Genomic DNA, 113,886 nt, shown 5'->3' with positions numbered 1-113,886 from the left:
GTCCGGTAAATCCGCTCGGCACCGCTTTCGCGGTCCCGAACCGTCAGATTCACTCCCTCCAAATCCTGCTCAACGTGGATCACCTCCACGCCGAAGTTCACGGTTACGGTGTCGGTGTAGCGTTCGACTCCCCGGCGTAGCGTCTTTTCGACGGCAGGTTGAAAAATCTGCGGACTCGGCGGCTGTCCAAAGCCGGAATCGGACGGGGTGATACGCAGGAATTCCTTGCCCGCATAGGTCTTCCAGCGCAGAATGGTTTGTTCGTCCATATCCTCAAGCAACGCCCGGTCAAGGCCTGCCTGCTGCAACATCCGCAGGGTGTACTCGTCCATCGTGACGGCACGGGCGCGAGAGTAAATGTCTTTGGCCCGTTCAACCACAAGCGTGGAGACTCCGTACTGGCCGAGGAAGTTCGCGGCGGTGACGCCACTGGGTCCATATCCCACCACGGCAACGTCGGCATCGAATGGCTGGCTGGTCATGATGCTCTCCTAACCGATCAATTGGTTGGCGGTGCGCAGCCCTGCCGAGTTGGTGGTGTGCGCCATTGAGTTATCGGTACCCATCTCCAGGGGATCTCCGAACCAAGTCAGGCCGTCCTTGACGGTTGCCGGCGTCCATTCGATGGCTTCGAAATCCGGATCAAGGATCCAGTAGCCGCCAGCGTAGAGTTCCACGCGGTGGCCCGATCCGGGGTCGCGAACGTAGAGGTAGAGTGCCTGGCCGATGCCGTGTTTTCCCGGACCGATATCGAACTGGACATCGTGGTCCTTTAACACGTCAGCAGCGACCAGGAGGTCCGAGTGGTTCTCAAGGTTGAATGCCACGTGGTGCAGCTGTGCGGCTTTCTCGAACGGATTGGCAACCAAGGCGAGGTCGTGGACCTGCGGGGTCACTGACATCCAGGACGCAACGATGGTCTTCATTTCGGGGATGTTGATGAATTCCCGGCGCTTGAATCCCAGTGTTTCGCGGATCCATGCCTCGGCGGCATTCATGTCACCGGGCTTGGCCTGGACGTTGAAGTGGTCGATCCTTCGCACTCCCAGTCCACGGCGCTTTGAGCTGTTCGACGGAAGCTTGGACCGAAGTTCCTCCGGAGCCTGCGGCTTGTCGATGTCGTAGTAGAGCTCGATCGGATGTCCGGCGTGTGGCCAAATGAATCGGATCGCCGTTCCACGCCCAACCTCATGCCCGGCGGGGAGTTCAAGCGTCTCCACTTCCTTGTCCTGCAGCACCTGGTTGAAGAGTTCAACATCTTCGGGGCGCTTGACCCTGAAGCTGTAGGTGTCCACGATTGCCTCGCTGGAACGGCGCAGGATCAACGAGTGGTGAACCAACTCCATGTAGGCACGCAGGTAGGCAACGTCTTCGGTTTGGTAGGTGACCTCCATGCCGAGCAGGTCGCGGAAAAAGACAAGGGACTTTTCCAGGTTGGGGGTGCCGAGCGTGATCGCACCAACTTGCGCGATTTCGGGGCGGTATGCAGTCGTGAGCATTGTGGTTCTCCGTGATGGGTTGGTGTTATTGGGGGCGGTGGTGCGGGCGACTAGACCGCGAGGAATTCGCGGGTGAGTCGATTGAACGATTCGAGCTGTTCATACTGGGCCCAGTGGCCGCAGCGCGGGAAGATATGCAGTTCGGCGTCCTTGATCGCTTCGAGCCACAAAAGTGACCACGAAGGAAGAAGGAATTTGTCTTCGCGTCCCCAGATAATCAGGGTCCGGGCCGTGATCCTTGGCAGCATCTCGGAAAGGTCACCCATGTTGGGGATGCCCTCGATTTCCGGGTTGTTCTTCAACGCTGCGGTCAGCCGTTCGTCCACCAATGCCTCGGTGACGTTCCCTTGGTCGTAGACCATCGCGGAAACGAACTCCTGCATCAGTTCACGGTCAACTCCCTCGGTCATGGCCTTGCCGATGAGTTGGATGCCGTAGGGCATGTCGACATGCCCGTGCACGGTCTTGGGCGTCAAACCACCCGGTGCCATGAGCACCAGATCGCGCACTCGTTCTGGCACGGTGGCAGCGATCCAGGCCGCCGCTCCTCCGCCGAAGCTGTTGCCAACCAAACTGAATTCTTCGATCCCCAGCGCATCCAGCGCAGCGAGAATGCGCTGCCCGCTATGAGCAATCAACGGTCCTTCAATCGACGGCCGGCTGGAGGCCCCGAAACGCGGGTGATCGAAGACAAGATTCCGATAATCCTGGAACGCGGGAAGGTTGCCGCGAAAGTTGGACATTCCGCTTGCACCAGGTCCGCTGCCGTGCAGCCAAACCAGGGGAAACCCGTCGCCGGACTCGGTCAGAGCGAGCGTAGTGTCGCCAACCTCCACAAGGCGTGGGGTTATTTCGAGTGTGTCATTCACGAGCATCTCCATTCTGTATGGGTCGTTACAGATAGTATATGAAAGTGACACCGCGCACAAGGGTGGGAGCTGCGACGAGGTCGCGCGCCGGCGAAGAATGGCTATCCATTGGCAACTATGAAAACGGGATAACCTAGTCGGATGGCCACTGAAAAACTTCCGATGCATTCAAAACGTAAAGAATTAGGCGAAGTTTCGCGCCAAAATATCCTCGACGTCGCGTCTCGACTCATGGCCGAACGCGGCTATGACGGGACTTCAATGTCACTGCTCTGCAAGGAAGTTGGCCTACCTTCGAGCTCGATCTATTGGCATTTTGGCAGCAAGGAAGGCGTCCTGGCAGCCGTCATGGAGCGTGGGGCCTTGCACTTCTTCGAGTCTTTCCCCGAGCCGGATTGGCTAGAAGGAACACCGAGCCAACGCCTGCACCAGATTTTCCTGCGCACCGGGACCTCGTTGGTTGAAGATCCCCTGCACTCGGAGTTTCTTCAGCTACAGATACGGTTTCGACTCAATCGGGACCTGCATCAGGGCAAGGGCTTCTTTGAAATCGCCGAGTCGGTCAGACAACAGGGCGTGGCATTCATGGCGTCGTGGATATTCCGCGCCTACGAAGACCTCGGCGAAGATGCCGCTCGCAGGCTTGGCGATTATCTTGCCGAGTTTGGCGTTGCACTGATCGACGGCGTTTACCTTGCGGCCAAAGCCGGCTCAAAAACACCCACACAAACCTTGTTGAATCTCGCGGCCACTTCGCTCGCCGCCGCCGCCGATGAGTTCTTAGGCAACAAATCCGCATAGAAATGACAAGGGACACCGTTCGATAGAAGAATCTCCGAAGATCGTGAGGCCGAGCCGAATCAACATCATCGAGCAGATTTCCCGACGTCGTTCCTTTCGTCCTTCGTCTCAGCGTTGAGCCCTGAGGCAAGCGCTTCGGCTGCGCGCTGAAACATTTTGAAATTCGACGCGTTCGAGTCCTCGACGTTGACGGTTTAGCTACGTTCCCCGCATTTTGCGTTGACTACTTATCAGGCCTCGTCGAAGCGAACGGTCACCCTCCGAATCCAGCTTGCGCAATTCTCTGGTCAGCAAGTCAAGTGCCCTGGATAAGCAGATCAGGGCAACCCTGACGGCGCAGCATACCCGGTTGCCGCACCATGGTCATGGCCGCGACCGAGGACGTCGTCAAGCCGTTCATCGCCCGCATGCCGGAATGGACCGCGCGTCCATCATGCAGGGCTATGCCGGGGTCTACTCCTCCTTCCTGATCCACGCCGAACGCGCGGCCGAACGCTACGGCGTCCCGGCCTACCGCATCCTCGAGGAAATCGGCAAGGCCGGCTACGTCGGCGGCCAGGAAGACATGATCGTGGACGTTGCGGTGCAGCTGGCTGCCGCACGCTAACAATTGCGAATCTCAAGGCAGGTGGCTGAACTCTTACAGGTTCGGCCACCTGCCTTTTTGGTGTCGGCTTCCCCTCGGTGCCCGCCGATGACGATCGATCATTGAAACGGTTGCCTGTTTCGGCACACTTCGAATGACGATCAGGGCGTAGCCACGGCAGCCCAGCGCAACATATATAGCAACGGATAAGGACGAAGACGATGACCCGGCGCCGGTGCAGGACTGAACGCCGGGTCATCTTCAGGGACATTCAGTAGCTGGCCGGCGCCGACGCACTATTGGCGTTTCCGATGTACTTTGCAGTGAGGGCTTCGGTGCTGCGAGCCAGCAACGATACGTCGGCAGCCACGTTCACAAAGTCCGCACCAGCCTGAATGTAGGTTCGCGCATCTGCTTCAACGAAGGCGTTAACGCCAACAAATTTTCCCGCAGCCCTGGCAGCGGTGATGGAGGTGAGAACAGCGGCCACGACCAGGGGGTGGTTTTGCTGGCCGAGCAGACCCATTGAAGCGGCTAGGTCGGCCGGGCCGATGAAGATGCCATCAACCCCTTCGGTTGAGGCGATTTCCGAGGCGTTTTCAACGGCGGTGGCCGTTTCAATCTGCACCACCAACGTGACCAAATCACCGGCACGGTTCAAGTAGTCGTCGATGCGGTTCCAGCGGGCGGATCGGCTCAGGGACGATCCCACGCCGCGGATCCCGCGTGGCGGGTAGTGCATGGATGAGACCGCCGCCTGGGCTTCGGCAGCATCGTTGACCATCGGCACAATAATTGATTGCGCTCCAGCATCCAGATACTGCTTGACCAGGACAGCATCATTGTCTGGGACGCGGACCACGGGCAGGGTCGGGTAGGCGGCAATGGCACGCAACTGCGCCTGAACCGATTCCAACCCCATGGCACCATGCTCCGCGTCAATGAGTAGGTAATCCAGGCCCGAACCTGCGCAGATCTCGGCTATGGCAGCATCACCGGAACATACAAACATGCCAACCACGGTACGGGTTGCATCGGCGAAAAGGTCTTTGAAAGATAATGTCGGTTCTAGGCGAACTGGCATGTCACCGTTCCCATCTGTCCATAGTCGGCAAATACGGTGTCGCCCTTGGAAACGGGCATGGGGCGGGTGAAGGAGCCCGCGAGAATGATCTGGCCTGCCTTGAGTTCGTCTCCGTGCTTGGCGATCCTGTTCGCCAACCAATGGACCCCATTGGCGGGATGCCCCAGAACGCCGGCGGCGACGCCCGTCTCTTCGATCTGTTGGTTCTTATAAAGGATTCCCGAAATCCACCGAAGGTCCACTTCGGTGGGAGCCATCGGCGTACCACCGATAACGATGACGCCCATCGCCGCGTTGTCACTGATCGTATCCACGATGGTGCGGTTTGCGAGTTCAATGCGTGAATCAAGGATTTCCAGCGCCGGCACAACGTATTCGGTGGCGCGCAAGACATCAAAAATGCTCGCGTTGGGCCCGGCGATGTCGTCTTTGAGGACAAAAGCCAGTTCCATCTCCACGCGTGGGAACGCGTAGGAACGGGTCTGGAGGATTGATCCGGATTCAAAAACCATGTCGGAAAAGATAACTCCGTAATCCGGTTCGGTGATGCCGGAAGACATTTGCATGGCCCTCGACGTCAACCCGATCTTTCGTCCGATGAGGGTGCGGCCTTGCGCTTCGCAACGCTCCCGCCATAGATTTTGTACTCGGTAGGAATCTTCAACCGTCATCTCGGGAAACCGCGCCGTGAGGCGCTGTACCGGCCTACGAGTGGTTGCTGCCGAAATCAATTCATCAACAACCCGGCTGACTTGTTCGTCTGTGATCATGACTTTCCTTAAGGTGAGGTCGACGTGGCGAATTGTTGGTTCGGACCGACGAGTGAGATGTTCACCGGAAGTCCTTGACCAATATGGAATGAGTCGGTCAATTCGGCTCGCCACTCATTGATACGTTGATCCAAAATCCGAGTTACGTCGGCTTCTCATTGGATACTGATGCGCGCCCGAACACAGCAGACTTTTCCGTCATGCGGCATAACGAGTCGAATTGCCACGAGGAAGTTCATAACTCGCCCGCGGCAACTTTTCACTATCCGGGATGGTGCATTGAGCCGCTAATGTGACCCCCGCTACACTCAGTGGACCAGGCACTACAGAAACGGCTACTCGTCATCATTGCGGAGTAAGCGTCAGTATCTGGCCACATTTTTCCCAATGAGCGAAGAAAGACCGGTACCAAAATGCGATCTATCACTAACGGTTCACGCAAAACACGTCGTGTGTCCGCGGTAGTTTCCGCCACCGCCCTGATGCTGACTCTCGGAGCATGCGGCCAGACCGAGGCTCCCGCTAACGAGGTGGTTTCCTTGAAGATCGGAAGCACGACGAGCCTGGCCGGAGTGGGAGTCAGGAATGGCATCTCCAGCGGGCAGTTCACCAAGGAAGGCCTCACCGTCGAAGCCGCCCCCGTGAAGTCCGGCAACGACGCAGTCCCGCAGCTCATCAGCGGCGACTTGCAGATCGCCCAGGTTGATACGACGACCGCCATGCAGGCCATCCAAAAAGGTGTTCCGATCAAGATTGTCGCCGTTGCCGGTGTGCAGTCGACCGATGGTGGAGTGGGTGTTCCATCCACCGGAAGCGTCTTGGTCAAGCCGGGTAGCGATATCAAGACTCCCGCAGATCTTGCCGGACGCGACCTCGGAATCCATGCAATCAACAGCCAGATCTGGATGAATATTCGTGCAGTAATCGATGCTGACGGCGGCAATTCAGCCGATACAAAATTCATCGAGGTGCCCGGCCCACAAGCCATCGACATGTTGCTCAAGGGTGAAGTCGAAGCTACTACCGCCTCCGAGCCGCTTGCATCGGCGTCAGTGGCCGCCGGCACCGTTAGGCTCATCCACAGCACGGACATTCCTGGCAAGAAGGGTGAACCGAGCTCGGTGTACGTCGCCACGAACGAATTCATTGGCAAAAACCCGGAGTCTCTCAAGAAGTTCACAACCGCTGTTTACGCTGCCCAGGACGAAGTGAACAAGGACAAGGAACTGGGGAAGAAGATTGCCGTGGAGCTGCTGGGCTACAAGGGGGCACAGTTGAAGAACGCATTCATCCTGGATTACGGAACCACCGCCATCAGCTCGGCTCAGATCGAAGCTGTCTCGGCCACAGCCGTGAAATACGGAATCCTTTCTGAAGCACCCAAAGCTTCGGATGTGTTGGCAGATTTCAAATGAGCGGATCGACCGGTACCGCCACGCCAGTGAGCCCAACGAGGGCCAGGGAACGTCGGGTAAGCGACCGGCCGAGCCGAAAAACCTCGCTCGACAACCGCAAATTGATCACCAAGTTGTCATGGCAGCTGTTGGCCATCGCTGGCGTCTTACTTGTTTGGCACCTTATTGCCGCGAGTTCCTTGCTACCGGGCGATGGGCTTCCAGCACCATTTGAAGTTGCAACGGCCATGACAACCCTCTGGGGCACCTCCACCTATTGGATGGCGATCCTTACCACTGTCAGGGTATGGGCCATCGGGTTGGCCATATGCGCGGTCTTCGGCATCCCGCTGGGTCTGTTGATCGGCATGTCGCTGAACGCCACACGCAGTACGCGCTGGGTCATCGACTTTTTTAGGACGATTCCCACGATCGCACTCCTGCCATTGGTGCTCCTACTCTTTGGACCCACCATCAAGATGTCGATCACCATGATTGTCATGTCGGCACTTTGGCCGCTGTTGATCCAGTCGATGGTTGCCGTCAAGCAAGTCGAACCACTGCACAAGTGGGTCGTTCAGGTCTTCCGCATTTCGCGAATGGACCGGGTACGTTTCCTCTGGATTCCAAGCGTCACGTTGCTCGTATCCACCGGTATGCGGTTGGCCGCGACAATTGCCTTGTTGATGACAGTCGGCGCCGAATACATTGGAGGCGCTCCGGGACTGGGCAAGGAACTCATGTCAATGGAACAGGCTTTCCGTCGCCCCGAAGTCTTTGCCTACGCCATCACCGCTGGAGCGATCGGATTGGCTATCAATATGCTCATCGTCTTCGGACAACGCCGAATGCTCTGGTGGCATCCAATTACCCGGGGAGAACGAGCCTAATGAAACTCATCAAGAACGTCGCCTGGGAGCTCTGGCTGCCCGTCCTGTTGATAGTTGTTTGGCTTGTACTGTCTGCCGGAAGCACATCCTTCTACTTCCCTTCGTTGTCCGACATCATGAACAAGTTCGCTGAAATCTGGTTCTTTGACGGAATTGCCACCGACCTGCTGCCGAGTCTGGGAAGAATCTTCATGGGCTTTGGTTTTGCCCTCATCGTTGGTGTGGTCGGTGGTGTGTGCCTCGGAATGTTGCGCCGCACCGAAGAGGCGTTCCGGCCACTGCTGGAATTCTTGCGCTCAACACCAGGTGTAGCTCTCCTTCCCATCGCCACACTGTTCTTGGGCATTGGGCAGGAGATGAAGGTCTTCATGATCGCTCTGGCTTGCATGTGGCCGATCCTGTTGAACACCATTGATGGCGTTCGTTCGGTGGAGCCCGTGTTGCTGCAGGCCGCAAAAAGCTACCAGCTCACGCTGATGGAACGCATTCGATTCATCTACATTCCTAACGCGACGCCTCAAATCTTTGCCGGCGGACGAATTTCATTGGCGATTGCCACGGTCGTCCTGGTAGTGACGGAAATGATTGGATCTCCGGGTGGGATCGGGTACTTTGTCCTCAACTCCCAGAGAAACTTCGACATTCTGAGCATGTGGACCGGCATTGTCATGTTGGGCCTGATGGGCTATGTACTGAACTTCTTATTCCGATTAGCTGAGAATCGCATTCTCCGTTGGCACATCATCAAAAACGCTTAGGAACAAAGACCATGACCAATTCAATCGTCACCCCAAAGTCCGAAAACGCGCAGCATGCGGGAGAGCCGCTTCTTTCGGTGAAGAACCTCGGCCGGTCGTTCGGCTATCACACGGTCCTCGGGAACATCAATGTCGAAGTTCAGGCCGGCGAATTCATGTGCATCGTCGGACCGTCGGGCGCGGGAAAGACCACCCTGTTGCAGTGCCTTTCAGGCCTTTTGGAACCAACGAGCGGAACCGTGTCGTTGAACGGAAAGACCGTGACGGAACCACCTGCCGAGATGGCGATCGTTTTCCAGGACTATTCGCGCTCGCTGATGCCCTGGCTTTCGATCCTGGACAACGTCTCACTACCGTTGCGTTCGAAGGGGTTGGCCAAGGCCGAGATCAAGGCAAAAGCCACCGCAGCCCTTGAAGAAGTTGGGTTGGCCGGCCACCTCCACAAGTTTCCCTGGCAGCTTTCCGGTGGCATGCAGCAGCGTGTGGCCATCGCCCGCGCACTGGCCTATGAGCCGGCCATCGTCCTCATGGATGAGCCGTTCGCTTCCGTGGATGCTCAGACTCGGGCGGATCTCGAGGACCTGACGTTGAAGGTCAAGAAGCACCTGGGCATTACGGTCTTGTTGGTGACCCACGACATCGACGAGGCTGTCTACCTCGCCGACCGGGTGTTGGTGCTCGGTGGCAAGCCAACCGAAGTAGTGGACTTGATCGAAACTAATCTCGGAGACGATCGCGATCAAGTGGGCACGAAGCTTCTTCCTCGCTTCGCCGAACTCCGCGCCAAGGTCTATCAGGAAATCAGGACACAGACCACGGCCTAGGCCACCCAATTGCTTTCAAAGCAAGGTGCGCATCCCTTGGGGTGCGCACCTTCTGCTGTTTCGAGCCGCGGACGGAAGTTCTCGGGTCGGACAACCACTTCATGAGAAAGGCAGGGCACCCGCAAGCGACGGGTGCCCTGCCTTGTACAAAATATCTGATTAAGAGTGCAGCTTGCGGGTGAGCTGGGCGGTCGCCCGTACGAGGAGCGCACCGTGGGTTGTTACGTCAGAGCCCTGCGCTGGACCGGACAAACCTATTGCCGCCACCGCCTTACCGTCGATGACGATGGGCGAAGCCACACAGACCTGACCAAGTGATGCCTCTTCGCGGTCATAGGCCAAACGCGTGGAGCGCACTTCAGCCAATTGGGCGATAAGGCCCGCAGCCGTAGAGAGGGAGTGTCGTGTTCGACGCGGGATTCCAACGGCGGCCACGTTGCGGATGACCTCCGGGGATTCAAATGCCAGCATCGCCTTTCCCAGCGCGGTACATGCCGTCGGGTACCTTCCGCCAATGACCGTTCGTGACGGGTAGCTGCGAAGGCCGACCACTTTGTCTATCATGACGATTTCAGGCCCTTCAAGTACGGCCAAGTGGGTGGTGAGCCCCGTATTGCCGAAAAGTTCTCCCAAGAAGGGAGCCGCGGTTTCCTTCAATCCTTGAGCCTGGCTGTGGACGACTTGGTTTCCCAGCTCAAACAAGCGCACCGAAAGGCTGTAGTTCGACCCAACCTTGGTGACAAGATTCCCCTTGACCAAGTGGGATAGCAATCGGTGCACAGTCGAGGTCGGGATTCCGGCGCGCCTGGATATATCACTGACGCCAAGCGTCGAGTGATCCCCGGTGAAAACATCAAGCAGTTGGAGGGCACGCACCACTGAAGCAGTTCCTCCAATGGAGGCCTGAACGCTTTCCGAAGCGTCGTGCTGCACGGCGTCGCTGATGGTCGCGGTCATGGTGTGTTCCCTTCCGCTCAGACGCTTGGGTTTCCCCCGATAGCGTCTTGAAGAAATTTGATCCGGATTATTTCTGTAGTGCCTAGTTTAGAAAGTGTAGTGATTGGTCTAGAATTAGGCAAGACCTCGAAACCTCGCCATTTGTTACTCGCCACGGTCAAAAACCGTGTGCTGAGAGCCTGACGATGATGGAGCGTCGCGTACGATGCTTGCCAAACCGATGAAGATAAAGGGAGCCTGGCCGATGAATACGAGCCGACGGAATGCGCGTGGTGAGGCAACTCTCCGCTCCATCTTGGCCGAAAGCGTCGGTCTGCTAGGTCGCTACGGATATGCCGGCACAACGATCTCCCGCATCACCAAGGTCACCGGAAAGCCCGCGAGCTCCATTTACTGGTTTTTCCCTACCAAGGACGAACTGTTGGCAGCCGCCCTTGAGGGCACGTATCAGAGCGATGTTGAGAACCTGTCGGCCTGGCCACAATACACATCGGATCTTGGCCTGCGTGAACAACTCGTTCAGATCTTGACCCCGGCATTCACTTCAAGCGAGACCGAGGGACCGGTTCGGCTTGGCATCATGGTCGTCCTGGAAGGCAGTTCTGAAGGTTCAATGGCACGGGAACCTTTCAGGCGCCGTCGGCAGCGCGCTCGAAAGCAGATCCACGAATGGTGGAGTACTGCAAGCAAGGCCTTTGGCGGGAACCAGCACGACGACATTGCCGAAAGAATGGTTCGCCTGACCATCGCATTCCTCGATGGCCACTACATTTCTGATGTCCGATGCGACGATTCGCCCCAAGCACAACGCGGCGAACTAGTGGCAATAGCCCTCTGCCATGCGTTTTACGACCTGCTTGAATCCAGCGACGTGGTGAACCTGCCGCTCAAAAAAGAAACTCGCATCCAGCCGACCGAGCCCTTGGAAGCGATCGACGGCGAGGACAAACTGCTTTCAAGCGCTCGTTCCCTCGTCGCAGAGAGAAGTTACGAAGGCGCTACCTTGGCATTGATCGGTGAGCGCGCCGGCATGCAGCGCAGCTCGATCTATTGGCGTTACAAGGGCAAAGACGAACTGATCCGTGATGCCGTTGCTGAACCCTTTCTGCGGCTTGCCGGCACAACCCTTCCCAGTACACGTACGGATGAAGGCACATTGCTGGTCAACTTGGCCAAATCGATAGCCGACGGGGTCGCGGCATCCATGTCGTCGCCGGACACCGTCAAGGCGGGCTTGCTTCTCAAGCTTCAGCGCCGCGACCCATTGTCGCTTGCGAGCGAGGCGATCCAACGGGGCTTGGTGGCCCAGGAAGCTGAGATGGAGCAATGGCTCGAGGTTGCCATCGCGGATCGGCCGCGGGTCGATCCAGCAATTCTGGCGTGGATGCTCAATGTCCTCAAGGAAGGCTTGATGCTTGGTGTGGCTTTCGGGTACGTCTACGACGTGGAACTTCTGGAAGGTGCCTGTGCATCCATGATCGGCGGGGTCCTTGATGACTTGGCACGGGATCCCGCCGAACCGCACATGCAATAGATGGTGTCGTAGGACCGTTACTCGCCGATCACCGGAAACGTGTCAACAGGACCCGTTTCCAATTCGATCTCGAAGGTATTCATCACGCGACCAACCATCATGTAGAAGCCAATGAGCATCACTAGTTCAACCAGTCGAGAATGATCGTAAGTCCCGGAAATTTGCGCGAACAGCTCGTCTGAGACCGTTGTGGTCGTGACAATCGAATCCGTAAATTCGATCAGCTTATGTTCGAAAGCGGTCAGTTCCGAACGCGCCGATTCCTGCGGGTAATTGGCAACAGCTGCAATCTTTTCCTCCGTAAACCCGTGGCGCAGTGCCACGGCATGGTGCTCGTGGGCCTGATAGGCAGCCCCGGACAGGTGGGCCACCCGTAAGATGACCACTTCGCGGTCCACCGGAGGGAGCGAGCTCCCTTTGCTGAGTGTGTGGCCCAGGGCAAGCACGTTAGGAGCGGCATTCTTGGATTGACCGATGAGCCGGAAGATATTGATCTGCCGGCGACCTGAGAGCGCTCGCAGAGTCGCTTCCGGCGTTTCATCCGGATTCATGTAGGGAATACGTGCCAACGTGGGCTCCTTCAATTCGTGGCGACTCGGCCGTGCCGGTCTCTGATGTTGGAGCCTATGCCCCACGCCCGAGACTCTATGCCTCTTGGCACCGTGGAAATAGGTGCCCTTCCGCCACGCGGGAAGCTTGCCGTGTCCGAACATCAATCTTTCCAGTATCCGGAACGGGGCTGTCACTGACTTAGTGATGCGGAACATACTGATCTCAACGCAAATACAGCGGACGAACATACGCCGGATCCTTTCAGAACCACCACACATGGATTAGGCATATTCCGCAGGACACGGACCTCGGACAAAGGAACCCAGAATGACTACCACTTCATCGACCAACGCTGCGGAATCAATTCAGGAGCAAGGCGATCCCGTAGACGACACCCGCGCATTCCGCCGGGCGTTGGGCCAATTTGCCACTGGCGTCACGGTTATGACCACGACCGTGGGTGAGCGTCAAGTGGGTATGGCAGTGAATTCCTTTGCGGCGGTGTCCCTGGATCCACCACTGGTTTCCTGGTCCATCCGTAACGAGTCCAGAAGCCTCAATGCCTTCGCCCGCGGCGAGCACTTTGCGGTCAATGTACTTGCCGATGATCAGGTTGAAACTTCCGCATTGTTCAGCCGGCCGCAGGAAAACGCGTTCGAAAATGTTTCTTGGAACCCGGGCATCCACGGAGACCCGATCCTGAACGATGCAATCGCCCATTTCGAGTGCACTGTCGAAGCGACCCATGAGGGTGGCGATCACGTGATTATCATCGGCCGGGTCAACAAGTTCACCCGGCTCTCGGGCGCACCCCTTGTCTTCTTCGCCGGCCAATACCGGATCGCCAAAGAGCACCCGCGTGTCGAGCTGACTTCGGCTGCACCATATTCTTCGACATCCGGCAATGGCGATGCATCGCCGCTATTTGTTTCACTGCTCAAATCCACGGAGCAGCGCATGTCCCGACTTTTCAACGAATATCGTGACCAGCTGGGCATCAATATCGCCGGTAGCAGGGTCATCAACTTGCTCGATGACGGAATCACCTCGATCACGGAAATCGCCGACCAGGCACTGCTGGGAGAGTCCGCCGTTGAGGATACCCTGAGCGATTTCAAGACGCGAGGCTGGGTCGGGGAAAGCCCCTCGGGGGATCTTCACCTCACGATCAGCGGTAAATCCATTCGCAGCCAGCTGCTGGAGGCGGCCACGAAATTCAGTACGGAAAAGCTGAGCCAGATCAGTGATTCAGATATTCAGGCAGCTCGCCGGGTTCTGGTCCACCTGTTGACCACCTAGCCGCCCTAGGCACCCGATTCAGGTGCCCACCAGATATTCCCTTTCCATCCATGGCGCGGCAGCTGCCACACCATCCCCAACCCTTAACTTAGGACGGACAATGTCAATGGTCTCCGACTCGGTGCAAACCAAACCTTCATATGATCCCTCGGCTCGCTCCCTTGACTGGAGCACATATCGTGAGCGCGCTCTGGCGGCAGGGCGCGACTACCTTGCGGCAATCGATAATGTTTTGGAGAGTATTGCATCTCGCCGAAACGAATCAGAGACTGCGGGCCGCGTCCCGGACGCAACGGTTGAGGAACTGATCGGCACCGGCCTTTTTAGGGCCTTCACACCGCTTCGGTATGGGGGTCTGGAGATGGACCCTGCCTCCTTCTTCGAAGGCATCATGAAGGTCGCGACCGCAGATAGCTCAGCCGCTTGGATCGCCGGGCAGCTCAACGTTCATGCCTTCGAGATCGCGCTGATGTCCGAAAAGATGCAAGACGAATTCTGGGCCGATGGACCCGACACACGTGCGTCCAGCTCGTACGCGCCGATTGGATCCTACGTGGAGAAGGAAGGCGGGTATGTCCTGGACGGAACGTGGACTTTCTCCAGCGGTGTTGACCACGCACAGTGGGTCATTCTTGGCGGCGGCGACAAGGCGTTTGTCGTACCGATTACTGATGTGGAAATCGATCACTCGAGCTGGGATGTCCAAGGCCTGAAGGGAACGGGCAGCAAGTCCGTCACCCTCAAGGAGGTCTTCGTTCCAAATTACCGGATCCACTTCTTCATCGACACCTACAACGACGAGAACCCTGGGTGGGCAGTGAACAACGTCCCGCTCTACTGGATGTCGTTCACCAGCGTCTTCAATTCGACGCCAACGAATACTGTTATCGGTACTGCCCTTGGCGGCATCGACATCTTCCTTGAACAGTCCAAGGTTCGACTGACCAGACAGGGCACCGGCGCACCAATTGCCCAGAACCCGTTCCTGCATCTCAAGGTCGCCACTGCCCTCACGGCAATTGGCGCAGCGCGGGACCGCCACCTGGCGAACTGGCGCACGTTCTTCGAGATTGCCTGCCGTGGAGAGGAAGCCCCTGCCTTGGAGCGCATGAGGGTTCGCTTCGAAGCGGCTAACGCGAACGCGACATCGTTTGAGTCCTTCGCCGAGCTTTGGCCCATCGCCGGGGCGGCGGCCTCGGCGACGAGCAACCCGCTGCAGATGACGTTCCGGGATCTGATGGCAGCTCGCAACCACGGATCCGCTGGCCGTGAACTTGCTGCCGGCCAGTACATCAAGACCATGTTTGGTTTGGAACCGGCTCCGTTCAAGGACCTGGGCACACTGGCCTATTTCAAGTAAGACGACAAAACATCAGTCATGAAATTGGATCTGCTCTAATTTCAAGAACTACGAACGCAAGGGGTCTGAGTCCGGATGCACTTCGGATTCAGACCTCTTGCGTCGTTAATGCAATTCTTTATTTGTTCCCGAAGATATGGATGGCGCAGCGAAGATACAGACGGTGCAACCCATTGGTCAACCATGACTATCATCGACTGCTCTAGACCGGACCCCTTCACCCGAGTAGGGAATAGCTCTTGTCAGGGTCGAGAAATCCTGTTGCTTCGGCAGATGACGCTGACGATCAGCGCAGCCGCACCGAGTCATGACCATGGCAAAGCTCCAGTATCAAGACTTGAGGATTGAGCGACGGGCCCGAGCAGGTAATTGGCCGCCTCTGAGGCTGGACACTTCTGGAGCACTCGACTCTCAGATTTCGACGCCCCTGGTTGTCTCGCCTCAGCCCGGCCAAGTTCTGCAGGGATCACCGTATCCGTGTGGCCCCAAGAGCTTTGAGAGGTAAGACCTTGGTTGTACACGCACGCGCGAGGGTAGGAAGTTCTCCTCGGTCTTCAGCAAAACTATTGGCACAAGAAAGACTGGTCGTTGTTCTCCCCGAATTGCGGGAGTACAACGACCAGTCACGACTGATCGGAGGGTGGCGCTATCGACTCACGTCAACCGCTCCAATAGCCTGTGATTCGTTGATCTTGCCTTCCTTGTGGCCGGCACACCGACCAAGGAATTCGAGGGCCACGGAGTGGAACTGGGCAGGCTGCTCAAATTGCGGCCAATGGTCACACCCAGTCATTTCCGATAATTCGGAATGAGGCGCCATCTTGGAAATCAAGTAGGCGTTGTCCAGGAACATGTTCTTGGCATCCACCGAGGCAACGACAAGAATCGGCGCCTGCATCCCGGCCCACTGGTCCTGGGCAATGAAATCCGAACCGGAAGTGAATGCCAGCAATCGACCCATCGCTGCCTTCATGCTTTCCTGCTGGTAGATGGCCAGCCGAACGGCAACCAGATCATCAATCAGGTCTTCTTGATTGAGCATGAGTCGGCCCATGGCCGCGGTGACAGTATCCCAGTTTGGCTCCGCGGCAGCTGCACTTCGGCGCCTGCGAACGTCAGCCCCGAATTGCTTTTCTTCCTCGGCATCGACCACGATTCCTGCAGGAGCCATGGCAATCACCGATTCGACACGCGTTTCGTGGTTTACGGCGATCCAGGAAGCGATCCAGGATCCCAGCGAGACGCCGATCAGTGAGGCCTTCTCGACATTCAAGGCATCCATGAATGCAAGAACATGCTTCGCATAGTCAGGGATGTGGTAGTCAAATTCCGGCTTATCCGTGTAACCGCATCCCAGAAGATCAAGACTCAGGACGTGATAATCCTGGGACAGCTCTTCGTAGTTGGCACAGAAGTTTTCAAGGCTTCCGGCCGTTCCATGAAGAAGCACCAGCGTTGGGTTCTGGGGTTTCCCGGCTTCGATGTACCTGGTCCGCACCCCCGCCACGTCGACGTAACCAAGCGTGTGGGCGGTGCGGTTCAGATACGTCCAGACGCTCCGGAAGGCCTTCTTGCCCGCAGTCACGACGCCAGTGCGACTCGGGCAGCCTTGATCTTGGCTGCTTGTTCGGCCATCCATTCGGTGCGTGGACGTGCTTCAGGGTCAAGCGCTACCAGTGCCTCTGTCTGGCGAATGATCTCTTCCGCGCTGTCCTCGAGATTCAGTGGCTCACCCAGGGGCTGCTGTGTGTACCAATCAGAGTGGGTGTAGACCTCGATCATGTTGCCATCCGGGTCATCGATGTAGATGCTCCAGGCGTTGCCGTGGTTCTTGACGACCTGCACGGGGATGCCGGTGATGACAACATGGCGCCAGAAGGCCCGAAGCTCTTCAAGGGTCGGGACGAGGAAGGAGATCTGCGCCGTGGTCGGCGGGGTGTCTGCAGCACGACCCTCGATGAGCGCGAGTTGGTGGTGCTCGGAAGGATCACCGGTCAGGAAGGCTCCACGGCGGCGGGTGGCCGCCTTTCCGGACTTGCCCAAGCCGGAATCACTGACGATCATGCCGAATTCGCGGCAGTAGAACTCGACCATGGCATCGAGGTCCTTACAGAAGATGCCCAAGTGCGCGAGGCGGGGGTTGAACTCGGTCTTGAGCGATGAATCGTTCGTTGCGATCTGCGTCATTTCAATGGTTCCTTTCGAAAGGGACAAAAACTAGTGAGTTGAGCCGTCGGCGACGGCCAATTGCGGGGTGAGGGTCAGGCATGCGGCCAGTTCGGCCACATCCGCCACGTCTTCAAGGTTTTCGATCAAGTCCAAGGCTCGCTGCGCCTGCTCGGTTGAGAGAGTGCCCTTGAACGTGATGTTGCGCCAGAACTTTTCCACAACGTCTTCGTGGGTCACCGGGTCATCGATCCAGCCAACCGGGTTTTCGCGGAAGTATTCGAACTCGCGGCCGTCCTTAAGGAGCACCACGACACGGCAGGCGTGTGTCTTGCCCGCTGGCAGGTTAGGACGCAGCACCACGCGCGACGTAAGGTCCAGTACACGAGGATCCCGGATGCCCGGCTCGCTGAAGTGCTCTAATTCGGGACGTCCGCGGTACAGGACGTTGGCTACCGAATAGGGAATCGAGAAGAGGAACTTCGGTTGCTGATCGTTGAGGGTCGGCACCTGATTCAGGAAGTGGTCGATTCGATTGGGCAATACGTCCACGAACACCGATTCGACGTCTTCACCATCAAACTGATGTTCTTCCTTCAGCGCCAGAGCACAGTCGATGGCATTGTGGTTTCCATAGCAAGAAGGATGCATCTTGTGTTGTCCACGAACGTAGAAGGTCTCACCCAAGTCGGCCACCAGTGCCGCGGGCTGCGGGTCATCGGCGTAGAGGTGGAAGTAACCCAGCCGACTTTCCAGGGCATCAGTCACGCCGCCAAATCCACCTGCGGAAAGCTGGCAGCTCAGGATGCCGTTGAATGCAGCCATGGCACCGGGCAACTTGAATGATGGAACGCCGTCCCAGATGCCTTGGTAGGAGCCTGCCATGAGGTTCAAGAGGATACCGAAGGCGTTGCGAAGCTGATCATGGTTCAAGCCAAGCAATCGCCCCGCAACCACCGTTGCACCGAATGCATTGGACGTCCCACAGACTTCGAAATCGGCGTTGAAGTTAAAGGTATTGCCCACGGAAATACGGGCCGCGACATCTCCGCCGAGGATAACGGCGGCCAGTAGGTCCCGGCCACTTGCATGGGTGAATTCTCCGACGCTAAGTGCGGTTGGTTCAGTGGTGCTGCCGACGTGGCCGACCATCTTGCCCGCGTTGGATCCCTCCGGCTCGGGGCCACACACCTCGAAGTCGAAGGTGCGGCACTGGAGGGAATTGATCATCGCTGCGTAGGGCAGTGCAAGCTTCTCGTTACTGGCAACGACGGACGCTTGGGGCGCCGAACCAAGGTTGCGGACCACCGCCGCGAAGGCATCGTTGCCGGCCCCGTGGGAACCCGACACTGTGCACCCCAAGGCGTCGATGAGCCGCATTTTTGCGGCCGCAATTACTTCTGCGTCAAAACGCTCGAAGGGGGTATCCAGTGAGTGTTCAACGAGACGGTCAATAATACTTTGTGGCATGTTCATCCTTTTCTTGGCGCGTCCATCCGTTCCCGACATCGAGAGCTTCCGCGTATGGCTCCACAGGCATCGTCCATTTGAAGTGGCTAAGAACAATCCCGTCGGGTGAGATCGACATCACTAACCCTAGGCTTGGGGGTGAAACTGAAATAGGTGCTATCCCGGTATTCGGAAACTCCCAAACGCAAACGATTGCCGAACCGAGGCCCTGCGTGACCGGATCAATCTCCCATAAATGAGAAGCATTCGCGTCGAACTTCATGGCGAATTCAGTATTGCCAGTTGGCTTGGTGAAAGTTTGTGGACCTATGGAAATGCGCATACGAAGCCTCGAGCCGAGTGTCATGGCAAGGACTCTCGGATCGATTGGTCGTGCCGCCCCGGCCGGCCTCCCGTGACCCCTCAGCAAAGATGCTGCGCATTTGCGGTCAGATTCCCTGGGAACACCCTTGAACGGACCGCAATGGGATCTTGCCGGTGCCCCGCCCCTCGAAAAACAACGACTTCTGGGAGCGAGGTGGCCGTGCAACATGCACACGGCAAAATCGGTTCCAGGAAACACGAACAGGCTGCTGAAAAGACAACAATGTCCGCGGCAGACGCCTAAAGGCGCCTGCCGCGGACATTGCCCTCCAACGGGTCGAAACCGCCGGCGATTGGACCTTGTCAACGATCCAGAGCAGGAATCGTCCGGGTAATTCTCCTGGCTACGAGGCTCGCGTCGCCTCTGCCCCTACCGCCGATATTGCGGGTTCGGGTCGGTCACCGTCCAGATCCAGCTTATGCGATTCCTTGGTGAGGAAAATGGCGAGCGCGCTGATCACGCAGATCGAGGCGACCATAACGGAAACCCATACCGGGTTGCCGTGGCCAACCGTCAGCAGCGTCGCGGCCAGCAACGGGGCCAGCCCTGCGCCCAGCGTCGAGGCCAGCTGGTAACCCAGCGAGGCGCCGGTGTACCGCGAGGTCGTGCCAAACATTTCGGAGATGAATGCCGCCAGCGGCCCGTACATCGAGGCCTGGATCAGCGGGTTGCCGATCAGGAAGGCGGCAAGCACCCATCCCATGTCCCCGGTGGCCAGCATCTGGAAGAGCGGGTAGGCCATGAGCGCGGCGGCCAGCGCACCGCTGATCATGACGGGGCGGCGGCCCACCCGGTCCGAGAGTGCGGCGAAGAGCGGGATGGTGAAGATGTGAAGGAACGAGCCGATGCCGTGGACCATCAGGACGGAGGTGCGGTCGGCTCCGCCGCCCACCGCCAGGGTGATGGCGAAGGTGGCCAGCAGACCCTGGATGACGAATGCCCCGGCCCCGCCGAACGCGGCCAACAGGACGTTCTTGGGGTAGTGGCGCAGCACCTCGAAGAGCGGCACCGAGGGCTTCTTGGCACCCGTTGCCGACTTGCGCTCCGCTGCCGCGGCGGCCTGTGCAGCGGCAAAGACGGGAGATTCCTGGATGCGCAACCGGATGAACATTCCCAGCCCGACCAGGACGGCGCTGAGCAGGAACGGGATGCGCCAGCCCCAGGCCAGGAAGCTTTCCTCCGGCATGGTGGAGCAGGCGGTCATGATGAGCGTGGCCAGGAGTGCGCCGGAGGGGCCACCCATGTTGGTGACGCTGGCGGAGAAACCGCGGCGGCGCTTGGTGGAGTGTTCCAGGCTCATCAGCGCGGCACCGCCCCATTCGCCGCCCACGGCGATGCCCTGGATCACGCGCAGGAACACCAGGATGATCGGCGCGGCGATGCCGATCTGGTTGTACGTGGGAATCAAGCCAATGAGGGTGGAGGCCACTCCCATGAGCGTCATGGTGATCACCAGCATGGACTTGCGGCCCACACGGTCCCCGAAGTGGCCGAAGATGATGCCGCCCAAGGGGCGGGCGAGGTATCCCGCGGCCAGGGTTCCGAAGGATGCGATGGTGCCCACCATCGGGTCAAGGTTTGCAAAGAACACCTGGCCGAAGACCAGTGAGGCGGCAATGCCGTAGAGCAGGAAATCGTAGAACTCGACGACGCTGCCGAGGTAACTGGAAAACAGGACGCGGCGCATTTGCCGTGGATCATGTGACGCGGATTGGGAGACCGATGAATGCTTGGTCATGATTGCTGCTTCTCTCAGGAGGAGGGGTGAGATCGCCTAACGGCTTATGGGCTGGAGTACGTGTGATTCCGTCACTGGGGGAACGTCGGGTGACGGACGATGGAACGGGATGATATCCAAGTCGCTGGGAACGAACAGCTCCCCGGCAAAGGTTTCCTTCGCCTGGGCCCAGACTTCCGGATCCGCGGTTCCCGGCACCAAGTGGTGCAGGGCCAGGCGCGCGGCTCCGGCACGTGTGGCCAGTTCGCCGGCTTGCCGGGCCGAAGTGTGGGACTTGCGATGGTGTTCCATTCCGGCCTCGGCTGCCTGCGGCGATTCGTGTGCATAGCCCCGGCGCACCCAGTCGAAGTCGATGGCCTCGTGCATGAGCAGATCCGTGCCCCGCGCCAGGCGCATCAGGTTCTCGGTGGGCGCGGTGTCACCGGAAATCGTAACCGAGCCGTCGGCGGTGTCGAAGCGGAATGCGAAGGCCGGAGCCACCGGAGGATGTTCCACCAGGATGGCAGTCACCCTCACGTTTTCGTCTTCATGGATGAGGAACGGTTCCATGGCCGGGGTCGGGTTGGCATTCGGGTGGTAGCCGAGGTCCTTGGGCAGTTCGATGTCCTGCACTGTGAACTTCTCGTGCGGAGAAGGACGCAGGGTGTCGAATATCCGATCATTCAGGTCGGTGGCGTATGCGTTGACCAGGTGCTTGAACATGCCTTCCACCCCGGGGGTCGGATCGCCCCCGCCGACGGCTTCGGGATCTTGGCCGGAAACGTGGGTGGAGACCGGTGGCAACATGCCGCGGTTTCCTGGACCGAAGATCTTGACCGGCTCGGCGCCCTGCGCAGCCAGGGCCAGCGTCCCGAACACGGTCATGGACGCGAGGTCGACGGTGTGGTCGGAGTGCATGTGGGTGATGAAAATGCCCTTGAGGGAACCGAGCTCGATGCCGGCAAGCATGAGTTGGCGGCCCACTCCGTGGCCGCAGTCGACCAGGTAGGCGGATCCGTTGACCACGACGGCGGTGGCGATGCCCTGGCGTTCGCCGGCACCTTCACCGGTCCACCAGCGCGGACCGCCCGCCGTGCCAAGGGCCACCACATATGGACCGGAATGCTTGCTCATGTCTTGTTGTCCTTTGGAGAGAATCATGCGTGAGGCCGCTCACTTGCTTCCCTCAACTGTGCGCCAGGCCATATCCTTTGTAAAACACATGTTGCGCGCAATCTACCTAAGGAAAACTTGTGAATGAGGTGACCCTCAGGCAACTGCGATATTTGGTCGTCGTAGCCCAGACCGGATCGCTGGCGGCAGCGGCGGAGGAGCTATTTGTCTCGCAGACGGCGGTATCGCTGGCGCTGACCCAACTTGAAGCGGCACTCGGCGCCCCGCTGGCAATTCGGCGCAAGTCCAAGGGGTCGGTGCTCACGCCTGCGGGCGAGAGCGTGGCGGCCCGGGCGCGCAGGATCCTGCGACAAACGGCTGAGCTCGGCAGCGTGGTTGGCGAGCTCCAGGGGGACCTGAGCGGGGCGTTGCGCGTGGGGTGCTATCGAGCCTACTCATCACGCATCATTCCCGAAATGATCCAGTATTTCGCAGAGAACCATCCGAACGTCGATGTCGCTTTCGACGAGGGGTCTTCGACCGAACTGCAGGAAAAAATGTTGGACGGCACGCTCGACGCCTGCTTCATACTCCGCGGCCATGTCGTCTCACATAGTGCATTTGAGGCGATCGCCCCGGTCGTGCCCAAGGTCCTGCTCTCCGCGGACCATCCGCTGGCGCTCCAGGAGAAGATTTCCTTTACCGACCTCGCCGGTCTGCCGGCGGTGCTCTCGGACGTGAAACCTGCAGGAACGCTGGTTGAGGCCATGATCCGGTCCATGGGGTTTGAGCCGGATGTGCGATGGAGGTCCTCGAGTACGGAAACCATCCGGTCCTTGGTTGGCCGAGGCCTGGCCTACTCGGTGCTGCTGAGCATCTGGCCCGGGCCTCTAAGCCAGGAGGGCCTCCCCCTGGTGCTCAAGGAAATTGTCGAGCCGGTTCCGGAAAACGCCTTCGGGTTGGCCTACCCGGCGGGGCTTGAACCGACCCGAAAGATCAGTGAGCTATTGGCATTCGGGCGGGAGAAGTTCGGCATCTTTTAGCTAGGCAGGGGAAAACGCTGCCCATGGACGACCCCACGGCCATCGTTTCGCATCCGAGCAGGCTTCTTGATGATCCGGAAAGAGCGAGCTCGCGGCGCCCCTTGTCAGCTGGCCAATGCCCTCCGACATCGTGCCGCCACCCGGCACGGTGCCTGTTGCCCGCGTTGGGCACCGGCAATGATGGACGCATGCCTTCCCAGTCCTGCCCGCCCGCTGCCGATCTTGCCGGCACGGGCGTTGTGGTCACCGGCGCATGCTTGTCTCTTCACTCGGCGCCGTGCGCCTAGTCAGTAGCTAGACACCGCCTTTCGCCACCTTCCGCCACGAATTTCCGGAGATCCCACAGCCATGCTTGCAGCCGTCGCCCACGCCCAGAACCCCAACGACCCGCTTGCCTGCCTCGAACTGCGCGAGGTCCCCACACCGGTTCCGCCGGCAGGTTGGACCCGCGTCAAGGTCAAGGCCTCGTCGCTGAACATGCATGATGTGTGGACCTTGCGCGGGGTCGGGCATGATCCCAAGAACATCCCCATCATCCTGGGTTGCGACGTTGCTGGGGTCACCGACGACGGCCGGGAGGTCATCATCTACCCGGTGATCGCCGACCCGGATGCCGGCAACGGGGACGAGACCCTGGACCCCAACCGCGCCCTGCTCTCCGAGGCCCACGACGGCGGCTTCGCCGAATACATCGTGGTGCCCGACCGCTGCGTGATTCCCAAGCCCGAGCAACTCTCCTTCGCGGAGGCTGCCTGCCTGCCCGTGGCCTGGTCGACCGCCTACCGCATGCTATTCACCCAGGGTCAGCTCAAGGCCGGGGACCGGGTGCTGGTCCAGGGCGCCGGCGGCGGGGTGGCTTCCGCGGCGATAGCGTTGGCCGCCGCCGCCGGCGCCACGGTCTACGCGACCAGCCGCACCGAGGAAAAGCGCGCATTGGCCCTGGAGCTCGGCGCGCACCAGGCGTTCGAATCCGGTGCCAGGCTGCCCGAGCGCGTGGACCTGGTCATCGAGACCGTCGGCGAGGCCACCTGGGGACACTCCATGCGCTGCCTGCGTCCTGGCGGAACCATCGTGATCGCCGGAACGACCTCCGGCACCAGCCCGGAGGCCGACCTGGGCCGCATCTTCTACCAGCAGCTGCGCGTGCTCGGTTCCACCGGATCCACCCGCCACGAAATGGTCGCGATGCTGCGCATGCTGGCCACCACGGGCCTGCGTCCGCGCATCGACAGAGTGTTGCCCCTGGAGCGCATCCACGAGGGGTTCGCGGCGATGATGGCCGGGGAAACCAACGGCAAGATCGTCATCACCGTCGCCTGAGTCCCGGGCACTGTGCCATGATCAAGAACGTGAACGAGCCAACAACCGCGCCCTCTGCCTCCACGTCCCGAACTGCCGGATCCCAGACCCTGGCCCGCGGGCTCGAGGTGTTGCGCCTGGTGGCGGGCACCCCGGCGGGGCTGGGCATCAACGAGGTCGCCGAGCACGCCGGCATCCACCGCACCGGCGCCTACCGGCTGCTCAACACGCTCTGCGACGCCCAGCTGCTCCACCGCGGTGCGGATGGCCGCTACCGCGGCGCCGCGGGGCTGCTCTCCCTTTCCGCCTCGGCCTACCACTCGCTGCTGGCGGCCGCCGAGCCGGTGCTCCGCCGCTACGCCGATGAGCTGGGCGCCACCCTGGCCCTGATCGTGCGCGAGGGCGACGAGGCCATCGCCCTGCGGGTCACCGCACCGACCTCCGGCACCTATCACGTGTCATTCGCCGAAGCTTCGCGGCACCCGCTGGACCTCGGCGCTGCGGGGCACGCGATACTGGCCAGCGAAGCGGCGCGCGCCGGGGAGGATCCCCGCGTCACCGCCGCCCGCACCAAGGGATATGCGCAGACGTTCGGCGAGGTCGAGCCCGGCATGCACGGCCTGGCCGTGCCGCTTGACCGCGGCATCTGCGGCGTCCCCGCCTGCCTGAACCTGATCACCGTGCGCCGGGACCAGGCCACCTCCGCCGTCGCGGCATTGCAGCAGGCCGCCCGCGCGCTCGAGGCCTCGCTGGCATAGTCCCTCCCCCGTGCGGGGTGCCGGACGCGCCAAGGTCGTGCCAACAGATGGCACACTGACTTTGACGTGCATCACAACGACTGGTGAACTAGTTCTCACTAGTTGTGCAGATACCGAATAGGTTGTGCACTATTTACACACGGAAAGTTTGATGTGGCCATGAACAGCATCCCCGCCAGCGAAGTCCTGATCATCGGAGCCGGTCCCGCCGGCCTCATGCTCGCCAACATCCTGGGGATGTACGGCCGCAGCGTCACGGTGCTCGAAGCCCGCGACGAGCTCATCGACTACCCGCGCGGCGTGGGCCTTGACGACGAGTCGCTGCGCACCATCCAGACCGTGGGCCTGGTTGACACCGTGTTGCCGCACACCGCCCCGCAGCACATCATGCGCCTGGTCAACGGCTCCGGCAAGACCATCATGATCAACAACCCGCAGACCCAGGAATTCGGCTGGGACCGCAAGCATGCCTTCATCCAGCCCGAGGTCGACAAGGCCCTGTATGAGGGCCTGGCCCGGTACTCAAACATCAACGTGCACTTCGGCCACCAGGTGGAGGACGTCATCGAGGACGAATCCGGCGTCACCGCCATCGCCCGCGTCACCAACGCCGACGGCACCGAAACCGAGACCCGTTTTTCGGCGCAGTACCTGGTGGGCTGCGAGGGCGGCAAGTCCCCGACCCGCAAGCGCATGGGCGTGAGCTTCGAGGGAGATTCGCCATCCACCCGCTGGCTCGTTGTTGATGTCGACAACGACCCGCTGGGCACCCCGAACGTCTTTTTGGGCGCCGACCCCAAGCGCCCTTACGTCTCCATCGGCCTGCCCCACGCGGTCCGCCGCTGGGAATTCATGCTCCACGACGACGAGGACGAATCGGTGGTCACCTCGAAGGAGTGGGTCGCCGAGATGCTCAAGGACCACGTCCCTGACCCCCACAACCTTTCCTACATCCGCCGCCGCGTCTTCACCCACCACGGTCGCGTGGCGGGATCCTTCCGCAAGGGCCGCCAGCTGATCGCCGGGGACGCCGCGCACCTGATGCCGGTGTGGATGGGCCAGGGCTGGAACTCCGGAATGCGCGATGCCACCAACCTGGGCTGGAAGCTCACCAGCGTGCTGACCGGCACCGCCGGCGATGACATCCTCGACACCTACACCTCCGAGCGCAAGGACCATGCCAAGGCCATGGTCGATTTGTCCATGACGCTGGGCTCGGTCATCAAGCTCACCAACCCGCTGGCGGTGGCAGCGCGCGATGCTGCCTCCTCGGTGCTCAACCTCTTCCCCTCGGCCAAGAGCTACTTCTCCGACATGCGCTTCAAGCCCATGCCGCGCTACACCGTGGGCGTGCTGGCGGACCCCACCACCCAGGCAACCGGCAACGCCGCAGCGAAACTCACCAGCAAGTTGATCCCGGTACTCACCGCCAACAACAAGGTCTCCCCGGTCGGCGTGCAGTTCCCGCAGCCTCGGGTGAACTCGAGGCTCGGCGAAAACCAGCTGCTTGATGACGTCATCGGCAACTGGTGGACCGTCCTGGTCTGGGGAAACAGCCCCAAGGACGTGCTCCCGGTGCACTCTCTCAAGGCCCTTGAGGCGCTCGGTGCCAAGTTGGTAGCCATCGTTCCCGAAACCCAGCGCGCATGGGCCACCGAACACATGGACAAGGACGTTTTGGTGCTCGGCGATCACACCGGCACGGTGAAGAAGTGGTTCAACGAGCGCCCGACGCCGATGATCTTCCTGCGCCCGGACCGCTTCGTCGCCGGGGCCTGCCTGCACCAGCACGGTCCTGCCACGCTACAGGCCATTCTTGATTCCATGGGCAGTGCAGCCGAGCATTCCCCGGCCAAGCCGCAGGACGCGGCCCTGGCACTGTAGATTCGGCGCGCAAACGAACAACAACGACAGGCACGGTCCCTGCACCCGTTCAACCGGATGCGGGGACCGTGCCTGCTTGTATCTCGCCTTGACTGCCCTGCCCTGCGTGCGGAACCTAACCCGCTGCGCCTGGGCTGGATGCAGCATGGGCAACAGCCGGCTGGTCATCGAACACCGGGGCCAGCTTCCGGCCGGCCGCGTGCAGGATCCGCTGCGTCGTTTCCTTCTCCGCCGCCGCGACGGCTGCCGCCGGAGGACCGGGCACCCAGGTCCACCGGTTCCGCTCCGCCAGCTCGCGCAGGTTCGTCCGGTTCCGTTCATGGAGGGCGGTGGGCTCGGCCGGGAAGCTTCCGAGCACCAATACGCCGTCGGCAAAGCCGCGTGAGACCGCGGCTTCCAGGGTCAGCGCCGTGTGGTTCAACGTGCCCAGATCCGGACGCGTGACCACCACCAAACGCGCTCCAAGCGCGCGGGCCATGTCGGCGATGGTTTCCCCTGTAAGCGTCAGGGACACCAACAGTCCGCCGGCACCCTCGACGATGACGACCCCGTGCTCCAGCGCCAGTCCTTGGACGCGTCGCACGTGGTCCGCCAGGGTGGGCAGTGCCTCGGCTGCGGCAATCCCGCCGGCGTGCAGGGCAGCGTCCACCGGCGCCATGGGATCGGCCAGCCGGGCGCCTTCTTCCAAGGTCAGTGCCGGCGAATTCCCGAGCCAGTCGCCGATCGAGTGCACATCCCCGCCCTGCCCGGGTTCCACACCGGTTTGGGTCGGCTTGTAAATGGCCACTCGTGCACCCGTCCCCAGGGCGCAGGCGGCCAAGGCTGCCGTGACAACCGTCTTGCCGACGTCGGTGTCGGTCCCGGTGACCACGAGGATCATGCCGCTGCCCCCGCCATGGCCGGGGAAGTCCATACGGTCCGAGGTGCCTGGAAGGAGAGCAGGTGCATCCAGTCAGGTTCCTCGCCGGCCGGCTCGAGGCCCGGCAAGGCGCGGGCCGCGGCACTCAGCACCACCTCGGTTTCCATCCGCGCCAGCCCCGCGCCCAGACAGCGGTGAATCCCGAAGCCGAAGGCCAGCGAGTCGTCGTCCTCCTCCCCCAGGACCCCGCCGGAGAGCATGAGCACCAATTGCTCCCCTTTGGCAAAGTGTTCCCCGTCCAGTTCGGTGTCCGCGGCGACCTCTCGGCGCCAGGTCGGTACCGAGGAGGCCTGCGCCAGCACCTGGCTCACCAGATCCGCCGTGGATTCTGCTTCGGTGCACTGGGCCCAGCGGCCTTCGTGCAGGGCGGTGCGCAGCGTGGTCTGGATGAGCATCGCGGTGGTTTCCTGTCCGGCAATGGTCAGGAAGTATCCCAGCGAGCGGATCCTCGCCGGGTCGACCCCGGAGTGGTGCAACGCGGCATAGAGGTTCCCGTCGTCGCGGGCCACGGACTCGGCCACGGAGGCATCGAGCCAGGCATGGAATTGCGCGGCGCTTGCAGCAAGTTCCACCTGGCGTTGTGCGTCGGGCCAGCCCCAGAAGAGTTCCAGCGAATCCTGGCTCCAGCGCTTCAGCTCTTCGGCGGGCGGGATCGGGACCCCGGTGAGCCGCTGCATGACCTCCGGCGGGATCACTGCTGCCAGATGGTGTGCCAGATCGATGTGCTCGCCGCTGCGGTATTGCTCCGCAAGCTCCGCGCAGATCCCGTCCACCCGCTGACTGATGGGCTCGGCCTGCGCTGCCACCTTCGCGGGGCTGAAGAACCTGGCCACCACCCTGCGGACAGCGAGGTGCTCGGATCCACTGGCGCTTGCAAGCACCGGCGGAAGGGAGAACTTCGCCGAGGCCAGGATGCGCAGGGCGGCAGGTTCCAGGTCGATGGCGGTGTCCAGGGCATTGGCCGGGGTGAAGTCCTCGGGGCGCAGCAGGATCCGGCGCACCAAGTTGGGGTCCTCGATGCTGCGGTAGCGGCGGTTGACCTCTTCCGGGTAGGCATCGGGCAGCGGTCCGGCCAGCGGCGCCAGCTCGGCGAGCCTTGCGCGCGTAGCGGCAAAAGGACAACTCATGATTCTTCCTCCAGTATGGTCCGGGCAATGGTGTGCAGGGCGGCGAGCAAGTCAGTGGGGTCGTGGTCGGCGTGCGCGGTGATCCGCAACCGCGACACCCCGTCGGGAACGCTCGGTGGCCTGAAACATGCAACGGCAATGCCGCGGGCGCGCAGGGATGCGGCTGCCCGAACTGCCGAGGGTGCGTCCGGCATCATGACCGAATGCACAGCTCCCGCACCTTGCTCGATGCGTGGTCGCAGCCGCGGATCGGCGGCCAGGGTTTCGTGTATCAGGGAGGCGTTGGCCGCCAGCCGGCCCAGGCATGCGGCGTCGGCCAGTCCCAGCGCGGCAAGGGAGGCTCCCGCGGCGGCCGGGGCCAGCGCGGTGTCAAAGAGAAAGGTGCGAGAGGTATTGACCAGGTGCTCGCGCAGCGCGCCGGCCTGCCCGCCGCCCAGCAGCACCGCGCCGCCCTGGGCACCCAGGGCCTTGGAAAGCGTGGCGGTGGCCAGCACGTGGGAGCAGTCGGCCAGCCCTGCAGCGCGCACCGCCGAGCCTTGTGCCGTGGCGGCCAGCGAGTGGGCCTCGTCGATGACCAGCAATGCCTGGTGGCGGGCGCAAAGTTCGGCTGCGGCCGCCAGCGGGGCGGCATCGCCAAGCACCGAATAGACCGATTCGAGGACCACTGCCACGCGCGGGGCGCCGGTGGCGGAGTCGCGGTTCGCCTCCAGCAGCCGCTCAAGATCCGCGAGGTCGTTGTGCGCGGCCGTGGCCACCTTGGCGCCGGATAGGCGGGCGCCGTCGATCAGACTGGCGTGTGCGTGGGCGTCAAGGATGAAGAGGCTGCCCGGTCCGCCGAGGCCCTGCAGCAGACCCAGGTTCGCGGTGTACCCGCTGGAATAGACCAGGGCCGAGGCCCTGCCGGTGTAGCGGCACAGGGCGACCTCGAGCTCGCGGTGCACCGACAGGGTGCCGGTGGCAACGCGGCTGGCAGCGGCCCCTGCCCCGTAGCGGTGAACGGCGTCCGCGGCTGCGGCCCGCACCTCCGGGTGGCCACTGAGCCCGAGGTAGTCGTTGGAGGCCAGGTCCATGAGCAGCTCGCGGTTGCTTTCCACGCGGTGCAGCCCGCGGGCGGAACGCACCCGCGCCCTGTCCCCCAGCCACCGTTCCCATGCGGGCGCCGGAGCCGTGGTTGGCGTATGGGCGGCGAACTTCCGGCTAGTCTCCATGGACTTCTCCCACCGCCTCGACCAGGGCGCAGCCCAGGATCCCCAGGTCCCGGGCGGTGGCGACGTAGGGCGGCATGACGTAGACCAGGTCGCGGAAGGGCCGGACCCAGGCCCCGCGGCGCACCGCGGCTTCGGTCAGCTCGGCCACACGCACCGGTTCGGAGAGCTGGATGACGCCGACGCCTCCCAGCACGCGGACCTCCTTCACGCAGGACAAGGCACGCGCGGGAGCCAGGGCCTTGCGCAGCCCGGCTTCCAGCGCCGAGACCTGGGATCGCCAGGGGGCGGAGGATGAGCGCGGATCGCCGTCGCCGGTGAGCAGCCGAAGCGAGGCGTTGGCCACGGCGCAGGCCAGCGGGTTGCCCATGAACGTGGGTCCGTGCAGCAGGGCTTGGCCGGCATCACCCAGCGCCCGCGCCACCGCCGGAGTGCACAACATCGCCGCCAGGGACAGGTAGCCGCCGGTCAACGCCTTGCCCACGCACATCACGTCGGGATCCACCTGTGCCCACTCGCTGGCAAAGAGCTCGCCGGTGCGTCCGAACCCGGTCGCGATCTCGTCAACGATCAGCAGCAGGTCGTGTTCGTCGGCGATCTCGCGCAGGATGCGCAGCGCCCTTGGCGCGTAGACGTACATGCCCCCGGCGCCCTGCAGGATCGGTTCGCAGATGATGCCGGCAATCTCCTCGGCGTGTGCGGCGGCGATGCTTCTGGCCGCTTCCTCCCATGCGGCCAGCTCGGTCGCGTCTGACTCCCAGTGCCCGGCGGAGTCGAGTCGGGCGGCCGGAGGGCGTGGCAGGAAGACCTGTTCGCGGCCCATCGGTGCGAAGGCCGCGTGCATGCCGTCCACCGGATCGCACACGCCCATCGCCGCAAAGGTGTCCCCGTGGTAGCCGCCGCGCAGGGCCAGGAAGCGCTGGCGCGTGCCGTGCCCGCGGGCATGCTGGTATTGCAGGGCGAGCTTGAGCGCCACCTCCACGGAGATGGATCCGGAGTCGGCCAGGAACACGTGGCCCAGCTGCCCGGGGGCCATGGCCACGAGCCGTTCGGCCAGTTCCACCGCCGGGGAGTGGGTGAGCCCGCCGAACATGACGTGGCTGAAGCTGTCGATTTGGGCGTGCGCCGCGGCATCCAACGCCGGGTGGCGGTACCCGTGCACCATCGACCACCAGGACGCCATCCCGTCGATGACCTCGTGGGTGCCCGATTCGCCGCCGAGTGAAAGCCTGACGCCGTGGGCCGCTTCCACCGCATAGTGCGCTCCGGCGTCCAGGGAGGCGTAGGGGTGCCAGAGCAATCCCGCGTCCCGGGCGAGCAGGTCCTGCCCACGCGTCACGAGGCCGGCTGCGGCACTCATGCGTTGGGGGTCTCGTCGGTCCCGGCACCGCGGCGGCGCAACACCGGCTCGCCGCCGTGGGCCGGGCCGCAGCCCAGCGAGGCTCCGGCCCCGCAGCCGGATCCGCAGGAGCTGCCGCAGCCCTGGGCCTCGCTCGGTGCGGGGGCCTCGCCGGCCCGGTGGCGCAGGCGTGCAGCCAGCTCGGCCGGATCGATGTCCTCCTGTCCGAGCACCACGTATCCGGCATCGGAGATCATTTCCAGGTCCCGCCGCGCGTCCTGGCCCTCACTGGTGAGGTAGTCGCCCAGGAACAGCGAGTTTGCCACGGCCAGGGCCGTGGATTGCAGGGAACGCAGGTGCATTTCGCGGCCGCCGGCCATGCGCAGCTCGGCCGCGGGCGCGGCCAGTCGGACCAGGGCCAGGATGCGCAGGCACGCCATCGGGGTCAGGTGCCAGGTCCCGGCCAGCGGGGTCCCGTCGAAGGGCATCAGGAAGTTCACCGGGATCGAGTCAGCATCCAGCTCGCGCAGGGCGAAGACGGCCTCGACGAGCTGTTCCCGGGTCTCGCCCATGCCCACGATGAGCCCGGAACACGGGGAAAGCCCGGCGTCCTTGGCCTGGCCGACGGTGTCGACGCGCTCGGCGAAGGTGTGGGTGGAACAGATCTCCGGGTACAGGGATTCTGCGGTGTTCAGGTTGTGGTTGTAGGCGTCTGCCCCGGCCGCGGCGAGTCGTTCGGCCTGGCCTGCCTTGAGGATCCCCAGGCAGGCGCAGACCTCGATGTCCGGGTGCTCGTCCTTGAGCTGTCCGATCATGGTTGCCACGCGGTCCACGTCGCGATCGCTCGGGCCCTTCCCTGAAGCAACCATGCACACGCGCGATGCGCCGCCGGCAATGCCGAGCCCGGCCTGGTGCACCGCTTCGTTGGGCTTGAGCCACGTGTACTTCAGGATCTCCGCCTTGGACCCGAGTCGCTGGGAGCAGTAGGTGCAGTCCTCGGGACAGAGCCCTGACTTGAGGTTCACGAGGTAGTTGACCTTGACGGTGTTGCCGAAGTGCTTGCGTCGCAGCGTCCCCGCCGCGGACACCAGGGCCAAGGTGCCTTCATCGGGGGTGTTCAGGATGTCAAGCGCCTCTAGGGCGGTGAGCCGGTGCCCGGCGGAGACTCGCGCTGCGAGTTCGGCGACGTCGAGAACCCCCGCAGAATCCTTGGTGTGGTCGGCTTCCTGGGGGCGGTCGACGATGTTCGTGCTTGCGTGGATCGTGGTCATGGAGATCGATGGCCTTCCGGTGGGGCGCGGTGCCCGGCACCCCGCAAGGAGGAACTGAACACCGTTCAATGGATTCAAGGTTCACCGTACACCCGGGATTGAACACTGTTCAATAATTTCCCGCTCATGTCCTCGTACGGCCGCCCTCCACCGACACGTACCAAGGCGGCACAAATCCACCTAAACAAAAAAGGTCGCCGGCCCGCACCCCCCAGGGGCATGGACCGGCGACCTTTTCGCGCCTTGGCGCAGCGGCGTCCCTAGACGGCCGGGGTTTCGGGGTAGAGCAGCAGCTCCCCGTCCCTGACCTCGATCTTGTGGGTGCGCGCACCCACGGTGGCCGGAAGGCAGAGCGCCTCGCCGGACTTGAGGCAGAACTTGGCCGCGTGGACCGGGCACTCGACCTCGGTGCCCTCGATCCAGCCGTCAGCCAGCGAAGCCGTCTCGTGCGTGCATTCGTCGTTGATGGCGTAGAAGTTGCCATCCTCGGCGTGGAACACCGCAATGTCGTCCTTGGTTCCATTGTCCTCGGACGGAATGACGATGGCTTCGCCTTCGTCGATGCTGTCGACGGAACCGATATTAATGGCCTCGCTCATGAGGGTGCCTCCTTGAATCTCCCGCCGCCGCTGCGCGAACCGCGAGGGAGGTGGTAATAAGAAAATCGTGTGGTTCCATCATCTCTTGCTTTTACCTCGCGCCCAACCAACGGACTTTATCGGGTCCGCTTGGGCCCACGATCCGACCCCTTGTCCAATGTGATTGATTCAACAAATATCGTCGAATAGCGACCAAAAATTATTTACAAAACACCGGATTCGACGCTCGATGTTGACCAGTCGATCGGAGGCAAATCGATCGTAAATTGATTTTCATCAAATCGTCGATTTGACGATGTCGAAACGCCGATCCTGATGCGGAATTACGCGGGTTCGAACACTAAAACTACGTCCAAGTTTGGCTGGAAATCGCCGAAGAATTGTTATCTTTCCGCGCCGGGCTGTTACCGTGGATGGCCTAAGTCTCATCCGTTTGCGCGAGGCTCACCAGCCGAATGCAACGGCCAAGTGAACAAGAATGCACAAATCGTGGTGCCGGATATCCCGCGCAACACGTGGATGGAATGACGCATGAATTCAACAACAGGACCGCCTTCACCGGCCCTACGTGTCACCAATGCCTTCAAGGTATTTGGGCGCAAACCGCACGAAGCGGTGAAGGCCCTCAAGGACGGGCAATCACGCAAGGACGTCGCCCCCATGGGCACCGCAGCCGTCATTGATGCCTCGTTTGAGGTCAAGCCAGGCGAGATCTTCGTGGTCATGGGATTGTCCGGTTCCGGCAAGTCGACATTGATCCGCATGCTCAACGGACTGCTGCCCATGACCAGCGGCTCGGTCCACGTCGGGGACACCGACATCAGCAAGATCTCCGGCAAGCGCCTGCGCCAGGTACGGCAAAAGAGCGTATCCATGGTCTTCCAGCACTTTGCCCTGTTGCCGCACCGCACCGTGTTGGAAAACGCCGCCTACGCACTGGAGATCCAGGGCGTAGGCAAGATGAAGCGCACCGAGCAGGCCACAAAAATGCTTGAAACCGTCGGGCTGACCGGCTGGGGAGACAAATACCCCGGACAGCTCTCCGGCGGCATGCAGCAACGTGTCGGGTTGGCCAGGGCATTGTGCTCGGAAACCGACATCCTGCTCATGGACGAGGCATTTTCCGCACTTGACCCGTTGATCCGCCGCGACATGCAGGAGCAGCTCGCCTCCCTGCAAGCCGACCTTGGCAAGACGATCATCTTCATCACCCACGACTTGAACGAAGCCATGTTCCTCGGGGACCGCATTGCGGTGATGCGCGACGGGGAAATCGTTCAGATCGGCACCCCCGATGAAATCCTCACGAACCCGGCCAACGAGTACGTGGCGTCGTTCGTCCGCGACGTGGACCGCACTCGCGTGCTGACCGCCGGCAGCGTCATGGAGAACCCGCGCGCCGTGGTCAGCATCAGCGGAGGCGCACGCGCCGCCCTGCTGACGATGCGTGAGCAGCAGAGCTCCGGCGCCTTTGTCATCGACCGCCACCGCAACTTCCGCGGCATCGTCACCGACCGCGAGGTCATGGCCCTGATCGACCGCGGAGGCTCGGACCTGACGGAGATCCTGGCACGAGCCGACGATGCGGTTGCCGCCGAAACCGCGCTCAACGACCTGTTCGGCCGGTCCGTGGAAAGCAACACTCCCCTGCCTGTCGTCGACGAGAAGGGCCGGCTGGTTGGCGCGGTTGCACGCGCAACGCTGCTGGCGGCCCTGGGCAACGTCCCCTCAACGACCGATGCAATCCAGATCGTGGTCCCGGGACAGAGCGCGGGAAACGACGACGGCAGCCAACAACCGGAAATTTTCGCCCAGGACCCATCGGGTGAAAAGGGAGGCACTCTCTAATGGCCAACGACTTATTCAGGATTCCCGTCGGCAAATGGGCGGAGAGCGCCCTTGACTGGGTCATCGACAACCTCGGTGTCTTCTTCGACGGCGTCAAGGCCTTCTTCGGGCAGTTCTACGAAGGACTCGACTGGGTCCTCACCACCCCTCCGTTCTGGGCCATCATCATCGTGCTCGCCGGCCTGGCTTTCTGGCTCAAGGGCTGGAAACTGGCCCTGGGCAGCATCGTCGGGTTCCTGCTGATCTACGGCATGAACCAATGGGAAAACGCCATGCACTCTCTGGCCTTGGTGCTGGTGGCATCCGTGGTCGCGGTTATCATCTCGGTCCCGCTGGGCATCGCCGCTGCCAAGTCCAGCGCGGTCTCCAGTGTCGTGAAGCCCGTGATGGACTTCCTGCAGACCATGCCTGCCTTCGTGTACCTGATTCCCGTGCTGCTGTTGCTGGGCATCGGGCCGGTCCCCGGCATCGTGGCCACGATCATCTTTGCCCTGGCGCCTGGCGCCCGCTTCACCGAACTGGGCATCCGGTCCGTGGACAGCGAAGTCGTCGAGGCCGGGCAGGCCTTCGGCGCCTCGCCCCTGCGCATCCTGCGCCAAATCCAGATCCCCCTGGCCATGCCCACCATCATGGCCGGCATCAACCAGATCATCATGCTCTCGCTCTCCATGGTTGTCATCGCCGGCATGGTCGGCGCCGGCGGGCTCGGCGGGGCCGTCTACGAGGCACTTACCGGTCTGAACACCCCGCTGGGCGTGGAATCCGGTCTCGCCGTCGTCATCCTCGCGATCTTCCTTGATCGCGTCACCGCCTCGCTCAGCAGGTCCAAGAAGCACGCTGCAGCGTAACAACTCCCCCATTAGCGGCCCCGCACCCTGGGGCCGTCGAGAAAGGCACGAATCATGAGGAAAAAACTCGCATCACTGATGGCCGTGGCTGCGGCCTCGACGTTGGCGTTGACCGCTTGCGGTTCCGACAGCGGGGCCGCTGCCGGCCCGGAGAACGGCGACAAGAAGGAGCTCACCGTCGGCGTCTTCGCCGGTTGGGACGAAGGCCTTGCCGTGTCGCACTTGTGGGAGCGCATCCTGGCCAAGAAGGGCTACGACGTGACGCTCACAAGCGCCGATGTCGCACCGGTCTTCTCCGGCATTTCCACCGGCGACTTCGACATGGCCATGGACGTATGGCTGCCGGAAACCCACGCCACCCAGGCCGAAAAGTACGGTGACAAGATCGTCGAACTGGGGACCTGGACCGAGAACGCCAAGCTGACCGTTGCCGTAAACAAGGACGCAGACATCGAGTCCCTGGACGAGCTTGCGGGCAAGGCTGACATGTTCGGCAACCGCATTGTGGGCATCGACCCGGGCGCCGGGCTGACCAAGGCAATGAACGACCGCGTCATCCCGCAGTACGGCCTGGAGAAGATGGATTTCGTGACTTCTTCCACCCCGGCCATGTTGACCGAGTTGAAGAAGGCCACGGGTGCCGGCGACGACATCCTGGTGACCCTGTGGCGTCCGCACTGGGCCTACGACGCCTTCGATATCAAGGACCTCAAGGATCCCAAGGGCACGCTGGGCGACGCCGAGCACATCAGCACCTATGGCAGCCTCACCTTCAAGGAAGACTTCCCCACCCTCGCCGGCTGGATGAAGGACTTCAAGATCGATGACGAGCACCTCTTCTCCCTGGAAAACGCCATGTTCAACGGCGCCGACACCCAGGAATACGCCCCGATCGTGGACCAGTGGATCTCCGAAAACCAGGAATGGGTCGATTCGCTGACGGCCGCGAAGAAGTAGCACCCCCATCTAGCGGCCCGGATTTTCCGGGGTCACCGGCAAGTCCTGCGGTGATTCCGGAAGACCTGGGCCGTTTTTGTGGCCATGGGCAAACGCTTCCGTCCACCGATCGATGCGCTCTAGACTCGGGCCATGAAGGCTCGTGGGCCCGCGGCCGGCCCCGACGTGGATCGCCGCACCGTCCTTGCCTGGGGCGGCGCCCTGGGCCTGGCGACCCTGGCTGCGTGTTCCTCCCCGGAGGTCCCCCTCGCCACGGCGACGCCCACTCCGACGCCCACCGGCACCGACCCCCGGCTGACCCTCAAGGCATCGGGCCTCGACACGCCCTGGTCAATGGTTGCCTGCAAAGACGGTAGCCACCTCATCTCCGAACGGGACACCGCCAGGATCATGAGACTCGCCCCCGACGGCAGGCTCACTCCCCTGGCCCATCTGCCGCAGGTGGTTCCGGGCGGCGAGGCCGGCCTGCTGGGACTGGAGATCTTCACCGAACCCGGTGGGGCCGAGTGGCTCTACGCCTACATGGGCACTGAGAGTGACAACCGGGTGGTGCGCTTCGCGCTGCAAGATGCCGGGCTGGGGCCCGCCCAAGACATCCTGACCGGCATTCCCCGTGCCGGCATCCACAACGGCGGGCGCATCAAGCTAGGCCCCGACGGCCTGCTCTATATCGGCACCGGCGATGCCACAGACCGGCAGGCGGCCCAGGACACGGCTCGCCTCAACGGCAAGGTCCTGCGGATCCAGCTCGAGGGCGGCATCCCGATGGACAATCCCTTTGCCGGTTCGCCGGTGTATTCCTACGGGCACCGGAACGTGCAGGGACTCGGCTGGGATTCGACAGGTCGACTGTGGATCAGCGAGCTGGGTCCAGAGAAGAACGACGAGGTGAACCTGATCCGTGCGGGAGGCAACTACGGGTGGCCCCAGGTCACCGGGGTGGCGAACGATCCGGGATTCGTGGACCCGATCCATGTGTGGGCGAAGACCTCAGAGGCCTCGCCCAGCGCGCTGGCGATTGCCGGTGACACGGCTTATGTGGCGTGCCTGCGCGGCGAACGGCTCTGGGTGTTGCCTCTTCCGAAGGGAACGCCCCCGACCGGCGGCGCGCTCCACGGTGCCCGCGAGTTGCTGACGGGCCAGCAGGGACGGTTGCGGGATGCGCTGGTGGTGGGCAGGGAATTGTGGGTGGCCACCAACGAGGGGGCGGATTCGAGGATCTTCGCCCTGCCGCTTGCGGCCGAAGATTAGTCCCATTGGGCAATGATGCCCAGGACCTGGCTCAGGAGAAAGCCTGCCAGCAGGGACGCGGCCGTCCAATAGAGGAAGCGCACGTTTGAGCGCGGCTTTTCCAGTTGCCAGGATCCGGTCTTGTCGTCCCGGTAGTAGACCAGCGCCTCGCCCTCGGGAACGCGCGGGTGTTCGAGCACCAATAGCTCGCTGCGGACGGTGCCGTCCGCGGTGTGGAAGACCAGGCATTCCTGCCCCTCGAGCACGGCGATCTCATAACCGGCGGTCTTCCATTCCGCATCCCGGCGGCGTTCGGCCAGGGCAAAGGCATAGAATCCGGCCGCGGCAATGAGCGCCACCCACCCTATGAGGTCGAGTGCGGGGCCCAGGCTGGTCAGCAGGTCTTGCACGCTCTCATCTTATGGTCTCCGGCTGCCTCTCACCGCATCCGGGTCCGCGCGTGACCGAGGAGGATTCAGCGGGTGACCGAGGAGGATTCAGCGGGTGACCGAGGAGGACTCAGCGGGTGAATGACCCGAGCACCTCGTTCAGCGCCTCCGTCGACGAGGGGTGCGTGAAGATTGAATCGCGCAGCGCGGCCGAGGGGACTCCCTGGCGCATGGCCAGGGCGACCAAATTGATGACCTCCTGGGAATCCACGTGCATGAGGGCCGCGCCCAGGACCCGGTCGGAGTCTGCGTCGACCACGACCTTGATGATGCCACGCGCATCACCCACGATCTTGGGTCGGGGCATCGCGGCAATCTCGGCAACCTTCTTGACGGCGACCTTGATCCGCAGCCCCTGGGCTCGGGCCGTCTCCTCGCTGAGCCCGACGCGGGCCAGAGGCGGGGTGGTGAAGATGGTGTGGGGAACCGCGACGCGGTCCGCAGTGGAACGCTTGCCGGTTCCCAGGATCGCGTCGGCGACGATGCGGTTGTCGTCAAGGGACACGTAGGTGAATTGCGGCCCGCCGTTCACGTCCCCCATCGCGTACACGCCCTCGGCCGTGGTGGACAGGCGTTCGTCGACCTTGACGGCTCCGGTTGCGGTGAGCTCGATGCCCGCCGCTTCCAGGTTCAGCCCGCCGGTGGCGGGGGTGCGCCCGAGGGCAATGAGCACCGCGTCGGCCTCGATTTCGTGCATCTGCCCTCCTTGGTTGTAGCTCACCTTCGCGGAGTCGGCATCTTGCCTGATGCGCTGCACGCTGGCGCCCACACGGACCTCGACCCCCACGTCGGCAAGGGCACTGAGCACCTCGGCGGCAACGTCTTCGTCCTCCTTTTTCAGCGCCCGTGCCCCGCGGTCCAGCACGGTGACCTTCGAGCCGAAGTGCGCAAACATCGAGGCGAATTCGGTTCCGACGTATCCACCGCCGACCACCACCAGGGATCTGGGAAGCGGTGCGTGTTGCAGCGTGGTGGAGTCGTGGATCCGCCCGCCGATGCGCGCGCCGTCGAGGTCCGGGATCGCGGGTACCGCACCGGTGTTGATGATGATCCGGCGGGCACCCAGCTCGAGGGTTTCCGCCCCCGCCTCGATCCTGATGCGTCGCGGGCCGATAAAGCTTGCCCGGCCAGTGATGGTCATGACCGCATCCAGGCCGTCGAGCATGGAGAAATTCTTGGCCCGCATCATGGCGGTGAGCTTGTCGCGGCGCTGGACCGCGGTGTCGAAGTATTCATGGTCGAAGCCGGTATCGGCGCGGACTTCGGCATCATGGATCAGCGCCTTGGTGGGAACACATCCGATGTTGATGCACGTGCCGCCATACATCTCCGCCGAGGCCTCGATGATTGCCACACGTTGCCCGGCACGGGCCATGTTTCCGGCAAGCGTTTTTCCGCCCTTGCCCCAGCCAATCACAATGAGATCGAGTTCGTCTTCCATCGGGGCACCCTCGGTTTCTGGAAATATCGCGTTGACTACGCCCGAGTCTGGTCCGCCAAGGCACGAACGGTCAAGGAAAACCGGCACCGGTCGGGTCCAACTCGTTCAAACGCTGGACCCAAGTCGTTGAAACGCTGCCCCTATTTGACGATCTTGATGAAGCCATAGACGCCGCGTTCGGCATCGATCATGGCATGGGGCTACAGGGAGAAACCCCGCGGCAGGACCGAATGAACTGTGAGCCCGACAGAGGCGGCGTGGCAGTGGGGCAACTGGCCGCAGGCCGGATGCACCTGTGGTCGCCGGCTGGCTTCCGGCTGTCAATGGCGTAATAATGCGTGGGTTCGACCTCTCACGGTCGAACCCACGCATTTTTTCATGCCGGTTGGCACCGTCGGCACTCAATCATCGGTGGCGCCGGGGCTTACTGCTCGGGGCTGCCGGGCCCGTCAATGTTGACCATCCAGTCAACTCCGAACTTGTCGGTCAGCATGCCGAACCAGTCGCCCCACGGCGCCTGGGCCAGCGGCTCGCCGATCTTGGCGCCTTCGCTGAGCTTTTCCCAGTACCCGGTCATTTCTTCCTTGTCGTCACCGCTGAGGGTGACGGAAATGGCGGTGCCGCCCTTCCACTCCATGTCGGCAGGGGTGTCGGCCGCCATCAGGTTCAAGCCATTGGGTGCACGCAGGTGCCCGTGCATGATCTTGTTGTCGTCATCGGAATTATCGGTCTTGGCGAACTCGAAGTCCGCGAAGGGGCGCAAATCCAGCTCACCGCCGAAGACCGTCTGGTAGAACTCGAGCGCGGGACGCGCCGTGTCGCGAAAGCTGATGTACGGGTTGAGAATCGTGCCCATGGTGTTCTCCATCGTTTGGCGGGGTTCAACAATTAGCAATTCTGCCCGTCACAAGTGGTTACGTGAAGCCCTCGGGCCGATTGTTTTGTCCTGAATTCGCTGAGCGCTCAAACCGGCACAAACCGCCGCATTGACCACATTCGCAGCAGACGCGATCGGCGCCATGGACACGATTGGGGCAGTAGAGCAACTCGTGACCAAAGTGGCGGTCGTGCGGGAATGGCAAACGCGCCGTCGCGAACACTTCGAAACGGCGCATCACCACTAAAATGATTCCCATGACTTCACCGTTCTCCGATTCCCGCCCCGACCCGGGACCGGCAGCAGACCCCGGAACCCTTGATCCACTGATCGAAGACGTGGAAAAAGAGTTTTCGATCATGGTCGTCAAGGCGCGCCAGGCCATTCGCAAGCGCGCCGCAGCCATCCATCCGGAACTTCAGCCGCTGGGCTACAAGGTGCTCTCCATCCTTGCGCGCGAGCACGCCCAGCAGCAGATCATCCTGGCCGAGGAACTCCAGGTGGACAAGGCCACCATGAGCCGGATGATCAAATGGCTCGAGGCCAAGAACCTGGTCACCCGCGTCCCGGATCCGAACGACGGCCGGGCCATGCTGGTCAGCATCACCGACACCGCACGTGCCGGATACCTTGCCTCTAGCGCGGCGTCGCGCCAATTGTTGAGGAACCGGCTGATTTCATGGGACCCCGAGGAAATCAAGCGCTTCGCCGACCTGCTTTCGAAGCTCAACGCCAATGATGCCCCGCGACGCGAGAGCTAACCTCCGCACGAAACCGGCCATCGGCCCCCGGCCCTTCACGTGGAGGGCCGGGGCCGATGTCGCAGCAGGCGTAGTTGAACCACCGGCGTTTGCCGCGTCTCATGACAACCGCTCCTCTCGAATGCCGTCATCTCCCGGGCGAGCGCGACTTGACGGGGGCCTTCCAGCATCGAAATCTCCCGAGTCAGACAACGCAGTTACTTCGCCGAACAAATCCAAACACTTCGAACCATTCGCCAATTTGGCAATATTCGGCACCTTGACAGGCACTTGTTCGATATATGGGCGATTGATCGTGAAGATTTGTTAAGTGCCCGCGTTGCGCGGGCACCATGAAATCGACAACACTCGTACACAGAATCACGAGCTCCTGCCACTCACGACCCTGGTCGGCCGGACAGCAACCCTCTTCGTCATAGCGGGGTGCTCCAGGTGAAGATTCGGCGCCGCCCAACAGGAGCGGCGTAAGTATGGCGTCGTGCAAGCGCATGCGCCAGCCACGAAAGGATCGTTTCCCATGTCCGAAACCCTGATCGATAGCACCCTTGATTCGGTTCGCGCCGAGAGGCTGACCGCCGCGGGCACCGCCTGGGGTGAGCGCATTGCCGCCAACACCGCCAGCGCGGCGCTGACCTTCAAGGCCAGCGGAGTGTCCACCGGTTCGGTGTCCAGCGAAATCACCGCCGGCAACCACCGCTTCATTGTCGACGAGCCCGAGGCACTGGCCGGGGACGACGCCGCGGCAAGCCCGGTCGAGTTTGCGCTCGGTGCACTCATTTCCTGCCAGATCGTGGTCTACCGCCTGTACGCGCACCAGCTGGGCATCAAGATCGACTCGCTGGAAATCAACGCCGATGCAGACCTGGATGTTCGCGGCCTCTTCGGCGTCGAGGAGACCGTTCGTCCAGGCTTCGGCGAGGTGCGCCTGACGGTCAAGATCGAGGGCCCGGAGACGCGCGAGCGCTACGAGGAACTGCAGGCAACCGTCGACGAGCACTGCCCGGTGCTGGACATCTTCACCAACCCGACTCCTGTCAGCGTCGAGCTGGTCACCGCCGGCTAGCGCCACCATGAACCGATCGTGGGTCGATGCCGTTCGAGGGGAACGGCATCGACCCACGATTTTTTGTTTCCCGGGAGACGGGGGCTCCCTCTATCCCTTGATCGAGGTGATCTCGTTGGGAACTTCTGGCAGGGTCACGCTCCGTGAGACCTTGCCGGTCTTCAGGTCCACGAAGTGCAACTCCTTGGTAGCCGGTTCGGTGACATAGGCGGTATCCCCTGAGACGTGCACCGTCGGGCGCGGCTGCTGCCAATCGATCGGTTCTTCCCAGGCGCCGACCACGGCAATGGCCTTCTTTTCCTTCCCGTTCTTCACGTCGTAGACATGCAGCTTGCCGTCGGTCCCCAGCAACAGCGCGTCCCCGCCGGCACTGCGGGCCAAGGAGCGGAACGAATAGCTGTAGTCGATGTTGATGAGCTTGAGGGTATTGGTGGCGGTGTCCGTCAGCGAGAAGGTTTGCGGGCGTTCAAGCTCGGCGTCCTTGTCCCTCTTGTAGTCCCCGAGCACCACTGACGAGGCCTCGGAGCCGGCCTGGTTTCCGATGCGGCCGTATGCATCCGGTGCTTCGAGCTTGGAAATCTTCTCGTCCTTGATGACCAGGATGCCGTCCTCGCAGCCGACCACCATGGCCTCGTCCTTGGCAACAGCCTCGCCATGGACACCCGGGCACTGCTTGGATTCGGCCACTGTGGTGCGCCGGTGCTTGGCATCCGTGGCGGAGAGCAGCTTCACCGCGTTGACCGCCTCCGAGGTTCCGTCGGTGACCAGCAATTTCCCGTCCGAGAGCTGCACCGCCACCCCGTGGTGGGCTTCGGGCAGCGCCACGTCGTCGGTGCGCGGAAGTTCCTTGTTGTCCAACTTGGTGGATTCGAAGATGTTGATCTTGCCGGTGGCGTCGTCGAAGAGTGCGGTGTGGCCGGCGTGGACCACCGCATGCCCGGGCTTCCCGGCCGGGAACACCAGCTCGGTCAGCGCGGGTTCGGCGGTGTAGTGGTGGGCGTGTTCCCCGTGCTTCTCGGACCACGCCCCGGCGTCCAGGACCTGGAATCCCCCGGCGGTCGAGACGAGCACGCGGCGGCCATCTCCTGCGGGGTTGACGCGATTGAATCCTTCAAGCCTGTGGTCCGAGAGGATCGCGCCGTCGCGTGCATTGGCGACCAGCAGTCCCCCGTCGTAGGTGAGCACGAGCCGGGGCGTGGCGGTACCGGCCTCAGCGATCTTGGCACTCGGGCTCCCTGCCGAAGATTCCGGTGCGGGTGCGGCCTGGCCGGGCGCACTGGAGGCGCATCCCGCCAGCAGGGTTCCGGCAGTAATGAGCGCCAGAATGCCGGTTCCCATGTGCAACCTGCGGGTGGTGGCAGCGGCCTGGACGCGGCGCTTGGTAAGTGATTTTTCGTGTGACATGGGAATCACCATAAGTTAAATGAGAATCATTCACAACAAAGGTCGGAGTGCGCGGTCTCGGTTTGCTATTGAGAACGCATCGCATCTAGAGTGGGTGGGTGGTGTCGCCGTCGAGCATGCCCCTGGCCACACAGCATTCCCCTACTCGCCGTAGTCGGTGTCCTTGTAAGGGATCCCGGACTTGTCGTAGGTCGTCCAAATTCCCACCTGGCGGCCGCGATCCAGGCGGCCTGAACGCATGATGGTACCGTCGATCCTGAACCACTCCCAGTCGCCGTGAAATTCCCCATCCAGGGTGAACCCGCGCGCCCACGGGCTGCCGTCCTTGTGGAGCTTTTCAAAGGATTCCAGCTCAGGGGCCCTATCCTCGTCGTGATTGGTCATGGCTTCATGGTGCCACAAATAGCCCGCAGACCCGGCGAGTCCCGGGCCTCCCGCAGGGATATCCGCACCCCAACAACCCTTGGACTCCGCATTACCGCTGGGTAGGATCAGCCGCATGTGTCCCGCCGGGCCACATGGATGGGACCACACCAACTCGTCACCTTTCTTGAGGGAGAAGAACCAACGTGTCCGAGAAACTTCCCTTGCGGCGCAACGCATTGATCGCCGCCGCAGCATTCATGCTCCTGGCTTCAACTGCCATCGCGGCCCCGGCGCAGGCCCTGTCCGCCGACCCGAACTCGCAGGTCCAGGCCAAGAAGCCGGACAACGCACCCACCACGACCATCGAGCTGGTGGGCATCAACGACTTCCACGGCCGCATCGAGGCCAACGATGCCGAGGCCGGGGCCGCGGTTCTGGCAGGCGCCGTCAAGGACTACAAGGACCGGAACCGCAACACGCTCTTCGTCTCGGCGGGAGACAACATCGGCGCCTCCACGTTCACGTCCTTCTCGCAACAGGACAACCCCACCATCGACGCACTGGTCGCCGCCGGGCTGGACGTCTCCGCGGTGGGCAATCACGAATTCGACCACGGCTTCAACGACCTGGTTGACCGCGTGATCCCGCGCTACGGCGCCGGCGACGCGGCGGTCGGAGCCGACTACGCCCTGGGAGCCAACGTCTATGAGAAGGGAACCAAGAGCCCTGCACTGAAGGAATACGCCCTCAGGAACCTCAACGGCGTCACCGTCGGCATCATCGGCACCGTCACCGACCAAACCGGCACATTGGTCACACCTGCCGGCGTATCGGGGCTCGATTTCGGAAACCAGCTAGAGGCGGCCAACCGGGTGGCATCGCAACTGAGCGACGGGAAGCAGTCCAACGGCGAAGCCGATGTGTTGGTGCTGCTGACCCATGAGGGCTCCTCGAGCAGCAATTGCTCCGCCATCGGATCCGAGGACACCTCCTACGGGGAGCTGGTCCGCGGCGCATCACCGGAAATCGACGCAATCCTTTCGGGGCACACCCATGCGGGCTATTCCTGTTCCTACCCGGTTGAGGGCTGGGCCAAGGACCTCCAGCGCCCCGTGCTGCAGGCCCACCAATACGGCACCACGCTGGACAGCCTGACGGTCACCGTCTCCAAGAAGCACAAGCAGGTCGTCGGACTCGAGGCGCAGCTGGTGTCGCTGACCACCAACGCCAACGACGGGGAGGTGGTTCCCCGCTTCGAGGCGGTGCCGAAGGTCGCCGAAATCGTCGCGGCAGCAACCGCCCAGGCCGAGGTCGTCGTGGCCCAGGAAATCGGGGCCATCAGCGCAGACATCACCCGCGGCGGAACCGAAGGCTCCGACCGAGGCGTCGAGTCCTCGCTGGGCAACCTGGTGGCCGACATGCACCAGTGGGCCACGTCCAACGACACGTTCGGCGGCATTCCCGCGCAGATCGCCTTCATGAATCCCGGCGGCCTGCGCGCGGACCTGCACTTCGGGACCGATGGGACCGTCACGTACAAGGATGCCGCTTCGGTCCAGCCGTTTGGCAACACGCTGTTCACCATGGACCTGAACGGCGCCCAGATCAAGTCGGTGCTCGAGGAGCAGTGGCAACCGGACGGGTCCAGCCGCCCCAAGCTCCATCTGGGGATCTCCGAGGGCTTCGGCCACACCTATGACCCGAACGCTGCGCGCGGCGAGCACATCCTGTCGTTGAGATACCAGGGCGAGCCGATCGCCGACGACGCGGTATTCCGCATAGTCACCAACTCGTTCCTGGCCGCGGGCGGAGACAACTTCTCCGCCTTCACCCAGGGCAGCAACGTGGCAGATTCCGGCCAGATCGATCTGGTGGCGGCCATCGAGTATTTCCGGGCCCACTCGATGGTGGACCCGGCCCCCTTGGGACGGGCTCAAACAGCCCAGTAATCGGCACATCAACAGCGACCTTCCGCCTCAAAGGTGGAAGGTCGCTGTTTCATGTTGCGATTAACCCTCTCGGACTTCATTCGAGTCCCAGGAACGCGGGGCCGCGGGAGAAGACCAAACCCGCTATCCACTGCCCATGGGACGCATCGCACCGATCGCGGGCCGTCGCTGCCCAAGCCCGTCGAAGATGCATCCCACATGGCCCGGATTCAGTCTTTATGACAATTTCACGTCATAATGGGCAGTGTCGTTTTGGGATCTGGAGCCATCAAACTGCGGCTCGATCCGACACCCAGGGGTCAAGTCGACCCCGGATCAACGACTGCGGCATGGTCTTGATCCTGTTAGCCCATCAAGCTGGAAGCCATCCGTGCATCAGAAACGCTGTGTCTTGGGACATGCAAGAATAAGGTCATTCATTCAAATGTCTACGGCTCACGACACCGGATTCGCGCCACATAGTGTCCTGCGTTATGGTCGGCCGCCCTCGGAAGCACCATGTCGGACCATCTTTACCCCGGACGGCAAGGGTAGTGAAGCGCCGGCGCGACATCGGGGCCAGATGGACCGCCGCACCGCAATTGTGAGCCAGCTCGCATCAACACCCCTGGGTGGTGTTGCATGACACCCATGAGCACAACTTCCGTAGAACTTGAACCCGAATCCGTGGCACAGCCCGGAACCGCCAAAACGGTCGGGACCGGCATCGACCCCCATAAGCCGGACAACGAACTCAAGCGCGGGCTAAGCAGCCGACACCTGCAGATGATCGCCATCGGCGGCGCGATTGGCACGGGGCTCTTCGTCGCCTCGGGCGGCACGATTTCCCAGGCGGGCCCCGGCGGCGCGCTGGTCGCCTACGCGCTGGTTGGCTTGATGGTGTTCCTGCTGATGCAGTCCCTGGGCGAGATGGCGGCCAAGATCCCCGTGGCCGGTTCCTTCCAGACCTTCGCCACACGCTTTGTCTCCCCCTCCTTCGGGTTCGCGATCGGCTGGAACTACTGGTTCAACTGGGCCATCACCGTGGCTGCGGAGCTGGTCGCCGCCGGGATCATCATGGACTTCTGGCTGCCCGGCGTTCCCGGCTGGATCTGGGCCGGAATATTCCTGGTCGTGTTGACCGGACTCAATGCGCTCTCGGCCAAGGCCTTCGGCGAAAGCGAGTTCTGGCTCTCGCTGATCAAGGTCGCCGCCGTGGTGCTGTTCCTGATCGCCGGCGTGCTCATGATCGTCGGCATCCTCGGGGACAGTTCCCCCGGGCTCAGCAACTGGCAGGACCGCGAGGATGTCTTCCATGGTGGTTGGGTTTCGATCATCTCCGTCTTCATGATCGCCGGATTCTCCTTCCAGGGCACCGAGTTGGTTGGCGTGGCCGCCGGCGAGGCAAAGAATCCCCGACGCGAAGTGCCCCGGGCAATCCGCAACGTCTTTTGGCGCATCATGATCTTCTACATCGGTGCCATCTTCATCATCGGTTGCCTGATCCCCTTCGCAGACCCGAGCCTGCTGGCCTCCGGCGAAGCCGACGTGGCTTCCTCCCCGTTCACCCTGGTCTTTGAGCGCGCAGGCATCGCCTTTGCAGCCTCGCTCATGAACGCGGTCATCCTCACCGCAATCCTTTCGGCGGGCAATTCCGGACTGTATGCCTCGACCCGCATGCTTTACTCCATGGCCCACGACGGCAAGGCCCCCAAGATCTTTGGCCGCACCAACTCGCGCGGCGTCCCCATTCCGGCGCTGCTGGCCACCGCCGCGGTGGGACTCTTTGGATTCCTGTCCGCCATCGTCGGCCAGGGTGCCGCCTACGCCTGGCTGCTGAACGTCTCGGGCCTGTGTGGCTTTATCGTCTGGGCCGGGATCGCCATCTCGCACTACCGGTTCAGGCGCGGGTTCCTGGCCCAGGGCAACAAGGTCAGCGACCTGCCCTACCGGGCGTCGTTCTTCCCGATCGGGCCGCTGCTGGCCTTCGCCGTGCTGATCCTGGTGATTGCCGGGCAAAACTACGAGGCGGTGGTTGCCGGGCGCGGCATGGAGGTACTCTCCTCCTACATCGGACTGCCGATCTTCCTGGGCTTGTGGCTCGTCCACCGGTTTGTCACCAAGTCGAAGGTCGTGCCGCTGCTGGAGATGGATCTGGTTGCGCCCCAGGACGTCGAAGACGAGATCGCCTCCAAGGCATAGCCCTGTCGGCGGCCCGCCGGGGAACCTACAGCACGCGCTGCGGGGTTCCCCGGCGATAGCCGCTTGCCACGACACCAAGCCAGAGCTGGATTCCGGCAACCAGAATCAGCAGCAGCAATGGCAGGGTCCAGTCACCGCTGACCGCGTATAAAAGGCCCATGCCGAACGGCCCGCTGGTGGCCACCAGGTACCCGACCGACTGGGCCAAGGTGCTCATCGCGGTAGTTTCCTCGGAGGTGTCCCCGCTGTAGGAGATCACCAGCAGCACCAGGGGGAACACGGAGAACCCGACGCCCATGGCCACCGCACACAGCCACGCCAACGACAGCGGCAGCCACACAAGGCCCGCCAGCCCGGTGGCAACCATGACTGAACACATGATGAAGGCCCCGCGCAGCATGCCGTGCTTGTTGACGAGCCACAGGGAAAGCATGGTTGCAGGGATCGTCACCGCCTGCAGCACCCCGAGGATGATCCCGGCATCCGCCGGCGACATGGACCGCGAAATCAGGACACTCGGCAGCCAGCTCATTATGGCGTAGGCCATGAGCGCCTGGACGGAGAAGAGTCCGGTAATGACCATCCCGCGCCGGGTGCGGATGAGCGCGAGCGGGCTGACGCCCGAACGCGTTGACGCGGAAGCGCTGTCGGAGCGGGCCATGACCATGAACGGCAGGAACGCAAGCACCGCGGCGAGCGCCAGGAAGCTCCAGGTGGCAAGTCCCAGAGTGGGCGAACCGGCGGCCAGCGCCAGGGGGACGCTCAATGCCGAGGCTGCGGTGGCGCCCACCGACATGGTGATCGTGTACATCCCGGTCATCATCGATGTCTTCTCCGCAAAGTTCTCGCGGATGAACGAAGGCATGGCCACGTTGCACAGCGCGATTCCGCACATGGCAGCCACCGTTCCGGCCAGCAAAGCCCAGGTGGTCGGCAACGCCCTGAATGCCAGCCCGGCCGCAAGCACGCACAGGGCCAGCAGAATCGTTCCGGACAGGCCAAGCCTCCGGGACAGCCAGACCGTCGCCATTCCGGCAACGGCAAAAACCAAGGTGGGGATTGAGGGCAGCAGCGCCGTGACGAACGGGCCGTAGCCCAGGAATTCCTGCAGGTCGAGAAAGAGCGGCGAGGCACTGGTGATGCCCGCACGCAGGTTCAGCCCGACCAAGATCACGGCAAGCAGCGACAGAACCATCAATCCACGGGACGCCGACCGTGGCACCGGTGGCGAATTATCGTTGTGAGCTGCCGCGTTTTCGTTCTTGGACATGCTCACAGCGTACTGGGCAAGTTCTTTCGGGAGCCTACGGAGCGGGAACGATTACCCACATCAGGGCACCATTACGGAAATTGCGGGCTTCCCTGCCGTATTCCACGCACGGACAGTTGCGGTCGCGAGACCCAGACCTTCGGCGGGCCATCAGGACGTGCCAACGTCGCGTTACCGTAGGGCCAACACACTAATGACGATGAACAGAAGGCTCAGCCCACCCAAACCTGCAACAGCCGCCCAGGGAACCCCGTTCAGCAGGGGTGATTGGCCGTAGGCCCAATAATAAGGGGAAAAGTTGTGGAGCCACTGCAGGTCTTGGCTCTGGTTTCCCAACGCGTTGAAAACGTAGCCAATCACGGCAATCGCGGTGCCAGCGGCAATGCCAAAGACCTTGCGCCCGGTTAGGGAGCCAGCGGCCAAGGCACCCGTTCCACTCAACAGTGCCAAGAGCGCAAACATGAGGACGCCTGCGAAAACCCTTGGAGTGTCAATTCCCAATTGCGCGGGACCGTTTAGCACCTGAACTACGACAAGCACCAACGCCGCGAGTAGCAAAATTCTGATAGCCAACGCTGCTGCTCGCTCCAGCACCACTTGGGTGCGGGTCGCCCCGTGGGCAAGTGTGAGTTCCAGAAGACCCGCTTCCTCGTCTCCCCCGATTGCGCTGGCTCCCCAGGCAATGGCTGCGATGGACATGAGCAGGAATCCGGTGAGCCCAAAGAACGTCGCCTGGGCGTAGCCGGGGCCGGAGGAAATCTGGTCATAGTTCAGCGCCTTGATCATTTCCTGGGGCAAGGCCGCCACCAGGTCGCTCATCTGCGCGCTTCCGCCAATGCTGGGGTACAACGGCAGGTACATCAACATGACCGCGAGCAGACCAAGCGACCAGCCCAGGGTGGCACGCCATGACTCCGTCAGCGACTTCCGCAGCAAGGGGAAACTTTGGGGTTTCATCGTCTTCCTTCACGTCGTGCAGGAGTTTTGGCCGCCGGTTCCGCCGAGTACATTTTCAGCACGGCTTCCTCCAGGTCGGGTTCCTCAATCACCAGATCGAGGATCTTGGTGCTGGCCAGTACGTGAACCAGCGGTTCGACGGAACCCTCGATGCGGGCCCGTGCCTCGATGACTGCGCCGTAGCTTCCGTCATGCGCTTGGCGGACTTCGAGGTTGTGGATCCCGGGAACCCCGGCGCAGCTGGCACGTGCGCCTTGTAGGTCATCACCTGGAAAGAGCACACGCACGTGGCGAATGGCGCTTTCGCGCAAGTTGTCAACCGTGGAGAGAGTGACGATCGAGCCTTCGCGCAGGATCGCCACCTCATCAGCCGCCTGCTGGATTTGGCTGAGCACATGCGAGGACAGGAACACCGTTTGGCCGTTGTCCTGGGCCTCACGAATGAGAGTCAAGAATTCCTGTTGCATCAGCGGATCCAGGCCACTGGTGGGTTCATCGAGCACCAAGAGTTCCGGCTCGTGCATGAAAGCTTGGACAAGTCCAAGCTTTTGTTTGTTTCCCTTGGAGAGCCGCCGGGCCTGGTTGTCCAAATCGAGGTCCAGGCGTTCAGCCAATGACTCCACCATCCCCGGTTTGACCGGTCCGCTGATCGCCGCGAAGTGTTCCAGGATCCGGCGTCCCGTGGTGCGGCTTTCCAGAATCAGTTCCCCGGGCAGATACCCGATCCGACGCCGCAATGCGGGACCGCCCTGGGTAGGATTCTGCCCAAGGACCTTGAGTGCCCCTGAACTGGGGCGGATGACGTCAAGCAAGCACCGCATGATCGTGGTCTTGCCTGCGCCGTTGGGCCCGATGACGCCAAAGATGCTGCCTTTCGGCACATTGAAGTCGATACCGTGCAGCACCTCGTTGACACCGAATTTCTTGCTGAGACCCGTGATTTCAATGGCACGTTCCACTATCGCTCCCTGGATTTTTCGAAGGCTTCAAAAGCGACCCTTGCTGCATTCAGAAAGCGTTCGTCCGTATACAACGGATGCGTGTAGAGGTCCACCGTGGGGACGCCGATGCGGTTTATTGTGCCGACTCCAAATTCATCGTGCCCGAAGCTTCGCGCCACATGTCGGCCGAGCACCAACATGCCCATGGAGTTGCTGGCCAGCACGACTGCCGTCGCGCGACGGTCCTCGAGATCCCGAATGCTCCCGTTTTTGATGCCGGCAACGAGCATGTCCTCGGTCATGCCGACAAGCGCACCAAAGAATGCATCCCCCAAGGCCGAGTCATCCATGATGGCTTGGCGGATGTAGGCAGTCTCCGCGATGTACGTATCGGGCTTGCTGAGGTATTCACCCATCATTTTCTGCAGGGAGTCGACATCAGCCTTTTCAACGGTTAATTGCGAGCTGATGCCAAGGACATGTCTGTCGCAGGCTTCCCGAAGGCCCGCCTTCGAAGCGAAATGGTGAATGACCAGCCCAGGGCTGATGTGGGCGGCGGAGGCGATATCGCGGATCGTGGTTTGCGCGAACCCGTTGCGGCCAAAGAGCTCGATGGCCGCGTCTCGGATCTTGGATCTCGTGGTGAAATCCTCGCCGTCTATACGCATGTTTAAGATGCTAAACACGCGTTCAGGCTTTTGCAAGAGGCGAAAGTACCAATCTGAGGTGCTGTCGAAACCAACGCCCATCTGCTTTTTTCGCGGGGCATCAGGCTGGGTACCGAGCACTCAATTGGGTGCCCCAATTGGCGAGCTTCCAGCGGCACTGATTCCGCGAACCGCGGCCTAACGAACTGGCGATCCCACAGGAAACCACTGGCGCACTTGCTCCCCGGCCGCTTCGAGGGTGGCCAGCGCCTCAGCCAGATTCAGCCGCGCCATGAGCAGGGCACTCATGGTCAGACCGGCGACAATTCGGGCACGGGCAAGAACCCTCGATTCGGCTTGCATGGGGTCAGTTGCGCGTAGGGCGCCGGCAACGCCATCCCGCAACTCGATCTGATATCCATCGATCAGGAGCCTCAGCGCCTCATCGTTTCCCGCGATGCCCGCCGCTGTGTTCAGCAGCAGGCATCCACGGTTCGTGGTCTGGTCCGCGGTCTTCCCCAAGGCATCGGACAACGACTTCAAGTAGATCGAAATACCCTCGGCTGGGCGCGTTGGGCTGTGCAACAGGTTCAGGCGAGGTCGCAGAATCGTATCCATGTAGTCCTGGATCACTGCATCAAAAAGACCTCGCTTGGAGCCAAAGCCGTGATAAATGCTTGAACGTCCCAGACCCGTAGCCGATTCCAGGTCAGCGATCGATGTGGCATCGAATCCTTTGTCCCAAAAGACGCGGCGAGCATCGCTGAGCGCCTTGCTGGTGTCGAATTCCTGCGTTCTGGCCATGAGACCCGAATCCCCCTGTTTTGTGTAACGGTCGTTCCAGTATATATTGGAACGAGCGTTACACAATCACTCTTTCGACCTAGGGGCACACCAGATGCTGCTGACAACCTTGATTTTCGCCGGCCTTGCCGCTGCGATCCATGTGTATATCTTTGTACTCGAATCCCTGCGCTGGGACCTCCCATCCACCCGCAGGGCCTTTGGGGTCAAAACGGACGCCGAGGCAAGTGCGACCAAGCCACTGGCCTTCAACCAAGGGTTCTACAACTTGTTCCTGGCCGTCATGACGGTTGTGGGCCTGGCCCTCGTACTTGCGTCTTCCACCACGGTCGGAGCGACACTGATCTTCGCCGGCACCGGCTCGATGGTGGCAGCGGGCTTGGTTCTGCTCTTTTCCTCGCCCAAACTTGCTCGCGCAGCGTTCCTCCAGCTCTCTGCGCCCGCCCTGGCCATCATTTTTGGCTTGATTGCCTTTACCCGCTAACTCCCCCCAAATTCCCCCCTGAAACGGAGCCTCGACCTTATGTCAGCTACCACCAGCACGCAGATTCATTTGGCCAGCCGTCCCACCGGATGGCCAACGGACTCGAACTTCTCCATCGTGACGGTGGAAATTCCTGAACTCGCCGCGGGCGAGATCCGGGTGGCCAACGAATTCATTTCCGTCGATCCCTACATGCGAGGTCGCATGAACGATGCCAAGTCCTATGCGGCACCATATGCCCTCAACCAAGTCATGACAGGTGGAGCCGTAGGCCGCGTGGTCGAATCCCGCGCCGAGGGATTCAAGATTGGGGACCCTGTCCTCCACCAGCTTGGGTGGCGCGATGTGGCCCAGGGAGAAGCCAGTCATTTCCGCGTGGTGCGCGACGTTGATGGTCTGCCACTGTCGACCTACCTCGGGATTCTGGGCATGACGGCATTCACGGCGTATGTGGGATTGCTCGAAATCGCCGGGCTCAAGGACGGCGAAACCGTGTTCATTTCTGGTGCAGCGGGTGCCGTGGGCAGCGCAGCAGGTCAAATCGCGCGACTCAAGGGAGCCAAGCGTGTCGTCGGGTCCGCCGGAAGCGCTGCGAAGGTTGAGCTGTTGACCGAAAAGTACGGCTACGACGCCGCCTTCAACTACAAGGATGGGCCTGTCCGCGGGCAGTTGCACGAAGCGGCGCCGGAAGGCATCGACGTGTACTTCGACAATGTGGGCGGGGAACACCTGGAGGCGGCATTGGATGCCCTGAACCCGGGCGGCCGCGGCGCCTTGTGCGGAGCCATCTCCGTCTACAACTCGACGGAGGCCCCGGTGGGTCCGCGAAACATGAGCAACATGGTCACTCGTGGACTAAACCTCAAGGGGTTCACCGTAGGGAACTATGCCGAACATTACCCGGCATTCATGGCCGACATGTCCGACTGGATCACCCAGGGGAAGATCGTCTTCGACGAAACCATCGTCGAGGGCCTGGGCAACGCGGTGGACGGATTCCTGGACCTCATGCGCGGCGCCAACACCGGCAAGATGGTCATCAAGCTCTAACCGTACGGACGAAGCTCAGAGCTGCCGGGATTCCGTGTAGAACCACTCGATGTGTTCGCGCAGGAGCTTGGACGCCAACGATCCGTTGGCGTCCGACACAGCCTTGTGGATTCCGTGGTGTTGGGTGCGAAGGACCTCGGCGATCTTCTGCCAGGCCGCATCGCTGGTCACCGATTCGCTGACATAGTCACTGATCGACAGGCGCAGCGACTCCATCATGGCTTCAATGACGGCGTTTCCGGCCAGCGATGACAACAGCACATGGAATTGGGAGTCGAGGTCATGGAATTCCTCGCGGTCGAGCCCCGGCTCGTCCATGGCCTGAAGCAGTTCGCCGGCACGCCGCAACACTTCCTCGCTGCGCTCGGGATTGCTGGTCAGGTCAGCTGACTCGGCTGCCCACGTTTCGAGCAGGATGCGGGATTCGACGATGTCGGCGACCGGAAGCTGGCGCGATGCGACGTGCAGCCGCAGGGTCGCCGAGAGTCCTATCGCCGGTTCGGAGATGACGACGGCGCCCGAGTTGGGCCCGGACCCGGTGGACGTGCGGACCATGCCCATGGCATCGAGAATGCGGATGGCGTCCCTGACCGATGCCCGGGAGATCCCGTGGGTTTCGGCAAGGGATCGTTCGCCCGGCAATTGGTCACCGATCTTGATCTTCCCGGCCCTCAGGTCGGCCTCGATGCTGCCCAAGACCGTCTCGTAGGCACGGACTGGCTGCGATGTGCGTTCTTTGCTGGTCACGGCTTCATTTTCCCACGGTTCCGGCAATTGATTGGCCACCGTCAACGAGTCGGGGCCGGGGATTTCCGTCCCAGACCCCGGCCCCATGCATCTTCTTCGTTGCTTTGCCGTGTAAGGGGGTGGCGCTACGGGGTCGGCAGCATCCAGCCCAGGATCGGCGTGGACTGCAGGTACACGAGCACGCACAGCACCAGCAACATGCCCACGGACCAGCCGGCAACCTTCTTCAGGATGACCGATTCCTTGCCTTCCATGCCCACGGCGGTGGCGGCAATGGCCAGGTTCTGCGGGGAAATCAGCTTGCCCACCACGCCGCCCGAGGTGTTGGCTGCGACCAGCAGGTTCGGGTCGATCCCGGCGTTGATGCCGGCGGTCTGCTGCAGTTTTGCGAACAGTGCGTTGGCCGAGGTGTCGGACCCGGTGACTGCCGTGCCGATCCAGCCCAGGATCGGGGATAGGAAGGCGAAGAACGCGCCGGTTCCAGCCAGCCAGGTGCCGATGGTGATGGTCTGGCCCGACAGGTTCATGACGTAGGCCAGGGCCAGGACCGAAAGGATCGTGGTCGCCGCCCAGCGCATGTTGTAGATGGTGCGCCCGATTTCCAGGACCGCGTCGGAGACCTTGATCTTGTACTTGCCGCCTGCATCGTTGAGCGAGTAGACAATGGCAACAATCAGGCCGGTGAAGAGCAGCAGGGTCCCGGGGTTCGAAAGCCACTGGAAGTTGTAGATCGTCGAGGAAACGGGGTTGCCCTCGCCGTCGAGCACGTGGCCGTAGAGCATTGGCCACTTGATCTTCACGTCGGTGGAGGCCAGGGCTCCGGGGACGTTCACGCCCAGCTTCCAGAGCTTGGCAACGCCGAAGATGACAATGACCAAAAGGTAGGGGAAGAGTGCCAGGAAGGTGGGGCCGGCCTCCAGCTTCTGCTCGTGCCCGCGATATGCGGTACCCGATCCTGTGTCGGCTTTGCCGCCCTTGCCCGCATGCTGTGCGCCCTGGGCGGCTTCGCCCACCAGAACGCGGGCACGTGCTTCGTCGCGGCCCTTCGGGGTCCAGAACCGCAGGAAGATCACGGCTGCACCCAACCCGGCGAGCGAGGCGACGATGTCGGTGAGTTCGTAGGAGAAGTAGGTGGCACAGAGGAACTGGGCCACGGCAAAGGAACCGCCAATGACCAGGGCCGCGGGCCAGACTTCCTTGACGCCGCGCTTACCGTCAAGGATGAACAGCAGCAGGGTCGGCACGAAGATCGCCAGCAGCGGAGCCTGGTGGCCGACGACGGCGCCGATGTGGTTGGCGTCCAGTCCGGTCAGGCCGGCGGCGGTGGTGATGGGGATGGCCACGGCTCCGAAGGCCACCGGGGCGGTATTGGCTACCAGCACCGCGGCGGCTGCGCGCAGCGGGGCCATGCCGAGGGCCAGCAGCATCGTCGCGGTGATGGCCACCGGTGCGCCGAAGCCCGCCAGCGCCTCAAGCAGGCCGCCGAAGCAGAAGGCGATCAGGATGGACTGGATGCGGATATCGCCGCCTCCGATCACGTCAAAGACGCGACGCAGGTCCTCGAACCGGCCCGAGACGACGGTGACTTGGTAGAGCCAGATTGCCATGATGACGATCCAGACCACCGGGAAGGCACCGAAGACCGCGCCCAGCACCCCCGACATCAAGGCCATGCCCACGGGCATCTTGAAGACAAAGATTGCGACCAGGATGGCAACCAGCAATGAGGTCAGACCGGAGACGTACGCCTTGGCCTTGACGACCGCCAGCATGACGAAGAACGTCAGCAGGGGCAGCAGGGAAATGATGGCGGAAAGCGCAATGCTTCCGGCCAGCGGATCGGTGGTGGGTGTAAAGGTGTCCACTGGGCGTCCTTCGCGGTGGGAGTGGAGCGCGGATAAGGGGGGGGTCTTGATGGACGCCGGTAGACATCCGTGGTCGGACCACTATGGTCGGACCACACCAGCATAACCCAAAACCCGGCCCCGTGGTGAGTGGGGTCACAAAGAACTTTTTGCATCGTCGTCCGGGTGGACGTGGGCCCGATCACGTCCTAGTATGGTCAGACCACATCAATTCCTCGGCTGAATACGCCGGAAGGATCACTGAATGAAAATCGCACTTTTCGCCACCTGCATCGTTGACGCCATGTACCCGCAGACTGCACGCGCCACGGTCAAGATCCTCGAACGGCTGGGCCACGAGGTGGTCTTCCCCTCCGGACAGGCATGCTGCGGCCAGATGCACATCAACTCCGGCTACATGGACGAGGCACTCCCCGTGGTCACCAACCACGTGAAGGCCTTCGAGGCGGAGACCTACGACGTGGCCGTTGCGCCGTCTGGATCCTGCGTCGCCTCCGTCAAGCACCAGCACCCCGTCCTTGCCGAACGCTGTGGCGACGCAGCGTTGAAGGCCCGGGTCGAGGAAGTGGGCGCCAAGACCTATGAACTTTCCCAGCTGCTGGTCGATGTCCTGGGTGTGAGAAACGCCGCCGAACAGCTCGGATCGCACTTCCCGCACAAGGTGACCTATCACCCCTCCTGCCACGGCATGCGCTCGCTGAAACTGGGCGACCGGCAGCTGGACCTGCTCAAGTCCGTGGGCGGCATCGAGGTCGCGGACCTGCCCGAGGCCGACCAATGCTGCGGCTTCGGCGGCACTTTCTCCCTGAAGAACGCGGATGTTTCCTCCGCCATGCTTCAGGACAAGGCCAGGAACATCGAGTCGACCGGCGCCTCGCTGTGCGTCGGCGGAGATGCCTCCTGCCTCATGCACATCGGCGGCGGACTCTCGCGCTCCAAGTCGGATGCGACGACCATGCACTTTGCCGAGATCCTGGCCAGCACCATCGACGAGCCGGTCTCGGTGACCGGCGAAATCCGCGTAGGAAAGGCGGGCGTGCGATGAGCAACGTCTTCATGGGTATGCCTACCCTTCCGGTCTTCGGCGACGGCAACCTCCACATCGAGGAACCTTTCCCGGCCGCCGCGCACCGGGAATTGGGCAAGACCCAGATGCGCGCCAACCTGCGCCACGCCACCCACACCATTCGCGACAAGCGCCTGAAGGTTGTGGCAGAACTTCCCGACTGGGAGGAACTGCGCGATGCCGGCTCGGCCACCAAAAACCTGGTCATGGCCAATCTGCCCGCGCTGCTTCAGGAGTTCGAAACGAACTTCACCGCACGCGGCGGCGTCATCCACTGGGCCCGCGACGCCCACGAGGCCAACCAAATCGTTGCCGACCTGATCAAGGAACAAGGCACGACCGAGGTCGTCAAGGTCAAGTCCATGGCCACCCAGGAAATCGGGCTCAATGAGTACCTCGAGGAACAGGGCATCTCGGCCCTCGAGACCGACCTGGCCGAACTGATCGTCCAGCTGGGCCACGACAAACCCAGCCACATCCTGGTCCCGGCCATCCACAAGAACCGCACCGAGGTGCGCGACATCTTCCTCAAGGAGATGCCGAACGTGGACCCCAACCTCACCGACGAACCGCGCCTGCTGGCCATGGCCGCCCGCGAGCACCTGCGCCGCAAGTTCCTCTCGGCCAAGGTCGCCATTTCCGGCGCCAACTTTGCGCTTGCAGATTCCGGAACCTTGGCTGTGGTCGAATCCGAGGGCAACGGCCGGATGTGCCTCACCCTTCCCGAAACCCTGATCACCGTGATGGGAATCGAGAAGCTGCTGCCCACCAAGGACGACCTCGAGGTCTTCATGCAGCTGCTGCCGCGGTCCTCCACCGGAGAGCGGATGAACCCTTACACCTCGCTGTGGACAGGAGTCACCGAGGGCGACGGACCGCAGAACGTGCACCTGGTACTGCTGGACAACGGACGCACCGCTGCGTTGGCCGACAAGTACGGACGCACTGCACTGAACTGCATCCGCTGCTCGGCCTGCATGAACGTGTGCCCGGTCTACGAGCGCACCGGCGGCCACGCCTACGGCTCCACCTACCCTGGCCCGATCGGCGCAATCCTCACCCCGCTGCTCACCGGCATCAAGTCCGAGGAAAACAGCACACTCCCCTACGCTTCTACACTGTGTGGCGCCTGCTATGACGCCTGCCCGGTGAAGATCAACATCCCGGAAATCCTCGTGCACCTGCGCGGGGAAGACGTGGACTCCAAGCGCGGGGAAAAGAAGCTTCCCTCACAAATGGATCTGATGATGAAGGGCGGGTCATGGGCATTCTCTTCGGGCAAGCACCTGGGCCTGCTGGAAAAGGGCTTGCCGCTGGGCAAGCTCGCGGCCGGACGCGACAAGAAGATCAAGCGCCTTCCCGGAATCGCCGCCGGCTGGACGCAATCCCGCGACATCCCCGCTCCCCCGTCGCAGTCCTTCCGCGACTGGTGGAAGAAGGACCACGAGCCGGTTGCACCCGTCAATGAGCAGGAAGAAGTAAAACGATGAGCGCCAAGGAAGAAATCCTCTCCCGCATCACCTCGGCCCTGCGCGATGCCCCGGCCCCCGGCCCGGTCCCCCGCGAGTACCGCATGGCCTCGGACATGCCGGAGGCTGAGCTCATCGAGCTGCTGGTCGACAGGCTCGAGGACTACAAGGCCCACGTGGATGTCGTGGAATCCGCTGAACTCTCGGCAACGATTGCCGAACGCCTGAAAGATGCCACAAGCTACGTGGTCCCGTACGGCATCGCCGAGGCCTGGCTGGCGGATGCAGCACTGGCCAACGACTCGCGCCGCCGCATCGACGCCCCCGGCGCCGTGCTGAGCGTGACCGAGCTGGATAACACCGGTGCGGTGCTCACTTCCTCGGCAGTGTCCATTGCCGAGTCCGGAACCATCGTGCTGGACGGCAGCGGCGACCAGGGCCGCCGCGCGATTTCCCTGGTGCCCGACCACCACGTGTGCGTGGTCCCGGTATCCAGCATTGTGCGCCTGCTGCCCGAGGCGCTCCCGCGCATGGACATCACCCGCCCACTGACCTGGATCTCCGGTCCCAGCGCCACCAGCGACATCGAGCTCGAGCGCGTCGAGGGCGTACACGGCCCGCGCCAGCTGGACGTCATCATAGTCAAGGGCCTCTAAACTCCGGATACCGGGAGCCGTTCCGCGATGGCCGGCACCGGCGCAGGGGGACGAAAACAACCGCTGAAAATCCGCGACCCCGACACCTACGGATACCCGAGCCGCCAAGAGGTGGCCCCCCACGGTTCGGGGGCCACCTCTTGGCTGTTGTCAGGGCAGGAACTCAGGCTAGTGGCCGCCGATCACTCCCTTCTCGATGGCCTTGGTGACCGCGTCGGCCTCGGCCTGAGTGAGGGTCCCCTCGCCGACAGCCGTATCCAGCTTCGACTTCAACGCAGCGGCCCGTTCGGTTTGGCCAGCCGCATGGAGTTCCTCCAGCGCCGTGGTGACCTTGGATTCCTCGATGCCCAACGACTCCGCCAAGGACTTGGCAAGTGCCCCATCCCGCTGGGAACGTTCGGGCTGCTCGGCGCCCTCGGTGCGCTCGGTCGGCTTGTTGGCCTCCCTGAACGTGTCCAGTGCGTCGCTGAGCTTGCTTTCATCGACGCCCAGCTTCTCGGCCAGGCCGGAGGCCATTTCCCCGCCCCCGCCGCGGTGGCCGCCGTGCCCACCGCGTTCGGAAGGTGCTGACTGCGTGGTGTCGGTGGTCGTGGCGGAAGCGGTGCCCGACGAGTCGGCCGCGGAGGCGACCCCCGCCAGACCCAGCCCGGTAACCAGGGCCAGGGCAGCGGCGGATGTACCCAGCGCCATTGTCTTCTTCGTTGCCATGAGTGTTCCCTTCAGTGGCCGCCCGGAGCGGTACCAATCGGCGGTCCGGCATTCTTCGCCGGCTCCCTTCCAACGATGTGCGACATCGATATGCCAGGACTGTTCGATGGCTGGGCACGGGCTGTGACAATCCGAAAGTACCTGTTAGGGCCTGTCGGACAGCGTCGGGCCGCGTGCGGTTGGCCGCCCATGGGTTGCGCACCGACGCCCTCCGCCGTATCGATCCCCGAGTCCGGCACCATCGTGCTGGACGGCAGCGGCGACCAGGGCCGCCGCGCGATTTCCCTGGTGCCCGACCACCACGTGTGCGTGGTCCCGGTCTCCAGCATTGTGCGCCTGCTGCCCGAGGCGCTCCCGCGCATGGACATCACCCGCCCGCTGACCTGGATCTCCGGTCCGAGCGCCACCAGCGACATCGAGCTCGAGCGAGTCGAGGGCGTGCACGGCCCGCGCCAGCTGGACGTCATCATCGTGGCAGATGCCTAGGACCGTCGCGCCGAGAAGGCACGAGCCGGCATGGTCGAAGCAAGAACCCATCGCGGAGGCGTGCCGGACCACCGACTGATCCGCGCCAATTACGGCTGGTCTCGGTCCAACCCGGCGCCCCCGGCGACCTCGCTCAGCCGCTCTTCCAGCAGTTTGGCGGTGCGCGCTGTCTCCCCGAGCAGGCCCGCGTCGAACACCTCCCGGAAACGGGATTGCGGGATGGCCACGCTGATGCCGCAGACCACCTCGCCGTCGGCGTTTGTTATGGCCATCCCCAATGCACTGACCCCCTCTTCGGTCCCTTCGAAGTTGGCGGCGAACCCGCGTTCCCGGACAAATCCGAGTTCGCGCACCAGTGCGGCATAGTCAGCTTCACTGAGTCTGCGCGCGGTGGCCGTTTCCCCGCAGTAGAGCTGCTCGAGCTCGTTCGGGGCGAGCCGGGCCAGCATGGCTTTTCCGGCCGAGGCACGATGGGCGGGCAGCACTGTCCCCTGGCGGTCGCCGACGCGCACCGGCCGGGAACCCTCGATGGTCGATAGGAAGCGGACTTCCCCGCCCACACGTACCATCAGGTTCACGGTTTCCCTCACCGTGGCCGCCAGGTCCTCCAGCAGCGGCTGCGCCAGGGCACGCAGCTCGCTGACCCTGCCGTGTCCGGCCGGTCCGGCCCCGAGCGCGGGACCGGGAACGTAACCGCGGCCCCTCGCGCGTTCGGCAAAGCCGCGATAGATGAGCATGGCCAGCAGTCGGTGGGCAGTGGAGGGCGAGACGCCGAGCTCGGCGGCCGCGTCCTTGAGCCGGACGGAACCGTGGTCTCGCAACAGCTCAATGAGCTTCAGGGCGTTGTCGACCGCCTCGATGGGGTAGCGGGGGATCTTGCGGCTTACCCGTAATTTCTGCACTACAGAATTATACGTTCCCCCATACTGAGACCGGCAACACTTGTACCTATGACTTTTTCCACAGCGAGCGCCGTTGAGGGTTCTACCGGACAGAACATCGGCGATTCGGCGCAGCCGTCAAAGCCCAAGAACATCTCAAACCGCAAGGCCGTGCTGGCCATTGTGACCTGTTGGCTGCTGGTGGTTTTCGACGGGTACGACCTCATCGTGTACGGCACCGTACAGTCCTCCCTGCTGGCGATCGATGACTGGGGCCTGACCCCGACGACCATGGGCACCATCGGCTCGCTGGCGTTCGTGGGCATGATGATCGGTGCGCTCGGGGCCGGGCGGTTGGCCGACGTGCTGGGTCGGCGACGGACCATCCTGGCCTGCTCGATCCTCTTCTCCACCCTCACCATCCTGTGCGCCTTCGCACCGAACCCCTTGGTCTTCGGCGCCCTCCGCCTGCTGGCCGGAATCGGCCTGGGTGGCCTCGTTCCCTCCGCCAACGCCATGGTGGCCGAACTGGTGCCGGACCGCTGGCGCTCGACCATGGCCACATTGATGATGTCGGGTGTGCCCATCGGCGGTTCGATCGCCGCCGTCACCGGCATCTGGGTCATCCCGGCCTTCGGCTGGGAAGCGATGTTCCTGGTTGCCGTCATCGCGCTGGTCGTGGTGGTGCCGATGGCCTTCCGCTACCTGCCCGAAACCCTCTCCTTCAAGCACCGGAGCGGGCCGGGCGCGCGCCGCGGTTCCGGTTTCGGCCAACTGCTCCGCGCTCCCTATGCCCGTGCCTCGGTGCTTTTCGCGGTGGCTTCGCTGGCCATCCTCTTCGCTTGGTACGGTCTGGGCACCTGGCTGCCCAGCCTGATGGAACAGGCCGGGTACGACCTGGGGTCCGCCCTGACCTTCGCGCTGGCACTGAACCTGGGCGCCGTGGCCGGCTCCGTCGTCACGGCCTGGGCCGGAGACCGCTTTGGCGCCGCCCCCGCCGCGGCCGCCGCGGCCCTGGTGGCAGGGATCGGCCTGGCCGTCATCATGACCACTCCCCCGGTCGGCGTCGTCTACGCGATGTTGATCCTCGCCGGCGTGGGCACCCACGGCACGGCGGCGCTGCTGATCGCCGCCGTCGCCAACCACTACCCGGAGCGTCTGCGCGGCACCGCGCTGGGCTGGGCGATGGGGATGGGCCGCATCGGCGCCGTCGCCGCCCCGCAGGTTGGCGGACTGCTGCTCGCCTCCGGGCTCGGCGTCAACTCGAACTTCCTCGTCTTCGCATTGGGAGCGGGCCTGGCCGCAGTCCTGTTCGCCGTCATCACCTTCCGCGTCAAGCCCGTGGCCGATCCGGCGGAACAGCACTAGCCACCGCGAAATGCCCGGGGCCCGGACCGTCTTCCCCTCCGCGGGAAACAGCGGCCCAGTCGACAGGCAACACCGCCCATCCCGCTACTCCACGAGCTTTCCGACGCTCGAAACGTCCTGGACAAGCCGGGCGATTTCCTCCGAAACCTCGGGGATTTCCTCGCGAACGATTCCGGCGGAGGGCGACCACACCAAGTTGACCCGCAGGGAATCGTCCATCTGGGGGTAGTCGCTGCGGTTGTGGCAGCCACGGGTCTCCCGGCGCTCAAGTGCCGCCTCGAGGGTGGCCCGGGCGGCCAGCGCGGATCCCTTCAGGTCGAATGCGTGGGCCAGGTCTTGGTAGCCGGCAATGTCGGGGTGGATCCCCACGGCCTCCATGCGCTCTTCGATCGAGTCCAGCTTCGCCAGGCCGGCCAACAGGCCTTCCTCGTCGCGCACCACGCCCGCATGGTCGGTCATCATGTTCCGGATGGCGCGCTGCAGCTCACGGACGTTTTCCGTCCCGCCTGCCGCAAGCAGGTCATCGATCTCCGCCCGGGCGCCGGCGATGGCGCCGGCCGAACGAGGCTGGGAGTCGAGGGAAGCCGAGTACTTGGCCGCGGCCCTCGCAACGATGCGTCCGAAGACCAACAGCTCGATCAGGGAATTGCCACCCAGCCGGTTGGCCCCGTGGAGGCCGCTGGAGGCCTCTCCGATGGCGTAAAGCCCGTCGACGTCGGTGCTGTGATCCTCCGGGCGCACCCAGACCCCGCCCATGGAGTAGTGCGCGGTGGGGGCGATCTCGATGGGTTCGGAGGTGATGTCGAGCATCTGCACTTCCATCATGGTCTGGTAGACGCGCGGCAGGCGCTCCATGATGGTTTCGCGGGGCAAGTGCGACACGTCGAGCCAGACACCGCCGTTCTTGGTGCCGCGGCCTTCCTTGATTTCGGTATAGGCGGCCAACGCCACGCGGTCCCGGGTGGAGAGTTCCTTGCGCACCGGGTCATAGCGTTCCATGAACCGCTCCCCCAGCGCATTGCGCAGGATGCCCCCCTCGCCGCGGGCGGCCTCGGAGATCAGCGTGCCGGCGGCGCTTTCCGGTTCGATGATGCCCGAGGGGTGGAACTGCACCAGCTCGGGGTCGCGCAACCGGGCGCCGGCGTCCACGGCCAGGCGGAAGGCGTCGCCAGTGTTCTCGTCCCGGCGCGAGGAGGTGCGCCGCCAGATGCGGGTATGGCCTCCGGCGGCAAGGATGACAGAGTCGGCATGGATGAGGTAGCGCTTCCCGGTGTTGATATCGAAGCCGTAGGCGCCAAAGACCTGGTTGTCGCGCACCAGAAGCCGGGTGACGTACACCGAGTCAAGGATCGGGATCTTTAATTGTTCGGCCCGGTTCACCAGGCTGCGCTGGATTTCCAGCCCCGTATAGTCGCCGGCAAAAGCGGTGCGGCGGAAGGTGTGCGCACCGAAGAAGCGCTGCGAGATGCGCCCGTCCTCTTCCCGTGCGAAACCCATGCCGTAGCGTTCCAGGTCGCCGATTCCCTGCGCGGCACCGCGGGCGACGATCTCCACGGTGTGCGGGTTGGCCAGGAAGTAGCTTTCCTTGATGGTGTCGGCTGCGTGCTGTTGCCAGCTGTCGTCCTTGTCCATGGTGCCAAGGGCGGCATTGATGCCTCCGGCGGCGAGCGAGGTGTGGGCGTCGTCGCGTGGTCGCTTGCCCAGGGCGAGCACGTCCACCCCCATCTCGGCCAGCTCGATGGCCGCCCGCAGGCCCGATCCGCCGGTGCCGATGACCAGGACCGTGGTGGAAATCTGTTGCTCGTTCACGTTCGTTGTTCTCATGTCTTCAACGCTAGGAATCGACCCACGATTAGTCCAATGAATCCTTTGAGTCGTTTCGATGCATGTAGGCTATGGATATGAATTTGGAACAGCTCCGAAGCTTCGTTGAGGTTGCCCGAATTGGCCATTTCACGCGCGCAGCCGCTCAATTGCACCTGGCCCAGCCGTCACTGAGCCGACAGATTTCCACCCTGGAAGCGGACCTCGGCGCCGAACTTTTTCATCGGGCACGGGGCAACATCACACTGACAGATGCCGGCGAGTCGCTTCTGCCCTTGGCCAGGCGCATGCTCGCCGACGCGGAAACCGTTCGCTACGAGATGCAGGAACTGGCCGGCCTGAAAAAGGGGCGCGTGAGGCTCGGGGCCACCCCGACACTGTGCATCAGCCTGGTTGCCGACGTGCTGACTTCCTTCCATGCGTCATATCCGGGCATCGATCTTCACCTGACGGAGCAAGGCTCACGCGGCCTGCTCGATGAGTTGGCCGGTGGAACACTCGACATCGCGCTTATCACCACGTCGGAGGAAAGTTCTGCTTCCGCGGCCAGCCTCCAGCTGACCCCGCTCCTCACGGAGGAACTTGTGGTCATCTCCTCGATGCGGAGTCCGATCCTGGAAGGTTTCCAGTCACTCACGTTGGAGGAACTGGCGGCAATTCCGCAAATCACCTTCCATGAAAGCTACGATTTGCGCGCAACAACCATGCAGGCTTTCCACGCCGCGGGCCTCTCGCCCAAGGTGGTCCTCGAGGGCGCCGAAATGGATGCGGTGCTGCGGTGCGTGGAACGCGGGCTCGGTGTCGCGGTGGTTCCCGCCATGGTCATGGTGGACCGGCCAGGCCTGCGATCCGTCAGGCTCACCGCACCGAACCTCACACGCTCCATCAGCCTCGCCCACCGCAACGACGTGACCCTGACACGCGCGGCGCGGGCCATGCAGGAGATGATCATCGACACCGCTGACATCCTCTCATCGGCCAACCAGGCCACCAGCGGATTGATCACCCGGGCACCGCAGCCGTGAATGGTGCCGTGCCAGTCAGGCGAGGGGCAGGCGAGGGGCAGACGAGGGCACGAATCGCCCACGCCCCATGCCCTCACCTGGCACCGCCTGCCGCTAGGCTTCCTCGGCGATCACACCCGCCTTGATGCTCAGCCGGCGTTCGGCGCGGGCGGCGACCGCCGAATCGTGGGTGACCATCACGATGGTCAGGCCCTGGCGCCAAAGCTGTACGAACAGCTCCATGATCTCCTCACGGGTGGCCTCATCCAGGTTGCCCGTCGGCTCGTCGGCCAGTAGGACCTTCGGGTTCTTTGCCAGCGCGCGGGCGATGGCAACGCGTTGTTGCTGGCCGCCGGAGAGCTCCCCGGGAAGATGCGTGGCCCGCTCCCCCAGACCCACCGAGGCCAGGGACGCCGCAGCGCGCTTCGCTCGTTCGGCCGCAGGCAATTTCAATGGCGCCAGTCCCATCTCAACGTTTTCCTGTGCGCTCAGGGTGGGAATGAGGTTGTAGTGCTGGAAGACGAAGCCGATCTCGTGGGCACGGATGTCGGCCAGGGCGGCATCCCCCAGGGTGGAAATCGCCTTCCCCGCAAGGTTCACGCTCCCTGACGTCGGACGGTCAAGCGCCCCCAGCATCTGCAACAGGGTGGATTTGCCGCCGCCGGTCGGCCCCTGGACGGCAACCAGTTGGCCCGCGGGTATTAGAAGATCCACCCCGTTCAGGGCATGGACGGTGCGGCCCCTTTGCACGTAGGTCTTCTGCACCTTCTCGAGCCGGAACATGATCTTTTCCGTCTCCGTGTCGGGCGTACGGTCTTCTGTCAGTGTTTGTTCATTCATGGCTCATTGACTCCTTCGAGGTCCTAGGCAACCGAGCGCAGGGCTTCGGCCGGGCGCAGGCGCGCAGCGCGCCAGCCACCGAGAATTCCTGCCAGCAGGCCGCCGGCGATGGAGAGGGCCACGGCGAAGGCAATCACCATGGGAGTAACGGGTAGGTTCAGCACCACTTCTGCCGCATTTGCCGCGGCGTTGCCTGCTGCCTCGGGGAAGCCCGACGTCCCGCCGCCGCCTGGGGATCCGGTGGATGCGGCCGCGGCGCTGAGCGTCGGGGCGAACAGGTTGATGACGAGGATGCCGCCCAACCCGATCAGGATCCCCAGGGCGCCGCCGAGGAGCGACTGAACCAACGACTCGCCCGCCACCTGGCGGACAATGCTTGAATTGCGCCACCCGATGGCCTTCAATGTGCCGAATTCACGGGTTCGGCGTGCCACCCCGGAGAGTGTCAGCAGAATCGCCAGCAGGAATGCCACTGCCAGGACCGCAATGGAAAGCCAGGTCCCCAGCGAAGATACGAGGCCCGAGGCGGTGGACAGCGAACCCGAGACGGTCGAAGCTAGATCCTCCTGGGTGTTCACGGTGTTATCCGGCAAAGCTGCCTGCAACCCTTCCTTCACCGAGGGGATCTCTGAGGCGGAAGCCGCCTGCACGTAGATGGTGCTGACCATGTCCGTGCTGTCCGAGAGCTTCTGCGCTACATCCAGGGGAATGTAGGTGTTGGAAGCAGTCTCGGCTTCCGCGCCCGATGCCGCAACGATTCCGACAATGGTGAATTTGGTGCCGGCGATCTCCACCTTGTCATCGAGTTTCAATTCCTCGGTGGTTGCGTAGGACGAATCGACGACAAGGCTGTTCTTGCCGTCGTCGTCCGCGGTGAGCAGCCGACCTTCCTGCAACGTGACCGAGGCCAGCGGGCCAATGGCCCCGGCCTTGGAATCCACGCCCATGACGGTGAAGGAGTTCACGTCGAATTGTCCACCGCCGCCCATGCCGCCGCCCTGGGGCGGGGTTCCGCCGGACGTTGCCCCCGAGGCATCCCGTCCTGGAAGCTCACCATCGAACGTCGAGTTGGTCAGGGCCAGCACTCCCGAGGCCGCGGCCACTCCCTCTTGTTTGGCAACGGTCTCCACTGCCGCGGCATCAAAGGTTGCTGCCCCGCGGCCGGTGCCCAACACCGACTGCGAAACGGCCGTGGTTCCATCGGAGGTGGCGGTTCCGGCATCCGCGTCGAATTCGAAGCGGGGTCCGGCAGGCCGTTCGCCTTCCGCCAGTGGCGTCGGAGTTGCGCTCACCGTGATGTCGGTGCCGACCCCGTAGACCGATTCGAGTGCGGCGGCCTGCGCATCCCGCACCCCCGCCGACAGTGAGTTGACGATAACGACCAGCCCAATGGCCAGCGCCATGGCGATGGCGATGATGGCGGTCTGTTTCCTTCGCCCCGACAGCTCTCGTCTCAAATACCGTGCGAACATCCCAGTTCCCTTCACTGCGCGGACACTTGCCGCACCTGTTGTTCAAGCTATTCCAGATTTCTATGCATTGACTTGGGCCGACCTGTGCCTTGATTAGGCAAGAGCTGTGCGCTCACTGTGCCTGGGCCGTGCAGGCAGAAGTCCATTCCGCCGCGAACGTGGTGGTGCCAACACTGGATTCAGCCAGGATCGCGGCCGGGGACGATTAGGCTTGAAGGTAGGCCCATTCGCACCAGAAACATGATGCTCCGTGGGTCCTGAAACAACTTTTCGAGGATTCCCTTGCCTTTCACCCTGGTTCACCCGGCCGCCGTCCTGCCGTTCCTGCGTCAACCCTTCGTCCCGATCGCATTGGTCGCCGGAGCCATGGCCCCGGACCTCCCCTATTTCGCCATGGTGTCCTCCACGAGCGACGCCTGGTACGCACCAATGCTCAACGGCGCCAACTCGCATGATCTTGCCCAGATCCTGACCGTTGGCTTGCCCTTGGCCCTGGTTCTGGCCGGGTTCTTGTGGCTCGTGGTGAAGCCGCTGCGGTGGGCCCTTCCAGACTCGTGGGTCCCTGACAAGCCGGCGCTCAAGGGGCGTCCGCCATCGAGTGCCCGGGTTGCGCTGTGGACCTTCTATTCGCTGATGCTTGGGCTCCTCACGCACTTGGCATGGGACTCGTTCACGCACTCCTACGGCTGGGTTGTCGAACAGGTGCCGTTGCTGGCCAGCAAACCCGTTGCAGGGATTGCCATTTACCGGCTCCTGCAACATGGCAGCACCTTGGCCGGATTGGTGATCCTGGCTCTCTGGTATCTCAAAAGGCAAAGGGACTCCGGCCACCGGGGGAAGATCGGCGAACCCGCGGGCAGGAAGGCGCGCACCATCTTGCTGGCACTGTTCCTGGTGGTTCCGGCCGTGACTGCCGCGGTTCTCGGCCTGGGCTCAAAGCCCGTCATGGAAGATGCAGCGAGTGCCGGGTCGTTCCTGTGGATCATCATTACCCGCGGCGGTGCCGCACTGGTTACTGCCTTGGCTGCCTACGCTGTCGCGTGGCATGCCGTGGCAATAATCCGGAAGCTTCGCGCCATGGCCAAGGCCCGCGCGTAGCATTGCCCCCAATGGTGGCGTAGTGCAGCTTCACTTGCTATGTTGTTGATTACCGACGCCGGCTTCCCTGCGGAGGGGAAGGCATCGACCAAGCGCTGCCATTCCACCGGCCGTTTCGAAGCTGCGGAGTGTCGCCTCGGACCAGCCAAGGCACCCTTGCTCCGGCGCTTCGCCTGGAGGATAAGGAAGTCGCCATCATGACGGACACCAGCGTTTCAGCTGAAAACCTCGCGGCAGCCGTCGCCATTGCCGCGGACAACGTCCGCAATGCGGGCGGTCCCTTCGGGGCCTTGATCGTGGCCGCCGACGGATCGCGCTTCGAGGGTGTCAACAGGGTCACCGCCAACAACGACCCCACCGCCCACGCCGAGGTCACCGCCATCCGCGCCGCGTGCACCGCACTTGGCACCTTCGACCTCACCGGTTCAGTACTTTACTCCAGCTGCGAACCCTGCCCGATGTGTCTGGCCTCGGCGCTTTGGGCCCGGGTTTCGCGCGTGGTCTTTGCCTCCGACAGACACGAGGCGGCCGAGGCCGGATTCGACGACGCGGCCTTCTACAAATACTTCGAGGGCGGTGAGGCGGAGCGCGCCACTCTCATGCCGGTCGACCGCATCACCGACGCCGGGTTCGACCACCACGAGCCATTCGCCCTGTGGGCGGCCCTCGACACCCGCATCGAGTACTAGGCACGGCGGACTTCATGACCAGCGCCGTCTTGAACCAGGACCAGACCACAGCCAACGCGACCCACTCCGCTCCCGGCATTTCCCTGTTGGATCCCATGCTTCACGGTCGGCGAGCGCGGACCCGCTTTGATGCTCGTCGGCACCCGATCCACGGTTGCCCCCGTTTGCATCGTCAAGGACGCCTTCCATGCTCAATCTCCATTCCTTGTTGAACGCCACCGTGGTGGCTGCCGACGAATCCTTCGCGATGGCCACCATCGCGGGCACCCAGGGATCGACCCCGCACCCCAGCGGCACCTCGATGCTCATCCATGAAAGCGGCCGGATCACCGGATCGATATCCGGCGGCTGCATCGATGCAGCAGTGCACGCCGCGGCCCTCGACGCCATGGCCCACGGGAAATCGCGCCGGGAACTTTACGGCTATTCGCCCGCAGACGCCTTCGCCACCGGACTGATGTGTGGCGGGGAAGTGGATGTGCACATTGCACCCTTTGGCGCAGACTCGTCCATGCACGGACTGCTGAACACCTACGCGTCGTTACCTGCCACGGATCCGGTGGCACTGGTCCGCCGGATCGATGCAGGGTCCTCCGGCTCAACACTGATTTCGAACCCTGCTGCCCTGTCCGTGGCAGGGCTGGCCGGGCTTCTGGCCCCGCTGGTGGGTGCAGTCGGCAGCGTGCCTGCGGCCAGGCTGTGCATCCCGCTGATTGCCGCGGGACGCACCCGAACCATTCGCCTCGACCAGGAGGCCGGGTCCTGCGCCGGCGAGGCCATCGAGCTGCTTATCGAGTCGCGGCTCGCCCCGCCGCGCATGATCGTCTTCGGGGCCAACACCTTCGCGGAGGAATTGCTGAAGCTGGCACCGGTCCTCGGTTACGCCTCCACGCTCTGCGATGCCCGCACCGCATTCACCCTGCAGCCGCGCTTCAACGCAGCGGACGAGCTTTCCACCCTCTGGCCGCACGACTACCTGGCCGACGAAATTGCCGCCGGACGCATCGACGAACGCACGGTGTTGTGTGTGTTGACCCATGACCCGAAATTCGACATCCCGCTGTTGGCCCTGGCACTGGGCCAACCTGTCGCCTATGTCGGTGCCATGGGTTCGCGGACCAGCCACGAATCCCGCATGCGCGAGTTGCGGGCACGTTCAATCCCCGAATTGGCATTGGCTGCCCTGCACTCCCCCATCGGCCTGGACCTGCAGGCCACCACCCCCGGCGAAGTTGCCATCGGCATTGCCGCGGAGATCATCGCCAGCAGGTCCGCGCGTGCAACGGGCGCCTCCCTGAACACCACATCAGGTCCCATCCACCGCCACGTCCCGGGCGAACCATCCACAACACCGGCGCCCGGCCACCTGATCGATCGGGAGGTCCCGTCATGGACATGAACACCGTCGAGGCCATGGTTCCCACGTCCGATCCCAACGAGTTCCGCACCGGCGATGCCTGGCTGGCCGGCGGAACGGTGCTTTTCTCCCAAGGTTCCCAGACCCTGACGCGGCTGCTGGATCTGGCAAGTGCGGGCTGGACACCCATCACCGTGCGGCAGGACGGCATCGAGTTTGCCGCCACCTGCACCATTGCCGAACTCCATGCCCTGCCCGGGGATCCCGCGGTGCCACCGGCATGGAAGGCCATGGACCTCGTCCGCCCGGCCTGCGATTCGTTTGTTGCCTCCTTCAAGATCTGGAACCTCTCCACCATGGGAGGGAACATTGCCACCTCCCTGCCGGCAGGGCCCGTCATCTCCCTGTGCTCGGCACTGGATGCGAGCCTGGAAATCCATGCACCGGGCGGAACAGTGCGCCGTGAAACGGTGGCCGAATTCGTTCAGGGCGATGCCACCAATTCCCTGCAACCGGGGGAACTGATTCGCTCGATTTTCATTCCGGTCCATGCGTTGCGTGCCAGGACAGCATTCCGCAGGCTGTCGCTGACCAACCTGGGCAGGACCGGGGCCATGGTCATCGGCCGCCTGGACGAGGACGGACTCTTCACGCTCACCGTCTCCGGTTCCACGACCCGGCCCATGCACCTGCGTTTTGGACCCGACGAATACCCCACGCCTGCCCTGCTGCTGAGCCGGCTCGATGAAACCATTGCACCGGCCGACTACCACGACGACATCCATGGACGCCCTCCCTGGCGCCGGGCCATGACCCGACGGCTTGGAGTGGAAGTGCTGGGCGAACTATTGCCCTCCTTTGGTCCCGGAAACGAAAGGTAGGGTCCATGTCCATCTTGATCAACGGGGTCCCTGCCGCAGCCGTCCCGGACCCGGGCCAATGCCTGCGGACCTTCCTGCGTTCCGAGGGTGCCCTCGGGGTGAAGAAAGGATGCGATGCAGGAGACTGCGGGGCCTGCACCGTCCACGTGGACGGGGTCCCGGTGCACTCCTGCCTGTACCCCGCGGCGCGGGCCGAGGGCCGGAACATCACCACCATCGAGGGCCTGGCCGCTGTGCAGGGCAGCGATGGCGCGCTGGCGCCCATGCAGGACCAGATGGCCCGGGCCCAGGGATTCCAGTGCGGCTTCTGCACCGCCGGGATGATCATGACAGCATCCACTTTCGATGAGCAGCAATTGGAAGACCTGCCCAGGAACCTGAAGGGAAACCTGTGCCGCTGCACCGGGTACAGGTCCATCGAGGATGCGGTGCTGGGACGCGACGGTGACGGCTGCTCGCACCCGCCCGAGGAAAATTGCGCACTCGACGAAGCGGGAGCTGCCCCGCACGGCGAGGTCGGCAGCAACATTCCTGCCCCCGGGGCACGCGGCGTTGTGACGGGCACCGCCCGGTTCACCATGGACATCCCCGACGCCGAGCTCCCCGGCCTGCTGCACCTGAAATTGGCTCGCTCCCCGCACTCACATGCCCGCATCCGCTCGATCGATGCCAGCGCCGCCCTGGCCATGCCCGGGGTCCGCGGGGTGCTGACCCACCACGACGATCCGGGGGTGCTGTTTTCGACGGCCCAACACGAAGTCCTCGAGGACGATCCTGCCGATTCGCTCGTCTTCGATACGGTGGTCCGCTTTGTGGGCCAGCGCGTGGCGGCCGTGGTGGCCGATTCCGTGGCCCAGGCCGAGGCCGGGGTCAGGGCCCTGGAAATCGACTACGAGCTGCTTCCGGCAAGCTTCTCCCCCGCGGCTTCCCTGCGTCCCGGGGCCCCGCGAATCCATGGGGACAAGACCGCGGCTTCGGGCATCGCCAACGTGTCGCGCAACATCGCCGCGGAGGTCCACCAGGAGTTCGGTGACGTCGAGGCGGCGCTCGCGGCAAGCGAGGCCACCTACGTCGAAACGTTCAACACCCAGCGGGTGCAGCACCTGTCCCTGGAAACCCACGGCGGCACGGCATGGTTTGACGAGGCGGGGGTGCTGAACGTGCGTTCCTCCACGCAGGTTCCCTTTCTGGTGAAGAGATCACTCGCAAGGATCTTTTCCCTGCCCGCGGACTCGGTGCGGGTGGTTGCAGGGCGCGTCGGCGGCGGCTTCGGCGGGAAACAGGAAGTGCTGGTGGAGGACGTGCTCGCACTTGCCGCCCTGAGGTTCCGGCGCCCGGTCCGGCTGGAACTCACCCGCAGCGAGGTGTTTACTGCAACCACCACGCGCCATCCTTTTGCCGTCAAGGTCAGTGTCGGCGGCACCGCACGCGGCGAGCTCACGGCCCTGGCCATCGACGTGGTCACCAACACCGGCGCCTATGGCAACCACGCCCCGGGCGTCATGTTCCACGGCTGTTCCGAGTCCGTGGCCGTCTACAACGTGGCGAACAAGCGCGTGGATGCGGCGGCCGTGTACACCAACACGGTTCCGGCGGGTGCTTTCCGCGGCTACGGGTTGAGCCAAATAATCTTCGCCATTGAATCGGCGCTTGATGAATTGGCCAGGAAGCTCGGCCTGGACCCGATGGAGTTCAGAACCAACGCGATGCTGCGCGAACACGATCCACTCCTGTCGCTGCATCCCGAACCCGAAGCGGACCTGCTCTTGGGTTCCTACGGGCTGGACCAGTGCGTGACGTTGACCCGCAACGCGCTGGAACGCGGCGCGGCCCGTGGCGCCGACGGGCACGACCTGGACGAGCATTGGCTGATTGGGGAGGGCACGGCGCTGTCCATGATTGCGACGATCCCGCCGCGCGGACACCACGCGCACTCAATCATCGAAACCGCGGGCGACGGCACCTTCGTCCTGAAGGTGGGCACGGCGGAATTCGGCAACGGCACCTCCACCGTCCACACCCAACTGGCAGCCGATGCGCTGGGGACAAGTGCCGATGCCATGGTGTTGATGCAATCGGACACCTCGCTGACCGAACACGACACCGGAGCCTATGGGTCATCCGGAACGGTGGTGGCGGGCAAGGCCACTTACGCCGCTGCCCGGGCGCTGGCCGAGCAGCTGCGCGCGGTGGCGGCAGAACTCGGCGACGGGGATGTGGAGGACTGCGTCCTGCATCCCGGAGGCGTTTCCTGCGCCGGAAAACTCTTCACGCACCGGCAGTTGCTCGAAGCTGCAATTCCCGGCGGGCGGCACCGGGCCGAGGGGCGATGGGGTGGCACGCCGCGTTCGGTGGCCTTCAACGTCCACGGCTTCCGAGTGGCGGTGGACCCACGCACGGGTGAAGTCCGGATCCTGCAAAGCGTGCAGGCCGCCGATGCGGGCGTCGTAGTGAATCCGAGGCAATGCCGAGGCCAGATCGAGGGCGGCATCGCCCAGGCGCTGGGTGCAACGCTCTTTGAGGAGCTGCTCATCGATGACACCGGGACTGTCAAGACCGAAGAGTTGCGGCAGTACCACATCCCCACCTTTGCCGATGTCCCACGCAGCGAAATCTACTTCGCAAAAACCACCGATTCGCTGGGGCCGCGCGGGGCCAAGTCCATGAGTGAAAGCCCCGTCAATCCCGTCGCTCCCGCGCTCGCCAACGCCCTGCGCGATGCCACAGGGATCCGCTTCACCCGGACCCCATTCCGCCGCGATGACATCTATCTGGCCCTTGAGGCCGCGGGCAAGGTGCCGCCGCTAGTGCCAACCCAGCAGATGGAGGTCGGCGACGGTATCAACATCTAGGCCCGTGTCCAGGTCCGAGCACTCAACGAGGTCGACCAGCTCCCGGTGCGCGGCCAGGTAGCCCCGGGCCCCGGCATCGCCGGTGGCGGCAGCCAGCGCCGGCGGGATGTGCTCCGGCGCGAAGAGCACCGGGTGTCCGCGCCGCAAGGGTCCGTTGTCCGGGCCGTAGCCGGCGGCGGTGATCCGTCCGGGACGGTGTTCGGCCAGGATCCGGCGTACGAGTTCGTCGCCCATGCCGGGTTGGTCCACCAGCGCCATCAGGGCCCCGGCCCCGGCGGGGACCGCGTCCATGCCCAACGCAAAAGAGGAGCCCATACCGGTGGCCCAGTGCTCGTTCACCAGCACCGTGGTGCGCCCATTGTCTTCCAGCTCGGCTGCAACCCGCTCGGCTTCGGCACCTAGAACCACCACGACATGTGTGCAGCCGCCGCCCAGAAGCGCCGCAAGCGCTGAGTCCAGCAGGCTCTGGCCGTTCGGTTTGTGCAAGAGCGCCTTGGGACCACGACCCAGACGCGATCCCGATCCGGCGGCAAGCAGCACCCCCACCACGGGAGGGTGTTCGCTCGGGTTCGTCATCTGCCCATCCTAGGACCAAACAAGGCCAAGGCGTCCCAATGCCGGAGTCGGCCGGGAACATAGGGGTCTCGGTTGACGGATCCCGGTTCCGGGCGACAACAGGACAGCGGGGCACCGCCAAAATTACCGCCAAGCGATGAGCCCTTCCGTGAGCCCTCCTTGGGCACGCAATAACAGGAATACTCGATCAGAGCTCGTCAAGCAGCTCCTGGGTGCTTACGATCCGGATCATGGGTGCAAGAAGCGCCAGCATGGCCAGCGCCCCGTCATGTGAGGTGTCGTTTTGGCCAGCGCAGGCATCGGAAACGACTGTGACGAACCGTCCGGCATCAACCGCTGCCAGCGCGGTGGAGAGCACGCAGCAATCGGTGGCCACCCCCGTGAGGACGATTTCGTGCCCGACCGGCACCAGCGCCTCGAGCCGGGGTCCCCATTTGCCGAAGGTGGACAGGTCGAGGGTCTGCCCGGAATCCAGCCCCGGTAGTTCGAGATCCCAGGCGCTGTCCTCCCGAGTCAGCCGGGTGCTGTCCCAGCGGTCGTAGTACGCCTCCCAGGCCCCTTCCTCGAGCGGATCCCGGACGAATCGGGTCATGATCGGGGCAGGCAGTGCCGCGGCCAACCGGATGATCCCCGCCGCGGCTTCGTCGTACCTGGGGACATGCCAGTCCCCTTTCCGCCGGAAGATCCGTTGCATATCTATCACCACGAGGTGGCGTGTCCGCGTGCGGCTCATCGTTGCCGTGCTCATGATTCCTGGAACTCCTTGTCGTCCACCAGTGGCGACTGCTTGGAGAGCCGGGGCAGCCTGTAGGTGGCGAAATACACGATAGCGGCAATCGCCGCGCCGACGTAGAAGGTGAGGTCGCCGATCTGCGGGAAGGCGGCGGCCACCGGGCCAGTGTAGATGCCAGAGATCCAGAACGGGCTGGAGCCCAGCACGCCGGCTGCCCAGGCAATAAAGCCCCATTCGAACCGGCGAGACTTGTCGAACAGCTCGCGGATGCCCCGCTCGCTGCGTCGGCCGCCGAAGAGGTAGTCGCAGACCAGCACGGTGACATAGGGGGTCACGCAGTATGCGGTGAGGTTCAGGAAGCCGGTGAAGCCTTCGTAGAATCCGTTCTGTCCCCAAAGGGCCACCAAGTAGGAGGCGATGCAGATCATGACCACTGCGGTGTGGCGCTTGACCGGGACGCCCATGGTCTGGATGGAGATGGCTCCGCCATAGACGTTCAGGAAATTCTGGGTGAAGGAGGACAGGGCGACAATGCCGAGGCCGATGATGGCCCACGGTCCCATGAGTTCGTTGAGCGCAACAATCGTGTCGGAGGAAGTGGCCGAGGCGCCCAGCAGCGCGCCCAGGATGCCCATCCACGACAGCGTGACGAAGTTGCCCAGCATCGTGAAGATGCCGGCGCCCCGCCGGTTGGACTTGGTGTTGGGCAGGTAGCGCGAGTAGTCGGAGGCAAAGGGCATCCAGGCAATGATGTATGAGAGGAAGTAGCCAAAGAAGATGATCCAGCCACCGGCGCCAATGAATCCCTCGGCGGATTCGTTGGTGGTGTTCACGATGTCTGCCTTGGTCACGGCGATGACGGTGACGAAGATGAAGCCGGCCAGCAGGATGAATGAAAGCACGCGCTGCAGGAAATGAATCAGGTTGTATCCCATGACCGCGACTCCGAGCTGGAAGACCATCAGGATCAGAGCCGAGAGCCAGAACGGCAATCCAGTCAACAGTCCGATGGCCTGTCCGCCCAGGATCACTGTCACCGCGGCCCAGCCGACGCCGGCGAAGACATTGACGTAGGCGACAGGCAACAGGTTGCCTACGAAGCCCAGGGGGCCGCGGGCCTGCATCTGCTGGGGGACGCCGAGCCGGACGCCCATCCCGGAGAGGTATCCCATGACGGTGGATGCGACTAGCCCGGCGGCGAGGATTGCGACGACTGCGGACCAGAACGGAAGCCCGAAGTACGCGGCGCTGAAGCCGAGGACGACCAAGGGGAAGTTCATGCCTGCGGCAAACCAGAGGAAGAACTGCGACGCTGGCTTCCCGTGACGCTCGATGTCAGGGATGTGCTCAATGCCGTAGGGCTCGATCTTGGTCAGGCTATTGCGGTAGCCCCGGTCCGCAGCGATGCTGTCCTCATTGGCAGCTGGACCGGTTGACGGAGCGGAATGCACGGATTGTCCGTTGATTTCCATGGTGTTTTCCTAGTTTCTAGATGGTGCTGTGCGAGTGTTATTGAAGTGGCGTCGGGAGTGCTCAGGTACCGACTGCGGTGCGGCGCGCTGCAGGAGAGCGGTGCCGTGTCAGCTGCCGGCCGAGGTAGGGTTCGTGCCGCGCGATCTGGTGGCTGTTTCGCGAAGTTCCAGCTCCGAAATGCGCAGGGATTCAAATTCCGGGTCCTGGCGCAATTCGATGATCAATGAAATGCCCAGCAGGGCGACGATGACGGTGAAGGGCAGTGCCGAGAGCATGGCTGCCTGCTGCAGTGCGGCAAGGCCGCCGACCACCAGCAACAGCATGGCGCTGATGCCCGTAAGGATTCCCCAAATGGTGAGGATCGGCTTTGCCGGGACCAGGCTTCCCTTGCTGGACATCATGCTCAGCACAAACGTGTTGGCGTCCGCACCCGAAATGAAGAACAGCGCGACCAGGACCATGGTGATCGTGGAAGTTACCTCCAGCAGGGGCAGGCCTTCCAGCATGGAGAAGAATGCGGAGTTGATGTTCTCGGTGGTGGCCGCGGCGATGCCGGCCCCGTCCATCTCCATCTTCATGGCCGATCCCCCAAAGATGGAGAACCAGGCGAAGAACACGAGGCTTGGTACGCCCAACACCCCGGCCACGAATTGCCGGATGGTGCGGCCCTTGGAGATCTTGGCCAGGAAAACGCCCACGAAGGCCCCCCAGCTCAGCCACCACGCCATCATGAAATACGTCCACCACTGCATCCACTGCAGATCGCCATGGGTGCTCGGGGTAATCAAGCTGACCATGAAGAAGTCCGAGGCGTATTGGCCGATGGCACGAAAGAAGATGTTGGAGATGAAGTTGGTCGGCCCTGCAAACAACACATACAGGGCCAGCGCCAGCGACAACCCCATAGTGATCTGGCTGATGTACTTGATGCCTCGGTTTACGCCTGACAGTGCCGACAGTGTGAAGAGCACGGTAATGACGGCAATGATGGCGATCTGGACGGCAAGGCCGGTGGGAAGCCCAAAGACGCGGTTGAGGCCTTCATCGATCTGCGCGGCCCCCAGGCCGAGTGACGTGGTGGTTCCAAATAGCGTGGCGATAATGGCAAAGACGTCGATGATCTTTCCGAACCATCCGTCGACCAGGTTGCCGAAAATCGGCCGGAGCATCGGGGATACCAGTCCGGGGCGCTTCTTGCGGTGAGTTGAGTACGCGATGGCCAGTCCAAAGATCCCAAATACCGCCCAGGCATGTGGGCCCCAGTCGAAGAAGCTGAACTGGAGGGCACGCACTGCCGCGTCCATGCTTCCCGCTTCCGCCAGGGCGTGCGGCGGGGCCATGAAGTGGGTGATGGGCTCGGCCACCCCGTAGCTGATCAGTCCGATTCCCATCACCGCCGAGAGGATCATGGCCAGCCATGCCCAGGTGGAAAATTCGGGTCTGTCCGTGCTGGATCCGAGGCGGATGCCTCCGTAGCGGCTGAAGCCCAAATACACCATGAGCAGGATGCTCAGCAGCGTCACCACCAGATAGCTCCAGCCGACGGTGCCGGCCACCCAGTCCATGGCCGCACCCATGGTTAGACCCAGACTCCCCGGAGACACCGCGGCCCAGAGCAGGAACGCTGCAATGGTTCCGATCGAGGTCCAGAAAACCGCTCCCACGGCGGGACGGGTGGTAGCGTCCGCCACCTTGTTGTGCGGTGGCGGCGTTTGGCCCGATGGGGCCGACGTTATTTCTTGAACCATGGTGAACTCCGATTTTCGGATCTGGGGTGCCGTTTGTTTACCGGTGGCCGAGGATCAGTCCCGGACCGCTGCTGCTAGAGCTGGGTCAGGTTTTCGCTGTCGTAGAACCGACCGGCCTTGTAGACCATCGGCTCGACGCCGCCGACTTCGGCATGGCGTACTCGGCAAACGAAGATGGTGTGCGTCTTGGCCTGGAAACGCTCCCGTATCTCGGCTTCGATCATGGCCGAGGAACCGTCGATCAGCGGGCTTCCGCTCGGTCCGGCATGCCAATCGATGTCTGCGAACTTGTCCGCGGCCTTGGACGCGAACGTGGAAACGGTGTCCTTCTGCTGGTTGGAAAGGATGTTGATGCCCAGATGGGTGGAGGCAAAGAGCGCCGGATAGGTCGAGGAAGTCTTCTGGACGCAGACCATGACCAGAGGTGGTTCTAGGGAGATGGAGGAGTAAGCGTTCACCGCCAGTCCCTTCGCGACGCCGTTTTCCTGGGTGGTCACGACCGTGACGCCCGTGACGAACTGGCGATTGAATGTCTTCATCACTTCCATGTCGGGCTCGCCCGACATGGAATCGACGACCACGGTTGCTTGTCCTTCGGCCTCGGCGGCCATTGCATCGGCTAGGGAACGAATGCCGAGGCAGTTCAGCAGTTCCATCCCGTCCCAGGTGACAGCCTCGTGTCTGATCCGCCCTTCAGAGAGCGTCACGAAGTTGGAGCCGCGTGTTTCCACGGACTTGCCGGTGGGCGGGACGCCCAGGAACGGTTCGGTGTGTGTGCCCTTGGTGGTCCAGAAGATCGCCGCGTTGTCGCCGTCGACTACCACTGAATCGATCGTTGTCGTCAGGTCCGGAAACCCTTGGCGAATCGCGAGGATTTCGGCCTTAAAATCGTTGAGGGAGGATTCCTTGCCGCTGGATTTGCTGGTCCGCGTGTAATCGGCGGTGGTGATTTGATCCAGTGCGCCAACGTCACCGCGATCCCAGGCTGCGCTCCAGATAGTGGGTACATAGGATTCGAATGTTTGTTGCATGCTACAGACCGTAATCTGAATCACTACCGGCGGTCAAGCCCTCCGCAAAAAATTCCAAAAAACCAGCAATATCAAGGATTTTTGAAGATTACCCAAGAAAGACTTGACCTGATCATGCATGCAACATAATCTTTGTTGTATGCAAGAGACATTGCGAGATGGGGGAAACACCTTGGCAACCGAAACCGAAGAACCGCTGCTGACCCGAGTGCGGCAGTTGGTGATTGGCGGCGAATATGCGCCGGGCGCCCCGCTGTCGGAGGTCTTTTTGGCCCAGCAGTTCGACGTCAGTCGCACTCCCATCCGCGAGGCGCTAAAGCAACTCCAGCAAGAAGGACTCATTGAGGTCCGGCCAAAGGTCGGGACCTTCGTCCGGGAACCTACCCGGCGCGAGATCGTGGAACTCTTCCAGCTCAAGGAAAGCCTTGAAGGTCTTGCCGCCGGCCTCATGGCCCGGCGCGGCCGGGTTCCGGAACTGGAAATTCTGGAACGCAATGTCGTGAATTCGGAACTCGCAGCGGAGGACCAAGACAAGGAACGCTATGCCGAGCTCGTCCATGAATTCCATTGGGCCCTGATCACCGGCTCGGACAATTCAAAACTGGTTGAACACTACGGGCGCCTCATGAACCAGCTGGCCTTCCACCGCCTCGTTCTCAAAACGGTGGAGAACCCCGGACGCATCCTGGCATCCACCGGCGAGCACCGCACCGTTCTGCACATGATCCAAGCTAAGGACCACTTCGGGGCCGAGGCGACCATGCGCAACCACGTCTATGCATCGGCCCGCGAGGTCCTCTCCGACCGGACCCTCTCCTAACACCGCAACGCAACACCCCTCGCGGCCGCTGCGCCGAAATCCCCAATTCGGGCATCACCTTATACGCCCATGCCCTAGCCCACCCATCCCTGAAAGGGTTCACTACAATGCGATTTTCCATCTTCCACGGCCTCGGTGCACCCGGCGATCTCTCCAACTACAACCAGCACATGAAGGATGCCCGCGAGTACGCCGTGGCCGCCGAGAAGTACGGCTTCTGGTCAACCTGGTACACGGAGCACCATTTCGGCCATGAGGGCCAGGAGCTGACTCCGAACCCGATCATGATGGGCGTGGACATTGCCGCCCGCACCGAAAGAATCCGCATCGGCCAGGCCGCGGCCATCGTGACGTTCTGGAACCCCTTGCGCTTGGCCGAGGACCTGGCACTGCTCGATCAGCTCTCCGACGGGCGCCTAGAGGTCGGCGTCGGACGCGGCCTCTACGGGCGCGAGGCATTGAACCTGAACCCGATCGCCAATCCTCGCGACCAGGAACAAAACCGGGCCCTCTTCGAGGAGACAATGGAGGTGCTGGACAAGGCCTGGAACAACGACTTCTTCAGCCACAAGGGCCGCTTCTTTGAGTACCCGGCTCCCGGAGTGAAGTGGAACCACCCGCTCTCCCCCGCCACCTCGGAATTCACCAATGAAGACGGGGAAATCACCAAGATAGCGTTGGTTCCGCGTCCGTACCAGAAGGATGGCCCGGGTCTTTGGCAGGTCATCGACACCCCGCGTTCGATCACCAACGCCGCCAAGGCCGGCGTCCAGGGCATCTTCTGGTTGCCGCCTGTCTCGGCCTTGAAGGGCCGCTTCGAGTTGTACCGCGAAAACGCCTCCGAGGCCCAGGGCCGCGAAGTCCCGCTCGGCGAGGGCATCGCCCTGGTCCGCGACGTCTACGTCGCCGACACCATGGAACAGGCCCGCGAGGAGTTCGAGGCTGCGGTCATGAACACGTATAAGTGGATCACGCACTGGCGCGGCCTGAGCAACCTCATGGAGGAAGGCGAGGAGCTCACCGACGAGCACGTCCTTGACTTCGACATGCTCATGGACCGCAACATGCTCGTCGGTACCCCCGAGTATGTCACCGAGAAGATCAAGGAGCTCCAGAGCGAGGTCGGACTGGAACACATGATGCTGTGGACCACCCACCCGGGCCTCGAGCACTCCAAGGCCATGCGTAGCCTGGAATTGTTCTCCGAGAAAGTGATGCCGAGCTTTGTCTAGGATCCAGGAAGCCATCTCCCCCGAGGCCCGTGCGGCCGGCATCCGCAAGGTCGTGTACTACCAGGAGGAAGTCCTCTTGGAGAACGGGACCGAACCGGCCATCCCAGCCCTGCGTGCCTCGGCGGCCGCCGTCATCGCCAACCCGTGGTTGGGAACTTCCCCGGACACCGACCTGGCGGAGGCCGCAGAACGCATTGCCCCACATATTGCACACCTGCTCACAGACCGCCTGCTGGAAAACCTCGGTGGCATCGACAAGGTGGAGGCATTTGGCAAAGCTGCCATGGTGGGAACCGGTGGCGAGATCGAACATGCCGGGGCCCTGATCCACACGCCCTTCTTCGGCAACCTGGTGCGGGAGTTCCTCGACGGGTCGTCGATCATCTGCTTCGCGGATGAGCGGGCCGAGGCCGGCCAGTCCATCGTCGTACCGCTTTGGCACAAGGAGCACGCCGCCACACGCAGCCACTACCAAACAGTCAGTGCCCGTATCGCCGATGCCCCCGAGCCCGGGGAAATCGTGGTCATAGCCGCGGCATCCACCGGCCCGCGCCCGCACTCGCGCATCGGCGACCGCACCACCGACCGTCCCGTGAATTCAACCATCCTGTTAGGAGCCAGATCATGAACGTCCGCAAGATTGTGACCTATGTCGAGGAAATCCTCACCGAGGGCGGCCGCCCGGTCGAGCCGGCGGCCCGCGTGGCCGTTGTCGCGGCCATCATTTCCAACCCATGGGCCGGACAGGGGTTCGTCGAGGACCTGACCGAAGGCATTGACAGCACCGCCTCGGATCTGGGCGCACTGCTCGCGCCGCGCGTCATCGAGGCCCTGGGCGGCGAGGTCGAGGCCTACGGCAAGGCCGCCATCGTGGGACTCGAGGGCGAGGTGGAACACGGCTCAGCGCTGATCCACACGCTGAAGTTCGGGGACCATTATCGCAAGGCCGCCAACGCCACCACGCTGCTGCCCGCCGTGGAAAAGCGCAGCGCCGCCGGAACCGCCTTTGACGTGCCGATGAAGCACATCACCGATGCCACGATCCGTTCCCACCACCAGAGCGTCGAGGTCCGCATTGCCGATGCGCCGCACCCGGGCGAGATCCTGGTAGCCTTGGCCGCCTCGGCCCAGGGCCGTCCGCAGCAGCGCCTGGCCGCGCTGTCCACCGAACTGTAGCCATGGCCTCCGAGCTGACACCACTGGTGCTGCTGCACGGAGTGGGACTTGACCGCAGCATGTGGTCCGAGTTCCACGCCCGGGCGAGGGCCCTGACCTCGCGGGAGATCATCGCGCTGGACCTTCCCGGCCACGGTGCCGAACCGGACCTTGCGGATCCGGTGACACTGGCCGAGCTTGCAGGCGATGTCGCGCGCCGACTGCCCGGGCGCGTGCATCTTCTTGGGTTCTCGCTGGGCGCCCTGGTTTCCCAGCACCTGGCACGGTTTCGCCCCGAACTTGTAGCGAGCCTGACCAGTGTCAGCTCGGTGTGCCAGCGCACGCCGGAGGAAGCCGCGGCGGTGCTATCCCGGCTGGAGACCGGCATCACCGATTTCCCCGCCAGTGTCGAGGCCTCCCTCCAACGCTGGTACCCAGCCGATTGCGGGGTGCCCGATTCTGTCATTGACCGCACCCGCAAGGTCTTGCTGTCCAACGACATCGACTCCTACCTCCATGCCTACCGGGTCTTCACCACGGGCGATGCGGTGATCGGCCCGGAATTGCACCGGATCGAGACACCGGCCCTCGCCCTCACCGGAGAACTGGATCCGGGGTCCACCCCGGAGATGTCGCGCCGCCTGGCCACCGCGATCCCTGGCTGCCGGCTGGAGATCTACGCCGGGGTGCGGCACATGCTGCCCGTCGAACGGGCAGCCGAGCTGGCACGCTCCGTCACCACCTTCATTTCCGAATCCACGGGAGAACCACATGCTTAAGCAGTACGGTCACTTCATCAACGGGGCGTTCGTGGCCCCACTCGAAGGCGAATACTTCGAGAGCCACAACCCCGCGACCCTCGAAACGCTCTATGAGGCCGCGCGCGGCAGCGCCGCAGACGTCGACGCCGCCGTCGAGGCCGCCCGGCGGGCTTTCGAGAACCCCGCGTGGCGGCGGATGAGCCAGACCAAGCGCGGCCACTTGTTGCGTCGGCTGGGCGACCTGATCGGCGAAAACGCCGAGGAGCTGGCACGCCTGGAGACCCAGGACAACGGCAAGCTGCTGCGCGAGATGCGCGGCCAGCTCGCCTCGGTGCCCGAGTATTACTACTACTACGCCGGTCTGGCCGACAAGATCCAGGGCAGCCAGATCCCGTCCAACTCGCCTGACCTGCTGAACTACACCCAGCGCGAGCCACTGGGCGTGGTCGGGGCCATCACCCCCTGGAACTCGCCGCTGACGTTGACCACCTCGAAGCTGGCCCCGGCCCTGGCCGCGGGAAACACCATTGTCATCAAGCCCTCGGAGTACACCTCGCGCACCATCCTGCGGGTTGCCGAGCTGACCGTCGAGGCTGGCTTCCCGGACGGCGTGGTCAACGTCGTGACAGGTTTCGGCGCCGAGGCGGGTGCAGCACTGGTGGCCAACACCACTATCGCCAAGATTTCCTTCACCGGTTCGACTGCCACCGGGTCGGCCATCGCCGCTTCCACAGCGGCCCGGTTCATCGGATCCACCCTGGAGCTGGGCGGCAAGAGCCCGAACATCGTCTTCGAGGACGCCGACGTCGCCAACGCCTCCATGGGCGTGGTGGCCGGGATCTTCGCCGCGGCCGGCCAGACCTGCATCGCCGGTAGCAGGGTCTTCGCCCACCGCTCCGTCTACGACGAGTTGTTGGAGCGGGTCTCCGAGCGTGCCAAGAGCATCGTCATCGGCGACCCCATGGACCTGTCCACCGAACTTGGCCCGCTGGCCTTCGCCGACCAGCGCGACAAGGTCGATTCCTATGTCTCATTGGGCGTTTCCGAGGGCGCCAACGTGCTCACCGGAGGGACGCGGCCCAAGCTCGAGCTGCCGGGATACTTCTACTCCCCCACCGTCCTGACGGACGTGGACAATTCCATGCGCGTGGTGCGGGAGGAGATCTTCGGACCGGTGGCGGCGATCATGCCGTTCGACACCGAGGAGGAGGTCCTGGCCCTGGCCAACGACACGGAGTACGGCCTTGCCGCCGGGGTCTGGACCAAGAACCTCTCGCGTGCCCACCGGATGGCCAGCCGGTTGGAAGCCGGGACCATCTGGGTGAACACCTACCGGGCCATGTCGCCGATGTCCCCGCGCCAGGGCTTCAAGAACAGCGGCGTCGGAATCGAGCACGGGATGGAGTCGGTCAATGAATACACCCGGCTCAAGAGCGTGTGGATCAACACCGACGAGGGACCGGTTGCCGATCCCTTCGTGATGCGGGGCTAGGAGGAACCATGCCGTTAATTGACGTTTCCATCGCCGAGGGCCGGACCCCCGAGCAACTTCGTGCGCTGGTTGCCGCCTTGCACCATGCTGCCGAAACGAGCGTTGGTGCGCTTCCGGAAAACACCACCGTGATTATCCGTGAGGTGCCCAGCACGCATTGGTCCAAGGCGAACCAGACGATTGCCGAGCGCACCTTCTGAGACCGGGGCGGCAGGCGACAACTGACGGCGCGGGGCGTTTCCCATGGGAAACGCCCCTCCCCGGTGTTGCAAAAAGCTTGCAGGTCCTTTACGGCTCGGAGATGAAGCCTTCGGCGACCATCCACTCGAAGGCCACGTCCGCGGGCTCGCGGCCCTTGACATCGACCTCCAGGTTCATGGCCTGCAGCGCATCGTCTGTGAGCTTCGGGGAGATCTGGGCAAAGACTTCCTCGATGCCCGGGTACTTGTCGGCAAATTTCCCGAAGAGCACCGGGGCCACGTTGTAGGCGGGGAAGTATCCCAGGTCGTCCTCCAGGACCGTCAGGTCCAGGGCCTTGATCCGGCCATCGGTGGTGAAGACCTCGCCGAAGTTGCAGTCGCCGTTGTCGGTGGCACTGTAGATGGCCCCGGTGTCGTAGATGCCGACGTTCGAGTCGGGCACCGACTTGGGATTGCCGCGCTCGAGCCCGTAGAGATCCAGCATCGGGTTCAGGCCGTCGGAGCGGGAGTTGAATTCCGCGTCGACGCAGAACGTCAGGTCCTGGGGATCCAGGCCCTTGAGCTCGGAGAGCTTGGAGATTCCGCCAAGGTCCTCGACCGCTTCACTGCGCACTGCCATGGCATAGGTGTTGTTCATCGGCGCGGGCCTGCCCCAGGTGATCCCGTTGCCCAGGTCCTGGTCATGCACCGACTGCCACATCTTGGCCTGGTCGGCAATGCCTTCCTCGTGCCCCAGGTAGGTCATCCATGCCGTGCCGGTGTAGTCCCACATCATGGTCGCCTGGCCGGAATGGATCAGTTCGCGGGCAGGCTGGCTGCCGGGAACGTTCGTCAGGTCCTTGACCTTGAATCCGGCGGCTTGGCCTGCAAGCACGGCGATCTTTCCCAGGATCAGCTGTTCGGTGAACGCCTTGCTGGTCACGGTCATGGTTGGGTTTTCGGGCAGGTTCGGAAGCGGGCTGATGCTGCCCGGCCCGGCGGGCGGCACGTACGAGGCCGCCGAGGACAGTCCACACCCGGTCAGCAGCACGCCGGCCGCCGCCGCCACGAGCGCGGTTGTTTTGATCCATTTTCCTGCATTCATCTCTAAAGTCCTTTCGGCCGGGCGAGCTGTTCCACGACACGGCCGAGCCAGTCGATGAGCAGCGCCAGCAATGCCACCAGCAGGGATCCCGCAATCAGCACGACCGTGAGGTTCAGGTTCACGCCGGTGGTGATCAAGATGCCCAGCCCACCGCCGTTGATGAAGGCGGCGAGGGTCGCGGTGCCGACCAGCAGCACCAGTGCGGTGCGGATGCCCGAAAGCATGACCGGGACCGCCAGCGGCAACTCGACCTTGAACAGCACCGACATCGAACTCATGCCCATGCCGCGGCCGGCCTCGACGAGGCGTTCGTCAACCTGCTTGAGCCCCACCATGGTGTTGGTCAGCACCGGCAGGATCGCGTACAGCACCAGCGAGATGACGGCAGCCCAGTATCCGAAGCCCAGCCAGAAGGCCAGGATGACTACCAGGCCAATGGCCGGGGCCGCCTGTCCGATGTTGGCCACGGCCATCACCGGGTTGGTGAATCGGCGCATGGAGGGACGGGTGAGAACGATCCCCAACGGGATGGCGATCACCAACACGATCAGCGCTGCAACCACCGTGAGGTTCAGGTGCTCGACGGTGTAACCCCAGAGGGTTGCCGGGTCCAGCGTGGTGCGCTCGGTCTCGGTCAACTCGGCGTTGGCCAGCCAGATCGCCACGGCTGCCAGCGCCGCAAGGATTCCCAGCAGCTGCAGGCCCAGCACCCGCCACGGGTGCTCGGTGGGGCGGCTCGGCTCGGTGATCTGGGCCAGGTTGGAGCCTGCGGCAAGTGTGCTCATCGCGGTTCCTCCGTTCTGTGCGGCTCCGCCGCCACGGCGTTCTCCACGGAGAGTGCCGGAATGGCGCCGGAGTTCAATCCGACGGGGGCGTCGGACCCGTCCGCGGACGAGGAGTTGGCCTGGGAGATGGCCTCCATAATGGTCTTCACGTTGATCAGGCCCCGGAAGACGTCGCGCCGGCCGGTGACCACTGCCGTTTCGGAGCTCGAGACCAGCATGGTGTCCAACGCGTCATTCAGGGTCGACTGGTCGCTGACCAAGGGCATCGATTCGTCGACGGTGTCGTCGACCAGCTGCAGGCGGGAGAGCTGGCGACGAGTGAGGCGGCGGATGGGCCTGCGGCGCTTGTCCAGCACCACGGCGTAGGAATCGCCGGCGCCCTGGACCCGGGAGAGCACGTCGCTGGCCAGCTCGCCGGGCAGCGCGGTGATCGCATCCTTGAGCTCGACCTCGTTCACCCGGGTGAGGGTGAGCTGCTTGAGGCCGGCACCGGAGCCAATGAAGTTCTCCACGAACTCGTTGGCGGGGTTGGCCAGGACGCGTTCGGGTGAATCGTACTGGACGAGCTGGGCGCCCTCGTCGAAGACGGCGATCCAGTCCCCGAGCTTCACTGCCTCGTCGAAGTCGTGCGTGACCATGACGATGGTCTTCTGCACCTCGGACTGGATGTTCAGCAGTTCGTCCTGCAGGCGCTGGCGGGTGATGGGGTCCACCGCGCCGAAGGGCTCGTCCATGAGCAGCACGGGCGGATCGGCGGCCAGCGCGCGGGCAACGCCCACGCGCTGCTGCTGCCCGCCGGAGAGTTCCTTCGGGTACCGGTCGCGGTAGATGGACGGATCCAGCGAGACCAGCTCCAGCAGCTCATCGACACGTGCGGCGATCTTGTCCTTTTTCCAGCCCAGCATCTTGGGAACGATGGCGATGTTCGCAGCCACGGTCATGTGCGGGAACAGTCCCCCTGCCTGGATGACATAGCCAATGCGGCGGCGCAGGGTGTCGCCGTCCATCTTGGTGACGTCTTCGCCGTTGATGACGATCTTTCCGCCGGTGGGTTCGATGAGGCGGTTGATCATTTTCAGCGTGGTCGTTTTGCCGCAGCCCGAGGGGCCGACGAACATGACAATGCTTCCGGCGGGGATTTCGAGGGTGAGTCCGCCGACGGCCGGCTTGATTTGGCCGGGGTATTGCTTGGTGACTACGTCAAGCAAGATGGATGCGCCAGTGATGGCGTCAGAGGATTCAGACACGGATACCTCGCGGGGTGGTGAGTCGGCCGATGCCGAGCAGAATGAGATCAAGAATGAAGGCCAGGATGACCACGCCGATGACGCCAACAAGCACGGAGTCAAAGGCCTTGGCGCCACCCAGGCGGGATAGGCCGGAGAAGATGAATCCGCCGAGGCCTGGGCCCAGTGCGTATGCGGCAATCGCAGCGACGCCCATGACCATCTGGGCCGAGACCCGGATGCCGGAAAGGATGACGGGCCATGCCATGGGAAGTTCTACGGTGGCCAGGGTGCGCATGCGGCTCATGCCGATGCCGCGGGCCGACTCTACGACGGACGGAGAAATGCCGGCCAGCCCGACGATGGCATTGCGGACAATTGGCAGGGCGGCAAAGAACGTAACCACGATGACCGCGGGCGTGACGCCGAACCCGAATGGGGCGATCAAGAGGCCAATGGCGGCGAACGAAGGGATGGTCAAGCCAATGGCAGAGACTCCGTTGGCCATGGAAGCTAGAGACTTATTGCGGTAAACCAACGCCGCGATCACCACGGCGATAATCGTTGCGAGGATCAGACACTGCGCAACTAGCGAGAAATGCTGCCACGAGGCAAACAATATTTGGCGGAATCTTTCGCCAATGAATTCAAACACATCAAAACCTGCTTCACTTTGGTTACGTAGCGTGCTCTCCTCGGACCGAAAGGCCTTGGATACCGTGCAAACATACGTGAATGGGCGCTTCATATCTACTTGAGATTGCCCCGACCAGCCCATCGAGATTGTTTCGTAATTGATGGAGTTATCCGGGAATTACCCGTTCAACTCGGCATTTGAAGAGTCGTTGGATTTCGACATGAAGGATCGGAAAATCGTTGAATTCGTAGGACAGATAATCGATTTGACCTCCTCGTGCAGGTATGCCCTGATCCTACTCCGCGTGTCCCCGGCCCAACAGCCTGCTGAGCGCCCTATCGAGCGACGCGATGGATGAAAAAAGTAGTGACACTCACACCTCGGGGCCGCGATCCGATCCGCCAAAACTGCCCTCTGGACACGCGTTCGCACGCATGGCACCGGCCTCGGGCACGTTCCGTTCCGTTCTGTTCCGTTCCGGCGGGTGCCCCGGCCTAGGCGACTGTCTTCCAGCGGCAGGCCAGGAAGGGCGCCGACGGCTTTTGCCGCCCAAAACGACATCAACATCGCTTGGTGCACGAGCGCAGGTGGCTCCGCCGCAAGGCATCCAATGCCAGAACACAGGCGTCGATTGTCAAGCTGGAATCCACCCAACGCGACACCTTCGACGACGTCGGGGTCGCCATGCAAGGCCTGTTCATTGCATGCCACCGCTGCTCGTGCTTCACGTGCGGAAGGAGATTCTGGGGTCTACCGATGTTCCATGAATGCCTATCATTCAGCTCTGCAGCGTCTGTCAGGCCGAACGGGGGAATGCCGGGAATGCCGGGAATCATTATCGGATCTGCCGAGGTCCGGATCCTGGACACGGTTTCCCATGCCAGTTGTTCGAACTGCCAAGTCGGTGGACCGGTGGAAACGCACTTATTGGGTCTCAGCGCGGATCCCACCGTGGTCATGTCCATATACTGAAGTGCTTCCCGTCCCTCGTCAACGGACCGGGCAACGTGCTATACCCGAGGGTCGGCGTCGGGCCTGCCGGAGGGTCTGCCATGTTCCGGGATTTTTTTGGCGGTTTTTTCCCGACCGTGTTAGACATGAAGCTGTGTGTCCGTAACTCCCCATGACCATCCAGCACAGTGCCTCTGGCCGAATTAATAAGGAATTAGCCGTGGATGATCTTGCACAATCGGAACGAATGACCCTGGCATCCCCCGCCTATGCCGTCGACATGATGGCGAATCTGGGCCAAGTCACGCTCGACTGGCGCCACAAATCCATACCAGCCACCTTCCACGGGCAAAGCGCCGCCGAATTCATCTCAAGTGAAGTGGGGCTTTCCCAGCTACAGACGCCGCTGTTGACCCTGGACGTCACGGCCATGACCCACAACCTCAAGCAGATCTCTGCCTGGGGCAGCGCGCGCGGAGTGCTGCTGGCCCCGCATGGCACCACCACCATGGCCCCGCAGCTGTGGGCCGAGCAATTGGAACGCGGCGCCTGGGGCATCACCTTGGCCAACTACGCCCAAATGCGGGTGGCACACGCCCATGGCATCGCCAAGGTGCTTCTGCCCAATACGCTTTCCGATCCGAGGGCCATCGCCTGGGTGTCCTCGGTGACCGGGGACGACTTCAAAGTCGTCTCATGGGTCGACTCATTGCAGAGCGTGGACCTGCTTGAATCCACGCTCGCGCAGCTGGCCGCAGCCACGGGAAGCCTGCCCACTCCCCTGCGGGTGATGGTGGAGCTCGGAGGCGCCGTTGGTCGCACCGGTGCCCGTTCCATCGATGCAGTGCTGGACATCTCTCGCGCCGTGGCGGCATCCACCCACCTCGTTCTGGTGGGCATTGGCGGCTATGAAGGCGCACCGGCGCACAGCGCCGACGAAGCCGCCCTGCAAACGGTGCGCGACTACCTGGTGGAGATGCTCAAGGCGCACAAACTCATTCTGGCGTCTGGGCACTACGCCGACGGGGCAAACCTGATCCTGACCACCGGCGGTAGGGCCAGCTTCGAGGACGTTGCCTCGATGCTGTCCTCCGCCATCGACGCCGGCACCGGCGCAAGCGGCCGGCGGGTCGATGTCCTGATCCGTTCCGGGGACTATCTGGTGCATGACGACCGGTTCCACCGCGGCATCTCGCACTTCGCCCGTCAGGGCCTCGCCCCGTTCCGTGCCGCCATGCACGGCTGGGCCCGCGTCGTTTCCCAGCCCGAGGCAGGCCTGGCCCTGCTCGACGGCGGCAAGCGCGATTTCCCCTTCGACGAGGGGTTGCCCGAACCTCAGGCGATCGGCTGCGACATGGGCGGCGAAATGACCGAATTGGTCGATGCGAGCATCGTGACGCAATACGACCAGCACTCGTTCCTGCGCTTCGATCCGGCCACCACCACGGTGAAGGTCGGCGACGTGGTCCGGCTGGGGCTTTCCCACCCCTGCACGGCCTTTGACAAGTGGACGTTGATCCCGGTCCTGGCGGACGCAGTGGAAGACCAACGCGTCGTCTCCCTAGTTCACACCTTCTTCTAATGCGGATCGATGCCGTGCGCCCGATCCCGGTGCGCACCGCCATCACCCGCACCCGCATCATTGACGGCACCGGCGGTGCCGAATACGCGGCCGACATCGTGCTCGAGGAAGGTCTCATTGCCCGGATCCTTCCGGCCGGTTCCTTCGCGGATGACGGGGCCACAAGGGTCATTGACGGATCCGGGCTGGTCACCTGCCCGGGCTTCATTGACATTCAGGGGCGTTCGGGCCCGGCCCTACCGGTTGATCCGGCACGCCTGGCCGCGCTCACCCAGGGCGTGACCACGGAAGCCCTGGTGCAGTGCGGGTCCTCCCGGCGCACCGTGGGCCAAGACCTTGACCTGCTTGATGTTGGCCAAGGCACCAACGTCGCCTATCTGGTGGCCCAGGGCACCGTGCGGGCCATGGCCATGGGAAGCGCGGAGGGTGCGCCCACGGCCGAGCAGCTCGTTGCCCAGGTCACGGCCGTGGCCGATGCCCTGGAGCAAGGCGCGGTGGGGCTGTCCTCCGGCCCGGAACATGCGCCGGGGGCACATATCCCCGCGGCGGAGCTCGAGGCCCTGTGCACCGTGGTTGCTGCCTACGGCGGCTACTGGTCCCCCATCCTCGACCCGAACAACGGCTCGGTGCTGGACGCCGTGGCCGGCAGCATCGCGCTGGCCGCCAAGACCGGGGTGTCCCTGCACCTGGCCCAGCTGAGCCTGGGCACCGGGGACGAGCAAGGCAAGGTCGCGGAATTATTGGCCCTGCTTGACTCGGCCCTGGACTCCGGGGTCAACCTGAGCTGCGATTCCCACCCTTACCTCGAGAGCCCCGCGCTGTTGTCCTCGCTGCTGCCTGCGTGGGCGCGGGACGGGCCGGCCACCGACGTCCTGGCCCGGCTCAACGATGCCGATGCCGTGGCACGGATCCGTGCCGAGCTGGAGACGGACGGGAGCATTGACTGGGACGCGGTGCGCATCGCCTCGGTGGGTTCCGAGCAGCTGGCCATGCTGGTGGGCCAGGACATCGCCGGCATCGCCGCGATCCAGTCAACCGATGCCATCACCACGTTCGTGCGGATCCTGGGTGCCGATTCTCTGGCCACGAGCATCCTGCGCCGCACGGGCAACGAGGAAAACCTGCGGTCGATCATGGGGCACCGCAGCCACATCGGTGCCGGAGTCGGGTTCCCCGACGCCGCTGCCCACCCCGGAACCTGGGGCGCCTTTCCGCGCCTGGTGGGACACTACGTCCGGGACACGGAGCTGATGGACCTGCCTGCCATGATCCACCAACTTACCGGCCGTCCCGCGGCCCGGCTGAGTCTGGCCTCTCGCGGGGTGCTGGCCGCAGGAAACGCCGCCGATGTGCTCGTCTTCGACCCGGATGCCATTATTGACATGGCCACCCTTGCCGATCCACGGCAACCGGCGGCAGGAATCAAGCATGTGTTCGTCAACGGCGTGGCCGCCGTTTCCGGACACCTACCCACTTCGGCCTTGGCAGGCCGGGCGCTGCGTCGCAGCGCGGAAGGAAGAACACAACACTCATGAACACGCCGGAACTGATTCAGATGCTCCACCGGGACAAGGCACTGGCGGTGGTGCGCACCGAAGCGATCACCGACGCCGCGGAATTGTGCGGCGCACTGGTTTCCGGGGGCATCAACGCGGTGGAACTGACCTTCACGACCCCCGGGATGCTCACCCACCTGGCCCGCGCCGCCGACACCGTCCAAACGCACGGCGCGGTGGTCGGGGCCGGAACCGTGTTGCATGCCGACCAGGCGCGCGCCGCCATCGATGCGGGGGCCAGGTTCATCATTGCCCCGGGGATCCGCCCGGAGGTGGCCGAGGTCGCCGCGCAGGCGGGGGTCCCCTTCTGCCTGGGCGCCATGAGCCCCACCGAGGTGGCCATGGCCCTGGACCTGGGCAGCGCGGTGGTCAAGATCTTCCCCGCCGCAATCATGGGTTCGCGCTACCTCACCGAGCTGCAGGGCCCCTACCCGGGAGTGCGCCTGCTGCCCACCGGAGGCATCACCCTGGCCAACGCCAAGGAATTCCTGGACGCCGGGGCACTGGCCGTGTGCGTCGACTCCTCGGTGGTCCCGGCGGCGCTGGTCGCCGGCGGGGAACACGACGCCATTGCCAGGCTCGCGGCCGAATTCACCGCCGCCCTGCACTAAACGGGGGCCACGGCGGAAGACAAACTCCGTCACCGGTGCCCGGGCAGCGCTGCGCATGTGATGGGATAAGGGCATGAAACTTGCTACGTTGCGCCGGTCCGGTGCGCCCGAAAACACCTTTGCCGCCCTGATCACCGAGAAGCACTTCACGGAGCTTGAGGGCTTCGCCGACGTGGGCGCGTTCCTGGCCGCCGACGCGCAGGCGCGCACCGCCGCCCTGGGTGCGGCGGCCACCGGCACCGCCGCCGACCTGGCGGAGGCCGACTACGCCCCGCTGATCACCAACCCGGCCAAGGTGTATTGCATCGGTTTGAACTACCGCAACCACATTGCGGAGGTCGGCAAGGAAGAACCCGAGTTCCCCACGGTCTTCACCAAGTTCGCTTCCTCGCTCGCCGGTGCCAACGACGAGATCGAGATCCCGGCCGAGGACCACCGCATCGACTGGGAGGGCGAGCTGGCCGTCATCATCGGGGAACCCGGACGCCGCATCACCGAGGCCGATGCCCACAAGCACATTGCCGGCTATGCGGTCTCCAACGACGTTTCCATGCGCGGCTACCAAGGCCGCACCTCCGAGTGGACCCAGGGCAAGTGCTGGGATGCTGCATCCCCGTTGGGCCCCTGGCTGGTCAGCCCCGAGGACTTCGCCGCGGGCGCGAAGATCACCACGCGCGTAAACGGCGTTCTCGTCCAGGAGGACTCCACCGCCGACCTCGTTTTCTCCCCCGCCGCGCTGGTGGCCTACCTCTCGGTGTTCAATGAGCTGCGCCCGGGCGACGTGATCCTCACCGGGACCCCTGCAGGCGTGGCCCTGGGTCGGCGCAACGAGGCCGGACGCCACCCGTGGCTGAAGACCGGGGACGTGCTGGAAACCTCCATCGAATCCCTGGGCACCAGCCGCAACACCTTCAGCTAGAAACCGCCGATCCCGGCGAGAGCCGGGCGCAGTGGCGGATGCCTTCGCCGCTGCGCCCGGGGCCACGGCCGGTCCAGCAAGAAACCATTGGCCGTCGCCGCTATCGACCGGGGCAGGGAAGCACCCGGCGGCCCGTTGCCGGCGTAACACCGGGTGGACATTTCGCATGCGAATCGTAGGCTGGGGCACATGACGTTTACCACCTGCGACCTCTTCGACAACGATGAAACCCTGCAATCGGTTTCCCTGCAATTTGAAAACCTCGGTGCCCACCCCCGCTTCAGCGGGCCGGTGCGCACGGTGCGCTGCTACCGGGACAACGGCCTGGTCAAGTCCCTGCTCAATTCCCCGGGCGATGGAGCGGTGCTGGTTGTCGACGGCGCCGGGTCGCTGGAATCCGCGCTGATGGGCGACATGATTGCCGCCGCCGCGGTGGAAAACGGCTGGGCGGGTGTCGTGATCAACGGTGCGATCCGCGACCGCGTGGCCCTGGCAGACACGCCGCTGGGCATCAAGGCCCTGGGCTCGAACCCGCGCAAGAGCGCCAAGGACTCGGTTGGTGCGGTGGACTTGGTGGTGACCTTTGGTGGGGTCACGTTCACCCCGGGAGCCATCCTCCACTCGGACGAAGACGGCATCCTGGTCACCGCCTGATCTGGCCAGTCGTGGCCCCGGCCCCTGGTTCACTGACGGGGCCCTCAGGGCTCCGCGGGAACAAGCCGCGCCCCGTCTTTGTTCTTGTGTAGGCTCGAACGCAGGAACAATTCCGTGGCCACTGCCACGGTGCAGAACCAAATGAGGGGCAGGAAATTCATGAAGGTCACGATCATTGGCGGCCACGGCAAGGTCGCGCTGCTGGCAGCCGCCCAGTTGGCCCAGCGCGGGGACACCGTCACCTCGATCATTCGCAATCCCGACCACATCACGGATATCGCCGCCACCGGTGCCACGGCCCTGGTGCTGGATGTCGAAAACGCGACGGCCACCGAAATGGCCGAGGCCTTCGCGGGCGCCGACGCGATTGTCTGGTCCGCCGGTGCCGGCGGCGGCAACCCCGACCGCACGTACGCGGTTGACCGCGATGCCGCCATCCGTTCCATGAACGCGGCCGAGATCGCCGGAACCAAGCGCTACGTCATGGTCTCGTTCCTCACCGCCGCCACCGAGTACCTGGTGCCCCTGGATGACCCGTTCTACCCGTACATGGCCGCCAAGATCGCCGCCGACGAACACCTGCGTGCCAGTGCCCTGGACTACACCATCCTGGGACCCGGGGCCCTGACCCTTCAGGAGCCGACCGGGCGGCTGAAGCCTAACCCCGACCCTGCCTCCGACACCTCGACATCCCGGGCCAACACCGCACTGGCCATCGTGGCGGCACTCGATGAGCCGGCAAGCATCGGCCGCACCATCAACTTCAGCGACGGGGACGTCCCGGTCGCGCAGGTCATGGCCGAGGGCAACTAGTCAAGCCGTACACCGCGCCGTGAACCGCACGCGGCGCGCTTCGCGGAGGGCTGCGTCAGCAACCTGGACCGGAAGCCTGCGCTGGCCACCCGCACTGGCACGAGTAGCCGCCGGCGCAGGGCGTCTCAGTATGAGGTTGCCACACCCAGGCTGAGCGCGCTCTCGAAGCGCGGGGCACCGGGGAGGTAGAACGTATCCAGCTCGGTGATCTCAAACCCGGCCTCGCGAAGCAGCTGCTCGATGGAGCGTGTGAGGTGGCAGCCTCCATCAAGCAGCTTCTGGATGGGTTCGAACCTTCGCTGGAAGCGTTGGACCTTTTCATCGGGTGCCAGCCCGTGTTCCAGGAAGTGCAGCGCCCCTCCGGGCTTCAGGACTCGGCGGACCTCGGCCAGTGCCGCTGCGGCATCCGGGATGGTGCACAAGGTGAAGGTGCTCAGTGCGGCATCGAATTGGCCGTCGGGCTCAGCCAGCTCCTGGGCGTCCGGCGACCCGCGAAGTATCCGCAGGGGCGAGGACGCCCGCACGCCGGCAGAGAGCCTCCACGCGGTGTCGGAGGGGTCAATTGCCACCACCTCGGTGGTGGCTGACGGGTAGTGGAGAACGTTGCTTCCCGAGCCGAAACCCAGTTCCAGCACCCGCCCGCCAAGCCCCGTGCACACCCTTTCGCGCAGCGGGGCCAAGGACTCGTTCCCGCACGCGAATGCGATGAGGCGCGGCAACACGTGCTTCACATAAGGATTGGCCATCAAGCCCAGGCCTTGGATCGTTTGGATCGTTCTTCGCCCATGCCAACAGTCTCTTCCCGCATCGTCGCGCAATCAAGGGAACGACGGTCTGCCACTCCGCATAGGACAAAAGAAAAAGGTCTGGCAGCCGCGCCGTGATGCGCAGCTGCCAGACCCGTCGTCACCCGGAGGCGACGGAAGGTTTTAGGCGTTCCACAATCCGTAGGAGTCGGCCAGGTCGGCGATCTTCTGGGCACGGGCCAGACGCGGCAGGTAGGAACCGTCGCCCACAGTGGCACCTGCCGCGTGGGCGTCAAGCATGTCGTGGGCCCAGGACAGCTCATCCGTGCTGGGCGAGAGACCCAGGTTGATCTCATCGACCTGGTTGCGCGAGAGCGACAACTTGCCGGTCATGCCCATCGACGCGGTGATCGCGGAGTCGGCCAGGACCTCTGCTGCGTCGGCGCCGGGAGCCGACGGGCCATCGATGGCACCGGGGAGCTTGCCCACGCGCGATGCCACCACGAGCTTGCCACGGGCATAGGCCAGGGCGAGCGGGTCACCGGAGACGCCGGTGTCCTTGCGGAAGTCATTCACGCCGAAGGCCAGGCGGAAGGTGCCGGGGGCTGAGGCAATGGCGGTGGCGCTTTCGATGCCAAGAGCGGATTCGATCAGGGCGAGCACCGGAGTACCTGCCTGGAGTCGCATGGCCGTGTAGGTGACCTGCTCCGGCTTTTCGGTCATGGCAAGCATGACACCACGCAGGCCTGGGGCCTTGGAAAGGGCGGCCAGGTCCTTGGCCCAGAAGTCGGTATCAATCCCGTTGACGCGGACCCAAGCGGTCATTCCGGTGGAAAGAGCCTCGACCACGGCATCGCGGGCGGCATCCTTCTTGTCGTCGGGAACCGCGGCTTCCATGTCGAAAATGACCGAGTCAGCCTCGGAGGCCAAGGCCGGCGCAAAATCCTCGGGCTTGGCTGCATTAACAAGGAGCCAAGATCGGGAAAGTTTTGCGGGAAGGTTAGCTGCGCGACGGTTACGGAATGCCATGCCTCCAGCCTACCGACTTCGCGCGCCAAGGTACCAACGCGCGAAGTACTGCGGGCACACAAAGCCGCGAAAGATCATGAAATTCCGTGTTGGTGTGACCAACTCGACGCACATGTTTCACACGTCACCTAAATTGAAGTAAGGTTTTTGAGGCCCTGTATCGGCCGTCACAGCAAAGCACCACCTCTCCTCAAGGATCGTCAGCACCATGACAGAACAAACGCTCGACAAAGCCCAGGGCGGAGAGTCCCCCGACGGCAATCCGCCGCTCGAACGGGCCCTCTCCAACCGCCACATCCAGCTCATGGCCATTGGCGGTGCCATCGGCACGGGTCTGTTCATGGGATCGGGCAAGACCATATCAGTGGCCGGCCCGTCGGTCATTTTCGTATACATGATCATCGGCTTCATGCTCTTCTTCGTCATGCGTGCCATGGGTGAATTGCTGCTGAGCAACTTGAAGTACAAGAACTTCGGCGACTTCGCCGGAGACCTCCTGGGTCCGTGGGCCTCGTTCTTCACGGGTTGGACCTACTGGTTCTGCTGGATCGTCACCGGCATCGCCGACGTGGTCGCGATCGCCCACTACGTCGCCTTCTGGTGGCCGAACCTGGCCCTGTGGATCCCGGCGGTCCTCTGCATCCTGGTCTTGCTGGCCCTGAACCTGCCCACGGTCCGAGCCTTTGGCGAGACCGAGTTCTGGTTCGCGCTGATCAAGATCATCGCCATCATGGCCCTGATCGTCGTAGGCCTGGTCATGATCATCATGAGCTTCGAAACCGATGGCGCACGCGCCTCCTTCACCAACCTGTGGGAGCACGGCGGCATGTTCCCGACCGGCTTCATGGGCTTCGTCGCAGGCTTTCAGATCGCCGTATTCGCCTTCGTGGGCATCGAACTGGTCGGCACCGCCGCCGCGGAAACCAAGGACCCGGAGCGGAACCTGCCCCGCGCAGTGAACTCCATCCCGATCCGTGTGCTGCTCTTCTACGTCGGTGCCCTGGTCATCCTCATGGCCGTCCGTCCGTGGACCAGCTACTCCGCCGACGAGTCCCCCTTTGTTGGCATGTTCGCCCTGGCCGGCCTGGTCGGCGCGGCAGGTGTGATCAACTTCGTGGTGCTCACCTCGGCGACTTCCAGCGCGAACTCGGGCATATATTCCACCTCGCGCATGGTTTATGGGCTGGCTCGCGAGGGCGACGCACCCAAGGGTTTCGGCAGGCTTTCGAGCCGCAAGGTCCCGAAGAACGCGCTCATCTTCTCCTGCATGTTCCTGCTCGCCGGAGTGGCCCTGCTCTACGCGGAGGGCTCAGTGGCAGAGGCCTTCACCTTGGTCACCACGATCTCGGCGCTGTGCTTCATGTTCGTGTGGTCGATCATCCTCATCAGCTACATCGTCTACCGCCGCCGCCGCCCGGAGCTGCATGAGGCCAGCAAGTTCAAGATGCCCGGCGGATTGTTCATGCCCTACGTGGTGCTGGCCTTCTTCGGCTTCATCATCTGGGCACTGACCACCCAGCCCGACACCATGATGGCCCTGATCTTCACCCCGATCTGGTTCATTGCGCTGGGCATCGGCTACCTGATGCTGCGCCGCAACCCGGAGCACGCGGCAATGCGCGCCGCTCACGACGCCAAGGTCGCTGCCGAACATGCCGCACGCAGGGCCCGCCTGCGCGCCTAGCACCCCCGCAACACGTCTAGACGGCGGTTGAGGTAACCCGATTCACGGGTCATCTCAACCGCCGTCTTTCGCATTGGCCGCGGAAGCCGGCCCTGCTTTCAGGGCCCGGGACGTCAATTTAGGCAAATCGGCTGGGCGTTTTTCCGTTCGGTTGGGTCCGGAGAACAGGGAGCGACCTGCAGCAAGGAAAAATTTGGTCCGTAAAGCCCGAGGCTCACGTTGCACTGCGCCTTGTACAGGGTCTCGGGCACCAAGCGCACCCATTGTCCATGGAATTCGAATATGTCGCCTTCCCCGTAGCTGCCGCCGCGCGCCAGCAATGTACGGACCAGATGATGCATCAAGCTCGGGGTCCCTTGGGGAAATTCGGTGAAATCCTCCATCCCCGCAATCAACTCGGGAAGGCCCTTCTCCGTCAGCCCAACCGAGTAGCAAACTTCCTGCCGGTGTTCCGAGTCTGCATCGTTGATGACGCAGTAGTCTTCCCGGGCGATCTGTTCTCGAGTCGGTTGCAGCACCGCCAGGCTTTCGGGATCCGCGGCTGGTCCAAACAGCATTTCCTTGCCCCTTATCTTCAACGTTTTCCGCCCGCGACCGGCCTGTAACCGGCAGGGGCGGCGACGGACTTGAACATCACTGCCGGCGTGGATGACGGCACCTCGCGATCCATGAAATGGATTTCCAGCACCCGTGTTCCGTGCCCGTAGCGGGCGTAGGCGCCGAGGGCGAACTTGGTGGCCCCGTGCATGGTGGAGAAGTATAGTTTTTGTCCGTTGGACCAGTCGGCGGTGTGGCCGTTGTCGAAGTGCTCGTGTCGGCGGACCACCGACATCGCAAAGCCGTTGAGCATCGCGTTGGTGTCGTTCATGTCCTGCCCTCGGACCAGGAACTCGGGCTCGCCCAGCGCCGTGAGCCCCATGGTGTAGCCAAAGCAGCGGCGCTGGTTGGGGTCTTCCACATACTGGATGGCCCAGCCGTGCTGCTCGATCAGGTTGTTGATGCTTCGTTGGACTTCTTCGGCCGACCACCCGTCGCACTCGAGGCACATGGTTCCTGCTCCTTGGTTCGTCTTGATGTTTCGCTGACATCACCAAGTGTTCGCCGATCCAAGGGCATTTTGGGCCCTCATTGAAAATTGTGGATAACTTTCTGCGGACACGAAAACGGCGCATGGCGCTTGCGCCGTAACCTGCGGGGGTATGGTTAGGCTCCGGCCGCCACGGCTTGCTCCTTGCGCGCACTTCCGTTGGGCCCGAAGGCGCCACGGTAGGCCGCACCCGGATGGTTATCGGGCAGCCGGTCGCTCCCGAAGATCTTGTTCCGCAGCGTGCCGGGCTCGTACTTCTTCTTCGCCAGCCCGCGCTCCTGCAAGGCGGGCAGGATGCGCTCGTTGAATTCCAGGTAGGTGCCGGGCAGGCGCCAGTTGATCACGTTGATCCCGTCGATCCCCGCGTCCTGCCAGGCGACAAGCTGGTCGGCGATTTCCTCCGGGGAACCGGCAACGATTCCCCGTTCGATACGGGCCTGGGCCAGGTCGGCCAGGGTGGGCTCGCGGTCCAGGGTCGCCTGGCGCAGCCAGTCAACGTGTCCCTGTCCCCCGTTGTTGGGGATGCTGCGCAACTCGGTGTCCTCGGGCAGGCGCGTGCCGTCGGGCAGGATCCCCAGCGAGGAGTGGGTCAGGTAGCCCACCACCGAGGAGTAGTTTGCGTGCTCCTCGCGCTTGGCGTCCAGCTCCTTGTGCGTGGAGCCGACGATGAAGCTGATCCCCTGGAAGAATTTGATGTCTTCCGGTCCGCGGCCCGCACGGACAGCCTCGGCGCGGGCATTTTCGGTGTGCAGCCTGGCCACGTCCGGATTCGGCGGGCCGATGAACACGGCCTCGGCGTGCTTGGCGGCAAATTGAATGCCGCGCGGCGAGCCACCGGCCTGGAAGAGCAGCGGGGTGCGCTGGAGCGAAGGGGCGGGCAGGTGCGGCCCCTCGACCCTGTAGCGTGCGCCGACGTGGTTGATCTTGTGGATCTTCGACGGGTCCGAATAGCGCCCACCTTCCTTGTCCACCAGTAGCGCGCCCTCGTCCCAGGATCCCTCCCAGAGCTTGTAGGCGACATCCAGGTATTCGTCCGCCCAGTCGTAGCGGGCGTGGTGTTCAGCCAGGGCATCGAAGCCGAAGTTCCGCGCCGCGTTTTCCTGCGTGCTGGTCACGATGTTCCACGCGATGCGGCCTTTGGAGATGTGGTCAAGGGTGGAAACCTGGCGGGCGAAGTTGAACGGATGGTTCTGCATCACGTTGGAGGTGTAGGCCAGCCCGATGTCCTTGGTGGCCACGGCCAGGGCGCCGAGGAGCACCGCGGGATCGTTGGACGGGATCTGCAGCCCCTCGTGGACGTTGTCGACGTATTGGCCGTCGGCCGGGCCGTAGAGCCCGGTGACGTCGGCGAAGAACATCGCGTCGAAGAGGCCCTCCTCCAGGGTCTTGGCCAGTTCGATCCACAGGTTCACGTCGTTGAATTCGTGCTGCCGCGCCTCGGGGTGGCGCCACTGGCCGTGGTGGATGTGGCTGGCGGTGTTCATCAGGAAGGCGTTGAACAGCAGGGGCTTGCTCATGCGTTGGCTCCGTTCGGGGCGGTGGTTCCGACGTAGATGGGTGTGGTGCGGTGGTCCCCGGTCAGCCGTTGCTGTCCCACGGCGCGGGCCCGGTAGATCACCGGGTTGTGCTGTCCCAGCACCCGGGCGTTGCGCCAGTGCCGGTCCAGCCCGCGGGTCTCGGAGGCGGCGGAGGCGCCTCCGACCTCGAAGAGCCGGTTGGCCACCTCCAGGGTCTGCTCGACAATGAAGATCTGGGCCTCGGAGAGTTCGGTGTCCAGTTCGGCTGTGGCTCCGGCGTCGAGATTGCCGGCAGCCGACAAGACTGCCGCATTCTGGATACGCGCGCCCACGGCGTCGAGGACCGCATCGATCGCGAACACCGTGGAACTGATCCGACCCACAACTTCTTGCACCAGCGGGTCGCGCTGCGGGGAATCTCCCACCCCGTGGGAAAACGCGCGTTCCCGCCCGCGGACATAGTCAACCGCGTCGCGGCGCACGGCGCGGGCGATCCCGCCCAGGGCCACCAGCAGGATCGCCTGGACATAGGCTGCCCCGAAGCCGACCCCCTCCACGCCGCCGGAGGCATCGATGTTTTCGGCGGCGACCTCGACGTTGCTGAACCGGGTGGTGCCCGAGGCGGTCAGCCGCTGGCCGAATCCGTCCCAGTCATCCACCAGTTCCACGCCGGGGGCGCTGCGGTGCACGCTCACCCGCACCGATTCGCCCGTGGCGGTGTCGGCGCTGACCTTGATCCAGTCGGCGTAGAGGCTGCCGGTGCTGTAGTACTTGGTGCCGTTCAGGACCGTGCGGCCCTCTTCCTCGGTGAGCACCGTGGAGTTGGTTCCCGGCGCATTGCCCTTCTCGGTGGTGGCGTTGCCGAACACGTCCCCGGCCACCACGCGCGGCAGCCAGCGCTCTTTGGCCGCGGCGTCGGTGCCGGAGACCAGGGTTTCCACGGTGGTGAAGTGTGCGCGCAGCGCCTGGACCAGGTTCGAGTCAGCGGCACCGAGTTCGCGCAACAGCAGTAGCGATTGGGCCAGTGTGGCTCCGGAACCGCCGAATTCCAGCGGAACCCGGATCGCGGTGAAGCCCGAGCCTTTGAGCAGGGACACCGCGTCGTGGGCCAGGGTGCGGGTGGCCTCGCTGTGAACCGTGGTGGCGGCAATGGCAGCGAAGACCGGGGCGAAGCGCTCCAGCAGGTCCTTGGTTGCCGGCGGTTGCTCGGTGAGCCCGTGGGCCTGGACAGGACGTTCAAGGCTGACGGTCATGATTTTCCTCCGGTCAGGGTGGTGTTCAGCCGCGGGGCGGCGGCAAGAAGTTTTTTGGTGTAGTCCTCGGCCGGGTCGGCGAAGACCTCGGAGGTGCGTCCGGCCTCGACAACCCGGCCGGCCTCCATCACGACGATTTCGTCGCTCACGTGCTGCACCACGCCCAGGTCGTGGGAGATGAAGAGGTAGCTGAGCTTGAATTCACGTTGCAGCTCATCAAGCAAATCCAGCACTTGGGCCTGGATGGAGACATCCAGCGCGGAGACCGGCTCGTCGCAGATGATCACGACTGGTCCCGGGGCCAGCGCGCGGGCGATGGCAATGCGTTGGCGTTGCCCGCCGGAGAGGCGCAGCGGCAGCCGGGATTCCACCGAGGCGTCAAGGCCCACGGTTTCCAGAAGCCGGATGACCTCCGCGCGTCGTTCGGTGCGGGAGAGCGCTCCGCCCTGGGGCAGAGCGTCGCCCAGGATCCGGGCGACGTCCCATTGCGGGTCGAAGGAGCCCAGCGGGTCCTGGTAGATGGAGGTGATGTGCTTGCGTTGCGGACGGCGCTGCTTCTCGGACAGTGCGCTCCACGCTCGGCCCAGCAGCCGCACTTCCCCTGCATCCGGAATCGTGAGACCCAGGGCCATTCGTGCCACCGTGCTTTTGCCCGATCCCGATTCCCCCACGATCCCCAGCGTTTGTCCGCGGTTCAGGGCGAAGGAAACATCGGCCACGGCAACGCGTTCGCTGCCGTCGGGGTTGCGGTAGCTCTTGCGCAGTTTCTCGGCCACCAGGACGGGAACCGTTGGGTCGCCGGTCGCGTTGGCCGCGCGCTGCGCACCGATCAGCGCGTGCTGGCGCACGGAAATGCCCGTGCCGGCAGGTGCAAGCCTGGTGCCGCGCGGCTTGTCGGTGGGAACCGCACGGAGCAGGCGTTGGGTGTATTCGTGCTGTGGGTTTCCCAGCACCTGGGCAGTGGTCCCGGTCTCGACGATTTCGCCCTTGCGCATCACCGCGATGCGGTCGGCCAGCGTGCCGACCACCGCGAGGTCGTGGCTGATCAGCAGCAGCGAGGTGCCAGCCGCCTTGCGTTCGGCCAGCAGGTCAAGGATCTGTTGCTGAACGGTGGCGTCCAGGGCCGTGGTTGGTTCGTCGGCAATCAGCAGCGCCGGGTCCAGGGCAATGGCCGCGGCAATAAGTGCACGTTGGCGCAGGCCCCCGGAGAGTTCCCCGGAGCGCTGGCGGATGCGCTGTTCGGGTTCCGGGATGCCAACGGACTCCAGCAGGTCCAGCACCTTGGCCTGCCGCGCCGCGGGCGAGAGCCTGGTGTGGATGCGCAGCGAGTCGGCGATCTCCCGGCCGATGGGCCGCAACGGGTCAAGGGAGACCAGCGCGTCCTGCAGGACGTAACCGATCCGTGCCCCACGCACCGTGCGCCACGCCCTGTCGCTATTGCGGCGCAGGTCCTTGCCCTGCAGCTGCAGGGTCTGGGCCGCGATGTCCGCGTTGGCGCCGGTCAGGCCAATGAGGGTGCGGGCGGTCACAGACTTTCCGGATCCGGATTCGCCGACGATGGCCAGGCATTCACCGGCGTGGATCTCGAAGTCCACGCCGTGGACGGTGGGTGTTGCATTGTGCATGGGCCCGAAGGCGATTTTCAGGTCCCGGACCTTGATGACGGGTTCGGTGCCGGTGGCCGTGTTCGACGTTGGTTGCGACATTACTTGTCCTTGAGCTTGCGTTGGATGCCGTGGCCCAGCAGCGTGGTGGTCGCTGCGCTGAGCACGATGAACAGGCCGGGGAAGACCGTCAGCCACCAGGCGTTGCCGATGTAAAGCCGGCCCAGGGAGAGCATGGAGCCCCATTCGGGATCCGGCGGGGTGGCACCCAGTCCCAGGAAGCTCAGCGAGGACGCCCACACAATGGCTTGCCCGACCCCGAGGGTTCCCAGCACGAACAGCGGAGCGGCGACGTTGGGAAGGATGTGGTTGCGGATGATGAAGGCGCGGGAGCGACCCTGCACGATCGATGCCTCCACATAGCCGGAGTCGCGCACCGAGAGCACCTGCGAGCGGATCATCCGGGCGTAGCCGGGTGCCGCGGACAGGCCCACGGCGATGGTGGTCGTCACGACGCCGGGACCCAGGATGGTGATGACCAGCAGCGCCAGCAACAGGCCGGGGAATGCGAAGAGCACCTCCAGGAAGCGGGACACGCCGAAGTCCACGGCGCGGGTGCCAAGCCCGGCGATGGCCCCGAGCACCACGGCCAGGCCGAGCCCGATGACTGTCGCCAGCACGCCGATGAGCAGCGAGCTGCGCGCCCCGTGGATGACCCTGGAGAACACGTCGCGCCCGGATTCGTCGGTGCCGAACCAGTGGGCGGCGCCCGGGGCGGTGAAGGCCTCGGCCGGGTTCATGTCCAGCGGTCCGCTGGGCGCCAGCACCGAGGGGATAATGGCCGCGGCGATCAGGCCCAGGAGGAACACCAAGGGAACGATGATCCCCGGTTCCAGTCCGCGCCCGAGCCGACGGACCGTGCCGGCAACGAATGCGCCCGAACGAGAATCCGAGGCGGTCGACGGGAACTGGGCGGACGGTGTTTCAATGACTGTGGTTTGGGTGCTTTGGGTCATGGCTTCCTCCGGGTCGGTGATGGTCCTGGACAGGTGCGCCGGCGTGCTCATGCCGCACGCAGCCGGGGGTCGGCCAGCCGCTCGGCCAGGTCGCTGAGCAGGGTGACGATGATGTAGATGGCGGCAACCAGCACCACCACGCCGAGCACCACGGGCACGTCCCGCACCAGCACTGACTGCAGCAGGGTCCGCCCGATGCCCGGCCGGGCGAAGACGGTTTCCACGACCACGGCCCCGCTGATCAGCGAGCCCATGGCCCAGCCCGAAAGCCCGATCCCGGGAAGCGCGGCATGGCGCAGGGCGTGGCGCAGGCTGAGCGAGACCTCGGATTCGCCGCGGGCCCGGGAGGAGATGGCGAAGGGCGAGTTCATGGCCGTGAGCATTGATTCGCGCATGACCTGGCCGAGGAACCCGGCCAGCGGTATCGCCAGGGTGAGCACGGGCAAGATCAACCCTTCAATTCCCGGTGCGCCGCTGGTGGCCGGAAGCCACTGCAGGTTCACGCTGAAGACCAGGATGAGCAGGCTGCCCAGCCAGAAATGGGGTACAGCGGCAGAAACGACTTCCAGCAGGTTTCCCACGATTGTGGCTGCCCTGCCGCCGCGTGCCGACCACAATGCCAACCCGAGAGCCAACACCCAGGCTGAGGCCAGCGCCAGGATCGCGAGCACCAGGGTATTGCCAAGCTGATCGCCCAACACTTGTGCCACAGGTTCCCTCAGCTGGTATGAATTGCCGAGATCACCGGTCACGAGTTTGCCGAGGTATGCGCCGTATTGGACCAGGATCGGTTCATTCAAGCCGTTCAGTTCCCGGGTCAGCTCACGCACCTCTTCTGTGGCGTTGTTGCCCGGTCCCCCGAGCAATGCGTCCACCGGATCCCCCGGCACCAGGCGCATCGCGAAGAAGGCAAGCGTGGCAACCGCCCAAAGGACGCCCGCGGCTCCGAGGATACGAAAACCTGTCAGCCGAAGTACCGGCCTCAGCCGTGAACGGCCTGCATTCGAATCGGAGGCGTCGGAAACTGCGGCTCGGGTCGATGGACTGGGGTTCAAGGTTTCGAGGCTCATGATCGGTCCAACCAGGTGTCGTAGAAGGTGGGCATGCCCAGTGGGGAGAGAAGCTTGATTCCTTCGACGTCCGAGCGGATGCCAAGGCGCGTCTGCTGGTCGAAGATCGGGAGCGAGAGGTACTGCTTGTCGATGAGCTGCTGGGCCTTGGCATAAAGCTCGCCACGCTGCTTTTCGTTCCCGGTGGTGGCGGCCAGGCGCAGGGCCTTGTCGATGTCGTCCGCTGGCGGCCCGCTCAGGCCATTGTTGTTGGCGTGGTAGCCGCCCTTGATGACCGAGGGGATGTGCGAGGAATCGTAGACGATGTTCAACACGGAGGGTGAGTTCTTGGTGTAGTACAGCGGCGAGAGTCCGTAGTCCCAGGCGTAGCGCCGGGCGTTGAAGCTTGCCGGCTCCTCTTGGCTGATCAACAGTTCGAATCCGACGGCCTTGGCACTTTGCTGGAATTGCTCGAGCACCGAGACAGGGACCAACACCGCGTCGGACTGGATCACGGTGGTCGAGAGCCGTTGCCCGTCCTTGGTCCGGTATCCCTCGGAGTCCCGGGCGCTCCAGCCGGCCGTATCGAGGAGCCTGCTGGCCTTCTCCACGTCGGTGGAATAGGCGTCCGGGTTTTGCCGGTTGAATTTCGTGATGCTGCTGAGCACGGAATTCGAGCGCGGGACGGTGCTCATGAAGATGCTCTTGAGGGCCGCGTCAACGTCCACCGAGCGCACGAGCGCCTCGCGGACCCGCACGTCGGTCAACGGTCCGGTCGTGGTGTTCAGGGTCAGGTTCACGACGTGTCCGGGCCTGGATCCGATCAAGGTGTCCAGTGCCGGGTCGGCATCCGCTGCCACTGCGTTCTGCGGCTGCAGCACATCGATCACGTCGACCTCCCGGGACTGCAAGGCGGCAAATCGTGCAGCGTGGTCCGGCAGGAAGCGCCAGTTGATCTTTTCGAGGTAGGCGGGTCCCGAGTGCCCGGCCGTGGGTGACGGGGTGTGGTAATCGTCGTTGCGGGTGAGCACGACTTCCTGCTGCTTGGACCAGCTTTCGACCTTGAACGGGCCTGTGCCCACCGGCGAGAGGCAATTTGCCTCGGCCCCGCGTGCCAGCGCCTTCTGGGATTGGATCGGCACCCAGACCTGGGCAAAGTGCTCAAGGAGCGCGTTGTCGGGTTCCGAGAGGTGCAGCCGAGCGGTGAACTCGTCGACTTTTTCAACGGAGGCCACCTTTTCGACGGCCAGGATGCCCGTGCTCGAGAGCGTCTTGGGATCCTTGATGTAGGCGACGTTCTCGATGATGGTTTCGGCGTTGAGCTGCTGGCCGTCGGTGAAGTGGACGTCCCGGCGGACCGTGATGTCCAGGGCCAGCCGGTCTTTTGACCATTTCCAGCTCTTGGCGAGCCAGGGGCCGATTTCGCCCTTTTCGTCCTGGAAGAACAATGGTTCCAGGTACTGGGTGGAGACCAGCGCTTGTGGGACATTGCCTGAGACAATCGGGTCGAGGCAGGCCGGTTCGGTGTCGCCCGTGGCGTACACCAGGGTGCCGCCGGAAACCGGTTCGCTGGTGGGGCCGCTCGCCGAATCCGCGTGGACCGCACCGCCGCAGGCAGTCAATGCCAACAACGCGCCAACCGCGGCGAATGCGAACGGCACGCGCTTCTTGAGGTTCCTTGCGGTTGCGGCGGGTGTTCTGTCCGCGGAACGGGAGGACCTTGTTGGCTCTTCCCGGTACGCCGGCTGGCGGTTTTTCACGGTGGTGCTCCTGTTTGTCGTGGGGTGCGTGGCTGGGGTCCCATGGACCTGAACCTGTTTGGCGCGATGCCTGAGACAGTTCTATCCGTGACCCGGAGCGCGGCGCCAGCACGGAGACGTGGACCCTTTGCATGGGTTCTTAACCCTCAACGCGGCGTCACATCCCGACATCGAGGACGCTTCACAAACGACTCAGATCGACACAAGTGGACATGTGACGACCCGGCACTTCGTAATCTTCCGGGCCGGGGTTCGTGACTGCAAGCATCGATGCAGACCAGCATTGCCGGGGGCGCCAAGCCACCGACGTTCAAGATTTTCCGTGGACCAAAGGGAGTAACACAGTGGGCAAGCCACTTCATTTCAATGCATTCGTCATGAATACGACGAGCCACATCCACCACGGCCAGTGGCGTCGCCCGGACGCCGGTCAGACCGAATTCAACGACGTCAACACATGGATTGATTTGGCGCGGACCCTTGAAGCGGCAAAGTTCGATGCAATGTTCTTCGCCGATGTCTCGGGGCTGTATGGAGACTCGGACGCCGACTTCGACGTCTACGCGAACGAAGGCCTGCAGATCCCGTCCAACGATCCCACCGTGCTCCTCGGGGCCCTCGCGGTAAGCACCAAACACATCGGCCTGGCGACCACCTCCAACGTGGTGCAGAACCACCCTTACAACTTTGCCCGGCAGATTTCCACGCTCGACCACATTTCCGGTGGTCGGATCGCCTGGAACATCGTCACCGGCATCAATGACAATGCCTCACGCAACTACGGCCTGCCGCAGCTGACCGACCACGCCGAGCGTTATGCCTGGGCCGACGAGTATGTCGATGTCGCCTACAAGCTCTGGGAAGGTTCCTGGGATGCGGAGGCACTGATGCAGGACAAGGAGAACGGGGTCTACTCCGATGCTTCGAAGATCCACAAGATCTACCACGAGGGCCAGCGCTACCGGGTCGAGGGGCCGCACCTGCCCTCTCCCTCGCCCCAGCGCACCCCCCTGTTGTTCCAGGCCGGTTCCTCTGTCTCGGGTCGTGCCTTCGCGGCGCGCAATGCCGAGGCCACCTTCATCATTGCGCCTTCGCCGGCCATCGCTGCCGAGCTCATCAGTGACACCCGCCGGCTGGCCGTTCAGTACGGACGCAACCCGGAGGACATCAAGTTCTTCCAGGGCCTGTCCTTCATCATTGGGGACACCGAAGCCGAGGCCAGGGAAAAGGAGGCGTATTACGACAAGTTCGTGAGCGTCGACGGCTACCTGGCCCATTCGGCCATCGTGGACAAGACCGGACGCGTCTACCCGCCCGAAACGCCGATTGCCGACCTGGACACCAACACCGGCAAGGGCTTCTCCGAATGGGTGTCCAAGCACATCACCGATCGCGAGCCGGTCGTCGCTGACATCGCCTGGCTCCAGGCCCGCAACACCCGCGTGGTGGGAACCCCGGAACAAATCGCCGATAAAATCGAGCAGTGGCAGGCCGCAGGCGTGGACGGCATCAACGTCATCAACTGGGTGATCCCGGGTTCCTTCGAGGAGTTCGCCGACACGGTCCTTCCCGTGCTGCGTGAACGCGGCCTGGCGCAGAGCGAATACGCGCAAGGAACACTGCGCGAAAAGCTGTTTGGCGACGGTCCCCTGCTCAATGAGCGCCACCCGGCGGCCGGCTACCGCGGCGCCTTCGCCTCGGGTCCGACCAGCTGGGAAGAGGCCGAAGCCAAGCGCAGCCTCGATGCTCCGCGCCTCGGCGTGGATTCCTGACCCGGCGGAACCACCTCACCCGCCCCCGCCGAAATCCGGTCCGTCTGGCGGCCGGCATGCCACGTCAGTGGAGCCCCCGAAGACACCTGATCGATGAGGTCTACGGTTGGGCGGTGAACCCGACCGGCACCGCGGCGGCCGTCCACACGCTTCCGTCCTGGGCGCTGGACACGAACAACAGCAGAACGCCGGTACCGGTGCCGGGGTTTTCCCACTGAATGCTCCCGCTGAACGGCGCCAGGTCGGGCCCGGATCCACCCATGACGATCCCGGTACCGAGCGGCTCCACCGTCCCGTGGGCATGGACCTCGACATTCACGGTTGCCTCGAAGGCGCGCGAAGATCCGGAAAGCGCCACCGGGGAGCTGATCAGGGCACTGGCCACCGGCACATCCAGCTGGATCTCGCTGCTGGCCGCCCCGATGGCGTACCACTGGCCGTCGGAAAGCTGCCGCAGCAAAACGGTGGTCACTGCTCCGTCCGCGACGGGGCGGACTTCCAACTCACCTGAGCGCGAATCCCCCTGCATGAATTCGCCATAGACCGGGTCGGTGAACCCGGCGAAGTCCTCGGCGAATCCGCCGGCCGCGTCTTGAGGGGTCCCATAGCGCAGGGCGCCTCCCGGATCCGGCCAAATGACTGTCGCGGCCTCGCCGGCGGGCAGCGAGGCCGGCGGGGTGCCGGGCAAGTCCGATGCACTCGCCGTCGGCGACGGTGCCATTGATGTGGCGGAAGGGCCGGGAGAGCTGGGCGACCCGGTCGCATCCGGGCCGTCCTGGCCAGGGCCGCCGGCCTGTTGCATCAGCAGGATCGCGATCCAGACAGCGGCCGCCACGAGTGCTGCGACAAGCACTACGACGACGGTTTTACGGCCACGGGCGGACGGTGCTGGGTTTTCGTTCATGCGTGCACCGTAACAACGTGTACGCCGCGCAAACAAGTCCGGGCAGGCCGCATTTCGGTGACGTTTTCGGTGCACACCACGGCCCCGGCAAGCGCCTGCGGCGTATCGGCACAGGAGCCCGTTTCGCTCCCCGGAGCGGATGGGTCATTGGCCCCGCACGGCTCCGGCCCGGCTACCCCGAGGGG

General features: G+C 63.5%; 104 protein-coding genes, 1 pseudogene and 1 riboswitch (1 of these 106 only partly in view). Of the genes and pseudogenes, 49 read left to right on the top strand and 56 right to left on the bottom strand.

Annotation, left to right across the window (positions count from 1 at the left end):
- The 3 genes in view from ACLQ7E_RS05060 to ACLQ7E_RS05050 are tightly spaced (at most 50 nt apart) and all read right to left on the bottom strand, a layout consistent with a single transcriptional unit that may run on beyond the window.
- Positions 1-482, bottom strand: partial view of a bifunctional 3-(3-hydroxy-phenyl)propionate/3-hydroxycinnamic acid hydroxylase gene (locus tag ACLQ7E_RS05060; protein WP_411731480.1) — the start only. Its footprint begins 1,129 nt before the window's first position; 482 of the gene's 1,611 nt are visible here — the first part of the coding sequence; the start codon lies at positions 480-482; the stop codon falls past the left edge of the window.
- A 9-nt stretch (positions 483-491) separates the two neighbouring features.
- Positions 492-1,499, bottom strand: coding sequence for a VOC family protein (locus ACLQ7E_RS05055; RefSeq protein WP_411731479.1), 1,008 nt, complete (start codon positions 1,497-1,499; stop codon positions 492-494).
- A gap of 50 nt (positions 1,500-1,549) precedes the next feature.
- Positions 1,550-2,368, bottom strand: coding sequence for an alpha/beta fold hydrolase (locus ACLQ7E_RS05050; RefSeq protein WP_411731477.1), 819 nt, complete (start codon positions 2,366-2,368; stop codon positions 1,550-1,552).
- Positions 2,369-2,509: 141 nt separating this feature from the next.
- Between ACLQ7E_RS05050 and ACLQ7E_RS05045 the strand changes: the two genes are divergently transcribed.
- Together ACLQ7E_RS05045 and ACLQ7E_RS05040 are read left to right on the top strand one after the other, a co-directional pair.
- Positions 2,510-3,169, top strand: a complete 660-nt coding sequence (locus tag ACLQ7E_RS05045) for a TetR/AcrR family transcriptional regulator (protein WP_411731476.1) — start codon at positions 2,510-2,512, stop codon at positions 3,167-3,169.
- A 415-nt stretch (positions 3,170-3,584) separates the two neighbouring features.
- The gene (locus ACLQ7E_RS05040; protein WP_411731475.1) at positions 3,585-3,776 is read left to right on the top strand and encodes a hypothetical protein; all 192 of its coding nucleotides are present in this window, start codon (positions 3,585-3,587) and stop codon (positions 3,774-3,776) included.
- Positions 3,777-4,026: 250 nt separating this feature from the next.
- Here the strand turns inward: ACLQ7E_RS05040 and ACLQ7E_RS05035 are convergent, their stop codons facing one another.
- Together ACLQ7E_RS05035 and hpaH are read right to left on the bottom strand one after the other, a co-directional pair.
- A complete protein-coding gene (locus tag ACLQ7E_RS05035; RefSeq protein ID WP_411731473.1) occupies positions 4,027-4,839 on the bottom strand; it encodes an HpcH/HpaI aldolase family protein in 813 nt (270 codons plus the stop codon).
- A complete protein-coding gene (hpaH, locus tag ACLQ7E_RS05030; protein WP_411731472.1) occupies positions 4,824-5,609 on the bottom strand; it encodes a 2-oxo-hept-4-ene-1,7-dioate hydratase in 786 nt (261 codons plus the stop codon). The genes ACLQ7E_RS05035 and hpaH overlap by 16 nt, the downstream gene beginning before the upstream one ends.
- 539 nt (positions 5,610-6,148) lie before the next feature.
- Between hpaH and ACLQ7E_RS05025 the strand changes: the two genes are divergently transcribed.
- From ACLQ7E_RS05025 to ACLQ7E_RS05010, 4 genes are read left to right on the top strand one after another with little or no spacing between them, the layout of a single operon-like run.
- Positions 6,149-7,024 carry an ABC transporter substrate-binding protein gene (locus tag ACLQ7E_RS05025; RefSeq protein WP_411731470.1) on the top strand — a complete coding sequence of 292 codons (876 nt, stop codon included), beginning with the start codon at positions 6,149-6,151 and terminating at the stop codon, positions 7,022-7,024.
- Positions 7,021-7,893: an ABC transporter permease gene (locus ACLQ7E_RS05020; protein WP_411731468.1), complete on the top strand. Its 873-nt coding sequence runs from the start codon at positions 7,021-7,023 to the stop codon at positions 7,891-7,893. The genes ACLQ7E_RS05025 and ACLQ7E_RS05020 overlap by 4 nt, the downstream gene beginning before the upstream one ends.
- A complete protein-coding gene (locus ACLQ7E_RS05015; protein ID WP_411731466.1) occupies positions 7,893-8,651 on the top strand; it encodes an ABC transporter permease in 759 nt (252 codons plus the stop codon). The genes ACLQ7E_RS05020 and ACLQ7E_RS05015 overlap by 1 nt, the downstream gene beginning before the upstream one ends.
- On the top strand, positions 8,627-9,475 hold the full coding sequence (locus ACLQ7E_RS05010) for an ABC transporter ATP-binding protein (RefSeq protein ID WP_411731465.1): 849 nt from the start codon (positions 8,627-8,629) through the stop codon (positions 9,473-9,475). Before ACLQ7E_RS05015 ends, ACLQ7E_RS05010 begins: the two co-directional genes overlap by 25 nt.
- A gap of 159 nt (positions 9,476-9,634) precedes the next feature.
- On the opposite strand, the gene ACLQ7E_RS05005 is transcribed toward ACLQ7E_RS05010, so the two are convergent.
- Positions 9,635-10,432, bottom strand: coding sequence for an IclR family transcriptional regulator (locus tag ACLQ7E_RS05005; RefSeq protein WP_411731464.1), 798 nt, complete (start codon positions 10,430-10,432; stop codon positions 9,635-9,637).
- Positions 10,433-10,637: 205 nt separating this feature from the next.
- On the opposite strand from ACLQ7E_RS05005, the gene ACLQ7E_RS05000 reads away from it, so the two are divergent.
- The gene (locus ACLQ7E_RS05000; RefSeq protein ID WP_411731463.1) at positions 10,638-11,966 is read left to right on the top strand and encodes a TetR/AcrR family transcriptional regulator; all 1,329 of its coding nucleotides are present in this window, start codon (positions 10,638-10,640) and stop codon (positions 11,964-11,966) included.
- A gap of 17 nt (positions 11,967-11,983) precedes the next feature.
- Here the strand turns inward: ACLQ7E_RS05000 and ACLQ7E_RS04995 are convergent, their stop codons facing one another.
- Positions 11,984-12,535, bottom strand: a complete 552-nt coding sequence (locus ACLQ7E_RS04995; protein WP_411731462.1) for a carboxymuconolactone decarboxylase family protein — start codon at positions 12,533-12,535, stop codon at positions 11,984-11,986.
- Positions 12,536-12,845: 310 nt separating this feature from the next.
- Between ACLQ7E_RS04995 and ACLQ7E_RS04990 the strand changes: the two genes are divergently transcribed.
- The gene (locus tag ACLQ7E_RS04990; RefSeq protein WP_411731460.1) at positions 12,846-13,817 is read left to right on the top strand and encodes a flavin reductase; all 972 of its coding nucleotides are present in this window, start codon (positions 12,846-12,848) and stop codon (positions 13,815-13,817) included.
- 100 nt (positions 13,818-13,917) lie between these two features.
- Entirely contained in the window at positions 13,918-15,177 is a 1,260-nt protein-coding gene (locus ACLQ7E_RS04985; protein ID WP_411731459.1) for a hypothetical protein, read from the top strand.
- Positions 15,178-15,823: 646 nt separating this feature from the next.
- Here the strand turns inward: ACLQ7E_RS04985 and ACLQ7E_RS04980 are convergent.
- The 6 genes from ACLQ7E_RS04980 to ACLQ7E_RS04955 form a co-directional block, all read right to left on the bottom strand.
- Complete coding sequence (locus ACLQ7E_RS04980) at positions 15,824-16,762, bottom strand: alpha/beta fold hydrolase (protein WP_411731457.1); 939 nt, start codon at positions 16,760-16,762, stop codon at positions 15,824-15,826.
- Complete coding sequence (locus ACLQ7E_RS04975) at positions 16,759-17,364, bottom strand: VOC family protein (RefSeq protein ID WP_411731456.1); 606 nt, start codon at positions 17,362-17,364, stop codon at positions 16,759-16,761. Before ACLQ7E_RS04975 ends, ACLQ7E_RS04980 begins: the two co-directional genes overlap by 4 nt.
- A 30-nt stretch (positions 17,365-17,394) precedes the next feature.
- Positions 17,395-18,813 (bottom strand): MmgE/PrpD family protein, encoded by a 1,419-nt coding sequence (locus ACLQ7E_RS04970; protein WP_411731455.1) that lies wholly within the window; start codon positions 18,811-18,813, stop codon positions 17,395-17,397.
- Positions 18,794-19,135: a hypothetical protein gene (locus ACLQ7E_RS04965; RefSeq protein WP_411731454.1), complete on the bottom strand. Its 342-nt coding sequence runs from the start codon at positions 19,133-19,135 to the stop codon at positions 18,794-18,796. Before ACLQ7E_RS04965 ends, ACLQ7E_RS04970 begins: the two co-directional genes overlap by 20 nt.
- Positions 19,136-19,520: 385 nt before the next feature.
- A complete protein-coding gene (locus tag ACLQ7E_RS04960) occupies positions 19,521-20,915 on the bottom strand; it encodes an MFS transporter (RefSeq protein ID WP_411731453.1) in 1,395 nt (464 codons plus the stop codon).
- A 36-nt stretch (positions 20,916-20,951) separates the two neighbouring features.
- Complete coding sequence (locus ACLQ7E_RS04955) at positions 20,952-22,028, bottom strand: MBL fold metallo-hydrolase (protein WP_411731452.1); 1,077 nt, start codon at positions 22,026-22,028, stop codon at positions 20,952-20,954.
- Between the two features lie 119 nt (positions 22,029-22,147).
- On the opposite strand from ACLQ7E_RS04955, the gene ACLQ7E_RS04950 reads away from it, so the two are divergent.
- The 4 genes from ACLQ7E_RS04950 to ACLQ7E_RS04935 all read left to right on the top strand — a co-directional run bounded on the left by ACLQ7E_RS04950 (position 22,148) and on the right by ACLQ7E_RS04935 (position 26,991).
- Positions 22,148-23,050, top strand: a complete 903-nt coding sequence (locus tag ACLQ7E_RS04950) for a LysR family transcriptional regulator (protein WP_411731451.1) — start codon at positions 22,148-22,150, stop codon at positions 23,048-23,050.
- Between the two features lie 348 nt (positions 23,051-23,398).
- Positions 23,399-24,370: a zinc-binding dehydrogenase gene (locus ACLQ7E_RS04945; protein WP_411731450.1), complete on the top strand. Its 972-nt coding sequence runs from the start codon at positions 23,399-23,401 to the stop codon at positions 24,368-24,370.
- 29 nt (positions 24,371-24,399) lie between these two features.
- A complete protein-coding gene (locus tag ACLQ7E_RS04940; RefSeq protein WP_411731449.1) occupies positions 24,400-25,107 on the top strand; it encodes an IclR family transcriptional regulator in 708 nt (235 codons plus the stop codon).
- Positions 25,108-25,266: 159 nt separating this feature from the next.
- Positions 25,267-26,991: a bifunctional 3-(3-hydroxy-phenyl)propionate/3-hydroxycinnamic acid hydroxylase gene (locus ACLQ7E_RS04935; protein ID WP_411731448.1), complete on the top strand. Its 1,725-nt coding sequence runs from the start codon at positions 25,267-25,269 to the stop codon at positions 26,989-26,991.
- A 115-nt stretch (positions 26,992-27,106) separates the two neighbouring features.
- Here ACLQ7E_RS04935 and bioD read toward each other — a convergent pair whose 3' ends face one another.
- The 6 genes from bioD to ACLQ7E_RS04905 form a co-directional block, all read right to left on the bottom strand.
- The gene (gene bioD / locus ACLQ7E_RS04930) at positions 27,107-27,871 is read right to left on the bottom strand and encodes a dethiobiotin synthase (RefSeq protein ID WP_411731447.1); all 765 of its coding nucleotides are present in this window, start codon (positions 27,869-27,871) and stop codon (positions 27,107-27,109) included.
- Positions 27,868-29,037 carry a cytochrome P450 gene (locus tag ACLQ7E_RS04925; protein ID WP_411731446.1) on the bottom strand — a complete coding sequence of 390 codons (1,170 nt, stop codon included), beginning with the start codon at positions 29,035-29,037 and terminating at the stop codon, positions 27,868-27,870. The genes bioD and ACLQ7E_RS04925 overlap by 4 nt, the downstream gene beginning before the upstream one ends.
- Entirely contained in the window at positions 29,034-30,245 is a 1,212-nt protein-coding gene (locus ACLQ7E_RS04920; protein WP_411731445.1) for an aminotransferase class I/II-fold pyridoxal phosphate-dependent enzyme, read from the bottom strand. Before ACLQ7E_RS04920 ends, ACLQ7E_RS04925 begins: the two co-directional genes overlap by 4 nt.
- Positions 30,235-31,602 carry an adenosylmethionine--8-amino-7-oxononanoate transaminase gene (gene bioA / locus ACLQ7E_RS04915; RefSeq protein WP_411731444.1) on the bottom strand — a complete coding sequence of 456 codons (1,368 nt, stop codon included), beginning with the start codon at positions 31,600-31,602 and terminating at the stop codon, positions 30,235-30,237. The genes ACLQ7E_RS04920 and bioA overlap by 11 nt, the downstream gene beginning before the upstream one ends.
- Positions 31,599-32,852, bottom strand: coding sequence for a biotin synthase BioB (gene bioB / locus ACLQ7E_RS04910; RefSeq protein WP_411731443.1), 1,254 nt, complete (start codon positions 32,850-32,852; stop codon positions 31,599-31,601). The genes bioA and bioB overlap by 4 nt, the downstream gene beginning before the upstream one ends.
- A 260-nt stretch (positions 32,853-33,112) precedes the next feature.
- Positions 33,113-33,451, bottom strand: a complete 339-nt coding sequence (locus tag ACLQ7E_RS04905) for a non-heme iron oxygenase ferredoxin subunit (protein ID WP_411731442.1) — start codon at positions 33,449-33,451, stop codon at positions 33,113-33,115.
- Between the two features lie 531 nt (positions 33,452-33,982).
- Here ACLQ7E_RS04905 and ACLQ7E_RS04900 point away from each other — a divergent pair.
- From ACLQ7E_RS04900 to ACLQ7E_RS04885, 4 genes are all read left to right on the top strand, one after another.
- Positions 33,983-35,299, top strand: a complete 1,317-nt coding sequence (locus tag ACLQ7E_RS04900; RefSeq protein ID WP_411731441.1) for a quaternary amine ABC transporter ATP-binding protein — start codon at positions 33,983-33,985, stop codon at positions 35,297-35,299.
- Complete coding sequence (locus tag ACLQ7E_RS04895; protein ID WP_411731440.1) at positions 35,299-36,147, top strand: ABC transporter permease; 849 nt, start codon at positions 35,299-35,301, stop codon at positions 36,145-36,147. The genes ACLQ7E_RS04900 and ACLQ7E_RS04895 overlap by 1 nt, the downstream gene beginning before the upstream one ends.
- A 54-nt stretch (positions 36,148-36,201) precedes the next feature.
- Complete coding sequence (locus ACLQ7E_RS04890) at positions 36,202-37,104, top strand: glycine betaine ABC transporter substrate-binding protein (protein WP_411731439.1); 903 nt, start codon at positions 36,202-36,204, stop codon at positions 37,102-37,104.
- A gap of 132 nt (positions 37,105-37,236) precedes the next feature.
- A complete protein-coding gene (locus ACLQ7E_RS04885; protein WP_411731438.1) occupies positions 37,237-38,355 on the top strand; it encodes a PQQ-dependent sugar dehydrogenase in 1,119 nt (372 codons plus the stop codon).
- Here the strand turns inward: ACLQ7E_RS04885 and ACLQ7E_RS04880 are convergent.
- From ACLQ7E_RS04880 to ACLQ7E_RS04870, 3 genes are all read right to left on the bottom strand, one after another.
- Positions 38,352-38,744, bottom strand: coding sequence for a hypothetical protein (locus ACLQ7E_RS04880; protein WP_411731436.1), 393 nt, complete (start codon positions 38,742-38,744; stop codon positions 38,352-38,354). The two genes, ACLQ7E_RS04885 and ACLQ7E_RS04880, sit on opposite strands and share 4 nt — an antisense overlap.
- A 109-nt stretch (positions 38,745-38,853) precedes the next feature.
- The gene (locus ACLQ7E_RS04875; protein WP_411731435.1) at positions 38,854-40,224 is read right to left on the bottom strand and encodes an FAD-dependent oxidoreductase; all 1,371 of its coding nucleotides are present in this window, start codon (positions 40,222-40,224) and stop codon (positions 38,854-38,856) included.
- Between the two features lie 424 nt (positions 40,225-40,648).
- A complete protein-coding gene (locus ACLQ7E_RS04870; RefSeq protein WP_411731434.1) occupies positions 40,649-41,080 on the bottom strand; it encodes a VOC family protein in 432 nt (143 codons plus the stop codon).
- Positions 41,081-41,358: 278 nt separating this feature from the next.
- Here ACLQ7E_RS04870 and ACLQ7E_RS04865 point away from each other — a divergent pair, with 278 nt between their 5' ends.
- Positions 41,359-41,862, top strand: coding sequence for a MarR family winged helix-turn-helix transcriptional regulator (locus tag ACLQ7E_RS04865; protein WP_411731433.1), 504 nt, complete (start codon positions 41,359-41,361; stop codon positions 41,860-41,862).
- A 358-nt stretch (positions 41,863-42,220) separates the two neighbouring features.
- A riboswitch (SAM riboswitch) is annotated at positions 42,221-42,339 on the top strand.
- Positions 42,340-42,379: 40 nt separating this feature from the next.
- Positions 42,380-42,925 carry an OsmC family protein gene (locus ACLQ7E_RS04860; protein ID WP_411731432.1) on the top strand — a complete coding sequence of 182 codons (546 nt, stop codon included), beginning with the start codon at positions 42,380-42,382 and terminating at the stop codon, positions 42,923-42,925.
- Between the two features lie 90 nt (positions 42,926-43,015).
- On the opposite strand, the gene aztD is transcribed toward ACLQ7E_RS04860, so the two are convergent.
- Both aztD and ACLQ7E_RS04850 read right to left on the bottom strand, forming a co-directional pair.
- The gene (gene aztD / locus ACLQ7E_RS04855; protein ID WP_411731431.1) at positions 43,016-44,329 is read right to left on the bottom strand and encodes a zinc metallochaperone AztD; all 1,314 of its coding nucleotides are present in this window, start codon (positions 44,327-44,329) and stop codon (positions 43,016-43,018) included.
- A 141-nt stretch (positions 44,330-44,470) separates the two neighbouring features.
- Positions 44,471-44,713 (bottom strand): hypothetical protein, encoded by a 243-nt coding sequence (locus tag ACLQ7E_RS04850; protein ID WP_411731430.1) that lies wholly within the window; start codon positions 44,711-44,713, stop codon positions 44,471-44,473.
- A gap of 185 nt (positions 44,714-44,898) precedes the next feature.
- Between ACLQ7E_RS04850 and ACLQ7E_RS04845 the strand changes: the two genes are divergently transcribed.
- Both ACLQ7E_RS04845 and ACLQ7E_RS04840 read left to right on the top strand, forming a co-directional pair.
- Positions 44,899-46,644 (top strand): bifunctional metallophosphatase/5'-nucleotidase, encoded by a 1,746-nt coding sequence (locus ACLQ7E_RS04845; protein ID WP_411731429.1) that lies wholly within the window; start codon positions 44,899-44,901, stop codon positions 46,642-46,644.
- 630 nt (positions 46,645-47,274) lie between these two features.
- Positions 47,275-48,825 (top strand): amino acid permease, encoded by a 1,551-nt coding sequence (locus ACLQ7E_RS04840; protein WP_411731427.1) that lies wholly within the window; start codon positions 47,275-47,277, stop codon positions 48,823-48,825.
- Between the two features lie 25 nt (positions 48,826-48,850).
- Here ACLQ7E_RS04840 and ACLQ7E_RS04835 read toward each other — a convergent pair whose 3' ends face one another.
- The 5 genes from ACLQ7E_RS04835 to ACLQ7E_RS04815 form a co-directional block, all read right to left on the bottom strand.
- Entirely contained in the window at positions 48,851-50,020 is a 1,170-nt protein-coding gene (locus ACLQ7E_RS04835; protein ID WP_411731426.1) for an MFS transporter, read from the bottom strand.
- A gap of 246 nt (positions 50,021-50,266) precedes the next feature.
- Positions 50,267-51,052 (bottom strand): ABC transporter permease subunit, encoded by a 786-nt coding sequence (locus ACLQ7E_RS04830; RefSeq protein WP_411731425.1) that lies wholly within the window; start codon positions 51,050-51,052, stop codon positions 50,267-50,269.
- On the bottom strand, positions 51,049-52,011 hold the full coding sequence (locus ACLQ7E_RS04825) for an ABC transporter ATP-binding protein (protein WP_411731424.1): 963 nt from the start codon (positions 52,009-52,011) through the stop codon (positions 51,049-51,051). Before ACLQ7E_RS04825 ends, ACLQ7E_RS04830 begins: the two co-directional genes overlap by 4 nt.
- A complete protein-coding gene (locus ACLQ7E_RS04820) occupies positions 52,011-52,781 on the bottom strand; it encodes a TetR/AcrR family transcriptional regulator (RefSeq protein WP_411731423.1) in 771 nt (256 codons plus the stop codon). The genes ACLQ7E_RS04825 and ACLQ7E_RS04820 overlap by 1 nt, the downstream gene beginning before the upstream one ends.
- Before the next feature lie 57 nt (positions 52,782-52,838).
- Complete coding sequence (locus tag ACLQ7E_RS04815; protein WP_411731422.1) at positions 52,839-53,444, bottom strand: TetR/AcrR family transcriptional regulator; 606 nt, start codon at positions 53,442-53,444, stop codon at positions 52,839-52,841.
- Positions 53,445-53,538: 94 nt separating this feature from the next.
- On the opposite strand from ACLQ7E_RS04815, the gene ACLQ7E_RS04810 reads away from it, so the two are divergent.
- The gene (locus ACLQ7E_RS04810) at positions 53,539-53,928 is read left to right on the top strand and encodes a DUF1304 domain-containing protein (protein ID WP_411731421.1); all 390 of its coding nucleotides are present in this window, start codon (positions 53,539-53,541) and stop codon (positions 53,926-53,928) included.
- 39 nt (positions 53,929-53,967) lie between these two features.
- The gene (locus tag ACLQ7E_RS04805) at positions 53,968-54,978 is read left to right on the top strand and encodes an NADP-dependent oxidoreductase (protein ID WP_411731420.1); all 1,011 of its coding nucleotides are present in this window, start codon (positions 53,968-53,970) and stop codon (positions 54,976-54,978) included.
- A gap of 15 nt (positions 54,979-54,993) precedes the next feature.
- On the opposite strand, the gene ACLQ7E_RS04800 is transcribed toward ACLQ7E_RS04805, so the two are convergent.
- A complete protein-coding gene (locus ACLQ7E_RS04800) occupies positions 54,994-55,725 on the bottom strand; it encodes a FadR/GntR family transcriptional regulator (protein ID WP_411731419.1) in 732 nt (243 codons plus the stop codon).
- Positions 55,726-55,850: 125 nt separating this feature from the next.
- Positions 55,851-57,590, bottom strand: a complete 1,740-nt coding sequence (locus ACLQ7E_RS04795; protein WP_411731418.1) for an L-lactate permease — start codon at positions 57,588-57,590, stop codon at positions 55,851-55,853.
- 244 nt (positions 57,591-57,834) lie between these two features.
- Here ACLQ7E_RS04795 and ACLQ7E_RS04790 point away from each other — a divergent pair, with 244 nt between their 5' ends.
- The 3 genes from ACLQ7E_RS04790 to ACLQ7E_RS04780 are packed head-to-tail and all read left to right on the top strand — an operon-like array spanning position 57,835 to position 60,781.
- The gene (locus ACLQ7E_RS04790) at positions 57,835-58,635 is read left to right on the top strand and encodes a (Fe-S)-binding protein (protein WP_411731417.1); all 801 of its coding nucleotides are present in this window, start codon (positions 57,835-57,837) and stop codon (positions 58,633-58,635) included.
- The gene (locus ACLQ7E_RS04785) at positions 58,632-60,146 is read left to right on the top strand and encodes a LutB/LldF family L-lactate oxidation iron-sulfur protein (protein WP_411731416.1); all 1,515 of its coding nucleotides are present in this window, start codon (positions 58,632-58,634) and stop codon (positions 60,144-60,146) included. The genes ACLQ7E_RS04790 and ACLQ7E_RS04785 overlap by 4 nt, the downstream gene beginning before the upstream one ends.
- A complete protein-coding gene (locus ACLQ7E_RS04780) occupies positions 60,143-60,781 on the top strand; it encodes a LutC/YkgG family protein (protein ID WP_411731415.1) in 639 nt (212 codons plus the stop codon). Before ACLQ7E_RS04785 ends, ACLQ7E_RS04780 begins: the two co-directional genes overlap by 4 nt.
- Positions 60,782-60,949: 168 nt before the next feature.
- Here ACLQ7E_RS04780 and ACLQ7E_RS04775 read toward each other — a convergent pair whose 3' ends face one another.
- Positions 60,950-61,489 carry a hypothetical protein gene (locus ACLQ7E_RS04775; RefSeq protein WP_411731414.1) on the bottom strand — a complete coding sequence of 180 codons (540 nt, stop codon included), beginning with the start codon at positions 61,487-61,489 and terminating at the stop codon, positions 60,950-60,952.
- Positions 61,490-61,693: 204 nt separating this feature from the next.
- Here ACLQ7E_RS04775 and ACLQ7E_RS04770 point away from each other — a divergent pair.
- Positions 61,694-61,975, top strand: a pseudogene (locus ACLQ7E_RS04770) (LutC/YkgG family protein); the annotation flags it as partial.
- An 89-nt stretch (positions 61,976-62,064) separates the two neighbouring features.
- Here the strand turns inward: ACLQ7E_RS04770 and ACLQ7E_RS04765 are convergent.
- Positions 62,065-62,877 carry an IclR family transcriptional regulator gene (locus ACLQ7E_RS04765; protein ID WP_411731413.1) on the bottom strand — a complete coding sequence of 271 codons (813 nt, stop codon included), beginning with the start codon at positions 62,875-62,877 and terminating at the stop codon, positions 62,065-62,067.
- A gap of 48 nt (positions 62,878-62,925) precedes the next feature.
- On the opposite strand from ACLQ7E_RS04765, the gene ACLQ7E_RS04760 reads away from it, so the two are divergent.
- Positions 62,926-64,224: an MFS transporter gene (locus tag ACLQ7E_RS04760; protein ID WP_411731412.1), complete on the top strand. Its 1,299-nt coding sequence runs from the start codon at positions 62,926-62,928 to the stop codon at positions 64,222-64,224.
- Between the two features lie 84 nt (positions 64,225-64,308).
- On the opposite strand, the gene ACLQ7E_RS04755 is transcribed toward ACLQ7E_RS04760, so the two are convergent.
- Entirely contained in the window at positions 64,309-66,048 is a 1,740-nt protein-coding gene (locus tag ACLQ7E_RS04755; RefSeq protein ID WP_411731411.1) for an L-aspartate oxidase, read from the bottom strand.
- Between the two features lie 71 nt (positions 66,049-66,119).
- Here ACLQ7E_RS04755 and ACLQ7E_RS04750 point away from each other — a divergent pair, with 71 nt between their 5' ends.
- Complete coding sequence (locus ACLQ7E_RS04750; RefSeq protein ID WP_411731410.1) at positions 66,120-67,073, top strand: LysR family transcriptional regulator; 954 nt, start codon at positions 66,120-66,122, stop codon at positions 67,071-67,073.
- A gap of 93 nt (positions 67,074-67,166) precedes the next feature.
- On the opposite strand, the gene ACLQ7E_RS04745 is transcribed toward ACLQ7E_RS04750, so the two are convergent.
- Positions 67,167-67,835, bottom strand: a complete 669-nt coding sequence (locus tag ACLQ7E_RS04745) for an ABC transporter ATP-binding protein (protein ID WP_411731499.1) — start codon at positions 67,833-67,835, stop codon at positions 67,167-67,169.
- Between the two features lie 80 nt (positions 67,836-67,915).
- Positions 67,916-69,364, bottom strand: a complete 1,449-nt coding sequence (locus tag ACLQ7E_RS04740; protein WP_411731409.1) for an ABC transporter permease — start codon at positions 69,362-69,364, stop codon at positions 67,916-67,918.
- 282 nt (positions 69,365-69,646) lie between these two features.
- Here ACLQ7E_RS04740 and ACLQ7E_RS04735 point away from each other — a divergent pair, with 282 nt between their 5' ends.
- From ACLQ7E_RS04735 to ACLQ7E_RS04715, 5 genes are all read left to right on the top strand, one after another.
- Positions 69,647-70,462, top strand: a complete 816-nt coding sequence (locus ACLQ7E_RS04735; protein WP_411731408.1) for a DUF4184 family protein — start codon at positions 69,647-69,649, stop codon at positions 70,460-70,462.
- Between the two features lie 197 nt (positions 70,463-70,659).
- On the top strand, positions 70,660-71,151 hold the full coding sequence (locus tag ACLQ7E_RS04730) for a nucleoside deaminase (RefSeq protein ID WP_411731407.1): 492 nt from the start codon (positions 70,660-70,662) through the stop codon (positions 71,149-71,151).
- Positions 71,152-71,338: 187 nt separating this feature from the next.
- Entirely contained in the window at positions 71,339-72,550 is a 1,212-nt protein-coding gene (locus ACLQ7E_RS04725; RefSeq protein WP_411731406.1) for an XdhC family protein, read from the top strand.
- Positions 72,541-73,389, top strand: coding sequence for an FAD binding domain-containing protein (locus ACLQ7E_RS04720; protein WP_411731405.1), 849 nt, complete (start codon positions 72,541-72,543; stop codon positions 73,387-73,389). The genes ACLQ7E_RS04725 and ACLQ7E_RS04720 overlap by 10 nt, the downstream gene beginning before the upstream one ends.
- A gap of 5 nt (positions 73,390-73,394) precedes the next feature.
- Positions 73,395-76,241, top strand: a complete 2,847-nt coding sequence (locus ACLQ7E_RS04715) for a molybdopterin-dependent oxidoreductase (protein ID WP_411731404.1) — start codon at positions 73,395-73,397, stop codon at positions 76,239-76,241.
- On the opposite strand, the gene ACLQ7E_RS04710 is transcribed toward ACLQ7E_RS04715, so the two are convergent.
- The 5 genes from ACLQ7E_RS04710 to ACLQ7E_RS04690 all read right to left on the bottom strand — a co-directional run bounded on the left by ACLQ7E_RS04710 (position 76,194) and on the right by ACLQ7E_RS04690 (position 81,802).
- A complete protein-coding gene (locus tag ACLQ7E_RS04710; RefSeq protein WP_411731403.1) occupies positions 76,194-76,817 on the bottom strand; it encodes an NTP transferase domain-containing protein in 624 nt (207 codons plus the stop codon). The two genes, ACLQ7E_RS04715 and ACLQ7E_RS04710, sit on opposite strands and share 48 nt — an antisense overlap.
- Before the next feature lie 187 nt (positions 76,818-77,004).
- Positions 77,005-77,565, bottom strand: coding sequence for a cysteine hydrolase family protein (locus tag ACLQ7E_RS04705; protein ID WP_411731402.1), 561 nt, complete (start codon positions 77,563-77,565; stop codon positions 77,005-77,007).
- Positions 77,562-79,022: a purine-cytosine permease family protein gene (locus ACLQ7E_RS04700; protein WP_411731401.1), complete on the bottom strand. Its 1,461-nt coding sequence runs from the start codon at positions 79,020-79,022 to the stop codon at positions 77,562-77,564. Before ACLQ7E_RS04700 ends, ACLQ7E_RS04705 begins: the two co-directional genes overlap by 4 nt.
- A 108-nt stretch (positions 79,023-79,130) precedes the next feature.
- Positions 79,131-80,771 carry a BCCT family transporter gene (locus tag ACLQ7E_RS04695; RefSeq protein ID WP_411731400.1) on the bottom strand — a complete coding sequence of 547 codons (1,641 nt, stop codon included), beginning with the start codon at positions 80,769-80,771 and terminating at the stop codon, positions 79,131-79,133.
- A 74-nt stretch (positions 80,772-80,845) separates the two neighbouring features.
- Positions 80,846-81,802 carry a flavin reductase gene (locus tag ACLQ7E_RS04690; protein ID WP_411731399.1) on the bottom strand — a complete coding sequence of 319 codons (957 nt, stop codon included), beginning with the start codon at positions 81,800-81,802 and terminating at the stop codon, positions 80,846-80,848.
- Between the two features lie 172 nt (positions 81,803-81,974).
- On the opposite strand from ACLQ7E_RS04690, the gene ACLQ7E_RS04685 reads away from it, so the two are divergent.
- From ACLQ7E_RS04685 to ACLQ7E_RS04655, 7 genes are all read left to right on the top strand, one after another.
- Positions 81,975-82,622 carry a GntR family transcriptional regulator gene (locus tag ACLQ7E_RS04685; RefSeq protein WP_411731398.1) on the top strand — a complete coding sequence of 216 codons (648 nt, stop codon included), beginning with the start codon at positions 81,975-81,977 and terminating at the stop codon, positions 82,620-82,622.
- Between the two features lie 107 nt (positions 82,623-82,729).
- Positions 82,730-83,854, top strand: a complete 1,125-nt coding sequence (locus tag ACLQ7E_RS04680) for an LLM class flavin-dependent oxidoreductase (RefSeq protein WP_411731397.1) — start codon at positions 82,730-82,732, stop codon at positions 83,852-83,854.
- Positions 83,847-84,482, top strand: a complete 636-nt coding sequence (locus ACLQ7E_RS04675; RefSeq protein ID WP_411731396.1) for an amino acid synthesis family protein — start codon at positions 83,847-83,849, stop codon at positions 84,480-84,482. The genes ACLQ7E_RS04680 and ACLQ7E_RS04675 overlap by 8 nt, the downstream gene beginning before the upstream one ends.
- Positions 84,479-85,030, top strand: coding sequence for an amino acid synthesis family protein (locus ACLQ7E_RS04670; RefSeq protein ID WP_411731395.1), 552 nt, complete (start codon positions 84,479-84,481; stop codon positions 85,028-85,030). The genes ACLQ7E_RS04675 and ACLQ7E_RS04670 overlap by 4 nt, the downstream gene beginning before the upstream one ends.
- Before the next feature lie 2 nt (positions 85,031-85,032).
- Entirely contained in the window at positions 85,033-85,788 is a 756-nt protein-coding gene (locus ACLQ7E_RS04665) for an alpha/beta fold hydrolase (RefSeq protein ID WP_411731394.1), read from the top strand.
- Complete coding sequence (locus ACLQ7E_RS04660; RefSeq protein WP_411731393.1) at positions 85,781-87,262, top strand: aldehyde dehydrogenase; 1,482 nt, start codon at positions 85,781-85,783, stop codon at positions 87,260-87,262. Before ACLQ7E_RS04665 ends, ACLQ7E_RS04660 begins: the two co-directional genes overlap by 8 nt.
- Before the next feature lie 8 nt (positions 87,263-87,270).
- A complete protein-coding gene (locus ACLQ7E_RS04655; protein ID WP_411731392.1) occupies positions 87,271-87,462 on the top strand; it encodes a tautomerase family protein in 192 nt (63 codons plus the stop codon).
- An 88-nt stretch (positions 87,463-87,550) separates the two neighbouring features.
- Here ACLQ7E_RS04655 and ACLQ7E_RS04650 read toward each other — a convergent pair whose 3' ends face one another.
- The 4 genes from ACLQ7E_RS04650 to ACLQ7E_RS04635 are packed head-to-tail and all read right to left on the bottom strand — an operon-like array spanning position 87,551 to position 91,212.
- Positions 87,551-88,546 carry a glycine betaine ABC transporter substrate-binding protein gene (locus ACLQ7E_RS04650; protein ID WP_411731391.1) on the bottom strand — a complete coding sequence of 332 codons (996 nt, stop codon included), beginning with the start codon at positions 88,544-88,546 and terminating at the stop codon, positions 87,551-87,553.
- Between the two features lie 2 nt (positions 88,547-88,548).
- On the bottom strand, positions 88,549-89,331 hold the full coding sequence (locus ACLQ7E_RS04645) for an ABC transporter permease (RefSeq protein WP_411731390.1): 783 nt from the start codon (positions 89,329-89,331) through the stop codon (positions 88,549-88,551).
- Positions 89,328-90,578 (bottom strand): ABC transporter ATP-binding protein, encoded by a 1,251-nt coding sequence (locus ACLQ7E_RS04640; protein ID WP_411731389.1) that lies wholly within the window; start codon positions 90,576-90,578, stop codon positions 89,328-89,330. The genes ACLQ7E_RS04645 and ACLQ7E_RS04640 overlap by 4 nt, the downstream gene beginning before the upstream one ends.
- On the bottom strand, positions 90,571-91,212 hold the full coding sequence (locus ACLQ7E_RS04635) for an ABC transporter permease (RefSeq protein ID WP_411731388.1): 642 nt from the start codon (positions 91,210-91,212) through the stop codon (positions 90,571-90,573). The genes ACLQ7E_RS04640 and ACLQ7E_RS04635 overlap by 8 nt, the downstream gene beginning before the upstream one ends.
- Positions 91,213-92,365: 1,153 nt before the next feature.
- On the opposite strand from ACLQ7E_RS04635, the gene ACLQ7E_RS04630 reads away from it, so the two are divergent.
- The 6 genes from ACLQ7E_RS04630 (at position 92,366) to ACLQ7E_RS04605 (ending at position 98,280) form a co-directional block, all read left to right on the top strand.
- Entirely contained in the window at positions 92,366-93,727 is a 1,362-nt protein-coding gene (locus ACLQ7E_RS04630) for an amino acid deaminase (protein WP_411731387.1), read from the top strand.
- Positions 93,727-95,262 carry an N-acyl-D-amino-acid deacylase family protein gene (locus tag ACLQ7E_RS04625; protein ID WP_411731386.1) on the top strand — a complete coding sequence of 512 codons (1,536 nt, stop codon included), beginning with the start codon at positions 93,727-93,729 and terminating at the stop codon, positions 95,260-95,262. The genes ACLQ7E_RS04630 and ACLQ7E_RS04625 overlap by 1 nt, the downstream gene beginning before the upstream one ends.
- The gene (locus tag ACLQ7E_RS04620; protein WP_411731385.1) at positions 95,259-95,894 is read left to right on the top strand and encodes a bifunctional 4-hydroxy-2-oxoglutarate aldolase/2-dehydro-3-deoxy-phosphogluconate aldolase; all 636 of its coding nucleotides are present in this window, start codon (positions 95,259-95,261) and stop codon (positions 95,892-95,894) included. Before ACLQ7E_RS04625 ends, ACLQ7E_RS04620 begins: the two co-directional genes overlap by 4 nt.
- Positions 95,895-95,967: 73 nt before the next feature.
- Positions 95,968-96,813, top strand: coding sequence for a fumarylacetoacetate hydrolase family protein (locus ACLQ7E_RS04615; protein WP_411731384.1), 846 nt, complete (start codon positions 95,968-95,970; stop codon positions 96,811-96,813).
- 189 nt (positions 96,814-97,002) lie between these two features.
- Positions 97,003-97,467, top strand: a complete 465-nt coding sequence (rraA, locus tag ACLQ7E_RS04610; protein WP_411731383.1) for a ribonuclease E activity regulator RraA — start codon at positions 97,003-97,005, stop codon at positions 97,465-97,467.
- A gap of 159 nt (positions 97,468-97,626) precedes the next feature.
- Positions 97,627-98,280 carry an SDR family oxidoreductase gene (locus ACLQ7E_RS04605; RefSeq protein ID WP_411731382.1) on the top strand — a complete coding sequence of 218 codons (654 nt, stop codon included), beginning with the start codon at positions 97,627-97,629 and terminating at the stop codon, positions 98,278-98,280.
- A 125-nt stretch (positions 98,281-98,405) separates the two neighbouring features.
- Here the strand turns inward: ACLQ7E_RS04605 and ACLQ7E_RS04600 are convergent, their stop codons facing one another.
- Entirely contained in the window at positions 98,406-99,026 is a 621-nt protein-coding gene (locus ACLQ7E_RS04600) for a class I SAM-dependent methyltransferase (protein ID WP_411731381.1), read from the bottom strand.
- A gap of 183 nt (positions 99,027-99,209) precedes the next feature.
- A complete protein-coding gene (locus ACLQ7E_RS04595; RefSeq protein WP_411731380.1) occupies positions 99,210-100,055 on the bottom strand; it encodes an HpcH/HpaI aldolase/citrate lyase family protein in 846 nt (281 codons plus the stop codon).
- Between the two features lie 208 nt (positions 100,056-100,263).
- On the opposite strand from ACLQ7E_RS04595, the gene cycA reads away from it, so the two are divergent.
- Positions 100,264-101,739 (top strand): D-serine/D-alanine/glycine transporter, encoded by a 1,476-nt coding sequence (gene cycA, locus ACLQ7E_RS04590; protein ID WP_411731379.1) that lies wholly within the window; start codon positions 100,264-100,266, stop codon positions 101,737-101,739.
- Positions 101,740-101,852: 113 nt separating this feature from the next.
- Here the strand turns inward: cycA and ACLQ7E_RS04585 are convergent, their stop codons facing one another.
- The 8 genes from ACLQ7E_RS04585 to ACLQ7E_RS04550 form a co-directional block, all read right to left on the bottom strand.
- Positions 101,853-102,296 carry a hypothetical protein gene (locus ACLQ7E_RS04585; protein WP_411731378.1) on the bottom strand — a complete coding sequence of 148 codons (444 nt, stop codon included), beginning with the start codon at positions 102,294-102,296 and terminating at the stop codon, positions 101,853-101,855.
- Positions 102,297-102,313: 17 nt separating this feature from the next.
- On the bottom strand, positions 102,314-102,787 hold the full coding sequence (locus ACLQ7E_RS04580; protein ID WP_411731377.1) for a DUF4262 domain-containing protein: 474 nt from the start codon (positions 102,785-102,787) through the stop codon (positions 102,314-102,316).
- A gap of 155 nt (positions 102,788-102,942) precedes the next feature.
- Entirely contained in the window at positions 102,943-104,343 is a 1,401-nt protein-coding gene (locus tag ACLQ7E_RS04575; protein WP_411731376.1) for an NtaA/DmoA family FMN-dependent monooxygenase, read from the bottom strand.
- Positions 104,340-105,596, bottom strand: coding sequence for an acyl-CoA dehydrogenase family protein (locus ACLQ7E_RS04570; RefSeq protein ID WP_411731375.1), 1,257 nt, complete (start codon positions 105,594-105,596; stop codon positions 104,340-104,342). Before ACLQ7E_RS04570 ends, ACLQ7E_RS04575 begins: the two co-directional genes overlap by 4 nt.
- Positions 105,593-107,302, bottom strand: a complete 1,710-nt coding sequence (locus tag ACLQ7E_RS04565) for a dipeptide ABC transporter ATP-binding protein (protein WP_411731374.1) — start codon at positions 107,300-107,302, stop codon at positions 105,593-105,595. The genes ACLQ7E_RS04570 and ACLQ7E_RS04565 overlap by 4 nt, the downstream gene beginning before the upstream one ends.
- Positions 107,302-108,267: an ABC transporter permease gene (locus ACLQ7E_RS04560; protein ID WP_411731373.1), complete on the bottom strand. Its 966-nt coding sequence runs from the start codon at positions 108,265-108,267 to the stop codon at positions 107,302-107,304. The genes ACLQ7E_RS04565 and ACLQ7E_RS04560 overlap by 1 nt, the downstream gene beginning before the upstream one ends.
- Entirely contained in the window at positions 108,264-109,286 is a 1,023-nt protein-coding gene (locus tag ACLQ7E_RS04555) for an ABC transporter permease (RefSeq protein ID WP_411731372.1), read from the bottom strand. Before ACLQ7E_RS04555 ends, ACLQ7E_RS04560 begins: the two co-directional genes overlap by 4 nt.
- Positions 109,283-110,926, bottom strand: coding sequence for an ABC transporter substrate-binding protein (locus ACLQ7E_RS04550; protein ID WP_411731371.1), 1,644 nt, complete (start codon positions 110,924-110,926; stop codon positions 109,283-109,285). The genes ACLQ7E_RS04555 and ACLQ7E_RS04550 overlap by 4 nt, the downstream gene beginning before the upstream one ends.
- Before the next feature lie 443 nt (positions 110,927-111,369).
- Between ACLQ7E_RS04550 and ACLQ7E_RS04545 the strand changes: the two genes are divergently transcribed.
- Positions 111,370-112,797, top strand: a complete 1,428-nt coding sequence (locus tag ACLQ7E_RS04545; protein WP_411731370.1) for an LLM class flavin-dependent oxidoreductase — start codon at positions 111,370-111,372, stop codon at positions 112,795-112,797.
- 100 nt (positions 112,798-112,897) lie between these two features.
- On the opposite strand, the gene ACLQ7E_RS04540 is transcribed toward ACLQ7E_RS04545, so the two are convergent.
- On the bottom strand, positions 112,898-113,701 hold the full coding sequence (locus tag ACLQ7E_RS04540) for a Gmad2 immunoglobulin-like domain-containing protein (RefSeq protein ID WP_411731369.1): 804 nt from the start codon (positions 113,699-113,701) through the stop codon (positions 112,898-112,900).
- Positions 113,702-113,886: the final 185 nt, after the last annotated feature.

The organism is Paeniglutamicibacter sp. (assembly GCF_046714615.1).
Taxonomy (GTDB): domain Bacteria; phylum Actinomycetota; class Actinomycetes; order Actinomycetales; family Micrococcaceae; genus Paeniglutamicibacter.
Note: the sequence above shows the minus strand (reverse complement) of the source record. Positions and strands in the feature narration are given on the sequence as shown.

Bases quoted from the DNA above. Each gene is read 5' to 3' on its own strand.
- ACLQ7E_RS04885 (WP_411731438.1), top strand. From the start codon at position 37,237: ATGAAGGCTCGTGGGCCCGCGGCCGGCCCCGACGTGGATCGCCGCACC.
- aztD (WP_411731431.1), bottom strand. From the start codon at position 44,329: ATGTCACACGAAAAATCACTTACCAAGCGCCGCGTCCAGGCCGCTGCC.
- ACLQ7E_RS04775 (WP_411731414.1), bottom strand. From the start codon at position 61,489: ATGGCAACGAAGAAGACAATGGCGCTGGGTACATCCGCCGCTGCCCTG.
- ACLQ7E_RS04945 (WP_411731450.1), top strand. From the start codon at position 23,399: ATGCTTGCAGCCGTCGCCCACGCCCAGAACCCCAACGACCCGCTTGCC.
- ACLQ7E_RS05000 (WP_411731463.1), top strand. From the start codon at position 10,638: ATGCTTGCCAAACCGATGAAGATAAAGGGAGCCTGGCCGATGAATACG.
- ACLQ7E_RS04555 (WP_411731372.1), bottom strand. From the start codon at position 109,286: ATGAGCCTCGAAACCTTGAACCCCAGTCCATCGACCCGAGCCGCAGTT.
- ACLQ7E_RS04730 (WP_411731407.1), top strand. From the start codon at position 70,660: ATGACGGACACCAGCGTTTCAGCTGAAAACCTCGCGGCAGCCGTCGCC.
- ACLQ7E_RS04705 (WP_411731402.1), bottom strand. From the start codon at position 77,565: ATGAGCACGGCAACGATGAGCCGCACGCGGACACGCCACCTCGTGGTG.
- ACLQ7E_RS04670 (WP_411731395.1), top strand. From the start codon at position 84,479: ATGAACGTCCGCAAGATTGTGACCTATGTCGAGGAAATCCTCACCGAG.
- ACLQ7E_RS05045 (WP_411731476.1), top strand. From the start codon at position 2,510: ATGGCCACTGAAAAACTTCCGATGCATTCAAAACGTAAAGAATTAGGC.
- bioA (WP_411731444.1), bottom strand. From the start codon at position 31,602: ATGAGTGCCGCAGCCGGCCTCGTGACGCGTGGGCAGGACCTGCTCGCC.
- ACLQ7E_RS04960 (WP_411731453.1), bottom strand. From the start codon at position 20,915: ATGACCAAGCATTCATCGGTCTCCCAATCCGCGTCACATGATCCACGG.
- ACLQ7E_RS04570 (WP_411731375.1), bottom strand. From the start codon at position 105,596: ATGACCGTCAGCCTTGAACGTCCTGTCCAGGCCCACGGGCTCACCGAG.
- ACLQ7E_RS04660 (WP_411731393.1), top strand. From the start codon at position 85,781: ATGCTTAAGCAGTACGGTCACTTCATCAACGGGGCGTTCGTGGCCCCA.
- ACLQ7E_RS04805 (WP_411731420.1), top strand. From the start codon at position 53,968: ATGTCAGCTACCACCAGCACGCAGATTCATTTGGCCAGCCGTCCCACC.
- ACLQ7E_RS04755 (WP_411731411.1), bottom strand. From the start codon at position 66,048: ATGAGAACAACGAACGTGAACGAGCAACAGATTTCCACCACGGTCCTG.
- ACLQ7E_RS04835 (WP_411731426.1), bottom strand. From the start codon at position 50,020: ATGGTTCTGTCGCTGCTTGCCGTGATCTTGGTCGGGCTGAACCTGCGT.
- ACLQ7E_RS04895 (WP_411731440.1), top strand. From the start codon at position 35,299: ATGGCCAACGACTTATTCAGGATTCCCGTCGGCAAATGGGCGGAGAGC.
- ACLQ7E_RS04830 (WP_411731425.1), bottom strand. From the start codon at position 51,052: ATGAAACCCCAAAGTTTCCCCTTGCTGCGGAAGTCGCTGACGGAGTCA.
- ACLQ7E_RS04690 (WP_411731399.1), bottom strand. From the start codon at position 81,802: ATGCAACAAACATTCGAATCCTATGTACCCACTATCTGGAGCGCAGCC.
- ACLQ7E_RS05020 (WP_411731468.1), top strand. From the start codon at position 7,021: ATGAGCGGATCGACCGGTACCGCCACGCCAGTGAGCCCAACGAGGGCC.
- ACLQ7E_RS04785 (WP_411731416.1), top strand. From the start codon at position 58,632: ATGAGCAACGTCTTCATGGGTATGCCTACCCTTCCGGTCTTCGGCGAC.
- ACLQ7E_RS04870 (WP_411731434.1), bottom strand. From the start codon at position 41,080: ATGGGCACGATTCTCAACCCGTACATCAGCTTTCGCGACACGGCGCGT.
- ACLQ7E_RS05055 (WP_411731479.1), bottom strand. From the start codon at position 1,499: ATGCTCACGACTGCATACCGCCCCGAAATCGCGCAAGTTGGTGCGATC.
- ACLQ7E_RS04575 (WP_411731376.1), bottom strand. From the start codon at position 104,343: ATGAGCAAGCCCCTGCTGTTCAACGCCTTCCTGATGAACACCGCCAGC.
- ACLQ7E_RS04605 (WP_411731382.1), top strand. From the start codon at position 97,627: ATGAAGGTCACGATCATTGGCGGCCACGGCAAGGTCGCGCTGCTGGCA.
- ACLQ7E_RS05040 (WP_411731475.1), top strand. From the start codon at position 3,585: ATGGACCGCGCGTCCATCATGCAGGGCTATGCCGGGGTCTACTCCTCC.
- ACLQ7E_RS04680 (WP_411731397.1), top strand. From the start codon at position 82,730: ATGCGATTTTCCATCTTCCACGGCCTCGGTGCACCCGGCGATCTCTCC.
- ACLQ7E_RS04620 (WP_411731385.1), top strand. From the start codon at position 95,259: ATGAACACGCCGGAACTGATTCAGATGCTCCACCGGGACAAGGCACTG.
- cycA (WP_411731379.1), top strand. From the start codon at position 100,264: ATGACAGAACAAACGCTCGACAAAGCCCAGGGCGGAGAGTCCCCCGAC.
- ACLQ7E_RS04725 (WP_411731406.1), top strand. From the start codon at position 71,339: ATGCTCAATCTCCATTCCTTGTTGAACGCCACCGTGGTGGCTGCCGAC.
- rraA (WP_411731383.1), top strand. From the start codon at position 97,003: ATGACGTTTACCACCTGCGACCTCTTCGACAACGATGAAACCCTGCAA.
- ACLQ7E_RS04585 (WP_411731378.1), bottom strand. From the start codon at position 102,296: ATGCTGTTTGGACCAGCCGCGGATCCCGAAAGCCTGGCGGTGCTGCAA.
- ACLQ7E_RS04815 (WP_411731422.1), bottom strand. From the start codon at position 53,444: ATGGCCAGAACGCAGGAATTCGACACCAGCAAGGCGCTCAGCGATGCT.
- ACLQ7E_RS04720 (WP_411731405.1), top strand. From the start codon at position 72,541: ATGGACATGAACACCGTCGAGGCCATGGTTCCCACGTCCGATCCCAAC.
- ACLQ7E_RS04600 (WP_411731381.1), bottom strand. From the start codon at position 99,026: ATGGCCAATCCTTATGTGAAGCACGTGTTGCCGCGCCTCATCGCATTC.
- ACLQ7E_RS04650 (WP_411731391.1), bottom strand. From the start codon at position 88,546: ATGAATGCAGGAAAATGGATCAAAACAACCGCGCTCGTGGCGGCGGCG.
- ACLQ7E_RS04875 (WP_411731435.1), bottom strand. From the start codon at position 40,224: ATGGAAGACGAACTCGATCTCATTGTGATTGGCTGGGGCAAGGGCGGA.
- ACLQ7E_RS04715 (WP_411731404.1), top strand. From the start codon at position 73,395: ATGTCCATCTTGATCAACGGGGTCCCTGCCGCAGCCGTCCCGGACCCG.
- ACLQ7E_RS04645 (WP_411731390.1), bottom strand. From the start codon at position 89,331: ATGAGCACACTTGCCGCAGGCTCCAACCTGGCCCAGATCACCGAGCCG.
- ACLQ7E_RS04655 (WP_411731392.1), top strand. From the start codon at position 87,271: ATGCCGTTAATTGACGTTTCCATCGCCGAGGGCCGGACCCCCGAGCAA.
- ACLQ7E_RS04790 (WP_411731417.1), top strand. From the start codon at position 57,835: ATGAAAATCGCACTTTTCGCCACCTGCATCGTTGACGCCATGTACCCG.
- ACLQ7E_RS04925 (WP_411731446.1), bottom strand. From the start codon at position 29,037: ATGAGTTGTCCTTTTGCCGCTACGCGCGCAAGGCTCGCCGAGCTGGCG.
- ACLQ7E_RS04750 (WP_411731410.1), top strand. From the start codon at position 66,120: ATGGATATGAATTTGGAACAGCTCCGAAGCTTCGTTGAGGTTGCCCGA.
- ACLQ7E_RS04565 (WP_411731374.1), bottom strand. From the start codon at position 107,302: ATGTCGCAACCAACGTCGAACACGGCCACCGGCACCGAACCCGTCATC.
- ACLQ7E_RS04965 (WP_411731454.1), bottom strand. From the start codon at position 19,135: ATGCGCATTTCCATAGGTCCACAAACTTTCACCAAGCCAACTGGCAAT.
- ACLQ7E_RS04695 (WP_411731400.1), bottom strand. From the start codon at position 80,771: ATGGTTCAAGAAATAACGTCGGCCCCATCGGGCCAAACGCCGCCACCG.
- ACLQ7E_RS04850 (WP_411731430.1), bottom strand. From the start codon at position 44,713: ATGACCAATCACGACGAGGATAGGGCCCCTGAGCTGGAATCCTTTGAA.
- ACLQ7E_RS04665 (WP_411731394.1), top strand. From the start codon at position 85,033: ATGGCCTCCGAGCTGACACCACTGGTGCTGCTGCACGGAGTGGGACTT.
- ACLQ7E_RS04860 (WP_411731432.1), top strand. From the start codon at position 42,380: ATGTCCGAAACCCTGATCGATAGCACCCTTGATTCGGTTCGCGCCGAG.
- ACLQ7E_RS04970 (WP_411731455.1), bottom strand. From the start codon at position 18,813: ATGCCACAAAGTATTATTGACCGTCTCGTTGAACACTCACTGGATACC.
- ACLQ7E_RS04935 (WP_411731448.1), top strand. From the start codon at position 25,267: ATGAACAGCATCCCCGCCAGCGAAGTCCTGATCATCGGAGCCGGTCCC.
- ACLQ7E_RS04865 (WP_411731433.1), top strand. From the start codon at position 41,359: ATGACTTCACCGTTCTCCGATTCCCGCCCCGACCCGGGACCGGCAGCA.
- ACLQ7E_RS04745 (WP_411731499.1), bottom strand. From the start codon at position 67,835: ATGTTCCGGCTCGAGAAGGTGCAGAAGACCTACGTGCAAAGGGGCCGC.
- ACLQ7E_RS04905 (WP_411731442.1), bottom strand. From the start codon at position 33,451: ATGAGCGAGGCCATTAATATCGGTTCCGTCGACAGCATCGACGAAGGC.
- ACLQ7E_RS04780 (WP_411731415.1), top strand. From the start codon at position 60,143: ATGAGCGCCAAGGAAGAAATCCTCTCCCGCATCACCTCGGCCCTGCGC.
- hpaH (WP_411731472.1), bottom strand. From the start codon at position 5,609: ATGATCACAGACGAACAAGTCAGCCGGGTTGTTGATGAATTGATTTCG.
- ACLQ7E_RS05015 (WP_411731466.1), top strand. From the start codon at position 7,893: ATGAAACTCATCAAGAACGTCGCCTGGGAGCTCTGGCTGCCCGTCCTG.
- ACLQ7E_RS04920 (WP_411731445.1), bottom strand. From the start codon at position 30,245: ATGGAGACTAGCCGGAAGTTCGCCGCCCATACGCCAACCACGGCTCCG.
- ACLQ7E_RS04990 (WP_411731460.1), top strand. From the start codon at position 12,846: ATGACTACCACTTCATCGACCAACGCTGCGGAATCAATTCAGGAGCAA.
- bioD (WP_411731447.1), bottom strand. From the start codon at position 27,871: ATGATCCTCGTGGTCACCGGGACCGACACCGACGTCGGCAAGACGGTT.
- ACLQ7E_RS04580 (WP_411731377.1), bottom strand. From the start codon at position 102,787: ATGTGCCTCGAGTGCGACGGGTGGTCGGCCGAAGAAGTCCAACGAAGC.
- bioB (WP_411731443.1), bottom strand. From the start codon at position 32,852: ATGACCACGATCCACGCAAGCACGAACATCGTCGACCGCCCCCAGGAA.
- ACLQ7E_RS04900 (WP_411731441.1), top strand. From the start codon at position 33,983: ATGAATTCAACAACAGGACCGCCTTCACCGGCCCTACGTGTCACCAAT.
- ACLQ7E_RS04810 (WP_411731421.1), top strand. From the start codon at position 53,539: ATGCTGCTGACAACCTTGATTTTCGCCGGCCTTGCCGCTGCGATCCAT.
- ACLQ7E_RS04540 (WP_411731369.1), bottom strand. From the start codon at position 113,701: ATGAACGAAAACCCAGCACCGTCCGCCCGTGGCCGTAAAACCGTCGTC.
- ACLQ7E_RS04595 (WP_411731380.1), bottom strand. From the start codon at position 100,055: ATGGCATTCCGTAACCGTCGCGCAGCTAACCTTCCCGCAAAACTTTCC.
- ACLQ7E_RS04955 (WP_411731452.1), bottom strand. From the start codon at position 22,028: ATGAGCAAGCATTCCGGTCCATATGTGGTGGCCCTTGGCACGGCGGGC.
- ACLQ7E_RS04710 (WP_411731403.1), bottom strand. From the start codon at position 76,817: ATGACGAACCCGAGCGAACACCCTCCCGTGGTGGGGGTGCTGCTTGCC.
- ACLQ7E_RS04615 (WP_411731384.1), top strand. From the start codon at position 95,968: ATGAAACTTGCTACGTTGCGCCGGTCCGGTGCGCCCGAAAACACCTTT.
- ACLQ7E_RS04985 (WP_411731459.1), top strand. From the start codon at position 13,918: ATGTCAATGGTCTCCGACTCGGTGCAAACCAAACCTTCATATGATCCC.
- ACLQ7E_RS04975 (WP_411731456.1), bottom strand. From the start codon at position 17,364: ATGACGCAGATCGCAACGAACGATTCATCGCTCAAGACCGAGTTCAAC.
- ACLQ7E_RS04560 (WP_411731373.1), bottom strand. From the start codon at position 108,267: ATGAGCACGCCGGCGCACCTGTCCAGGACCATCACCGACCCGGAGGAA.
- ACLQ7E_RS05005 (WP_411731464.1), bottom strand. From the start codon at position 10,432: ATGACCGCGACCATCAGCGACGCCGTGCAGCACGACGCTTCGGAAAGC.
- ACLQ7E_RS05035 (WP_411731473.1), bottom strand. From the start codon at position 4,839: ATGCCAGTTCGCCTAGAACCGACATTATCTTTCAAAGACCTTTTCGCC.
- ACLQ7E_RS04700 (WP_411731401.1), bottom strand. From the start codon at position 79,022: ATGGAAATCAACGGACAATCCGTGCATTCCGCTCCGTCAACCGGTCCA.
- ACLQ7E_RS04740 (WP_411731409.1), bottom strand. From the start codon at position 69,364: ATGTTCGCACGGTATTTGAGACGAGAGCTGTCGGGGCGAAGGAAACAG.
- ACLQ7E_RS04840 (WP_411731427.1), top strand. From the start codon at position 47,275: ATGAGCACAACTTCCGTAGAACTTGAACCCGAATCCGTGGCACAGCCC.
- ACLQ7E_RS04625 (WP_411731386.1), top strand. From the start codon at position 93,727: ATGCGGATCGATGCCGTGCGCCCGATCCCGGTGCGCACCGCCATCACC.
- ACLQ7E_RS04890 (WP_411731439.1), top strand. From the start codon at position 36,202: ATGAGGAAAAAACTCGCATCACTGATGGCCGTGGCTGCGGCCTCGACG.
- ACLQ7E_RS04760 (WP_411731412.1), top strand. From the start codon at position 62,926: ATGACTTTTTCCACAGCGAGCGCCGTTGAGGGTTCTACCGGACAGAAC.